The following is a 115126-nucleotide window of genomic DNA, read 5'->3' on the forward strand; positions in this document are numbered from 1 at the left end:
TCTTTTTAGGGGAAATAGAACAAGAGATGCAAAAGATTTTGGCAAAAGCTGCTTAAACCTATGGGGGTGCTCTCTCCTCCCAGCACTCCCACCCATTTACCAAGGAAATTAAACGTGTGTAACACTAAACATATTATCATACAGCCTGCTAAAGATGAGGAATTTTGTTTTTTTACCATTGGCTATGAAGGTAAGTCCCTTGAGGATTATCTTAGTTGTCTTATAGAAAACAATATCAAAACTTTATGTGATGTTCGTAAAAATCCAATAAGTAGAAAACACGGATTTTCGAAAAGAAAATTAGAGAAAGCTGTGAGCAATATTGATAGGGAATATATGCATATGCCTGAACTTGGAATTGCTTCTGAGAAACGAAGAAATTTGAAAACACAAAAAGATTATGACCGCCTTTTTGAAGATTATCAAAATACAACTCTCAAGAATAATTCTTGTGCAATAAACAAATTATATAAAATGTTTTTAAACAAAAAGCGCGTTGCAATCACCTGTTTTGAAGCCAATGTATGCATGTGTCATAGAGGACAACTCGCATTAGCTCTTACTCAATTGCCTGATTGGAAATATGAAATTAAGCACATCTAAAAAATAAACTTGCAAATTTTTAAAAGTTGGAGTGCTTCACATGCCTTCCAGCACTCCCACCCATTTAATTAATATAAAAAAGAGAAAGGTAATGAGATGATATTTGATGATGGAGATAGATATGTAACGACACGTGAGTGTGCTCAGCTTTTTAGTGTATCCACAACAACGATTCGCAATTGGGTGCTTCAGGGGTTGTTTCCGGAGCCATATAAGCTAGGGAGAGCAGTGAGATGGAGAAAAAAAGAGATCCTAGCTTTTACTCCAAAGAAAAATACGGAGCAAATAAGAACAAATTAGGTAAAATTATATAAACTGTAGAAGGTGGTCTAAAAGGTGGTCTGAAAATAGCTATTTAAAGAAAAAAACTATATATTTCAATATGTTTAAGAAATAAAATGGTGCCCCCAGAGAGACTCGAACTCCCGACCCCCTGATTACAAATCAGGTGCTCTACCAACTGAGCTATAAGGGCGTAACCATGTAGGAGTTAGCACAAACTAACAAAAAGGAAAACAGAAAATTATTAAATTTTATGTATATTAAAAGAAAACTATATAAAAAATAACCAATTTATTTCCTTTTTCCACTTTTTACAGCAAGGTTGGAACTATCCTTATGTTGATATCTTATAGAATCTTTTATAAGAATGCACCGTTTTGCTATCGAATTACGAATCTGAAGACTTTGATTGATGAGCAAGGTAATTTTCTAGCCAGTGAATATTATAATTACCATCAGCAACATCTTGATTATTAATAAGATCGCGAAAAAGAGGCAGTGTAGTTTTTATCCCATCGACGACAAATTCATCTAAAGCACGCCGTAAACGCATCATACATTCTAAACGGGTACGTCCATGAACAATCAGCTTTCCAATCATGCTATCATAGTAAGGAGGAATGCGATAACCTGAATAAGCGCCTGAATCAACACGAATCCCTAAACCTCCAGGTGTATGAAAATGTGTAATGGTTCCAGGTGATGGCGTAAAGTTAATAGGATCTTCTGCATTAATACGGCATTCAATGGCATGACCAGAAAAACAGACTTCATCTTGTGTCACTGAAAGTTTACAGCCTGATGCAATATGGATTTGTTCGTGGACTAAATCTATACCTGTAATTGCTTCAGTTACAGGATGCTCGACTTGTAAACGTGTATTCATTTCAATAAAATAAAATTCGCCATTTTCATAAAGAAATTCAATAGTACCAGCTCCACGATATCCAAGTTGGGCACAAGCATTTGCAACAATATTTCCAATTTTTTTCCGTTCAGTTTCATTAAGTGCAGGTGACGTAGCTTCTTCCCATACTTTTTGATGCCGTCGTTGAAGTGAACAATCGCGTTCTCCTAAATGAATAGCATTTCCCGCACCATCACCTATGACTTGAATTTCAATATGACGGGGTTTTTCTAAATATTTTTCTATGTAAACAGCGTCATCACCAAAAGCAGCTTTCGCTTCTGAACGCGTTGTTTTGAGAGCTATAGAAAATTCTTGTTCAGAATGAACGACTTTCATACCACGTCCGCCACCACCGGCAGAAGCTTTTATAATAACTGGATAACCAATTTCACGAGCAGTGCGTAAAGCATCTGATTCTTCAGTGACTGCTCCATCTGAACCTGGAACTACAGGAATACCAAGTTTTTTGGCGGTTTTCTTTGCTTCGATTTTATCGCCCATGATGCGGATATGAGTAGCTGTTGGACCGATGAATGTAATATCATGGGCTTCTAGAACATCTGCAAATTTTGCATTTTCAGAAAGAAAGCCATAACCTGGATGAACAGCATCCGCTCCTGTAATTTCACAAGCAGCAATAATTTGCTGAATACTCAAATAAGAATCACGAGCGGGAGGAGGGCCAATACAAACACTTTCGTCAGCAAGACGAACATGCATTGCATCTGCATCAGCGGTAGAGTGAACAGCCACGGTTTTTATGCCAAGTTCTTTACATGCACGTAAAACGCGAAGAGCAATTTCTCCTCGATTAGCAATGAGGATTTTTCGAATCATGGTTGCCCCTCGCTTTATTCAACAATAATAAGTGGTTCACCAAATTCAACAGGTTGACCATCTTTGACAAGAACAGTGGTTACCGTACCGGAGCGCGGTGATGAAATTTGATTCATTGTTTTCATGGCTTCAATAATAAGTAATGTCTCCCCTTCAGAAACATTTTGTCCTACTTCTACAAAAGGTTGTGCGCCTGGTGAGGGTGCAAGATAAGCTGTTCCAACCATTGGAGAGGTTATTGTGTTTTTTGATTTATCTTCTTGGATAGATTGTATAGGAGATTCAGCTGTTGGAACTGGAGAAGATGTTACAGAAAAAGTAGGAGTAGAAACAGGGGCATAGATTGCTTGCTCAGAAGAAGTTAAGGTATTTTGGCGTGAGACACAAATACGAAGCTCCCCTTGTTCAACTTCAATGTTCGTTAAATTTGTATCATTCAAAATTTCAGCAAGATCACGAATAATTTTCGTATCAATTGCGGTTTTTGCCGAATCCATTTTGTTTGTTGCCATTTTATTTCTAACTCCTTGATCAATGAAGATCGTCATTATCTCATTTTATGACCGAATATCTCTAGATTAGGGATGACATCTTTTGAGGCTTTAAAGATTTTTATTTCCTTTAAATCATTATACTTTGCAATTTAAAACTTGTATCTGCTTTACGTAAAATTGCACTTATAAGCCTGTTATCAAAAAAGAGAAAGCATAAAATTACCTCATTTACAGTATTCTTCCTAAAACGGATCAGGTATTCACTGTGTATTATCTATCGCTTGTTTTAGAATATCTTGTCTGGCTGCGCCGATGAATATTTTATCACCAATGATGTAAGAAGGTGTTCCCGTAATATGAAGTGCAGAGGCAATTTGAATGTTTTTTTTAAAAGCGTTTTGCAGAGTGGGATCTTTTATTGCATTATGTAGTTTTTTTTCATCTGCTCCTAATGAAACAGCTACTTTAATAGCTTTAGCTTCATTTGCACGACCCTGATACATTAAAAGCGTTTTGTGAAACTGAGGATATTTCTCTGGAAATTGTTTTCGAAATGCGTAGGCAACAGTATGGGCTGCCATAGAATCAGAGCTTAAAATTGGTAAGTCCTTGATAATAACCTTTAAATCTGGATATTCTTTTATCAAGTCTTCTATATTTGAATAGGAAATTTTACAATAACCACAGTTGTAATCAAAAAAATTGACAAGCACTCTTTTACCATTTGGGTTTCCCAAAACAGCGTCATGAGGAGAATGAAAAATCTCTTTTTCTAATGAATGAATGACAGAAGTTTGTTTTTGGTTTTCGTATTCATTCTGTTTTTCCAGCTTATCTTGAAGAATAAGCTGCATTTCAATCATAATTTCTGGATGAGTAAGAAGATACTCTCTGACGATTTGTTGAATATGATGAGAATCAGTATGTGGTATCATTTTTTCTTTAAGCTTAGATAAAAAGCTAGAATCTTCCAAAAGTTGTGATTTAAGCTTTTCTAAGCTTAAATCATTTGCTGTTTTTGAGTGTGATGTTGCGTTTGATAAAGAAGGTAAAAAGATTAAAATACTCGACATAACTATGACTAAAATTTTTGAAAAAAGTGTTATTTTCGAGTTTTGAGAGTGATAATTCATTTGTATACCTTCACATTTTTTAGGGTGTCATTGAGTGAACTATATGAAAAGCGCTATCTATGTGCAATGAAGCATTTAGTTATAGTGTATCTTTAAGAATGAGAAAAAACATCAATTTTTCTCTAAAAAGATTTCATATGATAAACCTTGGCTTGGTAAGGATTATGTTTTGTAAAAGATAAAAAAAATCTCTTTAATTTGTCAAATGTTGTTTTGATGTATAAGGGTATCAAAAGCTTTTTGTGCGTGTTTATTTTAGGAAAAAGTACGTTGATAATACAATGAAGAACATTTGTATTATTTTTTCCTGTTGCTTTATTGAGTACTGAGAAACAAAATTAAATAATGAAAAGTGAAATTATGAAAACCACAACACATTATGATCTGTTTATCATTGGAGGAGGGATAAACGGCTGTGGATTGGCAAGAGATGCAGCAGGACGCGGATTTAAAGTGGGATTGGCTGAAATGAACGATCTTGCATCTGGGACCTCAAGTGCGTCAACAAAGCTTATTCATGGTGGGCTTCGTTATCTTGAACACTATGAGTTCAAACTTGTTCGTGAAGCATTGAAAGAACGCGAGATTATTTTACGTATGGCTCCACATATTGTGCGTCCTTTGCGTTTTCTCCTTCCTTATCATAAAGAATTGCGCCCTGCTTGGATGTTGCGTTTTGGACTTTTTATTTATGATTATTTAGGGAATTGGAATCAGAAATTGTGGCGCAGTAAAACGATTAATTTTTCACAAAAATTTTGCTCTACACTGAAGAAAGAATATCAGAGAGGTTTTGAATATTCTGATGCAAGAGTAGATGATGCGCGTTTAGTTATTGGCAATGCTCGTGATGCAGAAAAGTGGGGAGCTGATATAAAAGTACGAACAGAAGTTCTCTCTTTAAAAAAAGAAGACAATAAATGGCGTATCTTTCTTCAAGACAAGTTAAGTAGCAAAGAATATAGTGTCACAGCTTCTTATGTCGCGAATATGACAGGTCCTTGGATTGATCATGTTTTAGCAAGCATATTAGATTGTAAAGAACATTCACCAGTACGGCTTGTTAGAGGTTCTCATATTTTGGTTCCCAAGCTTTATACTCATGATCGTGCTTATATTTTTCAAAATGGTGATGGGCGTATTATATTTGCTATTCCGTATCAAGAAGAGTTTACCTTACTTGGAACAACAGATTGTAATTATCAAGGAGATCCGGCTGACGTTCATATTACTGATACAGAAATTGATTATATTTGTGCAGCAGCCAGTGAATATTTCATACAACCAGTGTTGCCTGAAACGATTGTCTGGTCTTACTCGGGAGTTCGTCCACTCTATGATGATGGAGCTTCAAAAGCACAAGAAATTACGCGCGATTATGTTTTAAAAGAAATGGGAACAGGAACGACACCAAAGATACTTAATCTTTATGGTGGAAAGATTACAACTTATCGTAAGTTGGCTGAAGATGCGATGAAATTTGTTGAAAAAGAGCTTGGTAAAAAGAGAGCATCATGGACGGCTAAGGCAGTACTTCCAGGGGGTGATTTTCCCTATAACAAATTAGATACAATCGAAAATAGGATTGCTCTTTTGATGCCAGATTTAGATGCTTTTACACATCGCAGGCTTGCACGCTCCTACGGTACGGAAGCATTGGTGATCTTTGCACATGGTAAGGCAAATAAAGGAAAAAATTTTGGACATGGGCTTTATGAAGTAGAAGTAAAATGGTTGATGGAAAAAGAATGGGCTAAAGTATGTGAAGATGTGTTATGGCGTCGTTCAAAACTGGGTCTCCTATTTAATGAACAAGAGGTTGATACTCTTTCTTCCTATATGCAAAGCCAACAAGAGATTGAACAACTTTTATGATCATTTTATTTTACAGATTTTATCTGCAATATTGTAAAATATTTTCCTTAAAGAGATACTGATATCAGTCATAGATATTAAAAAGGCAATGGCTGTCTATACCCTGATTTTAGTTTTTTTTTGCAAGAATCACAAAATGGCAAAATTAGATAGAATATTTAGGATGAAATTTGTCTATCTTATAAAGTGAAATTCAAGAATGTTACCAAGAATAACTCATTGAAAAAAATGATTTATAATTAGATTCATGTGAAATAAGGATTTTTATTCTTTCTTTAGGAGAAGATAAAGATACTTTCTGTAGCATTTATTTGCACAATAAGTTAAAAAAATCTAAAGAAAATTAAATCTATTATAAAAAATTGTATAATGTGTTAGTTTAGCATTTATTATCTTAAATGCTGTGCTAAATCATGTAAGGATGGAGGCTTGATGAGCGTAAGAAGAACTTGTAAATGAGTTTTTTATATTATGGTGAAAATCTTCTTTTTTCATGTTTATATACCTAAACACTAATCTATGAGAAATGCGATATTGTGTTTTATCATGATTGATTGTAGTAAACCTTGATATCAATTGAAAATAATGAACTGTTATTATACTCATGATAGTATAAGAGAATAAAATTTTCCGTAAACTAAAAGTAAGTATTTTTCTATGTATAAAGAGAGAGCTATAGGGACGTGAGAGTAATACCCTCATGATATTTTACAACCTTCCATCGCCTATAAAATTTGCAGTAGCACCAATGTTGGACTGGACAGACCGACATTGCAGGTTTTTTTATCGTCTTTTAACGAAAAAAGCTCTCCTTTATACGGAAATGATGGTAGCAGATGCTGTCATTCATGGTGTTCGCGAACAATTGTTGGCTTTTAGCGATAAAGAACGTCCAGTTGCATTACAACTAGGGGGGGCTGATCCGAGAAAGTTAGCAGAAGCTGCACGAATTGCTGAGGATTTTGGCTACAACGAAATAAATCTTAATGTCGGGTGCCCATCAAATCGTGTTCAAGCAGGTGTCTTTGGGGCTTGTTTGATGCTACATCCAGACATTGTGGCAAATGCCGTGGAAGCGATGAAACGAGAGGTTACTATACCTGTAACTGTCAAATGTCGGATTGGAGTGGACGAACAAGATGAAGAGTTAGCGTTAGATCTTTTGGCTAATCAGGTTTGGAATGCTGGATGTGATGCGCTCTGGATACATGCACGCAAGGCATGGCTGCAAGGATTGAGTCCGAAAGAAAATCGCAATATTCCGCCCCTTAATTATGAAAGGGTTTACAAATTAAAACGTCAATATCCTCATAAATTCATTGGGATAAATGGTGGAATTAAATCGATTGATGAGATCAAAGAACACTTAACTTTCTGTGATGCTGTCATGGTTGGTCGCCAAGTTTATCATGATCCAACTTTGTTAAAATATATTGATTTTGAACTCTATGGTGAGTCGCAGAATAGTCTAAGTGAGAGTGATCTTATTGAGGTTATGTGTGATTATGCGGCTCGACATATTGCATCGGGGGGACGGCTTTCTCATGTGACGCGTCACATGATTGGTTTATTTCATGGGCGGGGTGGGGCACGTCGATGGCGGCAAATACTATCAAATGATGCGACAAAAACAAACGCAGATATATGTATTTTAAAAGAAGCTTTTTATGCTCTCATTTAATAATAGCCTAATAATTAACATATATTAAAGTTGAGATCCTTTGCGTTTGGATGTCTTTGCGATAATTTTGATCTCTTCAATTTTATAAGTTTTTGAAAGTTTATAACTTTTATTATGCATAAGAATTGTTGGAATGTATATATTAAACGGCATGCTGATTATGCCTATTAAATAAAAAATAGGTTAAGGGTATCACTGTAAAGGTAATCATAAGATATTAATAACATTTTGAATCTTGCACGTTTGTTATTAGGGTTGAAAATAGAATGTAGAAATTATTGCTTTCATAGTATTTAACATTTTTAAAGCACTGTTAAAAAAACAATAAATTATTCATATCCTGTATATATGACGGGATTTTCATAAACATTGTAGATTTTAAAAGGTATCCTTATGACCGCTAGTCCATTTGATGATTTTCGTGCTTTGCTTACAAATTTACCTGTTGCTGATGAGTTTTCTATAATTTTGGCAAAAAAACGGCAAAAAAACTTAACAAAAGAGCAAGGAACATTGGGAAAACTAGGAGATATTGCTGTTTGGTATGCGGGGTGGAGGGGTACAGAAAAACCTATCGTAACGCGACCTTTGGTTGCTATTTTTTCTGGAAACCATGGTATTGTAGAGGAGAATATTACACCATTTCCACAATCTATGACACAAAAAATGGTAGAAAATTTTGCCTCTGGTGGAGCTGCTATCAATCAAATTTGTATTGCTTATGATCTTGGATTAAAAATTTTTGATTTAGCATTGGAATATCCAACAATGAATATTACGAAGGATGCCGCAATGGATGAGCGGAGTGCGGCTGCTACAATGGCATTTGGAATGGAATCCATTGCGGGTGGGACAGATCTTTTATGTATTGGAGAAATGGGAATTGGAAACACAACAATAGCTTCAGCTTTATGCTTAGCATTGTTTGGAGGGGAAGTGGAAGAATGGACAGGAAATGGTATGGAATCAGAAGGTGATTTTTATCAGCGTAAAATTGCAGCGGTTAAGACAGCCATTTCTTTGCATAAGGATTATTTTAATGATCCTTTTGAGATAATGCGTCGCTTAGGAGGACGTGAGATTGCTGCTATGGTTGGTGCTATTTTAGCAGCAAGAATAGAAAAAATACCCGTTATTTTAGATGGTTTTGTGGCAACAGCAGCTGCAGCGGTTCTTTATAAAATGCATCCAAAAGCTCTTGATCATACCCTTGTTGGACATGTTTCTTCTGAGACAGCTCATCGTAAACTTTTAAAAAAAATTGGCAAAGAACCACTTCTAGATTTAGGGATGCGTCTTGGTGAAGGGACAGGAGCAGCTATGGCAGCTGGTATTGTCAAAGCTGCTGTTTTAACACATGCACAAATGGTGGTTTTTTAACAAGAAAGTTTGAATGCCTAAAAGATCATGAGACGGATATAAAAATCTTAAGAGTTTTGTTCATGCGTCTTGTCGTGTAATTTAATATAATTAAGTGGAAGTTCCGTTGTATATTTAATCTGTTCCATTGCGAAAGAAGAAGAGACATCACGGATGTCAATTTTAGAAATTAATTTTTTATAAAAAAGATCATAAGCTTCAATGTTGGGCACAACAACACGCAATAAATAGTCAATATCTCCACTCATTCGATAAAATTCAATGACTTCACGGAATTCTTGCACAATTTTTGAAAAACGCTTAAACCATTCATGACTATGTGTATTTGTGCGAATAGACACAAAAACAGTGACGTGTGCGTTTACTTTTTCTGGAGAAAGAACAGCAACACGACGCTGAATGACGCCATCTTCTTCAAGTTTTTGAATTCTACGCCAGCAAGGAGTGGTCGAAAGTCCCACTTTTTTAGCAATATCAGCAACAGAAAGTGTCGCATTTTCTTGCAAAAGATGTAAAATTTTTCGGTCAAGACGATCCATATTTTTTCTCAATATTTTAATTTATAAAAATTTACGCACTAAACAACGCAGATATACAATAAGCTCATCGTTAAACCATGGGTTTTTCTGTAACCAAGAAGTATTTCGCCATGACGGATGAGGCAAAGGCATAACATTATAGCCTCGAGGTTGAGGAATGGAAAGAATATTTCTCCAATCACCAACAGTTGCAGAAACGGTTTTATGTTTTAATTCTGTAATGTGCCACTTTTGCGCATAACTGCCAATAGCAAGAACAAGCTTTATTTGAGGCATTGCCTGAAATATCTTTTCATGCCATATTTCTCGACATTCACGTCTTGGTGGTAAATCAGCTTTATTTTTGTCATAACCTGGAAAACAAAATCCCATAGGAACAATAGCAAAGAGAGATTTATTATAAAATTCTTCTTTCGTGACACCCAGCCAATTACGCAATTTTTCACCAGAGCGATCATTAAAAGGGATAGACGTTTCATGGACACGCAACCCTGGTGCTTGGCCTGCAATTGCAATCGAAGCAGTATCGGATAAATAAACGACAGGGTTTGGTTCATGAGGAAGAGGAGGAAAATAATGGGGTTGTTGGACGCAAACACGACAGGAATAGATCTCTTTTTCAAGTTTGATAATTGGGCTACATTGTTTCATTAGTAAATAAAATTAAAAAATATTTTTTTATTCTGTGCGAGGATTTGCTTTGCGCCATTCTTTTGGTCGTTGAAAACTTGATGCCCATATTCCTTTCTTTTTCTTTCTAGCTTCTTGCTCTTCTTTGGGGTATTCATAATAATTTACAGCCCAACCATTATGTACAAGTGTTGCGTTGATATTGCTAACTTGTTTTGTTTTACATGTTGCAAGAATACGGCGATATTTATCTGTTTTTTGCCAGTGACATGTAACAGTTTGATTTTTTAATAGTTTTTCTAAATATTTCTTTGCCTCAAGCCCACAAGGGTAGCGTGCTTCTTTTTTTCCACAAAATTGGTGGAGTTCAGGAGCATCAATTCCAGCTAGTCGAATCTTAATTGAAGAAATCATAATGGTATCGCCATCAATGATTAATGCATTTCCTTCAACAGTGTTTTGAGAAGAAAATTTTTCTTTTTGAGGCAACAGCTGAGTTTTCTTAAAATAAGTTGACATAATGATAAGAATGCTAGCAGCGACAAAAATACTGAAACCGATAACTTTTAGATTAAAGCTTCTTAGATTAAAATGAGAAAAAGATTTTTTCATGAAATAAAGAAACTGCTAACATTATTATAACTCTATTTTAGTATTGTTTATAATTGACCCGAGAAACTTTATTCATATGACGAAACAGTGTTTCGTTTTAATGACAAAATTTTCATTAGATATCACAATAATCAAATACTCATACAGAATATATGTAAGCAACTTAAATAATAAATCAACTTATCCAAATCCGTACAAAACATACAAAGTTTAAAGTAAACTTTTTAAACTTAAGGAAATAAAAAAACATCCCTCAAAAAATAACTTTGAAGAGCAATACTCCCACATTTCTTTTGGAGTATAAAATCTATCAATTTAATAATAATTTTATTTATTTAATTTTTGTTTCCTTAAATTCAACGTGCTTTTTTACAACTGGATCATATTTACGCTTGCTCATTTTATCTGTCATTGTACGGCTGTTTTTCTTTGTTACATAGAAAAAACCAGTATCTGCAGTTGATAAAAGCTTGATCTTAATGGTTGCTGCTTTAGCCATAATGTAAATACCCTATTTATACTGAAAAAATATTATTGCTGTCAAAACTTATTTCCGACATCATCAGATTTTCCGGCAACACTACGGATGTTCTCAAAAAAGTCAAGAGCTGATTAATTTTCTCATAAGTTGGACAAACACCAAAATGACATATAAACCGAAAAAAACAGCCATGGCTATTGAAAAACCAAAGGGTTTAAAGATATCCATGGATTTTCCGATAAAGGTCGGTCCGATGAGCATACCAATTCCATAACAAAAAATAAAAGCAGAATTAGCAGCAGCAAGTTCTTGCCCCTTGAGACGGGCTCCTAAATGTGCAAGACTAATTGTATAAAGGCTCGCTGATACACCACCCAGAAAAAACAAATCAAGCATCAGAATCCATGGATATTGAAGAATCCATGGTACTATAAAAGTTCCTATAAAACCTAGAATAGCGCAACTCATCAGCGGGTAGCGTCGATCTTTGGCGTAGTCGCTTATAATGCTGATAGGAATTAAGAGGAAAATATTCCCAAGTGCAAGGGTTGCCATAAAATGTGCTGCTTCATTCTCATTATAACCAATGGATAAACTAAAGGGTATTATAAGAGTTAATACGCCCATTTGAATGGCCCCGTAAACAAGGACCGCCATCATTGCACTTGGAACGTGAAAAAGATAACGAAAAAATGGCATATATTGATTTTTTTGAAATTCTGGACTTAATTTCCAAGCGGTAAGAATTGGTATAGTAGCAAGTATAATAAGGCTATATCCAACAGCAAAAGGAATAAATCCTTGTGTTCCCACTTTTGCTAGCAGCGTTAGACCTATTATAAACCCTAATCCTAAGACAATAGCATAAATAGAAAGGATCAAACCGCGTTTTTTTGGGGGAGCATAACTGTTGATCCAAAACTCTGACAGGATAAACATAACTGTCATGCTGAAATGTAATATAAACTTTAAAATAAACCAAATCCATATGGGATCGAAAAAATAGAATCCTAAAAAACTTAAAGATCCTATCGCCATCATAAGCAATATTGTTTGAGCGATTCCTAAGCATAAGGCAATTCGAGACGTAAAAATAGCTGCAATAATTGTGGCGATTCCACCAACTGTTCCACTATAGCCGATTGTACTGTTGGAAAGTCCTTTCTCTGCCATAAGAAGAGAGACAAGTTGTGTTCCCATTGCCAATGCTGTTCCAACAGTGCCAATGGTTGCAATAGCGGCAATAATTGCACGCAAAGAATTATTTTGAGAGTCAAAAGGTTTTTTTTTCATGAGAATGGCTTAAGGTACTCTTGTTTATTTAAACAATGAAAAGATGAGATGAAATGAAAGGGAGCCAAAACTATCCTTTGCAGTTTCTCTCATTTTCTAAGTATAAAAAACTGCAAGATTTTTATATGGTTATTATAGACTTAACAATAAAATTTATCCTCTTGTATACTAAAGAAATAAGATTGTATATATAAATATTATATAATATAAGTCATTTCTTAAATTGAATTTATTATTCATATATATTCAATGGAGGGCAAGAAGATTAATTTTTTCTTTTCCCATAAAAAGTATACTTTTGTTTTTTTAATTTGTTTTTATGGTAGGATGTCGGTGAAAATTTTATTGGACGAGGTTTTGTTAACAGTTCAAAGCATAAAGCGCCAGCAAAAGGTTGTACCGTTATAAGTTTTACTTCTACAACATCACTGAGCTGATAGCCTTTATGGCTACGCTGTCCTACAAGAACATGTTGTGCTTCATCAAAATGATAATAATCATTTTTAAGTGTAGAAATATGGACAAAACCATCTGTATTGAGTTTATCAAGTGAGATAAAAAGACCTGCTTTTGTAACTCCGGAAATGCGGCCTGTAAAAATACGACCGATTTTATTCGTTAAATAGTGAGCAACAAGCCGATCAATCGTTTCTCTTTCAGCCATCATTGCACGGCGTTCGTATAAAGAAACTTGCGTAGCAATTTCTGCAAGATTTTGTTCTTGTGTATCTGTTAATTGATCATTTCCTAATTTGAGAGCTTTAATGAGTGCTCGATGAATAATGAGATCAGCATAACGACGGATTGGTGATGTAAAATGTGTATAGTTCTGCAAATTTAAACCAAAATGGCCACTATTTTTAGGGTTGTACTCTGCTTGTGATTGTGAACGCAAAATAACTTGATTGACTAGTTCTTGTTGTTGAGTATGAGCGACCTTTTCTAAAATTCTATTAAGGCGCGCTGAGGTAAGTTCGCTTCCGCGGGAGAGTGGTATCCCCAAACTTTGAAGAAAGCTCCGAAGTATTTCTTGCTTAGCAAGAGAAGGTTTTTCATGAATACGATAAATGAGCGGCTGGTGATGTTGTTTTAATGTTTCAGAAGCTGCAATATTAGCTTGTATCATAAACTCTTCAATTAAACGATGCGCTTCTAGTTGTGGTTCACTCACAACATCTTTTATGCATCCATTTTGATCAAGAATAATCTTTTTTTCTGCAATTTCTAATTCTAGTGGTTGGCGACGATTTCGCGCAGCTTTAAGGCATGCATAGGCTTCCCATAAGGGGTGCAAAATGCTCTCAAAAAGAGGGGTTATTTTTTCATTTATATTACCTTCAATTGCCAATTGTACTTCTTGATAAGAAAGTTTGGCTCTTACACGAATCATAGTACGATGAAAACTATGTTTTCGTTTATTACCGTTTGCATCAAAAATCATACGAACGGCTAAAGCTGGTCTTTCTTTTCCTTCACGCAGAGAACATAAATCATGAGAAAGGCGTTCAGGTAACATTGGCACAACGGTATCGGGAAAATAAACAGAATTTCCACGTTTCAATGCTTCTTTATCTAAAGCACTTCCTGTTTTGATATAATAAGAAACATCTGCAATGGCTACAATAATAATCCAACCATCATTATTTGCTGGATCCTTATCCTTGGTTGCATAAACTGCATCATCATGGTCTTTTGCATCTGGTGGATCAATTGTAATAAAGGGTAATTGTCGCCAATCTTCACGATTATCCATATTGGCAGCTTTGATATGTTTGGCTTGCTCAAGAACACTTTCAGGAAAAATATAAGGAATTCCTTTCGAAAGAAGCGCTATCATTGAGAGTGTTTTCTCACTCTTAATGTGCCCTAAAACATTCTTTATTTTTGCGCTCTTTAATCCGTAACCAGTATTTTTTTTTATTTCGACTTCAACGAGATCACCAATTTGAATCTTCATTTCTGGAGACATTTCAACAATGAGTTCATTGGTTTTGCGGTCTATAGGATCAAGGCGCCATTGATTATTTTCCAATTTTCGTACAATAGCAAATGCGCTTTTGGGAGATACATCAATTTTACGAATAATTCGTCCCGTATAAGGATGGCTTGAGCTTTCAGAATTTTTATTTCGAAAAACTTTTACAAGAATATGATCTCCAACACCAATATTACTTCCTGTTATGTGATGAAAAGAGTGTATTTCAATATTGGGCTTTGGAGAATCTTCCCATTCAAGAGGTTGTGCAATAAAACTTCCATCTTTATCACGTCCGCTAATTTTTACTAAAGAAACAGGGGGTAATTTTCCTTTGTTTATTGCTCTTTTGTGGTGTTTAGATATGAGATTTTGATCCTTTAACTCACGTAACATATCTCTAAGCCAGATACGAGAATCGCCTTTTAAGTTAAAAGCTTTAGCGATTTCTCGTTTACTTGAGTGGTTAGGATTCTCAATTATAAAGGAAAGGATTGCTTCCTTATTGGGAAAAGTTTTCCCCTTGAATGAAGAGAGATATTTTATGTTTTTTTCACCTTTAGCCAAAATTTATGTCTCTTTTATTTTTGCTTTTGTTTTAGAAGAAGCTCTTTTTGAAGTTGTTTTTTTACTCGATGCTTTAGCCGATATAAGTTCTAGTGCCTCTGGAAGTGTTACACTAATGGGATCTTTATCTTTTGGCAATGTTGCATTAATTTTACCCCAATTGACATAAGGACCATAACGCCCGTTGCGCACGGTAATGGTTCCTCCTTCGGGATGCTCTCCTAATGTTGCCAATGCTTCAGGTGTTGTTCTGCTTTGCCTGGTTTTGTTTTCTTGTTGTTCTGCTAATACTGTAACAGCGCGATTGATACCAATATCAAAAACTTCATCTGCATGAAGAAGGCGCGCAGATTTTCCATTATGGCTAAGATAGGGACCATATCGTCCAATCGTAGCCGTGATTGTTTTTCCGGTTTCAGGATGAATGCCAATTTCACGGGGAAGGGATAGTAAAGACAAGGCTTTATCAAGGGTTACATTTTCTGCCTGCCATTCTTTTGGTAATCCTGCACGCTTAACTTCTTTGCTTTCACCAAGTTGAATATAGGGACCAAACCGGCCATTACGAAGAGAGATCTCTTTTCCTGTTTCAGGGTCAATACCAAGTATAACAGGTTCATCATTGCGTACAGCTTCATTCTCTTCTCCAGTATCTGTACCAAGTTGGTGTGTGTATTTACATTCGGGATAATTGGAACAGCCAACAAAAGCACCATAACGCCCAAGTTTTAATGATAATTGACCATTTTTACAAAGAGGACAGGAACGCACATCACTTCCATCTTCGCGTTCAGGAAAAGCGAGAGGTGCTAATGTTACATTTAAAGCATCAAGAACATTGGTTATACGGAGTTCTTGGATATTGCTAATAGATGCATTAAATCCATCCCAAAAATCTCGCAATACGTCTTTCCAAGAAAGTTTGCCATCAGAGATAAGATCCAGCTTTTCTTCAAGATCTGCTGTGAAACCATATTCTACATAGCGATTAAAAAAATTTTCAAGAAAGGCTGTAACAATACGTCCCTTGGCATCGGGAATAAGCTTTCGTTTATCAATGACAATATATCCACGGTCACACAATGTCGCTAATGTGGATGCATAAGTTGAAGGACGACCAATTCCTAACTCCTCAAGCTTTTTAATTAATGAAGCTTCAGAATAACGAGAAGGGGGCTCTGTGGTATGTTGTACAGATTCAACTTTTTCTTTTGTAAGTGCTTCACCAGTGTTTATTTGTGGTAAACGTGTTGTTTCATTTTCTTCATTATTTTCTTCGTCTCGTTGATCCGTGTAGACGGAAATAAAGCCATCAAAACGAACAACAGATCCTGTTGCCCGTAGATTTGCACGCTCTTCTCCTTGCTGTGCTTCAATTTCAACGGTTGTACGTTCAATGTCAGCAGAGCGCATTTGGCTGGCAATGGCACGCTTCCATATCAGATCATAGAGCTTTGCTTGATCGCTATCGAGAAAATTACGGACTTGACTAGGATTGCGTTGAAAATCTGTTGGGCGGATCGCTTCATGTGCTTCCTGTGCATTTTTTGCCTTTGTTGAATAAAAACGTGGCTTTTCAGGAATATAGTCTTTTCCGAAAGTTTCATGAATAACTTTTCTTGCTGAATCAATAGCCTCAGGTGCTATCTGCACACCATCGGTACGCATATAAGTAATAAGCCCTGCCGTTTCACCATTAATTTCAATGCCTTCATAAAGCTTTTGGGCAATTTGCATAGTGCGAGAAGCTGAAAATCCTAATTTTGAAGAAGCTGCTTGTTGTAGTGTAGAGGTTGTAAATGGAGGAAAAGGATTTCTCTTTGTAGGTTTTGCTTCAACACTGAGTGTATGATATTGAGCTTTCTCCAGCATAAAGCGAATTTGGTCTGCTTGTTCTTGAGATTGAATATCAAGCTTGCCTATTTTTCTTTGATTAAACATTGTCAATCTTGCTTGGAAACTATCATTTTGGATGGTTTTTAACTGTGTTGTAATGGACCAATAATCTTCTTTGATAAAATGTTCTATTTCTGATTCACGATCACAAATAATACGCAAAGCAACCGATTGAACGCGTCCTGCTGAACGCGCACCAGGGAGTTTACGCCATAAAACAGGTGAAAGTGTAAAACCAACGAGATAATCGAGAGCACGACGTGCAAGATAAGCATCGACAAGGGATGTATCAATATCACGTGGATTATTCATAGCATCAAGCACAGACTTTTTGGTGATGGCATTGAAGACAACTCTTTTAATAGGTTTATCTTTTAAAACTTTTTTTTGACGAAGAACATCCAGAATATGCCATGAAATAGCTTCCCCTTCACGATCAGGGTCTGTTGCTAATATAAGGCTATCGGCTTCTTTAACGGCTTTTGCTATTTCATTTAAACGTTTAGCGGCAGCAGAATCTATATCCCATTTCATAGAAAAATCTTGATCCGGTAAAACAGAACCATCTTTTGCAGGCAAATCACGAACATGTCCAAATGATGCGACAACTTTGTATTGAGATCCAAGATATTTATTAATTGTTTTTGCTTTTGCTGGAGATTCAACGATAACGATATTCATAATTTTACCCAAATATTGAAATAAAAATTTTTTTATAAACGCCTTTTACGCGAATAGCTAATGCCAATTGCTTAAGAGCACATAAAAAAATATTAGCCATATAAAAAACATGAATATTGTACAACTTATGATTGTCATTATTAGAGTACACCCTATATAGAATTACACGATTTATTTTCCACTGTTATTACAAAAACATACGGCGAAATACTAAGATAACGTCTATTGAGAGGTAGGAGGGGAAATGCTCAAGGATAGAGGATTATGTTTATAAATCATTTAAAAGTTATCCAATATATTACAGACATGTCAAAGCAAATGAATCAGATGGCGCGTCAGGCGCACAGTCCGCTTTTAGCATTGCTTTTGGATATGGTTGCCAAAGAAGGGCAAAGCATTATTAATAGTGCTGAGGCTCTTGGGGAAGATCAAGATTCGACAATGACACACAACCACCAGAGTGTCGAATAAGCTTTCCAGCAAGCTCGAGTTCTACCAACAAGAGGTAGAGAGTTGGGAGTGAAATACCTGAGTGGATACTGAGTGTGTCTAAGTCGATTGGCGTTGTTGAAAGAGCGGAGAGAACTGCTGCACGTGCTGCATCATCATCTGCTAAAGAGAGATCGCTGTTTTTTTCATCTGCTAAATTAAAATTCTCCTTTTCAAGTTGTAAGGAGGATGGTTCCTCAAAAAAATTGAGTTGCGAATTTGGAAGCGGTGAAATTAATGGCGTAAGTGTTTCTATAATGTCAGAAGGATGTGTGGTGAGTAGAGCACCGTCTTTGATAAGATTGTTTGTACCAACAGATCTTGGATCAAGTGGAGAACCGGGAATGGCAAAAATTAGCCGTCCCATTTCAGCTGCTTGACGTGCGGTAATTAAGGACCCTGAGCGCAGGGCTGCCTCTACAACCAAGAGACCAAGTGATAGAGCTGCAATAATACGGTTTCTTCTTGGAAAATCGATAGCACGCGGCTTCCAAGAAATGGGCATTTCGCTGATGATGGCTCCACCGTTGGCAATAATATCTTCATGCAACTTTTTATTTTCAGGAGGATAGATATGATCAATTCCTCCCGCCATGACTGCAACAGTTCCTGTTTTTAAACTTGCTTGATGCGCAACGCTATCAATTCCACGAGCGAGCCCAGAAATTGTTACAAAGTCTGCTTCTCCGAGAAAACGCGCAAATTGAGCTGTAAGCTTTTTTCCCGCAGCTGAAGCATTTCGAGAACCTATAATTCCAATAGAAGTTTTTTGAAAAATTGAAACATTACCTTTGATAGCAATAAGCGGCGGAGGGGCTTCTGTAACCTTAAGAAAAGCTGGATAATCTGGTTCTCCCATACCGATAAACCGGACACCTAATCTTTCAGCTTCTTGCATTTCTTTTTCTGCATCTTCTAAGCTTGCTATTTTAATAGATACAGAACCACCCCCTTTTCTACTAAGCTCTGGCAGTGCTGCCAGAGCATTTTCTGCTGTTTTATAATGATCAATGAGATTGCGAAAACTAACAGCTCCAATATTTTCACTGCGCAATAACCGTAACCAGCTTAGACGTTGATGATCAGTAAGCAGGATTCCTTTATTTATCTCCGTGTTGCGTACCAATCTTACTTTCTTCCCCAATTAATAATCTACCGATATTTGCAGAATGTTTTATAAACACAAATACGCTCATCACAATCAGCATACAATAGAAATAAGAAGCGGAAAAATAAAAAACAAATATCGGTGTGATCGTAACAGCAATAAGCGCAGATAATGAAGAATAACGCATGAGGAGAAAAATCGCACTCCATACAATAATAAAAATAATTGCTGCAGGCCAATAGATTCCTAAGCAGACTCCTAGATAGGTAGCAACACCTTTGCCACCTTTAAATTTAAGCCATACGGGGAAAAGATGTCCTAAGAAAACAAAAAAGCCTGCTAGAGAAACAAGGATACTATTGTCTAGCGGATCACTAAAAAACTTTATAACGAAAACAACGATAGTTCCTTTCAACATATCACAAAGAAGTGTTAGAGCAGCAAGCTTTTTATTTCCTGTTCGTAAAACATTTGTTGCTCCAATATTGCCGGAACCGATTGTTCTTATATCACCAATTTTGAACAATTTCGTAAAAAGAAGCCCAAATGGAATCGAGCCAATGAGATAAGATACGAGGAAAATAAACCATGGAGTGGACTGAAAAAATATTTCTGCTTCATTCATTAAGAATCTCATTAAGTTTGTTGATCAAGTTTAAAAACGTTTTTCCCTTTCACAAAAGTCTGGATCACGCGTCCTTGAAAACGTGCATTCTCAAAAGGGGTATTTTTTGAACGTGAATAGAGCTTCTCTTTCGAAACAACCCATGGTTCTTCAAGATCAACCACAATAAGGTCTGCATGAGCCCCTTTTTTGAGTGTTCCTGCATTGAGTCCAAAGAGCTTTGCAGGCGCCGTTGACAAAAGTTCCGTTATCCGTAGAAGAGATAGGCTCTCATTATGATAAAGACGTAAGGCTGCGCTCAATAAGGTCTCCATACCAATAGCGCCAATTGCCGCGTCATTAAATGGTAAATGTTTTGTGTCGATACTCTGAGGATCATGAGAAGAGACAATAACATCTATAATCCCATCCTTTATTGCTTCAATCATTGCTACACGGTCTTCTTCTGTACGCAATGGGGGCATTAAGCGAAAAGAAGTGCGATATTGTCCAATGTCATTTTCATTGAAAGATAAATGATTAATAGATACACCCGCTGAAATTTTCTCACTGCGTTTTTTACCTAAACGAAGTGCATCAGCAGAGAGTGCTGTCGATATTTGAGCGGCATGATAGCGTGTTTGCGTTAATGCTGCTAAACGTAGATCTCTTTCAAGTGGGATAACTTCTGCTTCGCGAGGGATGCCAGAAAGACCAAGCCAACTGGCAAGCAGTCCTTCATTCATCACACCTTGCCCTGTAAGATCTTTATCTTGCGTTTCATGCATCAATGGAACATCAAAATCGCGTGCATAAGTCATTGCACGCCGCATAACAGATGAATTTTGAAGTGTTTTTTTTCCTTCACTAAAGGCAACGGCTCCAGCATCTTTGAGCAAACCAAATTCGGTTATTTCTTGTCCGTTGAAACCTTGTGTGATTGAAGCAACGGGATAAATATTGACCAATGAGATTTCCTGTGCTGTATGCGTAATAAATTTAACGAGTGCTACATTATCAATAACTGGATGCGTGTTTGGCATCATAAGAAAGGAAGTAATACCACCTGCTGCGGCCGCGTAACTTGCTGATGTAATTGTTTCACAATGTTCATTCCCTAATTCTTCAACAAAAACGCGCGCATCAACAAGTCCAGGGAGAATTGCTTTGTTTTGTGCGTTAATAACTTCTGCTTCTTCAGGGAATCCCTGATTCAGAGCTTCTTTTCCAGCGGCTATAATTCGTCCATTTTCAACAATAACTGTACCAATTTCATCGATTGCGCGCGAAGGATCAATAATACGAGCATTTTGAAAAACAACTGGTTTTATCATTTTTTTTCTCCACTGATCTTTGCGCGTGAATCTAATAGAGCCTCCATGACAGCCATACGCACTGCAATTCCCATTTCTACTTGCGTATGAATCATACTTTGTGGTCCATCTGCTATATCGGATGCAATCTCTACACCACGGTTTATTGGACCAGGGTGCAGAATAATAGAATCATTTTTGGCATAGGCTAAATTTTCTTTATGTAAGCCAAAATAATGGAAATATTCACGCGTAGAAGGAATAAAAGAGCCTGTCATCCGTTCATGCTGTAAGCGCAACATCATGATAACGTCAGCATTTTTAAGACCTTCTTTCATCGTGTTAAAAACCTCAACACTCATATGAGCGATTTCTGCGGGTAAGAGTGTTGAGGGAGCAACAGCACGAACACGAGCACCCAAAGCATTGAGACACAGGATATTGGAACGGGCAACACGTGAGTGTAAGATATCTCCGCAAATCGCAACAGTTAATCCTTCAATACGACCTTTTGCCCTTTTAATGGTTAGAGCATCTAATAAAGCTTGGGTTGGATGTTCATGAGCACCATCACCTGCATTAATAACACAACAATCAACTTTTTGCGCTAATAAAGCTGCCGCTCCTGCACTGTTATGGCGAAAAACCAGTATATCTGGCTTCATCGCATTGAGAGTTGTAGCAGTATCAAGTAATGTTTCTCCCTTTTTTACAGATGAGTTGCCGATCGCAAGACTCATCACGTGTGCACCTAGCCTTTTACCCGCTAATTCAAAAGAAGATTGTGTTCGCGTAGAGGCTTCAAAAAAGAGATTAATTTGAGTCCGTCCATGCAAAGTAGATTTTATTTTATCAATTTTGTTAGAAAGGATAATATTTGCTTCTGCACGATCAAGCAATGTATTAAGATCTTGTACACTCAGATCTTTAATAGCTAAAAGATGTTGATGAGGGAAAAGTGGGAAAAAATTATCTTGCATCATAGCATTCTTCTTTATCTCTCTCTAAACAGGTTAAACAAGCATTTGTTTGAATATGATAAATGTTTCTTAACTCTAAAAAGACAAATAGTCTATGATATGAATGATTTGAATGTAGGAATATACCTATGAGTGCTGTATCTGCGCAAAATACTCGTCGAAAAAATACATTTCTTAGCGATACGCTTATGTTTCGTATTGCTTCTACTTTGCCTAAGTTTTTGTTAGCAAGTTTTGAAGAAATAGGGGATTTTGCCGCGAGTCGAGAAGCATGGAAACTTTCTTGCTTAGCGAATCATTATAAGCCTTTACTATGCTATAATGATGAATGGGGGCAACCAACAGAAAGATTAGAGATCCATTCTTCCTATCAAGCTCTTCAACAATATTCTAGACAAGCAGGTTTGGTTACCTCGCTTTGGGAAAATACGAGCTCAGAAAATGGAGTACGCTATCAAGCGCGTGCGATTCGTTTAGCTTTATCTGCTGGTTTAGAAACAGGACATTTGAATGAAGTTATCATAACGAGTGCAGCTATTGCTGTTTTAATTAGTGATATTGAGCTCTTCAAAAAATGGCAAAATGTACTTTTATCACGCCAATATGATTCCTCATCAAAGCCTATTCATCATAAAAAGGCTGCTTCTCTAACTTGTGCATTTGACGATATTGAAAAATACGCTTTCAATTTTCCAAGTGTTAAGAAAATTTCTTTCGATGAAAGTATGGAACGTGATCTATATCGTTTAAATGTTGTAAAAACCAACGTTATTAATCCTACCGCTGACGGATATCTTGTTAGTGCAGATTTAGATGGTCATTTAAGTTGTTTTTTTATTCCACGCATACAAGAAAATGGTGCATTAAATGGATCTATATCGATTCGTCATTTAATTCAGCGTTCTGGAGAACTGTTAACACCAGAGGGGGTTGTCGACTTCCAAGGCAGTTATGGCTGGCTTTTGGGAAATGCTGGAGAAGGGCTTAAAGTTATTAAAGATATCGAGACGATGATGCGTTTCGATCAATCTGTCATGTCGGCAGGTGTTTTACGAGCTGCTCTTCAATTTGGTATGGATTTTTTCCGGAAAAAAATGCCCAATCAGCCTTTACCTCCACTGACAGAACGTATTTTTGCAGATATTGCATTAGATATAGCTGCCTCACAAGCATTGGTTTTGCGTTTAGCAAGAGCATTTGACAATGCAGCAAATGACCGTTCTGAAGCAGCTTTTGCCCGCATTATGACACCTATTATTGCTTATCATGTAAGTCAATTGGTTGTGCCTATTATTGGTGAAATTATTGCACAACTTGGTATTGAAAGTTTTATAGAGAATAATCCATTATCACAAATGTTGCATAATGGGCCTGCGCGAATTGTGAGAAATAGTTCTGCTAATCAATTGGTAAAGGATGCTATTCTTATTGCTGAAAAAGCACCGGGATTGTTTCAGAAATTGTTGGAAAAAATTGCTCTTGATATTGGACCAGCGGGACCCCGAGCAATTGAAATTATTAAGTCAGCAGGTGATATGGCATCAGCAAATGAAGGTGCAGGAAGATTTTTTGTTGAACAAGTAGCTTATGCAGCAGCAGCAGCAGCATTACGTTCTACAGACATAGAACATGTTGCGAATGCCTATATGGAAAGCCGCCTTGGGGGACAATGGAGATCTTCTTACGGGATGCTCATTGCACGATATAATGCAGGGCATTTGCTCAATGTCCTCTATCCTTCCATATGATGAAAGTTTTGAATTCTATTGAGAGCACCTTGCAATATAAAAGCGGCGGCTGCCGAATCAATACGGCTTGCTCTTTTAGCGCGCGATACATTCATTTCTAAAAGAGACCGTTCCGCAGCAATTGTTGATAAACGTTCGTCCCAAAAAACAAATGGAATTTTTGTATAAGCTTTCATATTGCTCACAAAAGCTCTGGTTGCTTGAACACGAGAGCCACTGCTTCCATTCATGTTAAGAGGTAAGCCAATGATAATAACGCCTACATTTTCACGGTCAAAAATTTTAATAAGTGTGTAAGCATCTTCTGTAAATTTTTTTCGCTGTAGTACAGGACGCGGATTTGAGACAGTCAGCCCCATATCAGAAATCGCAATTCCGATAGTTTTTGTCCCTAAATCTAAGCCTGCTATTGTTTGTCTAGGCAAAAGATGTTTTATAACTTCATCTATATTAATAACAGTCATAAAGGTATAATACGTTTTTTAATGTTTCAGATCTATAGTTATATTCTTTATTCATGTTATCTAATATTCTTGCACTTACAAGTGCACCCTTGTATAGCCAGAATAAAGATCAAATAAATAAACAAAAAAGCAGAAAGGCGTAAAGAGTATGTCTGTTGATCAAGAGACAGTCAAGCGGATAGCACATTTAGCAAGGATTGCCCTCCACGATGATGAGATAGAACCTGTGACAAAAAAATTCAATGCTATTTTAGGTTTTGTAGAGCAATTGAATGAAGTTGATGTCAGTGGGGTTGAGCCATTAACATCTGTGATGCCGATGACTCTACGAATGCGTGAAGATAGTGTTACAGATGGCGATAAAGCAGCAGATATTGTAGCCAATGCCCCTGTTACAGAAGAAAATTTTTTTCTTGTCTCAAAAATTGTTGAGTAACTTTTTATATTTTTGAAATTTGAGAACCAATATGACTGATTTAACAACTCTCACAATTGCGCAAGCTCGTGATGCTCTAACAAAGAAAAATCTCAAAGCAACAGAATTAACGGAAGCTTATTTACAAGCAATAGAGTTGGCGAATCCAACTTTGAATGCTTATGTAACAATAACAGCAGAACAGGCAATGAAAATGGCTGCTGAATCAGACAGTCGCTTAGCGAAAGGGCAGGGAGGGCTTTTGGAAGGAATTCCCTTGGGGATTAAAGATCTTTTTGCAACCTATGGTGTTCATACTCAAGCCTGTTCAAATATCCTTGATGGTTTTAAACCGCACTATGAATCAACTGTCACGGCTAATTTATGGCAAGATGGTGCTGTGATGTTAGGAAAACTTAATATGGATGAGTTTGCTATGGGCTCATCCAACGAAACATCATATTATGGTCCCGTTATTAGTCCATGGAGAAAAAAAGGCTCAAATGAAAAACTCGTACCCGGTGGTTCTTCGGGAGGATCCGCAGCCGCTGTTGCTGCACAAATTTGTGCTGGTGCAACTGCAACCGATACAGGTGGCTCAATACGTCAACCAGCAGCTTTTACTGGAACTGTGGGAATAAAGCCAACTTATGGACGTTGTTCGCGATGGGGCGTTGTCGCGTTTGCTTCATCTCTTGATCAAGCTGGACCTGTTGCTAGAGATGTTCGTGATTGTGCTATCTTACTCAGATCAATGGCCTCTTTTGATGAAAAAGATTCTACTTCCGTCAATTTACCAGTTCCTGATTATGAAAGTTATCTTGGTCAATCAATCAAAGGAATGAAAATCGGTATTCCAAAAGAATATCATGTGGATGGAATGTCTCCAGAAATTATTGAGCTTTGGCAAAAAGGAATAAATTGGTTAAAAGAAGCAGGTGCTGAGATTAAAGATATTTCTTTGCCCCATACAAAATATGCTCTACCTTCTTATTACATTATAGCTCCTGCAGAAGCCTCTTCTAATTTAGCGCGTTATGATGGTGTGCGTTTTGGTTTGCGCATGCCTGGGAAAGACATCATTGAGATGTATGAAAATACGCGTTCTGTTGGTTTTGGTGATGAAGTCAAACGGCGCATTCTGGTTGGGACTTATGTTCTTTCATCAGGTTATTATGATGCCTGTTATTTAAGAGCTCAAAAAGTAAGAACACTCGTAAAACGTGATTTTGATCAATGTTTTGCTTCAGGCATTGATGCTATTTTGACACCAGCAACACCAACATCTGCTTTTGGTATTGCTGATGAAAAAATAAAAAATGATGCTGTAGCAATGTATCTTAATGATATTTTTACTGTACCAGTTAATATGGCTGGATTACCAGGAATTTCTGTTCCTGCTGGTCTGTCATCAAATGGTTTACCTCTAGGATTGCAATTGATTGGTAAACCTTTTTCTGAAGAAGTCATTTTTCAGATAGCGCACATTATTGAACAAGAAGCAGGAATATTCAGTGCAGAAAAATGGTGGATGTAATAGTCAAAATTCACAAAGGAGCATTTCTCATCCTTAATGAGAAATGCTCCTTTAAATGGTGGAGGGAATGAGCTCTATTTCCTTAATTCGTAGTCTTACCCACCAAGATAGGCTTCTTTAACACGCGAATCAGAGAGCATAGTTTTTCCTTCACCGTGAAATAAAATATGTCCTACCTCTAAAATATAAGCATAGTCAGCTATGGAAAGTGCAGCAAATGCATTTTGTTCAATAAGAAGAACAGTTTTCCCCATATCATTAATTTTTCGAATAATCGAAAAAATTTCTCGAACGAGAAGTGGTGCTAACCCCAACGAGGGTTCATCTAATATGACCATATCAGGATTGCTCATGAGTGCACGGCCCACAGCAACCATCTGTTGTTCACCACCTGACATTGTTCCTCCCAACTGTTTTGCTCTTTCACGTAGGCGCGGAAAAAGGTCAAATATCCATTCAATATCACGGGAAATTCCCTGCTTATCGTGACGAATATAAGCGCCTAGATGAAGATTCTCTAAAACAGTGAGATGGGGCATGATACGTCGTCCTTCAGGGCTTAGAGCAATCCCTAATCGCAAAATCTCTTCTGGTGATTTTTTAATAATAGATTTGCCATTATAGGTAATTTCTCCATAAACAGAGCGATTAAGCCCTGTAATAGAACGTACAATACTGCTTTTTCCTGCACCATTGGCTCCAATTAAAGTGACAATACTGCCCCGCTTTATGGACATAGAAAGATTTTGGACAGCTTTAATGGCGCCATAATGAACGTAAAGATTTTTTATTTTAAGAATATCCATAAACATCTCCGCCAAGATAAGCTTCAATAACTTTAGGGTTATTACGAATTTCATCTGGTGTACCACTGGCAATGCAACAGCCATATTCCATAACCAAAATATGTTGGCAAAGCCCCATAACCACTTTCATATCGTGCTCAATAAGAAGAATTGTAAGATCAAAGTCTTTTTGCACTTTTGCTATGAATTTTCTAAGATCTTCACTTTCTTGTGGATTCATGCCAGCAACAGGTTCATCAAGAAGAAGCAATTTGGGCTTTGTGGCTAACGCACGTGCAATTTCTAGACGTCGTTGCACACCATAAGGTAAAGCTGTTGCCGATTGATTGGCAAGATGATCAAGTTGTAGCTGTTCAAGGAGCTCCAAGGAATTTTTATAAACTTCCTTCTTTTCTTTTATTGCTTTTGAAAAAAAGAGAGCTGAAGAAAACCAAGGATATTTTTGTCGAACATGCGCTCCTACCATAACATTCTGCAAAACCGTTAACCCTGAGAAAAGACGAATATTTTGAAATGTTCTGGCAATATGGCTTCTACAGATAATATAAGGAGACGCTCCAGAAATTTTTTTCTCATCAAAAAGAATGATGCCGCTTGTAGGAGCATAAAATCCAGAAATCATATTGAAAACTGTTGTTTTTCCAGCACCATTGGGACCAATTAATCCAGTAATACTTCCTCGTTTAATTGCCATATTAACATTATTTACAGCAACTAATCCGCCAAAACGCATTACAATATTATTGAGTGAAAGGATATTGTCGTTCATAGCTTTCCCTCAGTATTAGAAAGCTTTTTGCGTGTCAAAAAGCTATAAATTCCATTCCATGAAAATTCTCGTTGTCCCATTAACCCTTTTCTCCAAAACAAGATAATTACCAGCAATAAAAGAGAAAAAACAACCATACGAAGCCCTGGGGTTTCTGGAATATGTATAAAACCTAAGTCAAATGGACTTTCAATAATACGAAGCCATTCAAGCATGACTGTAATAATAATGCTGCCAATAATGCTCCCTGTAATTGAACCGAGACCACCAGCAACAACAATCATTAAAATATTAAAAGTCAGAAGAAAATTAAACATTTTTGGATCAATGGTTGAAATAAGAGCCGCCATTAATGCGCCACCTATACCTGCAAAAAATGCTCCAACAGTAAAGGAAAAACTACGGTAGAAAAAAGCATTAATTCCCATAGTTTTCGCAGCTATTTCATCATCACGAATAGCACGTAATACGTTACCAGTATTACTTTGCAGTAAGAGGACAATAAAGAGAACTGTAAATGCTAGCCAACCATAGTTCCACCATAATGTTGCATTTTGAGGTATTCCTTTGATTCCCAAAGAGCCATTTGTGAGCGATGTTGCGTTCGTAATGACAATGCGAATAATTTCCGCAAAACCTAATGTTGCAATTCCAAGATAATCGCCACCAAGACGCAATATTGGTAAAGCAATTAATAAACCTACAACAGCAGCACACAAACCACTTACGACGACAGCGATAAAAAAAGGTAACTGCAAATGATATAATGGTTCAGCAATAGGCTCAAGAATCCACATCATTTCTTTTTGTTCAGGGGAAAGAAGTAAAATTGCGCAAACATAAGCACCAATAGCCATAAATCCAGCATGTCCAAGAGAAAACATACCTGTGAAACCGTAAATCAAATTAAGCGAAATTGCCAATATCGCATTAATAGCAATCAGATTGATGATACGAAGCGTATAGTCATTAAAATGGCTATCAGCATAAAATAAAAAACCTATGAGAACTAAAACACTTATACACGATAAAACAGTTGTCGCTGACTTTGCCATTAGATTTTCTCCTGATTTCTTTTACCCATTAATCCTGTGGGCAATATCAATAGAATCAGAATCAATAAAATGAAAGCGAAGGCATCTCGATATCCAGATAGCGCGGGGAAAAATGCGATAATCATAATTTCAATAAACCCTAATAACAATCCTCCCAACATTGCTCCTGGTATCGAACCAATACCTCCGATAACAGCAGCAATAAATGCTTTGAGACCAGGAAGAACACCCATATAAGGCTGAATTTGAGGATAACGTAAAGACCACATAATGCCTGCTATGGCGGCAAGAGCTGAGCCTATTCCAAATGTAAACGCAATAACTTTATTGACAGACACACCCATCAAACGTGTTGTTTCAATATCATGGGAGATTGCGCGCATAGCAAGACCCGGTTTTGTTTTATGGATAATCCATAATAGTAATAAAATAAGAATTAATGACACAAAGGGAACGATCAGAGACATGGGAGCAATTCTGATGATACCATCTGCTCCTGATCCTAGATGCCATAAAAATGGTGTTACAAGAAAGTCTGGCTGTTGTACACCTTTCGGAACACCACTAAAGAGTACAGTAGCAAGATTTTCAATAAAAAAAGAAACACCAATTGCACCGATAAGTGCCGAAATACGCGGAGCATGGCGTAGAGGTTTATAAGCAAATTGATCAACAGCAACACCCACAGCACTTGTAATAAAAATGGAAAAACAAAGAGCTAAAACCCAAATCGGTGTAAAGTCTTGCGGGGAAATTTTAAAATAATAAACAAATCCTAGCGCAAGAATTAAAAAAGCAGCAATCCAATAAATTGGAGGACGCCTTTTAAAGCCTATAAAGACCGAATAATAAACAAGAGCAGCAAGGAACAAAAGAAGAAAAGCTGCCCAAGCAGGCATAAAGCCAATTGTGGAAAAGAAAACAAAATATGCTCCCAGCATAAAGATATCACCGTGAGCAAAATTAATGAGTCTCAGTATACCGTAGACCATGGTGTAGCCAATAGCAATAAGCCCATAAAGAGATCCCAATGCCAGTGCATTAAAAAAGTACTGGATGAACATTTCAGTGCTCATCTCTCATCCTTCCACATTTGTTAATTTACATAGGACAATAAGAAATTTCTAAGTTTTTGGTTGAGAAAAAGATCCTCAACCAATTCTTGCATTTTAATAAGCACAACTTTTTAATTAAAAAGCAGGTTTAACTTCTTCTAAATAAACACGTTTTCCATCCTGTATTTTAATGATACCAATAGGAATTTTAGGATTATGATTTTCATCCATTGACATATCCCCAAAGGGGGTAGGAAAATCTTTTAATTGGCTAAGTGCGATAGTAATTTTTTCACGATCAGTGCTACCAGCATTTTCAATAGCCTTCATGAACATCATATAACTCGTGTATCCCAAAACAGAATTGATATTTGGCTCTTTGTCTGGGTAAGCTTTTTTCCATTCTTTTGTGAATTCTTGCGCAGCTACTGACATATTTGGCATATCCTCACTATAGGGAAGTGTCGTATGTAAGAAACCTTCTGCAGCTTTTCCTGCAATCGTAATGGTTTCTGGATTATCCATAGCATCTCCACCCATAATTTGAAATTTAGCCCCTAATTCTCGTGCTTGTTTCATGATGATAGCACCTTCAGAAAAGTAAGATGGAATGAATAAGATATCAGGTTTCTGGGCGATAATTTGCGTGAGAACAGCTGAAAAGTCCTGATCTCCAGAATTATAATTTAAATTTGAGATAACTTCACCACCTAATTTTTTGAAAGCACGCGTAAAATAACTTGCAAGACCAATAGCATAATCGCTTGAAATATCTTTAAGGATAGCAGCCTTTTTTGCGTGTAAAGTTTGGCTTACATAAGTTGCGATTCCTACTCCTTGATAGGAATCAATAAAGCAAGCACGAAAGTAATATTTTTTACCCTGTGTAACAAGGGGACTTGTTGAGGACGTTGCAATGGTTGGAGTCTTTGCCTTTTCAGATATTTCACCACCTGCTAACGAGAGCGAAGAACCATAGCTACCAATGATTCCACTCACTTTTTCACTTGCTGTTAAACGCATAACAGCATTAGCCGCTTCTACTTTATCAGACTTATTATCAATAATAACAAGTTCTACTTTACGTCCTAAAATTTCTGGAACTTTTTTATGGGCTAATTCTATACCTCTAATTTCAAGCTGACCTCCAAATGCATTTTGACCACTTAATGGAAGATAAACACCAATCTTAATAGGTTCACTCGCATAAACATTTGCTGTAAATGCCATAAATGCTGCGATTATCGTAAGGATTTTCTTCAATTGCATTGCGCATTTTCCTTAATTGAATTGTCGTTTTTTCACCTTATATTGAACTTCTTCATCATGCAAGTTACACATTAATCAAAATATCATTATGTAAAAAAACTTTTATATGATCTCTTTTGTAGGGCACTTCTTGTAAGGTATGTAAAGTGTACAATCAAATAGTTTTATAAATATTCACGTTGATATTCTCTGACATTAACATAGAAGATACGACAATGTGGGGAAATCTTATCTTGGGGCTTGCGTGTTGATACAAGAGCAATGTTTACTTAAACCTAGAGAATCAATATCGTACAATTTATAAGCTACAGGATCACGTTATTATGACGAGTAAGGATGCATTAAAGGATTGTTCCCCATCTGAGGATAGTATAGGTGCTTGTGGGGAGATTATCGAAATCAGTGGTGTCATTAAGTGGTTTGATGGTAGTAAGGGGTATGGATTTATTGTACCTGATTTACCTCATTTCCCCGATATATTATTGCATGTTACAGTAATGCGAAGGGATGGTTTTCAAACAGCTTTGGAGGGAGCTAAAGTCATTTGTGCTGTGGAAAAAACTGAACGAGGATTAAAGTGCGTTCAGGTGAAATCCATAGATTGTTCTTCAGCAATCCATCCATCAGAAGTTCCAGCCCGTACCCATGTTGTTGTTACTCCAGAAAGTGGACTAGAACGAGCAATTGTTAAATGGTTTAATCGTGACAAAGGATACGGTTTTCTTAGCCGTGGGCAAGGAACGGAAGATATTTTTATTCATATGGAAACATTGCGCCGTTTTGGTTTAGCAGAGCTTCGTTCGGGTCAAGTTGTTCTTGTACGTTTTGGTAAAGGAGAAAAAGGTTTAATGACAGCAGAGATTTATCCGGATATAGGCATTCCTTTAGCTACGCATTAAATTTCACGAGTGAAATCAGTGTGTTTTCTATATTTTTAAAGGTGATTGTTTCATAAATTGCTATAGAAGTAGATTTTTAAAGAAAATATAGCTCTCGTGAATCCATAAACCAAATGAAGAAAATTGTGCATATTACGTTGAAAGAAACTAGAAAATAACAAGGAAGCAATTCTCTTGTTTTTTGACTTTTAAACTCTGGTACTTTTTATTTTATAAACAAAATTTAAAATTTTTCTCTGGTGGAGACAAGAATGTTAAAGCCTTTTAAAAAGGAGTATATTGTTTTATTGGTGATGCTTTTTATGTTAGATATGCGTGTTGTTGTAGCAAAGGAGCCCATAGAGATTCCTGTGCATCCGATTCCTTTAGAAATACATACAAAGCAAGGTCCGGTTTTTTATAAGGTAGAGATTGCTTTTACGCCATCTCAAGCAGCAGCTGGTTTAATGTATCGAACTGATTTTCCACGCGATCGTGCAATGCTCTTTAAGCAGCTAAAAAGTTATCCATCGGGAGATGAGCAGAAAATTTTTATGTGGATGGCAAATACGCCTTTACCTTTAGATATGATTTTCTTAAACTCTGAGGGAATTATTGTATCGATTATTGAAAATACTTCTCCATTTTCAACAAATACCATTTCATCAGAAGTTCCTGCAGCTTTTGCACTTGAAATTAATGCTGGTGAAGTTTCTGAAAAACAGATACAAAAAGGACAACGTGTTATTCATCCTGTACTTTGTGGAAAGTGCAATAAAAAATGACCGCTGAAGATATTCGTTTTTTTGAATATAATGGTTTGCGATTTGCTTATCGAGAAGAAGGACAAGGCGCTCCTGTTTTGTTGATCCATGGTTTTGGATCTTCTGCACGGGTGAATTGGTATGCAACAGGTTGGTTTCGTATTCTCACGGAAGCAGGATATCGTGTTATTGCTCTTGATAATCGCGGTCACGGACATTCAGTTAAAAGTTATGATCCTATCTTTTATACACCTCAAGCTATGGCTGGCGACGCAGTAAAGTTACTGCAGCATTTAGAGTTATCTAAAGCCCATGTTATGGGATATTCTATGGGGGCTCGTATTAGTGCTTTCATGGCTCTTTTGCATCCAACATATGTACACAGTGTTATTTTTGGTGGTTTAGGTATTGGTATGGTGACGGGAGCAGGAAATTGGGAGCCCGTTGCTGAGGCCCTTTTAGCAGAAGATATTTCCACTATTACCAATACGCGCGGTTTAATGTTCCGTAAATTTGCAGATCAAACGAAAAGCGATAGGCGTGCTCTTGCTGCTTGTATCATTACATCAAAACAGGAGTTAACGGCGTCTGAAGTTTACAAAATCAAACAACCAGCACTTGTTGCCGTTGGTTCATTAGATGAAATTGGCGGTGATGCAGAGCCATTGGCAGCCTTGTTGCCTTGTGGTGAAGCTTTATCAATTCCTGATCGAGATCATATGCTTGCTGTAGGCGATAAAGTTTATAAAAAAGGCGTTATCGATTTTCTTTCTCGTTATCCTATAAAATAAGAACTCTTCATAGCTTTTAGAATTTACAGAAATACCCAATATTTTTATTTCGTATAAATTGAAAAAAGCTTATTAAAAAATCTTTCTGTTATGACGTAAGTTTTTATAAAAAATGAAAAGAAAAATAAACTCTTATTAGCTTATTTTGTATATTTTCCAGAGAGGTAATTCTTCTAAGATTAGATAATTATACTTTAAAGGTTATTAAAAAGAATTATTTTCGAATGATGTAATAAATATTTTTTGCTAAAAAATGTAGTTTTAAATAAAAAAATATTTTTATTTGTATTTTTTATAAAATAAACAAAATTATAAATTATTGATCAATTTATTCTTACGAATATGCATTTTAAATACAGATGCTAAAATTGGAGATAAAGTAAAATTATTAAAAATATACAGTTTTTTTTTGCCATTTTTTAATCTATACGGGTATATTTAATAATGATAGACTCCTTTTGTAAACGTTCTTTATGAATGTATAAAGAACGTTGTGAATATATGTAATATTAAGTAAATATTCAGATTATGCTTTTTTACTGACTTTACAGAATCATAAGAGTGTCTTATTTGCACGACACGCAATTATTTTAATCGTTTCAAAAAAACAGGAGAGCATAGTGAATGCTGATGAAATAAAAAAACTTGATAATTATTTTAGAAATATATTCCAAAACTCAGCATTGCAAGTCAGAGCACGTCCTAAAAAGAGTGATTCTTGTGAGGTTTATATGGGAGATGAGTTTTTAGGCATTATCTATCGAGATGAAGATGAAGATGAGCTCTCCTATAATTTCTCAATGGCTATATTAGATATTGATTTAGAAAATTGATTCGTTATTCATAGTTGAATGAAGTCTTTTTTATCCCATAAGATTTATATAAGTTTTAACGCTTTAAAACTCGTATGGTTATTTCGTGCAATAATAAGATGGTCATGGATAATAATGCCTAATGCATTTGCTGCATCTTTTAATCTATATGTCATTGTTATATCTGCATTAGAGGGGGTGGAATCGCCAGAAGGGTGATTGTGGACTAAGATAAGTCCTGATGCGGATAACTCTAAAGCTCGAGAAATAACTTCACGAGGATAAACAGGGGTATGATCAATGGTTCCAGTTTGTTGCACCTCATCAGCAAGTAAGCCGTTTTTCTTATCAAGAAACAAAATACGAAACTGTTCACGTGTTTCGTGAGCCATAACAGCTTTACAATACGCTAACACTTTATCCCATGATGAAAAAATATCGCGCTTAAACAATTGCGCACGAGCAAGACGTCCAGCAACATCTGAAATAATTTTTAAATCAACTGCAGTGGCGGGACCACATCCTGGAATTTCTTGAAGTCGGTGAATATCCGCTCCCAACACATCAGCTAATGAACCAAAACGCGCTATCAAATTTTTAGCTATGGGTTTTGTGTTTGCACGGGGTATTGTGCGAAAAAGCAATAATTCAAGATATTCATAATCTTCAATTGCATTTCCTTTTGACTTTAAATAGCGCTTCCGAAGACGTTCACGATGGCCTTGATAATGTTTATGAAGCTGTGCGTTTTTCTGAGGCTCTTCACTTTTTCTTTCTGATACTGGGGTGAGTGGAGAACTCGATGTTAATGCAAAGTGATTACTTTGAGTATCTTCCTTTTGTTTTAATTTTTTAGCCATAACATCTCTACATTGCGTTAGGTATGGGAATTTGGAATATAAAAAATATTTTTAGGAGATTGTGTAAATATTTCATACCCTTCATTTGTAACACCAATTGTATGTTCATATTGTGCTGTCAGAGAGCGGTCACGGGTAACAGCAGTCCAACCGTCAGATAAAATCTTAACTTGTGGTTTACCAAGGTTAATCATAGGCTCAATTGTAAACATCATACCTTGTTTTAATTCAACTCCTTCTCCAGGATTTCCATAATGGAGAATATTGGGAGCATCATGAAAAAGCTGGCCGATACCATGTCCGCAAAAATCTCTCACAATTGAACAGCGTTCAGATTCTGCATACTGTTGAATGGCTGCCCCAATATCACCTGTCGTTGCTCCAGGCTTAACGACAGCGATTCCTTGCATAAGACTTTCATAGGTTATTTTTAGCAAGCGTTCTGCGGCACGCCTAATTTTTCCAACAGGATACATTCGGCTTGAATCCCCATGCCAACCATCAAGGATAAAGGTTACATCAACATTTACAATATCACCTTCTTGCAAAGGTCTTTTATTGGGAATGCCATGGCAGACAACGTGATTGATAGATGTACAGCATGAATGGCTGTATCCATGATAATTTAGATCAGCAGGAAGTGCTCCTCGCTTAGCTCCAAAAATAAATACAAAATCATCTATTTCTTGCGTAGTAACGCCCGGCTTAATAATATCTGTAAGCGCATCAAGGCATTCTGCAGCAATACGACCAACTTCACGCATTTTAGCAAAAGCATAATCATCGAAAATGCGGATTTTTCCATTAAATTTTAAAGGGATTTTATTATATTCGATATACTCAGTCATTGTTTCTTCTATTTTCTATTTTTACTCTCTGAATCGGAAAAATGCCTTCTACACTTACATGACACTTTACAGCATAACATTCTACTCCTGATTTTAATGCTAAATCAAACTTACGTCCATAGAGTGGATCAAGATCATGACAAATTGTAAAAGCTGAGCAATCTTCTCGTTGAATAATATAAAGCATAGCAGCTCGTTTTCCTTGTTGTACAACTCCTATGAGCTCATCAAGGTGACGTGCACCACGTTTTGTTTCGCTATCAGGAAATTCTGCTAATCCTTTCTGACGAATAAAATGAACATTTTTGACTTCTAGGTAACAATCAGGAAGAATGTCATCACGTAAAAGAAAGTCAATTCGTGATTGTGCCCCATAGCGTTGTTCTTTTAAAATTGTTTTATATCCATTTAATTCTGGTAGTAATCCGTTTTGAATTGCTTCTAACGCAAGTTTATTGGGTAAAGAAGTATTAATACCAACCAAAGTATTATCGGCTTCAATAATTTCTAATTGATAGGCATATTTTCGTTTGATGTTGTTATGATAAGAAAGCCAAATATTGGTGTTGAAAGCTGTTAATCCAAGCATTGATCCTGTATTAGGTACAGACACGGTGAGGACATGCTGATCATCTTGTTGAACATCCGCAAGGAAACGTTTATAACGACGGATAAGCTTTGCAGGAAAAAGTTTGGGAATAAAGTGCATATCCCTTTTTTAGGATTTATGATTTCATAATTCAACTGAGATTATGATTTATAGGGGCTGTTCCCTATTAAAAAAGATAAAATTGATGTAAAAAACGCTACGATATCTTATATAAATTGTTATAAATTCCATCGTTCACTTTAATGGCTTTTAAAATTTATTATTAGGTTTAGAAACTATTATCTTTGAATGAAAAGATAGATTATCTATAAGTTATTATTAAACAGCATTAGAGTATTGTGAAAAAGGTTTCGTAAAAATAGTGGAGAGGGAGATAGTTTAAGTGAAACTAGGTAAAATTGATGGCAGGAACGAATAGGAATCGTGAAAATTTAACAAATGGTCCCATTATTATTTTAGTTGAACCGCAGCTTCCTGAAAACATTGGTATGGTCGCAAGGGCAATGGCAAATTTTGGGCTTTCTAAGCTTCGATTAGTCAATCCTCGAGAGATGTTTCCAAATGAAAAAGCTAGAGCTGCTGCGAGTAAAGCTGATCATGTCATTAACAATGCTGTGATTTTTAACACATTGCGTGATTCAATTGCAGATTTACACTATGTTTTTGCCACAACAGCACGTGAAAGATGTGGATTTAAAACTGTAAAAAGTGCTGTCGAAGCAGCAAGCGTATTACGTCAGCGTGAAAGTATCGGACATAAGACTGGGATTGTCTTTGGAAGAGAGAGATGGGGACTAGAAAATGATGAAATCAGCCTTGTTGATGAAATTATTACTTTTCCAGTTAATCCTGCTTTTGCGTCACTTAATATTGCGCAAGCGGTTCTTTTAATGTCTTACGAATGGATGAAAGCTGGTTTAGAGAATGTCAGCGATACGGCATTTCGTGCAGCAGAGATGGAACCTGCAAATAAAACAATATTCCATGGTTTTTTATCTCAGTTAGAAGAGGCTTTGAATATCCGTGGGTATTTTAGACCACCAGAACGTAAAGAAGTAATGCTTGCAAATTTGCGCTCTGTTTTTACGCGCGCTAACTTTAGTGAACCTGAGGTTCGTTTATTGCGAGGCATTATATCTTCTTTGGATCATTTTTCGCCACAATATCCACGGGGGAGTAGAGCACCGGAAGAGCGTGATCGTAAAAAAATTAAAAATAAGTGTGAAAACTAATGGATGAACGACCTGTTCTTTTTTTTGATAGCGGTATTGGTGGTTTAACAGTGTTCAGGGAAGCGCGTATTCTTATCCCCGACATGCAATTTATCTATGTTGCTGATGATGCAGGATTTCCTTATGGAAATTGGAAAGAAAATATTTTGAAAGAGCGTATTTTGAAGATTTTTACAAATCTTTTAACACGTTACAATCCAGCTTTATGTGTGATTGCTTGCAACACTGTTTCTACACTGATGATAGCAGATTTACGACAGAATTTTCCTCATGTCCCTTTTGTAGGAACGGTTCCTGCAATTAAATCAGCTGCTGAACAAACAAAATCTGGTTTTATTTCCGTATTAGCGACTCCTGGAACAGTTAAACGTGCTTATACAAATGAATTAATTAACTCTTTTGCTGGACAGTGTCATGTTCAGCTTGTGGGAAGTAAAAAGCTGGCTGGACTTGCTGAAGATTATTTACGGGGAAAATCTATCGATTCAGAAGAGTTAAGAAAAGAAATCTTGCCATGTTTTGTGGAAAAAAATGGACAATATACGGATGTTATTGTTTTAGCCTGCACACATTATCCTTTTTTGATTAATTTCTTTCGTGAACATGCTTTATGGTCCGTTGAGTGGATTGATCCGGCGAAAGCGATCGCCAAACATACCAGATCTTTATTACCATTGTCGGGAAAGATACACCATCAATATATAAAGAAATATCAAGATTTTGCGTTGTTGACATCAAAAAATATCACTTCTTTAACGGAGAATTTGTTTAAAGGATTTGGCTTAAAACTCATGAAAGGAGTTGACTTTGGGTTACGAGACCAATAATGATGATCTAGCTATTTTTTCAAGAAAATAGCATTAATTGACGTGTCCCGTGGATAACTTTGCATATTGATATGTTAAGGTATTCTGTCAGTCTTTAGTATTTAAAGGCAGAGGAGGGCGCGTTTCCTTGGGGTCTTAAGATCTCGTGTTTTATTTTATAAGGAAATGCGATGAGTAAACGCGAAACAACAAAGTATAAAATTGACCGTCGTATGGGAGAAAATATTTGGGGGCGTCCAAAATCTCCTGTCAATCGTCGTGATTATGGTCCAGGTCAGCATGGACAGCGTCGTAAAGGAAAACTTTCTGACTATGGGGTGCAGTTGCGCGCTAAACAGAAATTGAAAGGGTTTTATGGAGATATTTCAGAAAAACAATTTCATAAAACCTATGAAGAAGCTGCTCGTCGACGGGGAGATACTGGTGAAAATCTTATCGGTCTGTTAGAATCACGTTTGGATGCTGTTGTTTATCGTGCAAAATTCGTACCTACGATTTTTGCTTCTCGCCAATTTATCAATCACGGTCATGTTAATGTCAATGGGCGGCGCACAAACATTCAATCTTATCGTTGTAAACCCGGTGATGTTATTGAGGTTCGGGAAAAATCGAAACAACTTGTTTTAGTGTTAGAATCAGTGCAATTGGCAGAACGTGATGTCCCTGATTATATTGAAGCAGATCATAAACAGATGAAAGCAACCTTTACACGTATTCCTGCTTTTGCAGATGTTCCTTATGCTGTGCAAATGGAACCTAATCTGGTTGTTGAATTTTATTCTCGATAATTTTTCTGTAAGAGAAATTGTTTCTCTCTTCTATTATGATAACTTCAAAATATTATGTTATTCTTACAATATTTGAAGTTAATAAGTTCTTTTTGTAAATGGTTCTATATTAAGTTTATTGCTATGTTTTATAGTCATAAATTTGTATAGTTCCATTTCTTTTTTGTGTATCTAATTTATAAATTCAAAAAACATAAATGTAAGCTTGCTTTAATATTTGTTTTTATCTTTGCAAAACGAGCCGTTTATTGTGCAGGATATGGTATTATGAATGATGTTTCAGTTGAATATCAGGCAATAGAAGAAAACAAAGGGAGAGATGATCCTTTAATAAGCGAAGCAGATAATTGTCATCCAATGTTTCGTGTTGCTCCTTCAAGCGTAGAATTTAATAAATTGCGCAAACGACTTTTACGTCATATGCGACAAGCTTTGGATGATTTTTCTATGCTCTCTACAGGGAAAAAATGGCTTGTTGCTTTATCGGGTGGAAAAGACTCTTATGGTTTATTAGCGCTTCTTTTAGACTTAAAGTGGCGAGGTCTTTTATCCGTTGAAATTCTAGCCTGTAATCTTGATCAAGGGCACCCAGGATTTCCTAAGCATATTCTTCCAGACTTTTTAAGTTCTTATAAAATTCCATATCGTATTGAATATCAGGATACTTATTCCATTGTTACAGATAAATTGGCAGAGTCGCAGACATATTGTTCACTTTGTTCTCGATTACGACGTGGTAATCTCTATCGTATTGCACGTGAAGAGGGATGTTCTGCATTAGTTTTAGGTCATCATCGTGATGATGTTTTAGAAACATTTTTTATGAATTTGTTTCACGGTGGCCGATTAGCTGCCATGCCTGGAAAACTTAAAAATGATGAAGGAGATCTTTTTGTATTACGTCCTCTTGTTTATGCTGCTGAGGAAGATATGGAAAAATTTTCTCAAGAAATGCAATTTCCAATTATTCCTTGTAATCTTTGCGGTAGTCAAGATGGATTACAACGTAATGCAATGAAAGAAATGCTGAAAAATATAGAAAGACAAATGCCAGGACGTAAAGATACGATGATTCGCGCTTTAACAAATGTACGCCCAAGTCATTTGCTTGATAAGAAATTCTTTGATTTTAAAACGTGTTAATAAAAATTAGATATTTTAAAAATAAGTTTAAAGAGTTTAAGATAAGATACTTATTTATAATGATAATTTATTTTTTTCATTTAAATATCGTCAGATTGTTTTGTTTCAAATTCTCTTATATTGCTTCCATAAAAAATATCCGTTTGCATATCACAAAGGAAATTCTTGTGTGCATAAAACACTCTTGAAAAAAGTTTCCTTTCACTAACCAATGACTGTCGCAATATCAAAAATAGGAAAATAGTACGATTGTCGATTTGCTCTTTTGTTAATTAAAAATGGTGTACCTTGTGGATTTTATTTTATTCTGTTGCGCCGCCGTCACCGTCATTTAAGGCATTAAATTAAGAGAATATATAACTGCTTGGTATTTTGGGAGTGTATAGCAAACACTCAGAGTAAGGATTGCTCGTAAATTCTCATGAAGTGAGTTACATGATCGGTTCTTGTTATGAAAAATCGCTTTTTTATAAACCAATGCTGATAGAAATCTTCATCATTGAGGACAGGGAAGGAGTTAAATTTTTAAACTGCTATACCATAAAGGTCATAGGCATCCGATTGTTCGATTTTAACGGTGACAAATTCACCAACACGCAGTGGGCGTCGTGATGATATATGGACAACACCATCTATTTCTGGAGCATCGTACTGACTACGTCCTTTGGCAACTTTTCCTTGACTTTCATCGATAAGCACTCGGAGTCTTTTTCCAATTTTTTTCTTTAAAAGATGTGTAGAAATTTGTTGTTGTTTTGCCATAAAACGATGCCAGCGGTTTTCTTTCACCTCTTCAGGAATATTTTCTAATCCCAAATCATTTGCGGCAGCTCCTTTTACTTCTTCATATTTAAAGCACCCCGCGCGTTCAATTTTTGCTTCTTCTAGCCATTCTAGAAGTATATTAAAATCTTCATTCGTTTCACCAGGAAAACCAACGATAAATGTTGATCGCAAAGTAAGATCTGGACATATTTTCCGCCATTTTTCAATTTTACGGTTTGTTTTTTCCATAAGTGCGGGACGCTTCATGTGACGCAAAACAGTTGGTGATGCATGCTGAAAAGGTATATCCAGATAAGGAAGAATTTATTTTGCAGCCATAAGTTCGATAACTTCATCAACATGGGGATAAGGATAAACGTAATGCATACGTACCCAAATACCCATATCGCCTAGTTCGCGACAAAGATCAAAGAATTTAGTTTTGATTGTACGATCTTTCCAAGAATTTTCGAGATATTTAAGATCAACACCATAAGCACTCGTATCCTGTGAAATAACCAAAAGTTCTTTTACACCCGCTTGCACGAGTTTTTCAGCTTCACGAAGAACATCGCTGATGGGACGTGAAGTGAGATCACCACGCAAAGTAGGGATGATACAAAAACTACACCGATTAGAGCATCCTTCAGAAATCTTTAAGTAGGCGTAATGGCGAGGTGTTAAACGAATACCTTGGGGAGGAACTAAATCAAGAAAAGGATCATGAACAGGAGGAATTGCTGTATGAACAGCTTCTATAACGCTTTCATAAGCTTGCGGTTTTGTAATAGCCAATACATTAGGATATGTTTGGCGAATAGCATCAGGATCAGCACCAAGACACCCTGTTACAATAACTTTTCCATTTTTTTTAAGAGCTTCATCAATATTGGCTAATGATTCTCTCCTTGCCGAGTCAAGAAAACCACAGGTATTCACAATAACGACATCAGCTCCTTGATGTTGACGTGAAATCTCATACCCTTCAGAGCGAAGGCGTGTAATAATTCGCTCAGAATCTACGAGTGCTTTTGGGCATCCGAGGGAGACAAAACTAATACGAGGTGCTACCATGATGATCCTACAATTACTATGAATGATTGAGTTACGCTTTTATTAATTTAAAAATAATGTTCTTTATTTTTATACCTATGCAATACAATCTGTTACAAAGTTATTTGATTTTTTTCTACAAAATTTTATGTGTTTTTATGCATGCATACAATTTTGTCTTATTATATCGTAAAATTCCGTTATTGAGGATGATGATATAAGACAGCTTCCTTCAAAGCATTTAAGTTCTTTTCAAAGTACGTGGTGAATATTTTAAAACTTACTTGTCAAGCCTTGCATTAAGTGAAGAACATGGAGGGAAGGGAAAGTGAAACCTGCTCGATAAGGATCTGGATTGTTTATAAACCGAATTGGGGGCATCCTTTGGCTGTGGAGAAGAAGTCAATTGCGTGTGGCACAATAAAAAAAAATACTCAACAGCTTCTTATTGCGATATCTATCGCGTACTATAAGGTTTATTTTTTAATATTTGCGAATAAGTCCGGTAAGTTTTCCTTGTATTTCTATACGCTCGGATTCGTATGTCCGTACTTCATAATGAGGATTTGCGGCTTCTAATGCAATAGAAGCTCCTTTGCGTCGATAACGTTTTAATGTGGCTTCTTTTTTATCAATAAACGCAACAATAATTTCACCTGTTATTGCTGTATTTTGACGTTTTACAATGATCGTATCTTTATCAAAGATACCAGCCTCCATCATAGAATCATCTTTAACTTCTAATGCGTAGTGCTCACCTGTATTAACCATATCGAGTGGAAGAGAAAGGCTGTTTATTTGTTGCAGTATAGCAGAGGCGGGTACGCTTGCAGAAATACGTCCCATAATAGGAATGGTGATATTTTTTTTTTCTTCTTCATCAAAGGGACTCAAGCTTTTTGATATTTCCCTTTTATTTCTTTCTATTATACTGGGAGAAATTTTACGTGCTAAAGAAAGGTTAAATGTTATTTTCTCAGGAAGTCGAATCACCTCCACAGCACGAGCACGATTGGGCAAACGACGTATAAAACCTCTTTGTTCTAAGGCTATAATGAGCTTATGAATACCAGACTTTGAAGAAAGCTCTAATGCATTTTTCATTTCTTCAAAAGAAGGAGGAACACCAGTTTCTTTTATATGGTTATGAATAAACAAGAGTAGCTCATACTGTTTACATGTTAGCATTCAATATTCCAATCAAAATAATAAAAATTAGTAAAGTAAAAATACATGTATATATAACACTTTTACAATTTTTATCGCCAAATCAAAATTATTTTCTTTGTTTTTGATCTTATCGTTTAATAAAGCAATATTTTTATTTATAGATATATTTAAATTATTATTTATATAGCTATATAGCTACATTAATATTAAATAATGTATAAAATACTTTATAGTTCTGACTGAATTATATAACACCAAATTTTATGACCAGTATTATCCTTTTCTTCTAAAAATATATCTACATGTTTTGTAATTTCTGATATAAAAAAGTTAAATAGAAGGCATTCTATATATTTAGAACTCTCTATGGGTATTTAAAATCATTTTACATACTGCATATTATTTCTGCTTTTTTATTCTTAGTAAAATTATCTACAGCTCTAATAGTGAGCACAATTTATAGTCATTCGGGATATTTTCAATGAGACTAAATTTTGCTTCATATCTACTTTATTCTATAGGATAAATTGGCTTTCGTTATATATTCATTATGCATAAATAAAATTATACTCTCAAAATGCCATTGTTGCTCATTGTTCCATTTTCAGGTCTAACGTGTCAACTGCTATATACTATTTTCATGAACCCTAATGTTACGATAAATTTTGATTATTGAAAGGAGGCATAAAAGGTATTTTCATTTCTTTTTTATAGTTTTATTCTCTCACTTATATTGGTCAAGAAAATGCTTTTTATTGTTTCAATATAAAAAAGATTTGAAATGAGATAAGCTTACAGTATTTGAGACTTCTCACTCAAGTGAAAAATAATAAATTATTATAAATCAATATATTATCTTATAAAGCTGTATTCATATTTGAAAATTAAACACTAAAATATAAAGATATAAAAATAATATTATAATAAAAGGTATTTTTTCTTCTCTACCCATTATGCTCAACAACCCATGTGAGGGGAAGGGGGTATTGCTCATAATTTTAACGCTTCGAATCTATGCAATATTTTGCAGTGAAATTTTTCCTTTATTGAAACTTCAAAAAGAAGATTAAAGAGTACTTATACAATGATGAAGTAAAGGGGCGAAAACGGAAAATTATTGATAACTGAAGAAAATAATAATATTTTTTCCAAAAGGTGTTGACCAAATGGAAAGTCAACCGTATGTTCCCTTCACTTTCTGCAAACTAGATAGCTTGTGTGAGAGCGCGTAGCTCAGCTGGTAGAGCAACTGACTTTTAATCAGTAGGTCCAGGGTTCGAATCCCTGCGCGCTCACCAAATTTAAGTAATATCAATAGGCTATAAAAAATTTAAGAATCTTTTTTGTTTTGATTCTTTTTGAAGTTTTTATCGATTCTATAGTCTGTCATTTTCTATCAGCTGTTTTTGGAATAGAGCGGTGCTATGCTGTCTCCATTTTCAACAAACTTACGGATAGGGTTGTACCTGCGTTGGCAGCACATGCGGTTTCTAATTTTCTCAATCCATAGGTGGTTTTTAATACCCACTGCATTACATGATTCGCAAAACAGTTGCTAAAATCACCACTTATTCACACTTATATTATGAAATGAATTTTCTATAAGATGTTGATTTGTTTAAATTTTAATCTTTTTAACATCTACTATAGTACATTTATTTTGTATGAAAACCATAAAAAGGTTAACAATACGTTAATTTCTTGATAGAAGGGGCCAATTCAAGAGTGGTATATGCGCGAGGGGAATCATTTAAAAACGTAAATTCTTCCGTTGCGTACAAAAAGCGTGACGTGGTTTTTACAAGTAGTACTTAACAGAAATAAGTGGACTGAATAGATGCCTTCAAATAGAAAAAAGAAAATTACTTTTATGATTAAACCAACACTTCAATTGTTTTCTATGATCGTCATTTCTCAGTCACTGGTATCTTGTTGCGCAAGCCAAACTATGAATTTTTCAATAAAAGATTCCTATCATAATAAACCAATTAACGTAAACACTTCTGTACTACCTCAACAAGTATCTAATAAGAAGAATCAATCGGAAGAAAAAAAGCGTGGACGAGCGATTGTTGGTAAACCTTATCAAATAAAAGGAAAGTGGTATTATCCTCAAAGTGATCCAACTTATAAACGTGTTGGCGAAGCATCATGGTATGGTTCAGATTTTCATGGACGTTTAACTGCCAACGGTGAAATTTATGACATGAATCTTTTGACTGCTGCTCATCCTACAATGCCTTTACCTAGCTATGCTCGTGTTACTAATTTGAAAAATGGGTCTTCAATCGTTGTTAGAGTGAATGATCGCGGACCTTTTATGAAAGACAGAATCATTGATTTATCAAGGCAAGCTGCGGCAATATTGGGGTATGTAGATAGGGGGGTCGCAGATGTTAAAGTAGAATATATTGCTGAAGCACCTGTTGGCTATTATGATGCTGCATATTTAATGTCCTCTTATACTCCTGGAAATGCTGCCCCATATTCATTAGCGTCGGAAAATGTTGCGAAAAAAAGAGAAACTGTTTTGTTAAAAGAGCAGTGCAATACAAGGAACAAAAAAGAATTAGCTAAAGCAGCTGCTGTTGAACAAGAACAACGTAATAAAACTGTTGCAGTTAAATTGCCAGAAATTGGTCCTATCATGGTTGATAAGCCGATACCATTCGATCAAGTTGCTTCTATAAATAAGCTAAACAAAAAAACAAAGGTTAATTGGCTACAACTGTTTTAAGAAAAAATGCATTGATTTTTTATCTATATAATTTTCTAGTAAAAAAGGTAAGAAATTACGGATTTAGTGTAGGATTTTTATCTTAAAGCGCTTTGTCCTTTTCAAAAAGCGTGGTTGGGTTCTATTATTATAAATTCAGTACGGCCTTTCCACTCCATTGCTGGTCTATTCGTCGTTTTATGATATTGCTTGCTTAATAAAGCGTGTACTTTTCTTGCTGTAATAGCTTTTGCTAGACGAAGGTAAATTATTGTGTCAGTCTGTTTGTGTAATCTCTAAAACAACTTGTACTCTCGATTTGAGAGGAATAAAAAGCTTAACAAGTAAAAAAATATTTTCTTTTGATTCGGCCTTGCATCTTTCTAAAGTATCTACGGTAATATCTTATGAAAAGATTATGCATTATCTCATGCTTTTGTTTATCATGTTCTTTAATGGAGTAAGTTCCCTCACGAAAAACAGAGCGTCTCAAACAAAATACACTTACATTGCCAATTCATGGACTTATTTAAAAGAGACATACTTTAACACGCTACAAGCCTATTTTGCGACAGCGCCTGTGAATGGTATAACTGTTAACGCCTTTAGACATCAGCATCTTTACTCTTATGAAGATATAAATCGACACCATCATACACTTTGCAAGCCCCCAATGTTTTGTGCGATAATTCTTAACACTTGAGAGGTTTATAAGAAGTATTTTTACTCTCTTTTTTAATAATTTTTATCCATATACGAACCCTACTTATGACCCGTAAGTAAGCGATTTTTAATGAATTCAATATGAGAAGAGGGGATGAGAGAATCTTACAGTATTTTGAGTTAGCTTCAATTTTAAAATGATAATTTATCATAACAAATCAAAATACTATCAATAAAAATAGGAAAAAATCTTTTGTCTCTCATACTTTAAAAGATTAAAATGAATCTACGTGGAAGATAAAAAGTGCAGCATATTACTTTTGTTAACGCTGAATAAAAATAAAATCTTTTCTTGAGTTGTCAATAATTCCTTAATTTGCGGAAATAAAAAAGTTTTTTCCTATATAAGATTCTTTATGTTGATCTTTGGGATGGGAGGAGCAGCTATGTATACAGCATTAAGGATCTTATTGATATTATGGGGAGTATTGGCATTTGATACGTGGGGGAGAGCACAAGATTTTCAAACTCCCGCATCACAACTGTTATTACTCGATGATGATACAGAGACAATACTTTATGAAAAACAAAGTGATATTCCTTTTTTTCCTGCTTCATTAGTAAAATTGATGACAGCAGAAGTTGTATTTCATCAATTAAAAAAAGGATTATTAAAAAGTACGCAGAAATTCAAGGTCAGTGAAAATGCTTGGCGCAAAGGTGGAGCACCTTCCGGTACAACCACTATGTTTGCAAAGATAAAGACAGAAATCAGTGTTTCTGATCTTTTACGTGGTTTAATTATTGTGAATGGAAATGATGCTGCTATTATTCTTGCTGAAGGAATATCAGGACATGAAGATCATTTTGTAAAACTGATGAATCAGCGCGCAAAAATAATCGGATTATCTCAGAGTCATTTTGTTAATGCTACAGGGCTACCCGAAGAGGGACAATTTGTAACTGTGCGTGATATGATTATATTAGCACGTCATATTGTTCAGGAATATCCGGATTATTATGCACTTTATTGTGAGCCTCATTTTACATGGAATAATATTTTTCAACGTAATAAAAACCCTCTTATTTCTAAGGAAATTGGTGTAGAAGGATTTGGTTTTGGCTACAGTGAAAAAGAAGGTTTTTCAATGGTTGCCACCATTTCTAAAAATCATCGACGTCTTTTTTTAGCAATCAATGGTTTGCAAGATGGTAAAAAATATACAAAAGAAATAGAACGCATTCTTCAATGGGGGATGACGGCATTTGATCTCAAAACAATTTTCACAAAAGAAGAAACGGTTGGTCGTGCTTCTGTTTACGGTGGTAAGAAAAATTTTGTTCCACTCATTGTTAAAACACCAATAAGTTTTATGCTTTCGAATGAAAAAAAAGTAAATGTTAAAGCAAAAATTAAATATCATGGTCCATTGAAAGCCCCCATCGTTTCTGGGCAATCAGTTGGTGTTATTCAAATTTTAGAAGATAAAAAGATTCTTCTGGAAAAACCAGTTTTTGCCGGAATGAATATTCAGGAAGGAAGTTTCTTTGCAAAAGTAAAAAATGCATTCTATGAAATAACAATTGGATGGTTACGGAAATATTTGTAGTTACGCGCTAATAAGGTTAAGGTCATACGTGTCAGGTTATTTTATTACATTCGAAGGAGGGGAGGGGGTAGGAAAAACGGTGCAGATTTCTTTACTTGCTGAGTCTCTCTCTCACCAAGGTTATGATGTTGTTACAACACGAGAACCAGGAGGAACGCCAGGAGCAGAAGCAATCCGGCATATTTTGTTGTCGGGGCAGACGCAACAGTATGGACCGTTGATTGAAGCTGTTTTGTTTACAGCTGCACGCGCTGACCATTTTCATGAAGTTATTGCACCTTCTTTGCAAAAAGGTAAAATCGTTTTATGTGACCGCTTTATTGATTCTACACGCGTTTATCAAGGACTCAATAATAGAGTCAGTTCTTCTCTTCTTTCTGTTTTAGAGTGTATTGCGCTCAATGGTATTTTGCCTCATTTAACATTTTTATTAGATATGCCAGCAATGTGTGGTATGAAGCGTGCAAATTTACGAAGAAAAAAAACAGAAGAAATTGATTATTTTGAAAAAGATCAGTTGGAAATTCAAGAACAAAGACGTCAGGCTTTTCTTCAATTGGCCAAACAAGAACCCCATAGATTTCGAGTCATTGATGCCACTGGCTCAGTGGAAGCTATTGCTCATCAAATAAAAAATATTTGTCATCAGGTATTGTTGGATCAGCTTTCATGAGTAATTTAAATACCTTACACCAATATGATGATATTGATACAATTTTATCACCATCCCAGAACAATGTTATCTTTGGTCATGAGGATGTGCGTCATTTTTTGACACAAATGCTTAAAGAAGAGCGTTTGCATCATGCATTATTATTTGAAGGAGAATACGGGATTGGAAAGGCTACATTAGCCTTTCATCTTGCTTGGAACATTTTAAGTTTTCAACAGAGTTCTTTCTTGAAACCCGATCCTTATTCTACCCCATGGCGCCAAATTACACAAGGAAGTCACCCTGGTCTTTTGTATATTTCACGTCGATTTGATGTGAAAACACAAAAGTTTAAAACAGGAATACTCGTTGATGATATCCGTGATATTATGCATTTTTTAAGTCGAACATCGCAAGATAATGGATGGCGTATTGTTATTATTGATTCTGCAGATGATATGAATAGAAATGCAGCAAATGCAATTCTCAAAATACTTGAAGAACCACCTACAAAAACGTTATTTGTTATTATCGCACATTCTTCAGGAAAATTGCTTCCAACAATCCATTCACGGTGTCAAAAAATTTCTTTTCGTCCGTTGAATAACGATGAAATGAAAAAAGTTATTATACATATTTTCGCCGATCAGGATTTACCTGATGAAAAAACAATTGAAATGATTATTAAAAAATCTAAAGGAAGTCCTCGAAAAGCCGCTTTACTTATTTGCCATGGCGGTCTTGAAGTTATTAAAACAATTGATGCTCTCCTAGAGAAACCTGTTTGTAACGCAACAATTGTACATACTCTTGCACAAACATTTTCATCTGCTTCTTCTACATTCCAATTTCAACAATTTTGTGATGAAATTCTTAATAAAATTCAAAAAAAAGCTATCATGCTCGTTGAAAAGGGAGACTTATTTCTCTCAAAAAAATATGCGGAAAAATGGCAGGAGATTCATCAAGAAATAGAGGAAATACAACTGTTTAATCTCGATAAAAAGCAGTTTGTTATTAACTTACTTTTTAAAGTTCATAAGATCATTCATGAGAATTAGTTTTTCCGTGACAATGCGATGAACAAGCGTTATGTCATTATATTCTTCTATTTATAGCGTTTTACAACGAGTATGACATGCGTGACACATATTACATAACAACTCCCATTTTTTATCCTAATGCTGCTCCACATATTGGACATGCTTATAGTGCCATTGCAAGCGATGTTTTAGCCCGCTTTCAACGGTTAAACGGAAAAAATGTATTTTTTCTTTCTGGTACAGATGAGCATGGTCTCAAGATGCAACAAACCGCAGCTGCATTAGGCATGACACCTCAGCAACTTGCAGATCGTAATAGTGCGGTGTTTCAAAAAATGCTTGCAGTATTAAATTGTTCTAATGATGATTTTATCCGTACGACAGAAGAACGCCATTATCAAGCTTGTCAAGAAATTTGGAAAAAGATGGAAGCAAATGGCGATATTTATCTCGGTCGTTATACGGGGTGGTATTCGGTTCGCCAAGAAGCGTATTATGAAGAGAAAGATACAGAAGTTGGAGCAGACAACATCCGTCGCGAGAAGGAATTAGGCTCTCCAGTTGAATGGAATGAAGAAGAAAGTTATTTTTTTAGACTTTCTGGTTATGAAAAGGCTCTTCTTGAATATTATGAAAAATATCCTGATTTTATTTTGCCACTTGAGCGGCGTAATGAAATTATAAGTTTTATCAAATCGGGATTAAAAGATATCTCTATTTCACGCACAAGTTTTAACTGGGGAATTGCTGTTCCTGAGAATCCAAAGCACGTGATGTATGTCTGGGTTGATGCGCTTACAAATTATCTATCAGCAATAGGTTTTTTCAATGAAAATTCAAAAAAACGTGATTTTTGGCCTGCAAATACGCATATTATTGGTAAGGATATTATTCGTTTTCATGCAGTCTATTGGCCGGCATTTTTAATGTCTGCTGGAATTGAATTGCCTAAAAATATTTTTGCACATGGTTTTTTACTTAATCGTGGTGCAAAAATGTCAAAATCTATTGGAAATGTCGTTGATCCTTTTGAAATGGTTGATCATTATGGTCTTGATCAGGTCCGTTATTTCCTTCTCCGTGAAGTGCCATTCGGACAAGATGGTAGTTATAGTCATGAAAGCCTTGTGAACCGTATTAATGCTGATCTTGCTAACGATCTTGGTAATTTAGCACAGCGCTGTTTGTCTATGATTGCCAAAAATTGTAATGCACAAGTCCCGAAACCAGCTTTATTTTTAGCTCAAGATAAACAGCTTTTAGAACAATCTCTTCAAGTACTTGAAACTGTACACCAAGCTATGTCTTCTTATAGTATGCATTTAGCACTTTCAGCTATTTTTTCAATTGTAGCAGATGCCAATCGCTATTTTGCCAACGAACAACCTTGGAGTTTACGTAAAAACGATCGAGAACGATTTTCTACAGTTCTTTATATAACTGTAGAAATCTTGCGGAGAATAGGAATTATGCTTTTGCCTTTCATACCCCAATCAGCAACGAAACTTCTTGATAGCCTTGCGGTTGCTGAAGATGATCGGTTATTGTATCATATAAGTCATTCAAAAATTCAAGAAGGGCTTGATCTTCCACCACCAGAACCAATTTTTCCTCGTTATATCTTGAAGAAAGAAGACACTCATCATGTTGATTGATACACATTGTCATCTTGATTTTGAAGACTTTTCACAAGATTTGGATAATGTTATCCAACGGGCTTTAGATGCTGACGTTAAACGTATGATAACAATTTCAACCCATGTTCATAAGTTAGATAAACTGTTAGCCATTGCGCAAAGCTATGATCAAGTCTTTTGTTCCGTTGGAACACACCCCAATCACGCGCATGAAGAACAAAATATTACAGCGGAAGAGCTTATACAGCTCTCGAATCATCCTAAAATTGTTGCGTTTGGGGAAGGGGGCCTTGATTATCATTATGATTACTCTACACCAGAAGAGCAAAAGAAAGTTTTTCAAGAACATATCATTGCTTCTCGAGAAACACAGATTCCTCTTGTTATACATTCACGCAATGCCGATATCGATATGGAGAAAATATTACGTGAACAGATAAAAGAAGGAGCTTTTCCCTTTATCCTTCATTGTTATTCGTCTGGAATGCAACTTGCTCGTGCTGGAATTGAACTTGGTGGTTATATTTCTTTTTCGGGTATTCTTACTTTTAAAAACGCACTTGAAATCCGTGAAATAGCAAAAATTGTGCCCCATGAGCATTTGTTAGTGGAAACAGATGCTCCATTTTTAGCACCTAGTCCCCATCGGGGCAAAACAAATGAACCATCTTTTGTATGTTATACAGCAGCTGTTTTGGCTGAAACAATTGGCTTAAGCATTGAAGAAACAGCTCAAATAACAACGCGTAATGCTTTTCGTTTATTTAGCAAAATGAAATAAGGCAAAAGATATGTGTGATCAATACCGATTTACAATATTAGGTTGTGGTCCTTCTCCAGGAGTGCCAAGACCTAATGGTGATTGGGGAACATGTGATCCGAATAACCCTAAAAATAAACGCTACAGAAGTTCTTTATTAGTTGAACGTATTAAACCTTCAGGAGGCAAAACAACGATCGTTATTGATACAGGTCCAGATTTTCGCTCACAAATGATCGATGCGCGTGTAAGCCATCTTGATGCTGCTCTTTACACGCATTCTCATGCAGACCATATCCACGGTATTGATGATTTACGCAGCTATGCACTTGCACAAAAATGTTTAATAGATATCTATGCCGACAGATTTACACTAGAGCATCTCAAAAGTGCTTTCGGATATTGTTTTCAAACTCCAAAAGATTCATCTTATTCTCCCATTTTAAAAGAGCATCTTATCAATGAAGATAGCCAATTTATTATTCAGGGGCAGGGCGGAGAAATAAGCGTCAATACACATTTACAACACCACGGAAACATTCATTCCTTAGGTTTTCGGATTGGGAACGTTGCCTATTGTACGGATGTTAGTGAATTTCCTGAAAAAACATTATCCAAATTAATGGGTTTGGATGTTCTCATCATCGAAGCCCTTCAATTTAAATCTCACCCAAGTCATTTTTCTGTTGATCAAGCATTACAATGGATAAAATATTTAAAGCCAAAACAAGCAATACTCACACATATGGATAGATCGCTGGATTATAATGCAGTCGTAAATTACGTTCCATCCTATGTAAAACCTGCGTATCAGGGCCTTACTTTCGAAACAACTGCATAAGCTTATTCATACAATATTTTACGTTAAATAAAGTTTTTTGAAGATTATCCTTTATTTTGTTTTATTTTTGACATAAATATCACTTTTTTATGTTTAAAATGAGGTTTTTATGTATAAGAATTTTAAGCGGGGTGTATGTATTGCCGTTTTAGCAGTTTCCTTGACAGCATGTGGGGGGCGTTTAGAAAAAAATATTGCAACGACAACATTACATGATGGATCAATGAGTTGCACCGATATTCAACGGGAGTTTTTTGCTAATAAACGACAGATTAATGATACAATTAGAGAGCGTTCTACAGCAAGAAATAAAAATGTAGCTTTAGCAGCGGCAGGTGTTGTATTTTTACCTGCTCTGTTTTTTATGGATCCTAAATCCAGTGAAAGCAATGAAATTTCGGCTTTAAATAATCGTAATGCTGTTTTGAGTGATCTTGCACGTATGAAACGTTGTAAAATAGTACAGTAATTTTTCTTATTTATCATATGTAATTTCATTTTTTGGTCTTTAAGGAATATACCTTAAAGACCAAATCGAAATTAATGGATTTGGATGTTCTCATCATTGAAGCTCTACTCACACATAATTACAATGTGGTCGTAAATTACGTCCCATCCTATGTAAAACCTGCATATCAAGGTCTTACTTTTTAAACAGATGCGTGAACTTATTAACGAAATATATTTTTGTTGATAGTATATTTGTTAAAATTTTAATCTTACTTTTGCTCTATTTAAATCTCATTAAAAACATTTTGTGTTAAAAGTGAGGTTTTTATGTATAAAGAAAATTTTAAATGGGGTGTATGTATTGTCGTTTTAGCGTTTTTTTTTGACAGCATGTGGGGGGCGTTTAGAAAAAAATATTCCAGTTACCACATTACATGATGGAACAATGAGTTGTTCTGATATTCAACGGGAATTTTTTGCTAATAAGCGCCAAATCGATGCTACAATTAGAGAGCGTTATAAAGCAAGAAATAAAAATGCGGCTTTAGCAGCAACAAGTCTTGTATTTCTTCCTGCTTTGTTTTTTATAGATCCTAAATCCAGTGAAAGTAATGAAATTTCAGCTTTAAATAACCGTAATGCTGTTTTGAGTGATCTTGCACGTACGAAACGTTGTCAAATAGCACAATAATTTTTCTTAGTTTTATTATACGTAATTTCATTATCACTATCACTATTTTTGGTCTTTAAGGAATGTACTTTAAAGACCAAATTTTATTTTAAAAGTAAATTGTATGATATAAATATGATGATGTTTTAAAGGAGGGTTTTCTTTTTGGATAAAGGATTTATCTTCTGCATCATATTATCGCATAATATATATTATGGAACTTTATGGAGAAGTATAGCTAGCATCAGCGTTTTGAGGAACGAAGCTTTAAAATGAGCTACTTAAGTTAGCTAAGATCGAAAATCGAGCCTGTTATTCTGGCTCGAAAATTTCAATCACAATGTTTTTTTATTTTTTACTCTTTTAAAAAAAATAATTACAATTTGTAGTACTATAAAAGCTAAAAACAATATTCCATGAAATAATGGTACAAATGGCTGATAAATAAAATCGGAATAATATATTGTTATTGCTTCAATCAATGCTGCAATACACCACACAATGATACCCCATAGTGAATACATCCAAAGTCCAACTAAGGCAATAGGATAGAGAATAGCCAATATAGCTGATGCAAATTGCCACTGCCAAGGCATAAGATCAAAACGCCATAGAATACCTGGAAAAACACCAACAAGGCGTATCCAATAACAAATACCTAGAACTAAGCAAATAAGTGCCAAAAACCGTAAGTAACAGTTATAGATTAAATTGATTTTTGAAATCTGTTTGTGAGAATTATTTTTCACAATAATAACTCTTGTTCAACAGGTTGGAAGTAAGAATCTACCATTTCATCTGTCACATTTGAAAGTTTATCTGGTTGCCATTGAGGTCTTTTATCCTTATCGATTAACATAGCACGTATACCTTCATAAAAATCATGTGAATGAATCATATGATACGCTATGCGGTTTTCAATTTTCATACAATCTTCCAACGTTTGAGATGAATTTTGTTTCATTTGTTTCCAGATAACTTTTAAACTTGTCGGAGAACGTGACTGCAAAATATCATAACATTCTTTAGCAAATAAAACATCTTCATTGCTTTTTTTATGTAGCAACTCGAGACATTCTTCTAAGGTATGGGCACTAAAACAAGTGTTAATAATACAACGTATTTCATGACTTGTTTCATAGTCTTTTGTAATTGTTCGCTCGTTTAAAGCTAAAGTAGGATCTCCTTGCTCAATAACAGCTTTTCTAATCATATCGAATTCAGTTTCAGCAACGGCGTGTGTTGCTAATCCTAAATTTAAGCAATCTCCCCACTTTATACGTGCGCCCGTTAATGCAAGATAGATACCAAAATGATTGGGAAGAGATGGTAAAAAAAACTTGCACCTACATCTGGGAAAAATCCAATCGCACCTTCTGGCATAGCAAAAACTGTATTTTCTGTAACAATTCGATGCGAGCCATAGAGAGAAATACCTACCCCTCCTCCCATCCAAATACCGTTTAAGAAAGAAATGTAGGGCTTTGAAAAATGTTTGATATAAGCATTTAAACTATATTCATTTCTAAAGTATTGACAAGCAGCAGCACTTTTCCCCATATGATAGATTTCTACAACATCTCCACCAGCACAAAAAGCACGCCCTTCCCCTTCAATTAAGACACAAGAAACATTATCATCTGTTTCCCATGTTCTGAGAGCTTTTTTTAAAGCTGAAACCATTCGTTGATTAAGAGCGTTTAATGCTGAAGGACGTGTGAGCTTTATAATACCAGCACGCCCTTCTTTCGTAAAAGAAATATCATCATCTGCTCCAAAATTAATTTGCATCTCACACCCTTCTTAAAACAATTATTTCATTGTTTTTTTTATACTTTTTTCCCCAAGTTTAGGAAATATTTGCATGATTGCGCCAATACAATATATATAAATTCCTGTTACCGAAATTCCTATTTTAACCCAATAGGGAGCCTCTAGTTGATAAAAGAAGGCAGAAACACCAAAAAAACACCATAAGAGAAAAATGGGAAAATTAATTCTACGTAAACGAAGGACTCTTACTGGATGAATAAAATAAATTGGCAAAAAAGATATAATCGCCGATAGAACAATAATGATAAAAGTAATCCACTCTCCTGGTCTGACGACAAAAAGCGTAAAAATCATCATATTCCAAACAACAGGAAATCCTTTAAAAAAGTTTTCTTTGGTTTTCATACTAGTATCTGCATAATAAATAGCAGATGAAATAACAATAATTGCACTCAATGAAAATGATAACCCTATTCCCATGAAACCACTTTGATAGAGTGCAAAGGCAGGAATTAAGACATAAGTCACGTAATCAATAATATTATCTAACAGCTCTCCAGACCATGTTGGAAGAACGTACTTAACATCAAGTTTGCGTGCAATTGGTCCATCTATACCATCAACGAGAAGAGCAAGCCCAAGCCAACAGAACATAGCTGTCCATTCTTTTTGAGAGGCTGATATAAGAGAAAGAAACGCTAAAAATGATCCCGAAGCTGTTAGTAAATGAACGGAAAAGGCCTTTGCTTGTGGCATTGTTACTTTTTTATGGCGTAATAATTTAGCATTTGTTTTGATTTTCTTTGTTAATTTACGTTTCAAGGTTTTCTTATCCTCGTTTTTAAAGTCTTCAACCATCTATCAATACGCCATTTTTTAACGATGATATAACTCAGCATTTAAAAAAATCATAAAAAGGTTACTTTTTTATATCGCATTATTTATTACATACTATAATAATAGAAGAGCTTCATATAATAAAAAGAGAGAGATCATTTGGAAATGTTAAAATATTTTCTCAATGAATAAAGGTTCAAATCGTTGTGATATTTGAAAAGGAAGAGCATAAAGATATTGCTGTTATTGGTGCAGGTCCTGTCGGAATGTTAGCCGCGCTGAGTCTTGCACAGAAGGGGCTTTCTGTTTTTCTTGTTGGGCCCCCTGCTCATACAGATGAGTTACGGACAACGGCTCTTATGATGCCTGCAATACGCATGCTTCAAAAACTCAATATTTGGGATAATCTTCAAAAACATGCAGCTGCTTTATCGTCCATGAGAATTATAGATATAACTTCTAGAATTGTGCATGCTCCTACGGTGCATTTTTCTTCTACTGAAATTGGCGAAAAAGCTTTTGGCTATAATATACCTAATGTAAAATTGAACAGTGCTTTAGTCGACGCTGTTACACATACGCCCAATATTACAAGATTTGTTTCTGCAGCCAAATCTGTTCATCACACAAAAAACCATGTATGCATTACTCTTGCTGATCATAGAATTATTCAAGCACCACTTGTTGTTGCAGCTGATGGACGTCACTCTCTTACACGTGCCGCAGCAGGGATAAGTGTGAAACAGTGGAATTATCCACAAAAAGCACTTGTTCTCAACTTTTCTCATGAGTTTTCTCATCAAAATACATCAACTGAATTTCATACAGAACACGGTCCATTTACACAGGTCCCACTACCAGGACGAAGATCTAGTCTTGTATGGGTTGTTCATCCTTCCCGCGCTGAGGAATTATTAAATATAGAACCAAAAACAATTGCAAAAATGATCGAAAACCAAATGCAATCAATGCTTGGAAAGCTAAGCTTAGAAACATCAATTCAAGCATGGCCGCTTTTCGGACTTCTTTCTCATCATTTTGCTGCTAATCGAACAATTTTAGTGGGTGAAGCCGCTCATGTTTTTCCCCCTATTGGGGCACAGGGATTGAATTTAGGATTCCGTGATGTCCAAACTTTAATTGATATTTTACCCAATAAAATATCCAATTCTAACTCTGAAATGATTGTTGCACATTATAACAAATGCCGCAAACCAGATATATTAATCCGAAGTGGAGCTGTTCATACACTGAACTCTGCTCTACTTTCTCATATGTTGCCTGTTCATATCATACGAAGCATTGGGCTTGGTTTGTTGCATAGTTTCCCACCATTACGTAATTTATTTATGCGCGAAGGAATGTATCCCGGTTATGGATTCAAGGAAATTATGCAAATATTTCCAACAAAATCATCAAAACAGCTCTACTAAGCAATAATGGATAATAACGTAAAATAATAAATTGCATTTTGAATCATATCTATTACTAATATAAAAAATATTTTTGTTCTTTCTAAGAAGTAACAATTTATATTAAAATAATTAATTATATTTATTTGATTTATTTATAATAATAACATGTTTAATTAATATAACTGTAAATTATTTTTTATTAAAAATTATTATATATATTTAGTATATTGATATGAAATAAGAGAAAACTGAATTATATACTACAAATTAAATTATAAAGATATCTTGCTAAATCATAGCTGTTAAATTTAGAACTATAAATAAAGTGAAAAATAATACCGTTTTGAAAAAGTTATTTTATAAAATTAATTTTAATAAGAAAATAAATAATAAAAAAACAGTTTTATTTAATCAATATATTTTTAAAAATTTTTATTGTTAAGTATAATATTAAAAATAAAATCATCTTTGGAACCTGTTAGTAACACAGAGGTTAATGAAGTGTTGTTTCAACAAATGGTAACAAGATGACACTAAATAATTTTTTGAAATTAAGTACTTTTTTTATAATGATTGCATGTGTCTCGTTGATAGTCACGACTTCAATAAGTGAAGTTTTTTACCTTCCTTATTGTCAAACCTTTACCTATAGCTCTACTCAAAAGGTCACTAAAATAGGTCAGAACTCATTTACTGCTTCACAAGTTAAAAATTGTCTTATGCAAAATGGTTTTGAGAATATTAAACGATTGCGCTTAGATGACAATGGTATCTGGCGTGCTTTAGTAAAATTTAAAAAGTCCCATTTTTTCGTATCCGTTGACTATTCAGGAACAGTTAGCATTCAAAATGAAAGAAAAGAATATGATTGATTTAAAAACTTACAGCAACGTTTCTTTTCACAGCTGTAAGAAAAAAAAATTAAAAAAGTGCTACCATTCTATTAAAGAATTTGCTTTCATTGGCGGTTTAAATGGTAGCATATCAGGAGCTATCGCGGCAACTCTTGCAGCTTATGGTTATATTGCTCTTCCAGGATTTGGTCCAGTTATCGCAATGGGTATAGGAGTAGCACTTTCTTCCGGAATAATAATAGGAGCACTGATAGGATCAGGAATGGGAGGGAGTGTCGGTATATGCTGTATTTTATTGGGAAATTTATATGAATCATAATAATTTTTTCTCTTATAAATTTCATAATGAATAGAAATTTCTCGTCATTTTTTCTATGAAAAACAATTAAATCATCAACAAATTATATGTTCTTTTTTTGATGAAACGATCATCATATTGTAAATGAAATAATAGCTAACTTACTAAAATTCCTTATTTAATTTCTTATTATACCTCAAAAAGTAGATTTTTTAAAAGCATCTCTTGAAGAAATGTAAGTGAGATATAATTATCCATCCATAAAAGCTGTATTTTTTATAGATCAAAAAATAAAAGTTATGTTCAGAAATATATATAAACACACTTTAATTTATTTGCTCTTTCTAATAACAGAATATTTCTATGTAAATTATTTTTCTTAAAGTTAAATTTAAGACATTTATATAATATATCATTAATATAGATTGTTATTTATAGACAACAATATATTAAAATATAAGTATAAAGGTATTTTATGAAAAAAATATTATTATCATTATTGTTTTTTATGGCATTTTTAATTCATAAAAATTCTGCATTAGCACTATCAAAACAAGTAAATATTTATAAATTAGAATATAACAATTCCAAAAAGGCTATTGGTAGCATTAAAATTGAAGAAACCACATACGGTTTGATTTTCATCCCTAATTTATCTACTTTATCAGAAGGAATGCATGGTTTTCATGTACATGTAAATCCTTCATGTGATACAAAAGATGGCATAATTGGTGGAAGCGCAGGTGGACATTATGATCCGGAACATACCGGAAAACATTTAGGACCTTATAATGTCAATGGTCATCTTGGTGATTTACCAGTACTTTATGTTGATAAGCAGGGATATGCCATAATGAGCGTTCTTGCTCCACGATTAAAAAAAATCTCTGAAATTAAAGGGCGCTCTTTAGTCATTCATTTAGGGGCTGATAATCAATCAGATAAACCATTACCGCTTGGCGGAGGTGGTGCACGTTTAGCGTGCGGTATTATTGAAAAATAAAGAGAGTATTGTGGCAGACTGCGACAGTACACACTTCCTTTACCATAAGGTGTGAGAGAAATTTATTTTTTAAATCTATTTCAAGAAATTGAGTAAACTATGTGAATATTTTATAAAATTAATGTTTTTTTGAATGTTTACTTCGGATAACAAAAAGCTTAGTAATCATCAAAACGAACAGCAATGGAAATTAAAGAAATAGTAGTGTAAATTCTCCGTAAGAAGACTTCAATATGAGGAAGTAATATTTTCCATGCTTGATGTAAACAAAGCAAAAAAGTCGAATTTCACCCTCTATAATAGCAAATTTATAATAAATTATAATCATTAAGTCTAGTATTTAATGGAATCACGCTCAATGCACAAAATAGAACAGGCTTAAAACAGAATTTTTACTCTTCCCCTACTCAACCCTACACATGAGGTACGTGAGAAAAATTTTAATTGATACAATATCAATATGAGATGGTTTGAAAGGATTGAATACTAGGATATTCATTCCCCTCATTTAAGTTTAAAGACTAATTATCATTAGTAAATCAACATATTATACCAATATAATAAGACAAATAAAATAGTTAGAGTAATTTTCATCATTCTGAAAAAAAGCTTTTAAACAATAGAGTCTTTTTAAAAATACCCCTCATAGATACATATGATCCCAATCTAGAGGACGCATCTCACCAGTTTGATAAAATTGACGAATGAGCTTAATATAATCAAGAAAATCTTCGTTTTCCTCCACTAATCTATTAGCAGTATCCCAATCAATATCACTACGTTCTTTGGCAGGAATTAAGATCTCACTCTCGGAAGAGTTTTCCTTATTAAGTCTTATAAATCCAATTCCATGCAAACTTGAAAGCATCCGAAGCTCTTTTAATGTATCAACTCCTTCAATTTCACTAGCAACTAAATAACTCAAATTAGCCCATGAAGAATTACTAACTGTTTGAAAAAATGCTTTTCGTAAATTTGAACGATTGATGAGAATTTTTACTTCAAAAGACCAAAGCTTTGTCTTTTTATCAAAATATTGCAAAATACAGGCTTTGATTTCACGATTCCATTCCTTGCTTAAATCTTGCATCCCTACGAGATCTGGATAAAGCCATTTATTTCCGCCTGCACCATGTTTATTACGAGAACATTTCTCATTAATGCGCTTGCTATAAACTGCAAGCTCTGACCATAAAAATTTAGATAATAATGGATAAAGATCATGCTCTTTAACAGAGCCATCTTCTGTTCTACTCTTTGCATTGTCCTCTATTGCGTCAATTTCAGCACTATCTGTTTGTTCAGTAAAATAATATTGTCTCGGTCGTCCTTCAGTGGTTTTAATTTCTGAATAACGCTTTTGTAACTGAGGGCGTTTTGCCCCTATTTCAGCAACAATTTGCTGAATAAGAGCCGCATCACTATTAAGGGGAGTGATTATTGCCGTTGAATTCTTTTGTTTTTGACGGCATTTTTCTGGGTAATTTTCAAATATCCATTGAGCAATTTCTCGAGCTGTAAACTTTTTTGTCGGGTTTTTCTTTAAAAAATTAAAAACAGTGTTTGTTAAATTTAAAGTCATATGAAAAACTCCCCCTTTTATTCTCTGGGTATTTCATTATATTCAGGCGTTTTAAATGAAAGAACAATAAACTGTTTAAGTTTTTTAAAAAAAGAATATTTATCAAATTACTCAATAAAATTAAAATATTTTTTTTAATTTATGACTATAACTCAAAGATCTTTTTACATAACGAAAATAAGATTGTACTTTTATAAAAAAGTGTAAATGTGCTACAAATCCCCATACAAAAGCATAATCTTGTATAACTTTGCTATACATTTTTCCTTTTATTTTAACGTCGTTAGAAAAAAGTTAAAAATAATTATTCAAACATTTGATTAAACCTCACACCCGTCAATTAAAAAACTTATGTGTTTTATTTTTGAAGCAAAAAGTTATAAGCTCTCAAGTATAGATTCTGAAATGGTAAACTCTGCACACAAACCTTCAAAACTACTATTTGCTTTAATAGCATCATGGGGAATAAGAACATAATACCATTTTTTATCGCCATAAGTCGCCGCATAGCGCGTTGCATGACAACACCATTGAACTGCAGCTTCTCTCTTTTTTAAAACAATAGGATTTTGCATTTCAGAGGCTTTTTTAGGCTCACAAAGATATTTGGCATCCTTCGTTTCTACAACAAAGTCTGGTTCATAGATTGATCTTTTATCATATTCTATTCTGAAAAAACCTCGAGCGGGTTTCATCCATTTCAAGACTTGTGCATCATCCTCTAATATTTGAGCAAATCGTAATTCCCCTTCTACTGAATCAAACTTTTGTAAAGGATAACAGCATTTTCTAAAGCCGCTGAATACAAGTTTTTTAATATCGCTTTTAATGGCAGGAATATTACGAAAATCAAGAGGAGACGTCCCTTGCGGCAACACATAATGGATAGGTTGTAAAATTGTAAAACCTCGTGTAACTTTAACCGCATAATCTTTTTGCGTTTCCCATTGATGTTCTCTTAATTGCGCAACAATAAAACTAGTAAGCTTGTGCTGATAGTGAATTAATACGTTCTCAACAGCTGTATCATTGGGTAAATAAGATCGGAAATGTTCTACTATCTGACTAGCTAATTTTCGTAATAAGAGCGTATGGTTATCATAATCGACAAAGTCATTATCAATCAAACCACGAATGATGTAGTTTTCAAGATAAGGCTCTTTGACATATTCATTCTTAGATGTGAGAAAAATGCTTTTATGGGTACGCAATTCTCGAATTAAAAGTTCTTTACTAACAGGTTGAAAATTTAAGTTTTCTAAATTTTCCAAATCAAAATCATAAAAACCATAAGTAACATCACGCGAAGGAATGAGTATAATATTTGGAATATCTATTATCAGTTCTGTTAATTGTTTTGTCAGAATTGTCACCACTTTTGATACAAGAGACTTTTGTGATGAAGGCTTAATATTCATAACTTTATTAGCAATTTTTTCTTGTATCTGTGCAGAACAAAGCATTTGAGAACTTGGCAATTTATCATTCTCTTTGATAAGATCCCACGCGATCGCTGCAATATCTTGCTCTTCAGGTGTTAATGTAGGGGAATCTGTATGATGTAATATGATACCTTGTAAATCAGAAGATGCTCCATTTATATCGGAATTACGTATTACCATCGTTTGCATCAATAAAGCTTCTACTTGACTTGGAACTGTCACTATATCGGTCTTTTCAAAGGGGATATTCCCTCCTGTTCCAATCTCAATATGCTTTTTTATAATTGAGTTTGGATCGTTTGCACGATCAATAATATCTTGAAAACGATCATGCGCAATAATTGTTAAACGATCAATAGCTTCCACGCCTGTTCTATACCCATAAGGCAAACGCAATCCACGCCCAATTGTTTGCTCTGTTAAAATTTCTGAAGCCGATGCACGCAACGGTACAATAGTATAGAGATTCGTAACATCCCACCCCTCCTTTAATTTATTAACGTGAATAACAATTTCTGTTGAGTCATGAGAATCTTCAATTGCAATCAGCTTTTGAATATTTTGATCTTCTTCTATATTCGACTGTTTTGTATGAATCTCTATAACTTTTCCCTTATAAGCTCCTGCAAAAAAATCATCTGATTCCAATAAATCACGCAATTTCTGTGCATGATTTGTATCTTGAGCGACAACTAAAATAAAAGGCTTAACGAACTTTTTGTTATAATCTTTTGCATAGACAATTAAATCTGCTTTCACGTTTTCATGGGCATGAATTGCATCTTGTAATTTGATATGTTCTAATTGTTCAGATGTATAATTTTGAGGTTGAAAATCTTTACGTGTAGCAACAGCAGGCTCTTTTACAAAACCATCTCTCATAGCCTCTGCAAGTGAATAACTATAGACAACATTTTTAAAATCTACGGGTTTTGCACCTATTGTTTTTGGTGTCGCTGTAAGCTCTATTCCTAAAACAGGTTTTAACTCATTAATTGCTGCCGCACCAGCAGAAGCTCGATAACGATGTGCTTCATCCATTAACAAAACTAAATCAGGAAGATTTGCGAGATAATCAAAATAACTTTCACCAATCGTTTCTTGTAAGCGTTTAATTCGCGGAATACTAGATTTTAGTGCGCCTTTTTTATTATCCGTTGTATTAATTTTAGAAATATTAAAAATATTGATAAAGGCCGTATCTCTATTCTCAAACAAACGCTTTTGTCCTTGAATATGGTGTTCATCAACGCGAATACCTTTACCACTTTCATAATCTTCACCTGTAATAATAACGGGTCTATTGGCAATAAATTCACTCATTCCACTGAAAACATACTTCGGACTTTGGGGACTAAAATCCTGTTTTAACTTTTCATAAATAGTCAAATTTGGCGCTAAAACAAAAAAATGGCGACTACGACCTGTTAAATAAAGATAGCTGATAAAAGCCCCCATAAGTCGCGTTTTCCCAACACCCGTTGCTAAGGCAAAACAAAAAGAGGGAAAGTTTCGTTCAAAATCTTGTACAGAAGGATAAAGATTTTTTATCACTTCTAACTCTGCAACCAAATCAGCATTTTTAGAAAGCTCTATATTTTCTAAGATTTTTACCAAAATATTTAAAGATTCACGTTGAGGATCACGCAACGATAAGCGAGCAGAAATCCTTTTTTCAACAGTGTTCATGAAAAACTCCGCTTTTTATATATTATTCAAATAGATCTAATTCTGCTTGCGCAATATCTTTATTTTTGCTGTTTTCTTTTACCACAATCACTGGTTCAAGATTGGCTACATTTAAACTGTAATCGTCCCTTCCCCATTCGCATTTTTCTAATATTGCACGGGGGATTTTAGTGAGTGTCAGATTTTCAAAGGATGCTGATTTTGTATCAAAGGCTGTACCACAAATCAGCAACGTGCGATGAGAGCCTACCTCTTCACTCATTATACAGAGTTGTTCATGGGTCATGGCGCTCGTTGTGACATAAATATAATCTGTTTCGGTTGAATACCCTTGCATCCAATAATGATTTTCATCAGGTGCGTAGGTAAATCCCATATGTTTGCACATGGCTTCTGATAGCATGGCAGCATTATATTCGCGACTAATAATCCATTGTCCCCATGGATCTTTTTGCAACAGGGAAGGTGCAAGGCGATAATAACGGAATCCACCGCCACCTTGCCAATTGACACTTTTGGAAATTCCCCCTTGATCAGTTCCATCAATGACTTGTTTTAAACGAGGGATAATGTGGGTGTGACAATGCTCACCAAGTTCAATCATAATCCACTTCCTTCCCATTTTATGGGCAACAGCACCGGTTGTGCCAGAACCAGCAAAAGAATCCAGTACAAGATCACCGGGATTAGTGGCAAGTTGAATAATGCGTTCCATTAAACGTTCCGGTTTAGGAGTTGTAAAGACACTATCAGAATTGAAGACTTTGGCTTCTTTTTTTGCATCTTGATTATGGCCAACTTCCTGATAAGGCCAAATGGTCATTGAAACCATACCATTTTTTACCTCTGATAAAAAACGTTTCATAGAAGGAACATTACTTCCTGTTGGACCAAACCAAACACGATTATCTTCTAATAGCTTAGCAAATTTTTGTTTACTAACGCGCCAACTCGTTCCAGCAGGAGGCATCACACTGCGCCCAGAAGGCGTAACAATTTCATAAACATCTTTTAAATTCATAGTCTTAACTGAAAGATTATCTGATTTCCAAGGACCGCGAGGATCATTATCAGGATTTTTATAGCGCGCATCCATATCGCTTGAACGAGGAAGCAATTGAGGGCGCCAAATCGTTTTATCTTTAGCATAAACCATTATAAAATCATGATTATCAGAAAGCCATTTTGTATCATTTTGTGGAGCATATTTCTTTTGCCAAATAATATTGTTGATGAAATTTTGGCGACCAAAAATTTCATCCATCATCACTTTAAGATAGGCTTGTTCATCATCATCAATTGATATCCAGATACTTCCATCATCCGCCAGTAAATGATGTAACAATTCTAGCCTATCTCTCATAAGACTTAGCCATATGGAATGCTCTAAACCATCTTCATAATGTTCAAAAGCATTACCTGTATTATAAGGCGGATCGATATAGATACATTTTACCTTCCCCATATATTCTTGTTCAAGCGCTTTGAGTGCGAGCAAATTGTCACCAAAAATAAGTTTATTATCAAAAATATCTTGGGATGATATTTGATGCGAAGCGTGATAAGATTTTTCAAGATCTTCTAATAAGATACGAGGCTCTAGTTTTGGGCGTTTTTCTTTTCCAATCCAAATGAGTTCTAGTTTTTGTTTATTATAACTCATGCGATCGTCCTTAAATTCAAATGCTTGTGAAAAGTAAACAGCTTATTCATGAATGGCTAAATTAGAGTCTCTTAACAATACTTTTAGTACCATCCGACAGCAATTTGAGCTTCTTCTGACATACAATCAGGTGTCCATGGTGGATCAAAAGTCATAGTGACTTCAACATACGAAACCCCTTCAACTGCACTGACTGCATTTTCTACCCACCCCGGCATTTCACCTGCAACAGGACATCCCGGTGCTGTAAGAGTCATTTCAATTTTTACTGAACGATCATCTTCAATATCAATACGATAAATCAGTCCTAGCTCATAAATATCAGCAGGAATCTCTGGGTCATAAACTGTTTTGAGAGCAGCAATAATATCATTTGTCATACGATCAATTTCGTCTGCTGGAATTGCTGATATGTAAGATTTTTTATTTTCGCTTACAGTTTCAACGGATTCTGTAGAATGACGCTCTTCAATTGATTCAGCCATTAAAAAATGTCCTTGTTTCTTGCAATGCTTCTACTAATTGATCTATATCCTCTTGAGTGTTATACATGGCTAACGATGCGCGGCAAATAGATGTTAGACCAAAGCGCTGTAATAAAGGCTGTGCACAATGAGTTCCCGCACGTATTGCAACCCCTTTTCTATCAATAAACATAGCGATATCATGGGCGTGAATCCCTTCAATTATAAATGATATAATAGCTCCTTTATTGGGAGAATGACCATAAATACGCAATGACTCAACCATTTTAAGTTTTTCCTGCGCATAAGCTAAAAGGGACCTCTCATGGGCATGAATCGTGTTACGACCTTTCTCTTGTATATAATCAATAGCCGCAGTTAATCCAATAGCTTCAACGATAGGAGGAGTGCCTGCTTCAAAACGGTAAGGAGGAGCATTATAAAAAACCTTATCGGTTGTTACCTCCTCGATCATTTCCCCTCCCCCTTGAAAAGGACGCATTTCTTCTAACCTATCTTCTTTACCATACAAAACACCAATACCAGTGGGTCCATAAAGCTTATGACCTGTAAAGACATACCAATCACAATTGAGATCTTGCACATCAACGGTTAAATGTACTGCTCCTTGAGAACCATCAACAAGAACCGGAATAGAATTTTGATGTGCTAGTTTAATAATCTCTTTAACAGGAGGCACAGTTCCTAATATATTGGACATATGCGTTATAGCAACAAGCCGCGTTTTTTCGCTTAAAGCCTTTTGGAAATCTTCAATGTGCAGAACACCATTTTCATCGACAGGAACAAAAATAAGTTTAACACCTTTTTGTTCACGGAGAAAATGCCAAGGAATAATATTTGAATGATGTTCCATGATCGTTAGAACAATCTCATCACCTTCCTTGAGTTTTGGCATCGCCCAACCATAAGCAACAGTATTAATAGCTTCTGTTGCATTTTTCGTAAAAACAATTTCTTCAGCTTTTTGAGCATTTAGAAAAACACGAACGGTTTCACGAGAATTTTCATAGGATTGTGTTGCTATATTGGCTAAAAAATACATTCCCCTATGCACATTAGCATAACTATAGTGATAATAATTATTCATTGCATTGAGTACTGACATTGGTTTTTGGGCAGAAGCACTACTATCAAGATATGCTAATCGCTTTCCATAAACTTGATGGTGCAAAATAGGAAAATCACGCCGAATTTCTTCGACATTATAAGTAAATGTTTGTACGTTATTTTCCATTTTTTCTACCTTAAACATTTTTTTCAAGCCATTTACTAATGATATTCTCCAAAACGATTTGAATATTATCTTGCTTGATGTCATCAATGAGCTCAGAGATAAATCCTTTAATCAAAAGTGCTCGCGCCGTTTTAAATGGGATACCACGTGTCATAAGATAAAAAAGATAATCATGATTAATATTAGCAACTGTTGCACCATGACCACATGCAACATCATCAGCAAAAATCTCCAGTTCAGGCTTTGCATTAAATTCTGCATCATCTGAAAGAATAAGGCTATTACAAGCCATGCGTGCATCTGTTTTTTGCGCTTTTTGAGAAACACGTATTATTCCTTGGAAAACACCAACAGCCTTATCTGTAACCACATTGCGTATAATTTCGGTTGATGTTGATTTTTCTTCCACGTGACGAACAGTCATTGTAAGATCACTATGTGTTTGTCCTGATAATAAATTTATGACGCGTAATTGAAAATCAGATTCTTCTCCCTGTAATTCAATATCGATTTCTTGGCGATTTAATTGACTCCCTATATTAATGACATAAAGTGATAACTTCGCTCTTTGATCAAGAACAGCACAAAATCGACCAAATTGTGTAGAATTAAAATCACGATTGCGAATGAGAATCCACGTAACATCACTATCAGCAGCAACATTTAATGAAAATATTGAACTGACAAAGGTATCTTTATCATTGCCAACCTGATGTTCAATAAACATAACTTGACTATTTTTATCAACTTTTATATCCGAAAAAATATGAGATTGTCCCCCCATTTGTATATTTTGTAATTCAATGGGGATATTTAACTTTGTATTTTCAGGGATGTGAAAAAGCCAACCATCTGTAACAAAAGCTGTATTTAACTGTCCAATAAAATCTTCATCAGAAATGTTTTGATTTATCTGTACAGAATTATCTTCTAATGCGTCTGAAAGGCGTTTTACTGCAATGTTGTCTACCTTTGACTCTATCGATGTTTTTCCATTGTTTATGGAGAAAACAGCACTTTCTGAAAGCAATGCATCAACCAATTGATTGTCTTGAACTTTTGAAAAATTGCTAATAGACTTCAGTAAGGTACGCAGATTGGTATAATGCCAACTTTCGATTTTACGGGAAGGAAGCCGTGTCGTTTGAAACTGCTCAATAGTTTTCTTGCGGATTTCCTGTACAGCTTTATCACCAGGTAAGTGGTTTACATACTGATTAAAATTACTGAGTATATTTTCTTCAACCGCTAACAAGTTTTGCTGTGCATTCATATTTAATAACCTCAAACCGCTTCCCTAATAAGATCAGCATACCCATTTTCCTCTAAATAAAGCGCTAAGGATTTATCACCGCTTTTGATAATTTGTCCTTTATAAAGAACATGTACCGTATCAGGAATAATATAATTAAGCAGCCGTTGATAATGGGTAATCACCAAAAATGAACGTTTTGAATCCCGAAGTTTATTAACACCATCTGCAACAATTTTTAGTGCATCAATATCTAAGCCAGAATCCGTTTCATCTAAAATGCAAAGTGTAGGTTCAAGAAGTGCCATTTGTAAAATTTCAGCGCGTTTTTTTCTCCACCTGAAAAACCTACATTTAATGGACGCTTTAGCATATCCATATCTATTTCAAGTTTGGCTGAAACTTCTTTAACACATTTTATAAATTCAGGAATTTTAAGTTCTTCGTCACCTCGCGCTTTGCGTTGAGAATTCATCGCAACTTTTAAAAATTCCATTGTTGCTACCCCTGGTATTTCCATTGGATATTGAAATGCAAGAAAAACACCATATGCAGCACGTTCTGCTGGATCCATTTCTAAAAGTGATTGTCCATTATAGAGAATATCTCCTTCTGTTATTTCATAATCATCACGACCAGCAAGCAAATAAGATAAAGTTGATTTTCCGGCTCCATTTTGTCCCATGATAGCGGCAACTTCTCCATCTTGAACTGTCAAGTTTAAACCACGAATAATTTCTGTATCGGTTTCAGCAATACGGGCGTGCAAATTTTTGATCTCTAACATAATTTAATCCTGTTTTGGCTGTTTTTCAGATATCAATGCGTATTATTTTACCTTAGCATCCATCTACTTTTGTAATTACCATAGAGGTCATTTTTAGCATTATGTGCTACCGTTACAGCCTTTTTACATAAAGTCTTCTATTTATCTAATTAAATAAAATTATCCAACACTACCTTCAAGGCTAATACTAATAAGCTTTTGTGCTTCGACAGCAAATTCCATGGGAAGTTTTTGAATGACCTCTTTTACAAAACCATTTACAATTAATGCGATAGCTTCTTCTTCGGGAATTCCTCTTTGCATAACATAAAAAAGTTGGTCATCAGAAATTTTTGATGTTGTGGCTTCATGTTCAAACTGAGCTGTTGCATTTTTTGCTTCAATATAAGGAACTGTATGCGCACCACAATCATTCCCGATTAACAAACTATCACATTGCGTAAAGTTACGCGCATTTTGTGCTTTTCGATGCGCTGTGACTTGTCCTCGATACGTGTTATTTGAAAAACCTGCAGAAATACCTTTGGAAATAATGCGACTGGAAGTATTTTTTCCCAAATGAATCATTTTTGTACCGGAATCAATTTGTTGATAACCGTTTGCAACGGCAATAGAATAAAATTCTCCACGCGCATTATTACCACGGAGTAAGCAGGATGGATATTTCCAAGTAATCGCAGAACCAGTCTCAACTTGTGTCCATGAAATTTTAGAGCTATCACCTCGACAATCTCCACGCTTCGTCACAAAATTATAAATACCGCCCTTTCCATCTTTATCGCCAGGATACCAGTTTTGTACTGTAGAATATTTAATCTCTGCATTTTCAAGGGCAATAAGCTCAACAACAGCAGCATGAAGTTGGTTTTCATCACGTTGGGGTGCTGTACACCCTTCAAGATAAGAAACATAGGAATCTTCAGCGGCGATAATCAATGTTCGTTCAAATTGGCCAGTGTTGCGTTCATTAATCCTAAAATAAGTTGAAAGCTCCATAGGACAACGAACCCCTTTAGGAATATAAACAAATGAACCATCTGTAAAGACAGCAGCATTTAAGGCCGCATAATAATTATCACTTATAGGTACAACTGTTCCTAAATATTCTTTAATAAGCTCAGAATGTTCAATAATCGCCTCTGAAATAGAACAAAAAATCACACCAGCACGTGCCAGCTCTTTTTTGAATGTTGTTACAACAGAAACAGAATCAAAGACTGCATCAACAGCCACCTGCCCCGATACAGACATACTGTCATCAAAAGTGGAGGGATCAGACTGTTTTCTTACTCCTGCCAAAATCTCTTGTTCTTTAAGGGGAATGCCAAGTTTTTCGTACGTTGCTAATAACTCAGGATCCACTTCATCCAAAGATTTTGGTCCTGTATGATTTTTTGGAGCAGCATAATAATAAAGCTCCTGAAAATCAATTTTAGGATATTCAAGACGCGCCCAATGAGGCTCTTGCATTGTCAGCCAACGGCGGTAAGCTTTTAAGCGCCATGTTAGCATCCATTCAGGCTCATTTTTTGTAGCGGAAATAAATTTGATAATATCCTCATTTAAGCCTTTTGGAGCTTTATCGGTTTCAATATTGGTTTCAAAACCATATTTATATTGGTCAACATCTATTTCACGTACTTGGCGTATCGTTTCTTGTACTGCCGGCATAAATTTTCTCCATTTTTTGGCGTCAAAAACCGGTAACTAAAGTCTTGTTTTTTACAAGATTAAAGTAAGCAAGTTATCTCCTAGGCTATAGGTAAAGCGCAAAAATTTCAATCAAACTTATTTTATTTTTAAAATAATTCTAATTTTTATAACTTTCTGATGATAAATCTTCCCCTTTTTTCCTGCTTATAATTTGAGAAAAAAACGACAGAAAATCATCAATATCTTCAGAAGTTGTGCCACGCCCTAGCGAAATGCGAATGGCACCATTTGGAACATGATACCCCATTGCCTCCAACACTTTGCTTTGTTTTACTTTTCCCGAAGAACAGGCAGAGCCGGATGATAAAGAAAACCCTTCTAAATCAAAAGCAATTTGCATCGTTTCAGCTTTTATATTTTTCACGGTAAAGTAAGTTGTATTTGGCAAACGTTGAACTCTTTTGCCAAAAATCTCAACATTTTTACTTATTTTTTGTAGTCCAGCTTCTAATTTATTGCGTAAATATATTAACTGTTTTATTTCCTCCTGTGTGAAGCAATCAGTCATTGCTGCCCCAAAAGCAGCAATAAGGGGCAATGCTTCTGTTCCTCCACGGAGACCTTTTTCTTGTCCTCCTCCAATAATAAGAGGGTGTGGCATGAGAAGATTACCACATGAAACAAAAGCACCAATTCCTTTAGGACCGCCAATTTTATGGGCAGACAGTATAAAAAAGTCTCCTCCTAACTGATGAATATCCACAAAATTTTTATCTACATATTGTGTCAAATCAACTATAAGAGTGCCTCCTAAATCCCGAACAATAGCGGCGATTTCTGTTAACGGTTGAATAACACCCGTTTCACTATTTGCAGCTTGAATAGCAACAAGAGGTAAACCTTTTGTTTTATCGTGAACCGTTAAGAGTGATGTTAATTTATCTTGTTGTATGAGCCCATCTTGATCAACATCAATGACGCTTATCAATTCTTTAGAAAAACGTCCTCCCTCTGCAACAGAGGGATGTTCAGTCGCTCCAAGGTAAAGATGAGAAAATTTAACTTTTGCTTTCCCCATATTGTAAAAAGGTGTTAACAAAGTCATTGCGGCTTCACTCGCACCAGAGGTAAATACCACGTGATCTGGATCTGTTTTAAGATTTTCAGCGATTTGCCGACGGGACTTTTGCAACAAAGTTTTAGCGGCACGCCCTTCCTTATGAACCGATGATGGATTACCAAATATCTCTAAAGATTCCAGTAACGCTATCCGTGCCACTTTTTTGAGCGGTGTTGTTGCGTTATGATCAAAATATCGGCGTTTTATAACCATTTTACATCGCAATCATTAATCTTATGAATTGATTGAAAAAATAGCGCATTTTTCTTGAAAAGTGCACTAAAAAAAGAATATCTAATAATTATTTAAGAGATTCTATGGTAAAAGTCGACCAGGGTCAAAGAGAGCCTTTTATTGCATTAAGGAGCATTTTATGCCAGAAATTATTTTTAACGGTCCCGCGGGTCGGCTCGAAGGGCGTTATCAACCTTCACAACAAAAAAATGCACCCATTGCGATCATTTTGCATCCTCATCCCCAATTTGGTGGAACTATGAATCATAAAATTGTCTATGACCTCTTTTATATGTTCCAACAACGTGGCTTTACAACTTTACGTTTTAACTTTCGTGGTATTGGTCGTAGTCAGGGTGAATTTGATTATGGAATAGGAGAACTTTCAGATGCTGCTGCTGCTCTCGATTGGGTGCAGACACAACATCCAGACTCTAAAAATTGTTGGGTAGCAGGATACTCATTTGGAGCATGGATTGGTATGCAGCTTTTAATGCGCCGACCGGAAATTGAGGGATTTATCTCAGTTGCCCCTCAGCCTAATGTTTATGACTTTTCATTTCTTGCACCTTGTCCCTCTTCTGGACTTATCATTCATGGCGGTATCGATAAAGTTGCCCCTCCAAAAGATGTTCAAATACTTGTCGATAAATTAAAAACACAAAAAGGTATCATCATTACACAAGAAATATTGGAAGAGGCTAATCACTTTTTCAGTGGATGTCATGAAAAACTTATTGAACGATGTGCCCACTATTTGGATAACCATATCTCCAATGAACTTCTCGCTCCTCCTCCTGAAATACTTTCACTAACTTAGGAAAATACGATAGATTTATAAAAAATTAGCAAAAATCGTCTCTGATCATAACAAAGTAATTTTTTTAGTCTGCATTTAAAATTTTTCTAAATTTTATTTCAGGATAGAAATGAGAATAACAGAACACCTTTTTTCTATTACTAAGAAGTTTCTTTTTTAGCGTAAAAAGGAAATAATACCTGTATTATTATCTTTATACTACCAATATGTCTCTTTCTCTTGTGAGGTGTGCGTCAGTTATGATAGATAACGCATTAATAATTCGTTATATAATCGCCTATTATATACAATAAATGCACTCTTAAATTAGGAAATTAAATCTGTGTTTGCCTTTAAATCTGATTTTTTACACATTATGAGCGAACGTGGTTTTATCCACCAAATTTCAGATGAAAAAGGCTTAGATGATCTTTTTTCAAAAGAAACTGTAAGCGCTTATACTGGATTTGACCCAACAGCATCGAGTTTACATGCTGGAAGTCTTCTTCAGATTATGATGCTTTATTGGTTACAAAAAACGGGTCATCGCCCCATTGCTTTAATGGGTGGAGGAACCGGATTGATTGGTGATCCTTCTTTCAAAGACGAAGCGCGACGCCTTCTGACACAAGATGATATTGCTGCAAATATTGATGGTATTAAAAAGGTATTTGCTAACTATTTGACATTCGGTGACCGAGAAACCGATGCTTGTATTGTGAATAATGCTGAATGGTTATGCAATTTAAACTACTTAGAATTTTTGCGTGATGTAGGAAAGCATTTTTCTGTCAACCGTATGTTGTCATTTGATTCTGTCAGACTCAGACTTGAGCGTGAGCACTCTTTGTCATTCTTAGAGTTTAATTATATGATTCTGCAAGCTTATGACTTTGTTGAACTTTATAAACGTTATGGGTTGCGTATGCAAATGGGGGGCTCTGATCAGTGGGGCAACATTATTAACGGAATCGAATTAGGACATCGTTTAGGAACACCGCAATTATATGCGTTAACATCACCATTGCTGACAACCTCTTCCGGTGCCAAAATGGGTAAATCATTGAATGGGGCTGTATGGCTAAATGCGGATAAACTTTCACCTTATCAATTTTGGCAATACTGGCGCAATACAGAAGATGCTGATGTAACACGATTTCTAAAGCTCTATACTCCATTGCCGATGGATGAGATTCTTAAACTTTCTCTATTACAAGGAACTGAAATTAACGAAGCAAAAAAAAATTCTTGCAACAGAAATTACAGCAATGTTGCATGGACGTGTTCTTGCTGATGCAGCAGCAGAAACGGCTCGCAAGACGTTTGAAGAAAAAACTCTGGGAGAAAATCTTCCAACTGTTGAAATTAATGCCTCAGAATTAAAAAAAGGTGTTGGATTGCTCACTCTTTTAGTACAAGCAGGACTCGCTAGATCGAATAGTGAGGCACGCCGACACGTTCAAGGTGGAGGTGTCCGTGTAAATGATCAAATTATTGAGGATGAAACACATCTTATTATTGAAAGGGATGTCAGTGCAGAAGGAACCATTAAACTTTCTTTTGGTAAGAAAAAACATGTTGTGATGAAACCAGTATAATCTTTTGCTGTTTTGTTTATGTTGTTCACGTCGAGCTTGTTCTTTCAATTCAATCGTTGTAATAGGGCGAATTTTGTTAGGGAAATAAAAGTCTCTTCAAAACGATAAAATTCTAGAGAGTTGAATAGTTCTTTTCTTCTGTGTACTCTGATATTTTATACCTGTTACACAAAAAAGAAAGATGAAAACAATGACAAGACCAATGAAAGGTGCTCTTGCTCCTGATTTTACTTTGCCGCGCGATGGAGGAGAGACAGTGTGTCTTTCTGACTTTAAAGGAAAGCCTGTTGTTTTATATTTTTATCCAAAAGATGACACCAGTGGTTGCACAAGTGAAGCACTTGATTTCACAAAATTAAAGATGAAATTTGATGAAATCGGTGTTGCTGTTATTGGAATCTCTCCAGATAATGTAAAAAAACATGATAAATTTAAAATAAAACATGAACTTGATGTCATCTTGGTTTCTGATGAAGAAAAAACGACCCTCGAAGCTTATGGTGTTTGGGTTGAGAAAAGCATGTATGGACGCAAATATATGGGAGTTGAACGGAGCACTTTTTTAATTGATGCAAATGGAATAATAGTAGAAGAATGGCGCAAAGTAAGCGTATCTGGGCATGCTGAAAATGTTTTAGCTACTGCAACACTTTTATATCATAATGGTAACTTGTAAATTGAGTGTTTGATTTACCTTCAAAAGCAAAAGTTATTCTCCCTAATTGATTTTAGTTTTTCAACGGATTCAATTTTTACAATATATTGATTTATAAGGATAATGAATTGTTTTACATTTATATTAGTCCCCCGAATATCGCAAAATTTTCTGATTTCAGATTCTTCCTATCACTTGCAATATCATAAGCAGAATTAGCGTGTGAGAAAAAGTTGAAGAAAGGAACAAGAAAATCCCCCTTTAAACCTTTAAAGTATCAAAGGCTATATAACATCACAGCATCCATAAAACGAACAGCTTAAGAAAAAATCTACATGGCTTGAAGGAAGGATATGTAATTAACGAATATCCTCAGTTTTTTTGTCTTGTCCATAAATGCGCCGTGCGAGTGCTGCCTCTATAAATGCATCTAAATTACCATTAAGTACGGATTGTGGATCCGTATTTTCAATTCCTGTACGCAAATCTTTGACAAGCTGATAGGGTTGAAGAACATAAGATCTAATTTGATGTCCCCATCCGATTTCTGTTTTAGAAGATTCAGCAGCATTGGTTTCTTCTTCTCTTTTTTTAAGCTCTTCTTCATAAAGCCGTGCACGCAACATCGACCAAGCCGTAGCGCGATTTTTATGTTGAGAACGCTCTGTTTGACATTGAACAACAATACCCGTTTTTATATGTGTGATGCGAACAGCAGAATCTGTTGTGTTAACATGTTGTCCTCCTGCTCCAGATGCACGATATGTATCAATACGCACATCTGCCTCTGAAACATCAACTTCAATATTGTCATCAATAACTGGATAGACCCAAATGCTCGCAAAAGAAGTATGGCGCTTTGCATTCGAATCAAATGGAGAAATCCGTACTAAGCGATGAACGCCTGATTCTGTTTTTAACATTCCATAAGCATTATGCCCTTTTACAAGAATAGTCGCTGACTTTATTCCTGCTTCTTCTCCATCATGAATTTCTAAAATTTCAACCTTCATTTCATGCTGTTCAGCCCATCGCATATACATACGTAAGAGCATAGAAGCCCAATCTTGGCTTTCTGTTCCCCCTGCTCCAGCATGAACTTCTAAATAGGTATCATTCGGATCTGCCTCTCCTGAAAGAAGTACGTCAATTTGCCTTTTATCTATCTCATTTTTAAGATTACGTATTGATCTTTCTGCATCAGCGATAATTTCCACATCACTTTCTTCTTCGCCCATCGCAATAAGCTCAATGCATTCTTCAAGTGTTTTTGTAAATGATAAAAGACCATTGATTGAATCATCAAGACGTTGACGCTCACGCATCATATCCTGTGCTCGTTGTGCATCATCCCATAATGATGGATCTTCCGCTTTTTGATTAAGATATTCAAGACGCTTTAGTGATTGATCCCAGTCAAAGATGCCCCCTTAGCAATTGTATTGCTTTCTGGATTTCATCAACTAATGTTTCTATTTCTGCTCGCATAATTTAACACCGTATTTTTAAAAACTCTTTTTGGTTGTGTCTCTTAGCATTTTATACAAATTTAATAGCTGCTATCAGAAAATGGTACAGTTCTATCACTCTATTTATAGAACCGACATTGTAAAAAAGAGATAAAAACCATGACTCATGGCAAAAGGAGATTTTGTCGATTAATACAGCCCACCTGTCCCACTTTCAAGTGCTTTGTTGACTTGTGGAGAAGTCGTTACTGCAGGAACACCTTCTTGAAAAGAATTTGTACTCCCAATAACTTGATATATATCAGCAGGCCCAGTCCCTGGTTTAAATGCTTCTATAATGACATCTTGATCTCCTCTTTCGGCAAGCATTCCTGTTTTCCGATTAATTGGCATTAAAATCATACCTTTTGGCATCTTAAAGGGAACATCTGGCTTCCCTTTAAGAGCATCTGCCATAAAATCACCAAAAATAGGTGCAGCTAATGAACTTCCTGTTCCATTATATCCTAACGGAGCTGGTTGATCATAACCGACAAAAATACCAACGACAATGTCAGGAGTAAATCCCATAAACCAGACATCCTTAGAGTCATTGGTTGTTCCTGTTTTAGCGGCAATATGTCGATTAAGATAACGTAAACGTGCCGCAGTACCACGCTGAACAACCCCTTCCATCATCGATGTAATTTGATAAGCCGTCATAGGGTCAAGAACTTGATCTCGCTCATCAATCAATGTGGGTTCACTTTGATTATTCCATGAATTCGTATTACAATTTTCGCAAATACGATCATCATGACGATAAATTGTCTTCCCATAACGATCTTGAATTCTGTCTATCAGAGAAGGTTTAATAGAGCGTCCGCCATTGGCAATAACGGAATAAGCTGTAACCATTCGTAATACTGTTGTTTCGCCAGCCCCTAAAGCCATGGGAAGATAAGGCTGCAATTTATCTACGATCCCAAAGCGTTCTGCATATTCAGCGACAAGAGGCATTCCCATATCATTGGCAAGCCGTATTGTCATAAGATTACGAGAACGCTCAATACCATAACGCAACGTTGAAGGTCCTGCAAAGGTACCCCCATAATTTTTGGGTTGCCAAACTTCACCATTATATTGACGAACTTCAATGGGGCCATCTAAAACAACGGATGCTGGTGTATATCCGTTATCAAGAGCTGCTGCATAAACAAAAGGCTTAAAAGCAGACCCCGGTTGGCGATAAGCTTGGGTTGCACGATTGAATTCAGATGCTGCAAAAGAAAATCCTCCCACCATAGCAAGAACGCGCCCTGTATGAGGTTCCATAGCAACAATTGCACCTTCAACCTTTGGAATTTGTTGTAAACGATAAGTGTTGTTTGTATTAGATAGTTTTTCAACAAAAATGACATCCCCAACTTGCAGAACATGAGATAAGCTCTGAACAGTTTTTCGATAACCATTTTCTTTTACAACATGGAGTGCCCATTTTGAATCAGCTTCAGATAAAACAGCAATTTCCCGTTTTTTTGATAATATACCTGAAGCTTCGCGCTGTGGCTGTAAACCAATCTCTACTTTATTGAGATTAGTAGAAAGAACAACAGCTAAACGCCATTCAGGAACATCACTTAGCCCTGTGATATCTGCAAGTTCTGTCCCCCAATCACCTTTCTCATCAATATGCGCATAAGCTCCACGCCATCCTTGCGCATGATCAAATCTAATTAATCCATCGTGCAAAGCACGTCGCGCAATAAGTTGTAAATGCGGATCAAGCGTTGTACGAATGGAAAGCCCACCTTCATAAAGTGTTTTAGCCCCATAGCGATGTATTAAACGACGCCGTACTTCTTCAGTAAAATAATCAGCCGCAAAAACATAGCTATCACTCCCACGTATTGTCGCTCCTAAAGGTTTAGCTTTCGCTTTTTCACCTTGTTCACGCGTTACATATCCATTTGCAATCATCCGGTCTATAACCCAATTACGCCGATCAATAGCACGTTGTGTATTCTTAAATGGATCATAATTTGCTGGTCCTTTTGGAAGAGCAGCCAAATAAGCACATTGTTCTAGCGTCAGGTCATTGACGGATTTATTGAAATAGGTCAATGAAGCAGCAGCTATGCCATAAGTGCCACGACCCAGATAAATTTCATTGAGATAAAGTTCGAGAATATGATCTTTTGAATAAGTTTTTTCAATACGCATTGCTAAAATAGCTTCCTTAAATTTACGTTCTAACGTTGTTTCTGAACTTAAAAGGAAGTTTTTAGCGACTTGTTGCGTTATAGTTGATGCACCCTCTGGACGTCTTCCAGAACCAATATTACGAATATTATTGATCAAAGCTCGAGAAAGTCCTTCAGGATCTAAACCAAAATGATGATAAAAGTTTTTGTCTTCAGCCGAAATGAAAGCATTTATAACAAGCTTTGGTATTGATTGAATCGGTAAATAGAGGCGATGTTTTGTTGCAAACTCTGCCATAAGACGGCCATCAGAAGCATGGACACGGGTCATTACCGGCGGCTCATAAAGTGAAAGAACTTCATAATCAGGGAGTGCATTTGCTTGACCACTGGTCATAACACCCCACGTTATTGCACCATAAAGTCCAATAGCAATAAAAAAACGAAGAAGATATCTTAAAAAAATCATCATAAAAACGGCTATCGCTTTCTTAAGAATTAATTAAAGAAAAAATACATTACTTCAAACACACCAAGTGGATATCACCACAAGATTGAGATCAAGAGAAATTGTTTTCTATCTTTTATTTATACTAGGGTACACTAGAAGCCCATATTGATACTCTATTTTCTCATAAATTTAAAGAGGCTGTATCATTTTCTGCCTATAATCAGCAAATTGACGAATAGAATGAGCAATAGAGGCTGCCATTTGTTTTCTCCAATGAGGATCATTTAATAACTTTTCATCCTCTTTATTGGATAAATAACCTATCTCTATCAAGACTGAGGGTATATCTGAAGCTCTTAAAACTTGAAAATTAGCATACCGATGTGGGTTATTAATCAAGTTAATATGATTCTTTGATAAACTTGAAATAACACTATTTGCAAAATTAACCGAAAATGTATGTGTTTCACGTCGTGTAAGATCCATCAAAATATCTGTAACTTCGAGCGTTTCATCTGCAGGCAAACCATCAAGCAAATCAACGTTATTTTCATTTTCAGCTAAAGATTTTGCAATGGCATCAGAGGCTTTATCTGATATGGTATACACTGTGGCACCGCGAAGAGAATGTAGATCAATCGTATCTGCGTGAATAGATATAAAAAGATCAGCATCAAACTCTTGCGCTTTTTTAACTCTTTCACTTAGTCTTAAAAAAATATTGGAATCTCGTGTTAAAGCAACGGTAATATGAGAATCCTTTTGTAATTCGTCTCGCAATGCACGCGCAAAGTCTAAAGTCACATCTTTTTCTAAAATTCCAGTAACACCCCGTGCACCGCCATCAATACCACCATGACCAGGATCAAGAACAACACGGAAATTATATGCTGGCATTAACTGTGTTTTTGTATCAAAATTGCTTCTTTGCTGTTTTTTTAATATCTCATCAAATTTTTCTTGTGTACTTTTACGAATATCAATCAGCAACTGCCATAAACCATTATTTAATTTTTTTACGACATTTTTTTCAACCACAAAAGCCGTTTTACTTGTCAAAATAATGCGTGAAGTCTGTATGTCAGAGAAAGCATAACGCACATCTGAAAGCATAACGGATAATGTATTCCGTTTCTTTAAAGGCGTATTTTGCATCGAAAAGTCAATTGTAGGTAAATTGATAACCAAACGTGCGGGCCTGTCAAAAATCTGTAAACGAACATTTGGTTTTGAATTAAAAACCGCAATAATACGCGTATGAATACTATCACCAATGGTTCGAAAATTAATAAGTCTCAGAGGATCTGCGGCTTGAACACTAGTTTGGAGTAGCAAAAAAGATAATAAAAAGTATGTGACGAGCACAATAACATCCCCATAAGCTGTTTTCAGCTTTTTGGTAAAAAAAACTCTTATCATAAGCAAAATACTCTACATTACCTTTGTAATAATTTATCTTGGTTACATAAAACGATACACCAATTTATTATCTATTTTTCAATAAAAGCTAAATAAACACCTCAAAACGAAATTAAGGTCATAAAGATATTATAATTATACATGATTTACATTGTTACTTGCCAAACGCATGATATCAACATAAAAGAATATTTATGCTTCCTAGCTGATAATAGTCATCTAAATTATCTGTAACTCATATTAAGTTGTCTTTAGAAGTTTTTTGTCTATTATGCGTTGAGACTTTTTTATGGATGAAAAATTTCTATGTTGTAACATTAGGATTGCATTACTTAAGATTCGTTGGTTCGGATATCCGAACTGTTTTAAAGATTATTTTACCGGAGACTTTTAAGAAAATATGAGTCATAAAAAACAGATGGAAATAATGATGAGAAATGGTGTAAATGCAGTCATGCCTTTGCACGTGGTGTTTCGTCCTGTTTTTCTGGTACCTCCCTTTTATGGCAGACAGCCTTTTATGTTTACGAATAGTTATGGCATTCGTTTGAATAAAATTGTGCATGTCGCCTTCAGGATATTAACTTATGTCAAACAAAATGCTTATAGATGCCTCCCATCCGGAGGAAACACGTGTTGTTGTTGTTCACGGCAACAAAATTGAAGAACTTGATTTTGAATCAGAACATAGAAAACAGCTCAAGGGGAATATTTATCTCGCACGTATTACGCGTGTAGAACCGTCTCTCCAAGCGGCTTTTGTTGAATATGGTGGAAACCGACATGGTTTTTTAACATTTTCTGAAATTCATCCTGATTATTATCAAATTCCTATTGCTGATCGCCTTGCTCTTCTTGAAGAAGAAGAAAAAGAAGCTGTAGGAGAAAATTCTGTAGATACCTTTACGGAAGAAGCAACTAAAAATAAAAAACGCTCCAGAAGAACAAAAAAAAAGTGAAAAAAACAATGTTATAGCAGCCTATATTGAAAATGATATCACATCTGAAGCGATAATAATTGATAATACAGAAGAAGCATTAAATGCCAATATCTCTTATGATGAGATTGAAATGGTCGGTGCTGAGGACATCCGTGAAGAGCTCCCGATTTATCAAAGAAAACAAGGGCGCCAGTATAAAATTCAAGAAGTCATTAAACGACGTCAAATTTTGTTGGTACAAGTTATCAAAGAAGAGCGTGGTAATAAAGGTGCTGCCCTTACAACATATCTATCTCTAGCTGGTCGTTACTCTGTTCTAATGCCCAACACAGCACGTGGTGGTGGTATTTCACGAAAAATTACGAACGTACAAGACCGTAAGCGTCTTAAAGAAATCGTAAAAGAATTAGCCGTTCCAAAAGGTATGGGCGTTATCTTACGAACCGCTGGTGCCAATAGAACAAAAGCTGAAATTAAACGTGATTATGAATATCTTATGCGGTTATGGGATACTATTCGCACTTTGACACTCGAGTCAACGGCGCCATGCCTTGTCCATGAAGAAAGCAATCTCATCAAGCGTTCTATACGAGATCTTTATAATAAGAACATTAGTGAAATTCTTGTCTCTGGAGACCAAGGCTATCGTGAAGCGAAAGACTTTATGCGTATGCTCATGCCAAGTCATGCAAAAGTTGTGCAACCTTACCGTGATCCTACGCCCATTTTTGCAAGAAATAATATTGAAATTCAACTTGATAAAATGTTGCAACCACAGGTTTCTTTAAAATCTGGTGGTTATCTTGTTATTAATCAAACAGAAGCACTTGTTGCTATTGACGTAAATTCTGGCCGCTCTACGAAAGAATTCTCTGTCGAAAAGACAGCCTTACAAACTAACCTTGAAGCTGCTGAAGAAGTAGCGCGTCAATTACGCTTGCGTGACCTTGCTGGTTTAATTGTGATTGATTTTATTGATATGCTTGAAGAACGCAATGTGAAGCTGGTCGAAAAAAAATTAAAAGATTGTTTAAAAAACGATCGTGCTCGTATTCAAGTAGGTCATATTTCACACTTCGGCCTTTTAGAAATGAGTCGTCAACGTATTCGCATATCGGTTTTAGAAAGTACGACACAGCCCTGCCCACATTGCGCAGGAACAGGAAATATACGTTCTGAATCATCAATTGCGTTACATGTCATGCGCTCAATTGAAGAATATCTTCTTCATAATTCGCAACATAATATTATCGTGCGCACCCCCGTAGCAACAGCGCTTTATGTATTAAATCATAAACGCAATATTCTTGTTAATTTAGAAGCTCGCTTTAAACTTAATATTAGTATTGAAGCAGATGATAGTATTGGAACACAACATCTTGTTATTTCTAAAGGCTCAATAGCAGAGAGAATTTCTCAATCTTCATTGGAAGATGACAATAAGCAAGAAATTGAAGATTCTGTTTTCATAAAGAGTGAATCTATTGAAAATCTTTCTCCCATTGAAACAAATCAAAAGCGTCGGCGCAAAAATCGTCACGGTGAAATTACTGATCATTCTCTCTCCAACGTTCATAAAAAAGAAGATACCTTGAATGATGATTCTTATCGTCGAGGACGTCGTCGAGGACGTCGTGGTGGTCGACGCAATCAAGATAATAGTTTTCATCAGATTCGCGTTCCTTATGCAGAACCAGTGGGAGATTTTGCTAAGCAAGCTTTAGCAGAAATTAAAGCAGCGCATCGCAAACGTCGTGTTTCACCTGCTAAATCTTTTGAACTTGAAGAAACAAAAAATAATACACAAGCTCTAGATATACAACAACAGAGTAAATCTGAAAAAAATGATACAAGTATTAAACCTAAAAAACGTAAAACACGTTCTTCAAAAGTAGTAGAAAATCAACTTTCTTTAGAGAATGATCAAAATATTGCAGAACAAAAATCTCTTGAAGAAAAACCTACAACCAGTCCGGTGCGTAAAACTAAAACAAAAAAAGCAGACAAAGCTATTCATGAGGTAGAAGATAAAGCTCTTGAAAAGAGTAAAAAATCAACACGTGGAACACGTAAAAAATCATCTTCTAAAGAGACAACGCAAATACAAAAAATATTAGAGCAAAAAACTGTAATCGAGATGGAGAAAGTTATCGAAACCTCTCCTTCCCAAATTGAAGAAACAATTAATCAACCCGTTGTTATTTCATCAACGCCTAATGATTCTTCCAAAACTGAACGTATTGGTTGGTGGAAACGCAGAATTCTTTCGAAAAATTAAGGATTAAAAAAACCGCCACAGAAAACTGTGGCGGTTCAAATAAACAATTATAGAAAACGTTTTGACCAACTTTTATGGTGTGGTTTTATTACTTTTGTTTCGCTTTTTCTTGCTCAGCCCGCATACGCTCTTCAATTTCTTTTTGCTTTGATTGAATAGCTTGCTGCAGCTTTATTTGTTCTTGTTGGAAATCTTTTTCCTCCATACCAGGACCGGTATAGGCTGCTGTAAACCCATTAAGAGAAAATTCAATAGGATTAGCTGAACCACGAAAATTAACTGTGGTTACAACCATTTTTGTTCCACTTTTCATAGCTGCTATAAGCTTATCATCTAAGACATCATTAGCAATACAACTTGGTCCATTACAAATAATATAAGGAATTTTTTTAGAGAACTCGTCACCAATTTTAATGTGAACACCTTCTGGCAAAAAACGACCTGTAGGTACTTGAATACCTATACGTTTCTCATTTTGCTTCCCTTTTATTTCAACAAGATTAAAAGCCGTTAAAGGTTGTCCCGTATTCGATAATACAGTATTCATTGTATTACAAATATCAACATCATGCTGCTTACTGCAAACTTTGTACCAACCTTGTGATAAAGTTTGCGCATTTGCAGAAATACCAGCTATAAGAAAAAGGGCAGCGGCTCCAACTAATACTGAAACAGCAGAATAAACATTTTTATGCGACATGATTAAGTTAATCCTTTCAACGCGCTCTTAAGTAACTTCAAAAAAATATTAAATATAATTCCAACTTAATTTATTAAATTATAATGAAATAACAATTAATTTTACTATTTTTACTTCAATATAAAAAAAAAAGTCAAATTTAGAGAAAAAATACGACGAGCCATTCTAATTTTTATACACTCATATCATTTCCCCTCTTCAACACATTGGTATTTGATGCAATCTATCCATAAAACACCTCTGTGCATTTAAACTAAGATTACACAAACGAATCAATATTGCAATATTAATTAAAATAAACTCTGATACTACTCTAAAAAACTTACTAATTAAAATTTTTACATTTATTACTCTTCATGTTAAGCTTATAGAACCTTTGCAACAGGTGTTGCAATGCATGAAGCTCTAAAATATCAGATAAATTTTACTGTTTTCCTTGTGTGATACACAAAAACAAAATCATCTACGATATTATTGAAACATTTAATGAATTAAAACCACTGATTGTCTAAAATTTCTGCATAATTGTAAGAGAGCTTTTTGCTAATGAACAATTTTCTGCCCTTGTTTACAAAATAATAGTGATACGCTTTTGTAATAAAAATTTTATATTCCATAGCGTTTAACTAAACAGTTTAGTTTAAAAATACGCTACTAAAGAAGTGCTTTTTTCTTAATTAAACAACACATTTTCTTAGAGAGAAAATCTATAACTGCTGAAAATATTTTATTTATAAAAAACTTTCTTAAAATATAATAACATATTAATTTATAATAATAATTTATCTTTTTTCTATTTCTATATTGTATGAAAGATCCTAATAGCGCAAACCTCTCTTATGTTGAATCAATAAAATTTATCCACTTGTACATCACAAGCGGAGTTAGTTTTATAGATAAACTACTGAACAAAGGAAACCCTCCCTATGAATCATCTCACGTGCCTAAAGCCATAATAAATTTATGCTCATATATTAAACATCTATTATTGCACTTCTGTACAAATATCATCTCTCAGTTTTATAACGTGAATAAAAAATATAGCTTTTATCAATTTCTTTTAAGTTATTTCTTAAATAAAAGAATCTACTAAAATGATAAATTCTTTTCATCTTTCACAATATCAAAGATATAAATCGTTAATGATTTAAGTTTTAAGAAAAAAATGAATTAAAATATCATTTTGTTTCTCTATATAACACAACTTAGAGCTATAAAATATCTCTCTTATCATATTAATGAAACAAGATTTATGATATGAGATGTATCGTCATTAAAATAATTAAACAGATAAAAATAAAAAACTACAAGCACAAAAAATTATGCATAAAAAGAAAACATAAAAAAGATATATGATTTTATTATTTAATATATATATTAAATCTTATATGATAAGAACAATAGATAATATCTTATGTGCATAAAATTACTTTATTATAAATAATAATTAAAAACAAAAAATTAAAATATATTTTAACTATTATTTAGTATATAATCTTAATTTCTCTGTATTTATATGAGTAAATTTTTAATTGAATAATTCTTCAACATGAAAACGTATACGATCTATAATATTCTTTTTCTTGTTTGGAAGCATTATATTATGTACTTCTTTAATGGTATTACAAAGCTTAGGTGCACTTTTTACAAACCAATTATCTTCTGTAAGACTATTTTTTATATCGTCAAATATTTGTTTTTCATAACTATAAGAGCCATCTGTTAATAATTCTTTAATATCCCTGATTAAACTAGGACTTATTGAATTATTTGCGCCTTTAGCCCAACTAAAATCTTTATCGTTCCAATCAAAATCTTTGCGCAAAATAGCACCTATATCACTTTGCAATATATCCGCTAACGTATTGCAAGCAATAATAAATATGAGATAATTTTTCATTATCTCATCATCACCTCCACTTTTCTCATTCATTCCCCATTCATTAAACGTTTGAGTTTTTTTTAAATAATCTTTTGCTTTAATCAACTTTTCTTCATACTCCCCTACTTCATACTCTCTCGCTATATGTATTCTAGAGATAATTTTTTGTTTTTTTCAGCTAGATCCTGTAATTTCGAACCAAGATTATAATATTCATCCTTCAGAGTTTTCAGTTTTTTATATAACTTATTCCGTTCCTGTAAACGCTCATAGTATTCTGCTTTAGAAATATTTTTTCCCAAATATCCAAATGAGATATACTTTCTTCAATAAATTGTATGCTCTCTTTAATATTCTTTCTTTTGTTTTTTAAATGTTGGTATTGTTCATCAGAAGATAACTCAGCATAAGCGTTTTTTACGCCATATATTAAAGTGAGTAACAAAAAAACGATAGTTAGACACTTTTGTAATGAAGAAAGCATGCTATCTTTATCTAAATTCTTTCTAAAAAATTTACAGGAGCTTATTAGCTTATTATATTGAAAGTGCTATTTATTGCAGTTAAACCGTCTAATCTATTTCCTTCATTATATCAATACGTATATAATAAAAACCAAATAAATATATAAGGGCTCTTTATTATAAACTTAAATTTTATTCTTATACAAAATCAATAACTGTTTGTTTTTATAGAATGATTTTATAAAAATGAGTAATAATTCTAAAATAATAAAGATATTTTTTAAACAGAATGTTGTTCTGCCATTTCGACAAGCTGTGTTATAATATTCGCTGCTCCAACAAGCCTTTCATCCGCTGTGGACCAATCACGAATAAGAGCAATACTTTGATCTGGTCGGATTTTTGCCATTGAACCTTGTTTTCCCACCCACTGAACAAGAGCAACACTATTTGCGAAATAGTTATTACGAAACTGTATGACAATCCCCTTTGGTCCTGTATCTAATTTTTCTACATGTGCTTTTCGACACAATGTTTTGATATAAAAGACTTTAAGAAGGTGTTGAACCTCAAGGGGTAAAGGACCAAAGCGATCAATTAACTCCGCTGCAAATTCATCAATTTGTTCTAAATCATCAAGTTCTGTTAAACGACGATAAAGTCCCATACGTAACGATAAGTCAGGCACGAAACTTTCTGGTATCATCACTGTTGTACCAAGGGAAATTTGAGGTGACCATTGCTTATCTTCATTTAGCTCTCCATCTTTTAATTCAGCAACAGCTTCTTCAAGCATTTTTTGATAGAGTTCAAATCCAACTTCTTTGATATGCCCCGATTGCTCTTCACCTAAAAAATTGCCTGAACCGCGGATATCCATGTCATGGCTTGCCAATTGAAAACCGGCCCCTAAGGTGTCAAGAGATTGTAACACTTTAAGACGGCGATCAGCAGCAATTGTTAAAACTTTACCAGCAGGAAATGTAAAGAGAGCATACGCACGTTGTTTTGAACGTCCTACCCTACCACGTAACTGATAAAGGGCAGAAAGACCAAACATCTCAGCACGATGCACAATTAGGGTATTGGCTGTTGGAATATCAAGACCTGATTCAATAATGGTTGTTGAGAGCAGCACATCATATTGTCCATCATAAAATGCATTCATGATATCATCAAGTTGTCCAGCCGGCATTTGTCCATGAGCCACAACGAATTTCAGTTCTGGCACATGTGTTTTGAGATATTCTTCTACAAAAGCCAGATCAGAAATACGAGGACAAACATAGAAACTTTGTCCACCACGATAATATTCTCGAAGCAGGGTCTCTCGTATAACAAGTGCATCAAAGGGTGAAATAAAAGTACGAACCGCCATTCTATCAATGGGGGGGGTTGTTATCAATGAAAGTTCACGTACACCCGATAAAGCTAACCCTAAAGTGCGTGGTATGGGAGTTGCTGAAAGTGTGAGAACATGAATATCACTTTTAAGCTCTTTTAAACGCTCTTTGTGTTTGACACCAAAATGCTGTTCCTCATCAATGATAAGAAGACCTAACCGTAAAAAATTAACTGCATCACTTAATAATGCATGGGTTCCAATGACAATATCGATTGTACCATCTGAAACACCTTTTTTTACTCGTGCAAGTTCTTTCGCTTTTACAAGCCTCGAAGCATGTCCAATTTTAACCGGTAATCCTTGAAAACGCGAAATAAATGTTTTGTAATGTTGACGTGAAAGCAAAGTTGTCGGTACAACAACAGCAACCTGATATCCATTTAATGCTGCAACAAAAGCACTTCGAATGGCTACTTCAGTTTTTCCAAAACCAACATCACCGCATATCAAGCGATCCATCGGCTTGCCTGAGGCTAGATCGTCCAAAACAGCATCAATTGCATTCATTTGATCTTCCGTTTCTTCATAGGGAAAGCAAGCAACAAACTCATCAAATGGTCCAATTGGTGGAAGTAAAGCAGGCGCAGCACGAGTCATACGCTCTGCAGCTATACGGATTAATTGCCCTGCCATTTCCAATAAATGTTTTTTAAGCCGAGCTTTACGTGCCTGCCAAGCAACACCTCCTAATTTATCTAAAGTTACCTCTGTTCCTTCTGAGCCATAACGTGAGAGAAGCTCAATATTTTCAACAGGTAAAAAGAGTAAATCACCTCCAGCATATCTAATTTCAAGGCAGTCTCGTAAAATTCCAGTGGTTCTGATGGTTTTAAGACCAACAAATTGGCCAATACCGTGGTCGATATGCACAATAATATCACCAGAATTTAAAGCAGAAATTTCAGAAATAAAATTTGTATTATTCTTACGCCGCTTTGGCGATCTTATAAAACGATCGCCAAGGATATCTTGCTCTGCTATAATAGCCAAATCTTCAGCCACAAAACCATGTTCTATCATGATAACAGCTGCTAATATGCGATCCCGAGGTGTTGCTTTGACAGTTTGCAAAGATTTTGCAACATCTATTTTTTTCAATCCATGCTCATCGAGAACTTGTAACAAACGATTGAGAGATCCTTCACTCCAACACGCTAAAAGCACTTTTTTACCAGCAGCGCGTAAAGATGCGATATGATCAATAACACTTGAAAAAACATTTTTTTCCTGCGCATTACGCTCTTTTACAAAATCATATCCCTGTTTAACATGTGCGTGAATAATAGTTTGTTCCAAACTTTGTGGAACATTAAAAGGAGAAAAATCAATACGCTGTGAAGATTGTTGCGCACCTTCCAAAACACGCTCTGGCGTTAAATAAAAAAGACTAGGATCTATTGGATGATAAGAAGTAGAATTTTTTTCATCACTTTCGCGCTCTTTGCGCGCATTATAATAGTCTTCAATAAGACGATAGCGCTCAATGAAGACTTCTTCTATGAGATGCTCAAAAACTATCGGTAAGTTGCCACAATGATCAAAAAAGCTATCAAGGTTTTCATAAAAAAATGGAAGCCAATGTTCCATACCGGCAAAACGCCGACCTTGAGAAATTGCTTCATAAAGCATGTTATTTTTTTGTGATACACCAAATGTACGGGTATAATTGCTTTTAAAACGACTGATGCGTTCTGGTGTAAGAACAACCTCACTCATTGCCTGTAATAAAAGTTCAGTTTTTTGGCCTGTTGTCCTTTGACTTTCTGGATCAAATACGCGGATACTTTCTAGGGTATCTCCAAAAAAATCAAGGCGTAAAGGTTCAACATCCATCGGAGAAAAGATATCAAGTATTCCTCCTCTTACAGCAAACTCACCAACATCACGGACAACCGTAACGCGTTCAAAACCATTGGTTTCTAGAAATTGAATAAGATTTCCCATGTTATTGCGCTGGCCAACACGTGCGTGAATAAGCTGAGCTTCTATCATTTCACGAGGAGGCAACTTTTGCATAATTGCATTTGCTGTTGTTAATATAATTGCAGAATATGGATCTTTCCGTAAATTTGCTATGTGTGCCAATGTTGATAGTCGACGTGCCATAACAGCAATTCCTGGTGATACGCGATCATAAGGCAAACAATCCCATGCAGGAAATTGAAGTACGGGTAAATTGGGTTCAATAAAATTTAAAACTTGTTGTAAATGCGCAATTTTTGTTCCGTCACGGACAACATAGATGAGCGGTTTACCTTGTGCAATTTCTGAACTTAATTTAGCAAGCGCAAAGGCTTCAAATCCATCAGTAACGCCATCTAAAATCATACGAACAGAATTATTTTTGGGAATAACAATTTTTTTAAATATAGGCATCGGGATTAATAACTTAAGCAAGTACGATAATTGGCAATATCACGGAAAAGTGGACTATCAACTTCAGAGGGGGGCAAAATTTCTCCAGTAATCCATGTGAGTAAATCACGATCATCAAAAGACATAATATACTCAAGCTCAGAGAGCGTTCTATCATTCATCCCAGTAATATGAGCATCGACATAATGTCCAAAAATGAGATCCATTTCACGAATACCGCGATGCCATGCACGAAAAATCAATCGACGACGACGAGCATCTAATTGATTTTTGTCAACGACAAAAACTGTCATAAAAAATCTCCTTGAATAAAGTAATATAAACTATTCAATTAGTCGTATAAAATTTTTACCTTGCTTTAAGGAAGTTCTATAATCTTTTGTTCTTTAAGTGTAATTCGACGATGCATTTGCTTAGCCAAAGCGTAATTATGTGTTGCAATAAGAGCAGAAAGACCAGACTGACGAACAAGGATAGATAAAGCTTGAAAGACATAAGCTGAAGTTACTGGATCAAGATTTCCTGTAGGTTCATCAGCCAAAAGAACCGAAGGGCCATTTGCTACTGCACGTGCAATAGCAACACGTTGTTGTTCTCCTCCCGATAACTCTGAGGGACGATGGTTCGCACGATGAGAAACACGCAGATACGTCAATAATTTGCGCGCACGATCTTCTGCTATAGATTTTTTTAATCCTGCTATCATTTGGGGTATCATGACATTTTCTAACGCCGTAAACTCTGGAAGTAAATGATGAAATTGATAAACAAAACCAATATCATTTCGTCTTATAGCTGTTCGCTCACTATCAGAGCGCTTTGCACAAGAAACACCCCGTAACATCACATCACCAGCTGTTGGTTTTTCTAATAATCCAGCAATATGAAGAAGTGTTGATTTTCCAGCACCAGATGGTGCAACAAGTGCGACAAGCTCTCCACGATTAAGAATAAAATTCGCTTTATCTAAAACAATGAGTGGCTTATGACTCTCGAAAAAGTGTCTTTCAATCTCTACAAGCTCTAAAATAGCTGTCATTATTCATACCTCAAAGCTTGTACGGGATCTAGCTTAGCAGCACGCCATGCCGGAATGAGAGCAGCAAGAAACGACAAGAATAAAGCCATCATAGCAACCAAGATGGTCTGTTTCCACTCAATTTGTGCAGGCAATTTTGTTAAAAAATAAAGTTGAGGATTAAAAACGTCGACATTAAATAACCAAGATATAAAATCTTGGATATGATTAATATTCGCGGTCGCGATAACACCTAAAACTAAACCCAATATAGTTCCAATAAAACCAATCATCATTCCTGTAATGATAAATATACGCAAAATCGCACTCTGTTGAGCCCCCATCGTGCGTAAAATTGCAATATCATGACTTTTATCTTTTACAAGCATAATCAGCCCTGAAATAATATTTAAAGCAGCAACAAGAACGATCAGAGAAAGAATGAAAAACATAACATTTCGTTCAATCTGTAAGGCTGAAAAAAAAGCCTGATTGCGTGTACGCCAATCAATTAAATAGACCTGTTGTTCAACTACTTTTTCTACAACAGGTTTTATTTGATCAACAGCATCAGGATCATTTAGAAATAATTCCAAAGACTGAACCTTATCTCCCAAATTAAAAAACATTTGTGCTTCATGGAGAGGCATAAAGATAAATATTGAATCATATTCAGACATACCAACTTCAAAAATAGCAACGACTTTATAAGCTTTCACACGTGGGGTAACGCCAAAAGGAGTCTCATCACCATCTGGAGTAATAATACGAATATCTCTTCCAACTGTCAGTCCTAATTTTTCTGCTAAGCCACTTCCAATTGCAACACCTTCTTCTTGATCAAACCGAGAAATCGATCCTAATTTAATGTTTTGAGAGACTGTTTTAAGCTTTTCTAGATCTTGTTTGCGCATACCACGAACTAACGCGCCAGAGCCACCTTGAACTTCACCTTGAACAAGCGCTTGACCTTCAATAACAGGTAAAGCAAACTTCACACCATTTGTAGTTTCTAAAGAAGAAATAAGAGTCTTATAATCAGAGAAACCAGAATCAACTGTTTGAATAATAAGATGCCCATTCATACCAAGAATACGATTGAGAAGTTCTGTACGAAAGCCATTCATCACCGCCATAACAACAACCAGAGCAAATACGCCCAACATAATCCCAATAAGAGAAATAATTGAAATAACAGATGCAACGACATGTTTTTTATTGGGAATCATATAACGAAAAGCGATCATCCACTCATAAGATGAAAAGCATTTTTTTTCAGCCTCTTCATAATATTTCCTATTAAATTATAGAAAGTTGGCTGAGCACATCTTCAACCTTTAGAGATTTTTTTATTCCTGTTTTTCGATCTTTAATTTCAACTTCATTTTGTGCAATACTGTTAGGACCAACAATGATTTGCGTTGGCAAACCAATCAAATCCATTGTTGCAAATTTTGATCCAGGGCGTTCATTTCTATCATCTAATAACGGATCAAAACCAACCTTCTTTAATCCCTGATAGAGAAACTCACATGCCTGTGTGCATTTTTCATCATCGGGCTTCATATTGATAATCCCAAAATCAAACGGTGCCATAAACTTTGGCCAAATAATACCATTTTCATCATGAGAAGCCTCAATAGCGGCCGCAACAAGACGCGAAGGCCCAATACCATAAGATCCCATAGAGACCACATGCTCTTTTCCATCTTGTCCCATAACTTTTGCTCCCATTGGAGCAGAATATTTAGTACCAAAGTGGAAAATATGCCCTACTTCAATACCACGCGCTGAAAGACGATTATGATCAGAAACTTTAGCCCACTCCTCTTCATTATGCATTTCTTCCGTTGCTGCATAAAAAGATGTCCATTGCTTAACAATATCATCTAAAACAGCTTTATCACTAAAATCGATTGAACTATCAGGAACGGTAAGTTCAAGAAATTGTTTATCACAGAAGATAGCACTCTCTCCTGTTTCAGCCAAAATGATAAATTCATGACTGAGTTCCCCCCCTATTGGACCTGTATCTGCACGCATAGGAATTGCTTTTAAGCCAAGGCGAGAAAAAGTGCGTAAATAAGCAACAAACATACGATTATAAGATGTTTCAGAGCCTTCATAATCAAGATCAAAAGAATAAGCATCTTTCATTAAAAATTCTCGTGCTCGCATCACACCAAAACGTGGACGAATTTCATCACGAAATTTCCATTGAATATGGTATAAATTAAGCGGAAGATCTTTATAAGAACGAACATAAGAGCGAAAAATATCTGTTACCATCTCTTCATTGGTTGGACCATAAAGTAAATCACGCTTTTGACGATCTTTAATGCGGAGCATTTCCAAACCATAATCATCATAACGACCGCTTTCACGCCAAAGATCAGCAGACTGAATTGTAGGCATCAATATTTCTATTGCACCCGCACGTTCTTGCTCTTCACGAATAATTTTACAAACTTTATCAAGCACTTTTTTTCCCAAAGGAAGCCAAGAATAAATCCCTGATGTTTGTTGTCGAATCATTCCAGCGCGCAACATGAAGCGATGAGAAACAATTTCTGCTTCTTTAGGATTCTCTTTTAAAAGTGGAAGGAAATATTGAGAAAGACGCATTGAAATAATTAACTCCTAATCAGATCTATCATATCGGAACAATTTATCACACCCTCTATTCATCTATAGCCGCATTCTGAATACTTGCAAATATAACGATCTTATCATTTAAAAATTTATTGTGCTTTATTCTCTATTTTTCTTATTTAGCAATAAAATAAAAATGCTCTTCTCTTTTTAAATAACGTAATAGGAAAGTTCTTTTATTTTGACCGATGTAAAAAAACTGTACAGATAGGTTTTGTTTGCCAAATTTCATGAACAGCCGCTCTTACTGCACGTCGTGTTGCCTCTCGAATAAGTTCATTATTTTTCTGTTTCATGCGTGGGATATTATAAACTGTATTTTCTACGATATCTAAAAGAATATCTTTTAAACTTTCCCCCTTTCCATTACTTTCAGGTAACCCGAATGTTGTTAGACCTATATCCCCTAATAATTCATGCTTACTATTTATATGGAGAGAAATAGTAACATGACCAGCATAACTTAGTTTACGGCGTTCACGAATCCCTAATTCATCTTCATCTCCAATTAAGCAACCATCCTTATAGATGCGGCCAACAGGAACTTGATCAATAACTTCTACAGGCTCTGGTGCAAGACGTAACATATAGCCATTTCTGATATCCATAACAGTTTTAATACCCGCTTGACGTGCTAAAGTTGCCTGAGCCTTAAGATGCATTGCTTCCCCATGTACAGGGACAAGTATTTGTGGCTTTATCCAATCATACATCTGTAAAAGTTCTGAACGACGGGGATGACCTGAAACATGAACAAGTGCATCTTCATTCGTAATAATTTTAATACCCAAATCAATGAAACGATTTTGTACCTCAATAATCGCTTTTTCGTTTCCTGGAATACTTCGTGATGAATAAATAACGGTATCACCAGCGGAAAGTGCAATATTTTTCATTCCATCACGTGACAGTTTAGCCAAAGCAGCACATGGCTCACCTTGGCTCCCTGTGACAATTAAAACAAGATCTTTTCGCGAGATGTACCCATAATCATCTTCCGTTACAAATGGTGCTAAACCATTCATATAACCAAGCTCTTGTGCAACCATAATACTTCGCTTAAGGGAACGCCCAATGACAAGCACCTTACGTCCAGCAGCTTCAGCTGCAAGAGCAATAGAACGTATCCGACCAATATTAGAAGAAAAAGTTGCTATCGCAACGCGCCCTTCAGCTTTAGAAATAATCTCTGAAAGACTGGCTTGAACTTGCTGTTCTGAAGGAGAGATACCATCCCGACATGCATTTGTGGAATCACAAAGTAATGCTAAAACACCTTTTTTGCCTAAAGCACGAAATCTTTTTTCATCGGTTACAGCCCCGAGTGAAGGGGTATGATCAATTTTCCAATCACCAGTATGAATCACAGTCCCCAAAGAGGTTGTAATTGCTAAAGATACAGATTCTGGTATTGAATGGTTAACGGCTATAGCCTCTACAGCAAAGGAACCTACCTGAAAACAATCACCAGCTTGAAAAATATTGAGTAAAATTTTTTGAGATTCAAAATCTAATTGTTTTTTAGTTTCCAATAATCCTGCCGTAAAAGGCGTACAGTAAATCGGCACTTGTAACTTTGGACATAAATCAAGAACGGCCCCATAATGATCTTCATGTGCATGTGTTAAAACAAGACCCCGTATATTGTGTTTTTCACTTTCTAGAAAACGAATATCAGGCAAAACAAGATCGACACCTGGTAATTCAGAACCAGCAAAACTAATCCCCATATCAACCAGCAGCCATTCACGAAGATATTGGGGACCAAATCCGTAAGCAGCTAAATTCATCCCTATTTCACCTACACCTCCCAGAGGTAAAAAAACAAATTCACATCTATTGGCTGCAACCATAAACATCTCCCAAATCATTAAGGTATCTGATGATAAAATAATTTTTCAATAACGGCCTGCATTAACAGAATCAGCCAAACCAAAATGAACATCCCCAGCTGTTATAATGGCTGTCTGACCGTCTTTTCGCTTTATGATGCAGTTAAAATCACTATCAAGACCATCAAAAATACCCTCAATGACTTTTTCATCATTCACCACTTTGACATGTTTCCCAAGATGAGCGGAATATAAAAGCCATTTTTTTCGGATTATTTCACATCCTTTTGGTTGTTTCCAAAGAAGGTAATTTTTAGAAAAACACTCCGTCAAAACCGTAAATAATTGTTCTGCATCAATACGCAACCCGATATTCTTTAAGCTTGAAGTGGAATAGGGCGCATCTTCATAATTATATTTCACATTTATTCCAATACCAATAACCAAGGCATATTGTTGTGATGACAATTTTAAAATCTCAAGCAAAACTCCAGAGCTTTTTTCTCCTCTGAGCAAAATATCGTTTGGCCATTTTAAGCTCACAATATTGTTTGTCTGCTTTTCCTCTTTTATCAATTGTTTTATTGCCTCTGCCACACTTACTCCAGCAACAAAACCAAGTTGAGCCGCAGTTTGATGAACAATATCATCAATTAATAAAAGACTAGAATAAAGGTTCCCTTTTGGACTAGACCAAGTCCTCCCTCTTCTTGCTCTTCCCTGTGATTGTTCTTGTGCAACAATCCAAAGATTACCTTGATGACCAGTTTGCGCTTTTCGTTGCGCAATAAGATTTGTTGAATCAACACTATCGTACGCTTCAACAGTGTATCCCTGTTTTTGTGCAAAATCTGATAAAGTATAAACCATATTCATTAAAACAATGCTGTTGCTGCTTTTTCTGCTAGCTCAGCGAACCAAACTCCAAAAAGCGCGTAAAATAAAATAAAGAATACAGAAAGACCAAGACAAAATTGAAGCTCTTTCGATAAAGCAACAAAATGCGCTTTTGCATCATCAAACCACATAATTTTAATGACTCGCAAATAGTAAAAAGCCCCAACTACAGACGCTATCATCCCAACGACAGCAAGTGGCGTAAGTCCAGCGTGGACAGCAGCAGAAAATGTATACCACTTTCCAAAAAAACCAGCCATAGGAGGTATGCTTGCTAAAGAAAAAAGCTGTATTGTCATCACAACAGCCATAAACGGATTCGTCTTTGCTAACCCTGAAAGATCATAAATATTTTCAACATTTCCATTCTGAGAGCGCATTCCAAGAATAAAGGCAAATGAACCAAGCGTCATTCCAAGATAAATAGTCATATAAAGGATAACGCTTTTTATCCCAAGCATATCTCCAGCAGATAAACCAACAAGTGCATAACCCATATGACTGATCGACGAATAAGCCATTAAGCGCTTAATATTATTCTGACCGATTGCAGCAAAAGCACCCAGTATCATTGATGTAATCGCCATGAACACCAAAATTTGTTGCCATGCAGGCATCACGTTATCAACACGCCCTAGGGGAATAAAGGTCACCACAATAATACGGATGATTAAAGCCATTGCAGCAACTTTAGGGGCACCAGCAAAAAATGCTGTAATCGGTGTGGGCGCTCCTTCATAAACATCAGGTGTCCACATATGAAACGGAACAGCAGAAATTTTGAAAGCCAAACCAGCTAAAATAAAGACAATTCCAAAAATGACCCCCAATTGTACATTTTTGCCCTTTAAAGCAAGAGCAATTTCGTGAAAACCAATTTGACCGGTAAAACCATAAAGCAAAGAAATACCATAAAGAAGCAACCCTGAAGATAATGCTCCTAAAACAAAGTATTTTATACCGGCTTCAGAAGATTTTACATTATTACGATTAATCGCTGCTAAAACATATAAAGCTAAAGATTGCAGCTCTAACCCCATATAAAGCGACAGCATATTACCCGCTGAAATCATAAACATCATTCCAAGGGTTGCTAAAAGAACAAGTACTGGAAACTCAAATATATTAAACTTTTGTGCATTGGCAAAACCAACAGACATGATAAGAGAAAAGAGTGCACCAATAAGCATTAAAATTTTCATATAACGACTAAAGGAATCGATAACGAGCGCATTGGTTTGAAATGAACCATTTTTCGGAAAAACTATAAGAATAATAATGGTTGCCACAAGAAGTGCCATAGCTAAACCTGTCACTGTTAAAGAAGCACGTGTATTGGAATAAACACCAATCATAAGCAGCACGACAGCTCCTAATGCAATTAAAAGCTCTGGAAGAATTAAGACTAATTGCGCTATTATTTCAGTTTGCATGTGCATTCTTCCCTTATCTAGTGCAGTTTATTGATGAGGGTTTCTACGGAAAACGCCGTTGCCTTAAGAATAGGCGTTGGATAGATACCAAAGAATATTGTAAGAATAACCATTGGATAAAGGAGGAGTTTTTCTCTTAAAGAAAGATCTATTAATACTTTTAAATTCTCTTTATCCAAGGAACCAAAAATCACACGCCGATAAAGATAAAGGGCATAGGCTGCCGATAAGATAACACCTGTTGTTGCTAAAACAACAACCAATTTATTTACTTGAAAAACACCTATTAAGGTTAAAAATTCACCCAAAAATCCTGAGCTTCCAGGCAAACCAACATTTGCCATGGTGAAAATTAAGAAAACAACAGCATATTTAGGCATATTATTCACTAAACCACCAAACGCTGAAATTTCACGTGTATGCAAGCGATCATAGATAACCCCAACACAAAGAAACAATGCTGCTGAAACAATTCCATGGGATAGCATCTGATAAATAGCCCCTTGTATCCCCTGTTCATTCACAGCAAAAATACCCATCGTTACATATCCCATATGCGCTATTGAGGAATATGCAATAAGTTTTTTGATGTCACTTTGAACAAGTGCAACCAGTGATGTATAAATAATAGCGATAAGCGATAATGTGAAAACAAAAGGCGCAAAATCTGCTGAAGCGATAGGAAACATAGGTAAAGAAAAACGAAGAAAACCATACCCACCTAATTTAAGTAAGACACCAGCTAAAATAACAGAACCCGCTGTCGGTGCTTCTACGTGAGCATCAGGGAGCCATGTATGAACTGGCCACATTGGCATTTTAACTGCGAAAGAAGCAAAAAATGCAAGCCATAGCCATATTTGCATATGAGCAGGAAACTGATAATTGAGTAAAGTTGGTATATCAAGTGTCCCAGCCTCCCAATACATAACCATAAGAGCAACCAGCATAAGCACTGAACCAAGTAAAGTATATAAGAAAAACTTTATACTTGCATAAACACGACGTGCTCCTCCCCATACACCTATAATGATAAACATTGGAATGAGGCTGCCTTCAAAAAAAACATAGAATAGCATTGCATCAAGAGCACAAAAAACACCAATAATCGCAACTTCTAGAAGAAGAAACGCAATCATATAGGCTTTTAATCTCTCTTTAACATTCTCCCAACTTGCTAAAATACAGAAAGGCAAAAGAAAAGCCGAGAGAACAACAAAAAGAATAGAAATACCATCGACCCCCATATGATAGCTAATACCACCCCCTAACCAACTGGATTTTTCAACCATTTGAAAATTTTGGTTGCTAGAATCAAATCCTATCCAAATAATTAAAGAAATAATAAAAACAAATAGAGTCGTAAAAAATGCGACATTACGTATATTATGGCGTGCTACTTCACTATCATCTTTGATAAACAAAATCAGAAGAACACCAACAAGCGGCAAAAATGTAACCGTAGAAAGAATAGGCCAATCGGTCATTAGTTTACGCCCCCGATCATCATCCATGTAATGAGCAATGCAACGCCGATAAGCATTGCAAATGCATAGTGGTAAAGATAGCCTGTTTGCATTCGAACAACTCTATTTGTAATATCAACAACACGCGCTGCAATACCATTGGGACCTAGACCATCAATAATCTTACCGTCTCCCACTTTCCAAAGAAAAGAACCAATTCTAAAGGTAGGACGAACAAATAAAAAGTTATATAATTGATCGAAATACCACTTTTGGTAAAGAAAGTGATACACTCCTGGCATAATACGCGCCATTTTCTTGGGAAGAGAGGGAGCCACAATATAAAATAAATAAGCCAACATAAACCCAAGAATCATTGCTATAAAAGGCGACCATTTTACCCAATTAAAAACATGGTGAGCATCATGAAGAATATGATTATGGCTGCTTGTAAACAATGCTCCCTTCCAAAAAGCATTATACAAGTCACCAAAAAAGTAAGGTTGGAAAACGACACCAGAAAATATTGCTCCAATAGATAAAAGAAAGAGTGGAATCAACATAACTGGAGGCGATTCATGAACATGATGCATCACATCAACTGTTGCCCGTGGTTTACCATGGAATGTCATAAAGATAAGTCGCCATGAATAGAAACTTGTTAAAAAGGCAGCAAAAACAAGAAGATAAAAAGCATATCCTGAAGCAATATTATGAGATGCAAAAGCAGACTCTATAATCGCATCTTTTGAGAAGAAACCTGCAGTCCCGAAAAGTGTTCCTGGAATTCCAACTCCGGTCAAGGCAATGGTCCCGACCATCATCATCCAATAGGTGATCTTTATATGTTTGCGTAACCCACCCATTTTTCGCATATCTTGTTCATCAGACACAGAATGAATCACAGAACCTGCACCAAGAAACAATAAGGCTTTAAAAAAAGCATGCGTAAAAAGATGAAAGACAGCAGCGCCATAAGCTCCAACACCTAATGCCACAAACATATAACCAAGTTGAGAGCATGTAGAATAAGCAATAACACGCTTAATATCATTCTGCACCAACCCCACAGTTGCTGCAAAAAACGCTGTTGTTGCACCAACAATAATAATCACGGTCAAAGCAGTTGAAGAAAGTTCAAAAATTGGCGACATACGCGCAATCATAAAAACACCAGCCGTTACCATTGTAGCGGCATGAATAAGCGCTGATACAGGGGTTGGCCCTTCCATTGCATCAGGCAGCCAAGTATGTAAAAGAAATTGTGCGGATTTTCCCATCGCACCAATAAATAATAAAAGACATGTAATGGTAATTGCCGTCTGCCCATCAAATTGCCAATCTAAAAATGTCATATTTTGTATAAAGCTCTTGTCGGCAGCTTTTGCAAAAATAGAGGCAAAATCAACCGATTGGAACAAAACAAAAATACTAAAGATTCCTAAGAGAAAACCAAAGTCTCCAACACGGTTAACTACAAAAGCTTTCATTGCGGCCTTATTAGCAGAATCGCGCTGAAACCAAAAACCAATGAGTAAATAAGAAGCAAGTCCGACACCTTCCCATCCAAAAAACATCTGAATCAAATTATTGGATGTGACCAACATAAGCATCATAAATGTAAACAAAGAAAGATAAGAAAAAAAACGAGACCTTGAAGGGTCATGGTGCATATAACCAATTGAATAAATATGCACTAATGCCGAAACACTATTCACAACAATAAGCATGACAGCTGTTAATGCATCAACATGTAAAGCCCAATTAAAGCTTAAGTCACCAACAGTCATCCAATGTAATACCAATACATCAATCGCTGGAATATGACCAAGTGCAGTACTGAAAAATGCTATCCACGATAATATGGCAACAACAACCATAAAGCTACATGTTATCAATTCACTCGCACGATCTCCTATCGTTTTTCCACCTAGTGCAGCAATTAAAAAACCCAAAAGCGGAAGAAAGACAATCGTATAATACATCACTGGTTAGCCTTTCATTACATTAACATCTTCAACCGCAATGGAACCACGATTACGGAAAAAAACGACCAGAATTGCTAAACCAATGGCAGCTTCAGCAGCTGCTACGGTTAAGACAAATAAAGCGAATACCTGACCAACGAGATCATGAAGAAATGCTGAAAATGCAACAAAATTGAGATTAACTGAAAGCAATATAAGCTCAATGGACATCAAGATAATAATCACATTTTTTCTGTTGAGAAAAATTCCAGCAATACCAATTGTAAACATCAAAGCAGAAACAGTGAGATAATGTGTAATATCAATATACATCTGCATAGCCCCCCTTACATACCTTTGCCTGATTCAACTTGTTTGATTTCAATGGCACTTTCTACCGTTCTAGAAACTTGCTCCGCAATAGATTGCCGCTTTACTCCTAATTTATGACGAAGTGTTAAAACAATAGCTCCAATCATTGCAACCAATAAAATCATTCCAGCAATTTGAAAATAGAAAACATAATCCGTATAGAGAATATCACCTAATGCTTGTGTATTTGTTCGCTGCGCTAAATCTGGCATTGGTTGCGTAACATGCGTTCTCAAGACTGGAGAAAAATAGCTACTCATAAAAACAACAATCAATTCTACAGCGATAATAACACCAATAAGAGCTCCAATAGGAGCATACCGAAGAGTTCCACTCTTTAACTCAGCAAAATCAACGTCAAGCATCATAACGACAAATAAAAATAAAACAGCGACAGCTCCAACATACACAACAAGCAGAATAAGCCCTAAAAACTCTGCTCCTGCAAGTAAAAACAAAGCTGCTGCATTAAAAAATGCGAGGATTAAAAACAAAACAGAATGCACTGGATTGCGTGCTGTAATAACAATAACTGCACTTGTTAGCATAATAAAAGCAAACAAATAGAAAAATGCCGCCGCTAGATCTGTTAGCATAGGCTTCTCCTTAATTATTCAAACAATTGGTATAAACTTCATACCAGATTACAATTTATCGGAAAAATATCCGACACCTCATTTAACGATACACTTAACGATAAGGCGCATCCATCAATATATTTCGAGCAATTTCTCGCTCCCAGCGATCTCCATTCAATAAAAGTTTTTCTTTATCATAATAAAGTTCTTCACGTGTTTCCGTCGCAAACTCAAAATTTGGACCTTCGACAATAGCCTCAACCGGACAGGCTTCTTGACAAAAACCACAGTAGATACATTTAACCATGTCTATATCATAACGGACAGTTCTACGTGTACCATCATTGCGCCGTGGACCAGCTTCAATTGTAATCGCTTGAGCAGGACAAATCGCTTCACATAATTTACAAGCAATACACCGTTCTTCACCATTTGGATAGCGACGCAATGCATGCTCACCACGAAAACGCTGAGATACAAAACCTTTTTCATAAGGATAATTAATCGTGGGTTTTGGTGAAAAAAATTGACGCATAGCTAAGAAAAAAGCACTCACAAATTCCAATAGAAGAAGTGACTTTGCCGCCTGAATAAAACCTGACATCGTAAAATCTCCTCTTAAACGAAATCCGTAAACTTTAAAAAAGCAGCAGTTATCACAACCATTGCTAGTGAGAGAGGAAGAAAAACCTTCCAACCAAGCCGCATGAGCTGATCATAGCGATAACGTGGAACAAATGCTTTAACCATAGCAAACCAAAAAAATACAAAACAGACTTTTAAAACAAACCAAATGATACCAGGAACCCAATTAAGCCACCAAACATCTAAGGGAGGCAGCCAACCGCCTAAAAATAGAATGGTTGTTAATGCGCACATTAAAACAATCGCAACATATTCACCTAGAAAGAAGAGCATGTAAGGCGTTGAAGAATATTCTACCATATGACCAGCAACAAGTTCGGATTCTGCTTCCACCAAATCGAATGGAGGACGATTTGTCTCTGCAAGCGCAGAAATAAAAAATATAATAAACATTGGAAAAAGGACCAACCAATTCCAATCGAGAAAACTGTTAAAAGGAAGACCAAGAGTTGTACCAAGCCCGTGCGTTTGTTTAAAAACAATTGTTGTGAGATCTAACGAACCACTTATTAAAATGACAGTCACAAGCACAAAACCAATGGAAACTTCATAAGAAACCATTTGTGCCGCCGAACGAAGAGCTCCTAAGAAAGGATATTTTGAATTTGATGCCCATCCCCCCATAATAACACCATAAACTTCAAGAGATGAAATGGCTAAAATATAAAGCAAGCCAACATTAATCTTTGCAATCTCCCAACCCTCATTGACAGGAATAACAGCCCAAGTTGATAAAGCAAGTGTCGCTGAAACAAAAGGAGCCAAAAGAAAAACACCCTTATTTGCACCTGCAGGGATAATAGGCTCCTTAACAACAAATTTAATTAAATCTGCAAAAGACTGTAACAAACCCCATGGTCCAACAACGTTTGGTCCACGACGCAATTGTACCGCTGCCCAAATTTTTCTATCTGCATAAAGAAGATAAGCAACTAAGACCAAAAGAACGACCAAAAGAAGAAGTGTTTTTCCGATTATAATGAGTAATGGCAACAGCCAAGTCATAAAGAAATCATACATCATTATTCCTTTTCCTTTGCCTTACTTTACTGTTTGTGTAGCACGGTTTTTTGCAAGAGATGAACATTCAGCCATAACAGCAGAAGCACGTGCTATCGGATTTGTTAAATAAAAATCTTTAACCATAGAAGTAAATGCTTGACTCTCGAGAGAAACCATTTTTGAACCAAGCGCCTTAAGACCACTTATATCAGAAGGCACTATATCATCAACAGCACAAAGGTGTGGATAATCATTAAACAAGCATTGCCTTAATTGAGAAAGAGAATCAAAAGGGAGCTTTTGTCCTAAAATATCCGATAAAGCACGCAAAATAGCCCAATCTTCTTTTGCTTCACCTGGAGCAAAACCAGCCCGATTTGTCATTTGAACACGTCCTTCTGTATTCACATAAAGCCCTGATTTTTCAGTGTAAGCAGATGCAGGCAAAATAACGTCAGCAGCATGTGCACCATTATCACCATGGCTCCCAATATAAACTGTAAAAGCTTTTGTATTGGCTAATTCTACTTCATCAGCACCAAGCAAAAATAGAACTTCACAGGTTTTAAGTATATTTGCAACCCCAAGCTTAGAAGTAAAGCCTATGTCCAACCCTCCAACAATCGAAGCTGCATTATGAAGAACCCCAAACCCATTCCATGTCTCACTAAGAGCACCTATATTATCAGCTAATTTAGCAAGACTTTTTAAAACAGATAAACCTTCACTTCCTGAAACCGCTCCCTCTCCGATAAGAATAAGGGGCCTCTTCGCTTCTTTTAAGACATTATAAAAAACATCCTCTCCACGAATAAGTGTCGTTAATGTATCACTCCCAGATCCAAGGTAAGAATAAGGATAACGTAAATCGACTTTCTCTCCAATTAATGCAATAGGAAAATTGCCCATCCGTTGGCGCTTTAAAATACGCGCATTTAAAACAGCTGCTTCATGACGTGGATTAGATCCCACAATAAGCAGTGCATCAGCCTGTTCAATACCTACAATTGTAGGATTAAAAATATAACTCGAGCGCCCAAACTCTGGCGATAAAGCCCCCCCTCTTTGACGACAATCAAAAAGCGTTGAGCCCAAAGAACTCAATAATGCTTTAAGGGCATACATTTCTTCAACAGAAGCAAGATCCCCCGCAATGGCTCCAATTTTTTCTGGAAAAATTTTAGAGATTACCATTTTAATTTTTGCAAAAGCTTCTGTCCAACTGACAGGTTGAAGCTTTCCATCTTTGCGTACATATGGCTTATCAAGCCGCTGAGTCCGTAATCCATCCCAAATAAAACGCGTTTTATCAGAGATCCATTCCTCATTTACATCTTCATTCGTACGCGGCATAATCCGCATAACTTCACGGCCGCGGCTATCAATACGGATAGCACTACCAAGCGCATCCATCACATCAATCGATTCCGTTTTTACCAATTCCCACGGACGGGCATGAAACGCATAAGGTTTTGAAGTTAGAGCTCCCACTGGACAAAGATCAATAACATTTCCCTGTAATTCAGATGTCATAGCTTTTTCAAGATACGTCGTAATTTCAGCATCTTCACCACGACCGATCAAACCAAGCTCAGAAATACCTGCAACTTCCGTTGTAAAACGAACACACCGTGTACAATGAATACACCGTGTCATAACAGTTTTGACAAGAGGTCCAATATATTTATCTTCTACAGCACGTTTATTTTCTGTATAACGAGAACAATCTCGTCCATAAAGCATTGCTTGATCTTGAAGATCACACTCTCCCCCTTGATCACACACTGGACAATCCAAAGGATGATTAATGAGAAGAAATTCCATAACACCTTCACGTGCTTTTTTTACCATCGGTGTATTGGTAAAAATCTCAGGTGCCTCACCGTTAGGCCCTAATCGTAAATCACGAACCCCCATAGCACAAGAAGCCTGAGGTTTTGGTGGACCACCCTTAACCTCAACTAAACACATACGACAATTTCCAGCAATTGACAAAGATTCATGAAAACAAAAACGTGGAATTTCTGCCCCAGCCGCCTCAGCAGCCTGAAGCAACGTGTAGTAATCAGGAACTTCAATCTCTTTGCCATCAACTTTGATATTTATCATCACCCATCCAACCTGCGGATAACCCACTTAAAATTTGCATTCGGTCGTTCTTAAAACAAAATCCTTTATTAAACCGCTTCTAAAGCAATATTTTTGCTTTGGACTACATTTCGCGTGTATTCATCAATTCTACGCTCGATTTCTGGACGAAAATTACGTATCAACCCCTGTACAGGCCATGCGGCAGCATCACCAAGCGCACAAATAGTGTGTCCTTCAACCTGTTTAGACACTTCAAACAAAAGATCAATCTCGCGTTTTTGCGCTCTTCCCTCAACCATACGCCCTAAAAGACGCATCATCCATCCCGTCCCCTCACGACACGGTGTACACTGACCACAACTCTCGTGCTTGAAAAAAGCAGCTATACGCCAAATTGCCTTGATAATATCGGTTGATTTATCCATAACAATCATTCCCCCTGTGCCAAAAGAAGACCCGACATCTCGCATCCCATCAAAATCCATGATCGCATCGATCATATCCTCACCACGAACGACTGGACAAGAAGCCCCCCCTGGAATAACTGCTAAAAGATTATTCCATCCACCACGAACACCACCCGTATGTTTTTCAATTAATTCACGGAATGAAACACCAAGAGCGTCTTCAAATGTACAAGGTGCATTAACATGCCCTGAAACCATAAATAATTTCGTTCCAACATTATTTGCTCGTCCGATTGATGAAAACCACGAAGCACCCCGCCGCAAAATCGTTGGAACAACGGCAATAGACTCTACATTATTTACTGTTGTTGGACAGCCATAAATCCCCATATTGGCAGGAAATGGTGGTTTAAGCCGAGGTTGTCCCTTTTTTCCCTCAAGACTTTCAAGAAGAGCTGTTTCTTCACCACAAATATAAGCACCCGCTCCATGATGAATAACAATATCACAAGCATGCCCATATTTCGTTTTTTTGCCAAGTAAACCCGCATCATAGCATTCATCAACCGCAGCTTGAAGCGCTTCACGTTCACGAATATATTCACCACGAATATAAATAAAAGCAACATTGGCTCCCATAGCAAAAGTAGCGATTGCACATCCTTCAATCAAAGTGTGGGGGTCATGACGTAAAATATCACGGTCTTTACAAGTTCCAGGTTCAGATTCATCGGCATTGACAACCAAATAATGAGGACGTCCATCATTCTGCTTTGGCATAAAGGACCACTTCATTCCAGTAGGAAAACCAGCACCACCACGACCGCGTAAACCCGATGCCTTCACTTCATCAATGATCCAATCACGACCTTTGTCAATCATTTCTTTCAGACCATTCCAATGCCCACGCAACATCGCAGCCTTTAATGATTTGTCTTTTAAACCATAAATATTGGTGAAGATACGATCTTTATCAGCTAGCATACCCCACCTTTTTTTCTATCACCCATAGCATTTTCCGCTTTTCCTCAAATGCAATTTTTAAATATCTTTTCAAGATTTCTTACTTTTCGTTAAATGTTGCCATCATGGGTAGAATAATAAAATATTTTCTCAAGAAAAATACTTAATTATGTTCCCCATTCTTTCCTTATCCTTTTTTGGTGAAGACTTGAGAGATCTTTTTTTCTTTCTCATCATCAATAAGAGAAGTTAAACCACTAATCGGTTCCGACGATTTACGACTATTTTGCGGACCAACCTCTATCTCAGAACCCTTACCTGCTTCAAATGCATCAATAATTTCTTCAAGGCGTTCAGCTGTAAGATCTTCATAAGTATCTTTAAAAATCATAACCATCGGAGCATTCACACAAGCACCAAGACACTCCACCTCTTCCCATGATAAGGTTCCATCCTGATTGGTCGCAAAAGGTTCATGATGAATTTTTTTCTGACAAACTTTAATCAATTCATCAGAACCACGTAACATACAAGGCGTTGTACCACAAACTTGAATATGCGCTTTTGTTCCAACAGGCTTAAGCTGAAACTGAGTATAAAAAGTAGCAACTTCTAAGACACGGATATAAGCCATGGAAAGAATCTGAGCAATATGCTCAATCGCAGCACGTGTCACCCAACCATCTTGCTCTTGAGCACGCATTAATAATGGAATTACAGCAGACTGCTGACGCCCTGCAGGATATTTTTTTATGGTATTTTTTACCCATATCTGATTTTCTTTTGTAAAAGAAAACTCAGCGGGCTGATAAACATCATCTGCAAGACGGCGTACGGACATTAGCGATCAACCTCCCCAAAAACAATATCAATCGAACCCAAAATAGCTGTAGCATCTGCTAACATATGACCTCTGGTTAAAAAATCCATAGCTTGGAGATGAGCAAACCCAGGAGCACGCAACTTGACACGATAAGGCTTATTGGTTCCATCAGAAACAAGATAAACACCAAACTCACCCTTCGGAGCTTCCACAGCAACATATACTTCTCCAGGAGGTGTATGAAAACCTTCCGTATAGAGTTTAAAGTGATGAATCAGTGCTTCCATCGAGCTTTTCATTTCACTCCGCGTCGGTGGTACAATTTTGCGATCCAAGCTCGAAACTGGTCCATTTTTTTCAGTACTCAGTAAACGTTCCACACATTGGCGCATAATTTTCGCTGATTGACGCATTTCTTCCATACGAATAAGATAGCGATCATAACAATCGCTATTTTTACCTATAGGAATATCGAATTCCATTTCATCGTAACATTCATAAGGCTGACTTTTACGCAAATCCCATGGAACACCAGCTCCACGAATCATAACCCCAGAAAAACCGCGTGCCCAAGCTTCATCAATACTTACAACGCCAATATCCACATTACGCTGCTTAAAAATCCGATTTGGGGTCACAAGCGCGTCAAGTTTTCCGAGAGAAACAAGAAATGGATCAATAAAATCACCAATATCCTCAACTAAAGATTCTGGTAAATCTTGATGCACGCCACCAGGACGAAAATAATTTGCATGAAGACGAGCACCACAGGCACGCTCATAAAAAATCATCAATCTTTCACGTTGCTCAAATCCCCAAAGCGGTGGTGTTAAAGCACCAACATCCATTGCCTGTGTCGTTACATTAAGCAAATGATTAAGAATACGCCCAATTTCAGAAAACAAAACACGTATTAATTGCCCTCTTTTAGGAACTTTTATATCTAATAACTTTTCAATAGCAAGAACAAAAGCATGTTCCTGATTCATAGGAGCAACATAATCCAAACGATCTAGATAAGGACCAGCTTGGAGATAAGTCTTTGTTTCCATTAATTTTTCAGTACCGCGATGCAACAACCCAATATGTGGATCTACACGCTCAACAACTTCACCGTCCAGCTCCAGAACCATGCGCAAAACCCCATGCGCGGCAGGATGCTGCGGACCAAAATTGATATTAAAGTTTCGAACATTGACCTCAGCCACAATCAACCCCTTGCTTTTTAAAAAACTTCATATCAAATATCAAAAAAATCTATCACGCTAAAAAATATTTAATTATTTAAGAAATACAGTACCCTAATATAATGCCTTATCAAAACCAATATTATTTTTTTTCATCTGCTTTCCCATCACATGGCAAAGTATACTGTCCTCCTTCCCAAGGAGAAAGAAAATCAAAATTACGCATCTCTTGGCGCAAAACAACAGGCTCATAAATCACCCTCTTTGCTTCATTATCATAACGGCATTCAACAAATCCTGTCACAGGAAAGTCTTTGCGTAAAGGATATCCTTCAAACCCATAATCTGTTAAAATCCGTCTCAAATCCGGATGTCCTGAAAATAAAATCCCATACATATCATACGTTTCTCGTTCATACCACTCTGCACCAGGATAAACCGTACAAGCTGAAGCAACAGGAGTATTTTCATCAGTACGAACCTTTACACGTAAGCGTAAATTCTCACGAGGAGATAACAATTGGTAAGAAACATCAAAGCGCTTATCGCGAGAAGGATAATCCACACCACTAATGTCTGTAAGATTAATAAATTGACAGCGAGAATCATCACGAACAAACATTAAGACATCGATAATTGCATCAAGACGTGCCACAATGGTCAATTCACCAAAAGCAAGAACAGTCTCTTCAAGCTTATTTTTTAATTTGTTTTCCAAATAAGCAGCAAGCTCAACCAATGTTTCATCCACCATGACAAAAAAACTCTCTATCGCTCTATGGATCCGGTACGACGGATTTTTTTCTGTAGCAACAATATGCCGTATAATAATGCCTCTGCTGTAGGTGGACACCCTGGGACATATATATCGACAGGCACGATACGATCACATCCCCGCACTACTGAATAGGAATAATGATAATATCCCCCACCGTTTGCACATGATCCCATAGAAATCACATAACGTGGCTCTGGCATCTGATCGTACACTTTTCTTAAAGCAGGAGCCATCTTATTTGTCAGAGTACCTGCCACCACCATCACATCTGACTGGCGGGGTGAAGCTCGTGGTGCATATCCAAAACGCTCATTATCATAATGAGGCATTGAGCATTGCATCATTTCGATAGCACAACAAGCCAAACCAAAACTCATCCACATTAAAGAACCGGTACGTGCCCAAGTAATCAAAGCATCTGCCGAGGTAACTAAAAAACCCTTATCTGATAATTCAGCATTGATATCACGAAAAAACTTATTGTCAGATCCTATCAGCCCACCAGTATTTGGATCAATGATTCCTTTTGGTTTTGGAGCCTCAATCGTTGAATTATTAGATCTTAATTCCATTCAAGGGCTCCTTTTTTCCATTCATATATAAATCCAATAGTCAAAATCGCTAAAAACACAATCATCGACCAAAAGCCAAACATACCTATTGATTCGAATGAAACAGCCCAAGGAAAAAGAAATGCAACTTCAAGATCAAAAATAATAAATAAAATTGATACCAAATAGAAACGAATATCAAACTTCATGCGTGCATCACTAAATGAATTAAACCCACATTCATAAGCCGATAATTTTTCAGGATCGGGGGAACGATATGCTACAATGTAAGGTGTAATCAACAAAACTCCAGCAATAACCGCTGACACAATAATGAAAATCAAGACTGGCAAATAAGAGCTCAATAAATAAGCCATAACCCTCTTCCATCGTAACGAAATGCCTGAGTTTAACACAATGATTCAATATTGCGAGACCAAACAGACAAATTTAACAATCGCTCTATTAACTCTATTCATACTGCTTCTAAGGCATACAGAGCGATACTTTTCTTATCGGCATAGGTAACGCAGAGCAAAGAAAGACGCAAGCCCTATTCTTATAAACCATATAAAAAGAAAGAAAAAACATATTTATTCCCCGATCAAACACTCCACCACATTACTCATAGCATATGGATATTTTAAAAAGGAAATTTCATAAGGAATCACGAAATGGCGCGAGTGACGGGGCTCGAACCCGCGACCTCCGGCGTGACAGGCCAGCACTCTAACCAACTGAGCTACACCCGCGCATTTTTTTCGAACCAATTTAATTTGGTACAAGCGGTCGTGTAAGGGGTTCATGCGTTCATGTCAAGAAGGATTATGCATTTTTAAAAAAAATTATCAAATCCCATCTTTATTCTTGCGTTTAGAAAAATTCTTCCTTAAATAGTCTCCATTCAATTGCTGATCATTGCATTGGGCGATTAGCTCAGCTGGTAGAGCGCCTCGTTTACACCGAGGATGTCGGGAGTTCGAGTCTCTCATCGCCCACCATATAGCTTTATATTCCTATTAAGTTTTTGAAATTCATATCTTTTTTGCTGCGAGGGATGCCTTAATAAAGTTAGGGGAATAGGGTTTTCACTATTTCCTTTACAAAGCGTATTCTTTTTGCCAGCTTTCTCTAACAATTTTTTAATAGTTCTAAATCTTTTCTTGTGAAATAATGTTTATCAGTCTAGCAAACATACCAACAGCTTCACATCTAAATGTATCAGAAGACTTTATAGTGAAACTTTTACAACAAGCATCCGATTCTCTTCTCAAAATTTCTGCTGCCTCTTGATCTAAACCATAAAGCTCTATGATCTTTTCCTCCAGTCCTACAGGAACAGATTTTTTGCTAATCTCGACAGAAGATAAAAATCCTACAGATATGTCTAATTTCTTAGCCATATCTAAGAGGCGTTCGGAGTGATCAATGCGAAGTTTCCGTAAAATTTTACCAA

The 115126-nt window shown here is 35.9% G+C and carries 89 protein-coding genes, 4 tRNA genes and 10 pseudogenes; 37 read left to right on the top strand and 66 right to left on the bottom strand.

Features of this window, described 5'->3' with window-relative positions:
• Positions 1 to 114 precede the first annotated feature (114 nt).
• A complete protein-coding gene (locus tag ACFIMM_RS06720; protein WP_375692679.1) occupies positions 115 to 603 on the top strand; it encodes a DUF488 family protein in 489 nt (162 codons plus the stop codon).
• 96 nt (positions 604 to 699) lie between these two features.
• Entirely contained in the window at positions 700 to 903 is a 204-nt protein-coding gene (locus tag ACFIMM_RS06725; RefSeq protein WP_375606917.1) for a helix-turn-helix transcriptional regulator, read from the top strand.
• 99 nt (positions 904 to 1002) lie between these two features.
• Here the strand turns inward: ACFIMM_RS06725 and ACFIMM_RS06730 are convergent.
• The 4 genes from ACFIMM_RS06730 to ACFIMM_RS06745 all read right to left on the bottom strand — a co-directional run bounded on the left by ACFIMM_RS06730 (position 1003) and on the right by ACFIMM_RS06745 (position 4259).
• Positions 1003 to 1078 (bottom strand) — tRNA-Thr (locus ACFIMM_RS06730).
• A gap of 195 nt (positions 1079 to 1273) precedes the next feature.
• A complete protein-coding gene (accC, locus tag ACFIMM_RS06735; protein WP_375613402.1) occupies positions 1274 to 2632 on the bottom strand; it encodes an acetyl-CoA carboxylase biotin carboxylase subunit in 1359 nt (452 codons plus the stop codon).
• Between the two features lie 14 nt (positions 2633 to 2646).
• A complete protein-coding gene (gene accB, locus ACFIMM_RS06740; protein ID WP_375692680.1) occupies positions 2647 to 3144 on the bottom strand; it encodes an acetyl-CoA carboxylase biotin carboxyl carrier protein in 498 nt (165 codons plus the stop codon).
• Between the two features lie 242 nt (positions 3145 to 3386).
• Positions 3387 to 4259 (bottom strand): DsbA family protein, encoded by an 873-nt coding sequence (locus ACFIMM_RS06745; protein ID WP_375668375.1) that lies wholly within the window; start codon positions 4257 to 4259, stop codon positions 3387 to 3389.
• Positions 4260 to 4604: 345 nt separating this feature from the next.
• On the opposite strand from ACFIMM_RS06745, the gene glpD reads away from it, so the two are divergent.
• The 3 genes from glpD (at position 4605) to cobT (ending at position 9195) form a co-directional block, all read left to right on the top strand.
• A complete protein-coding gene (gene glpD, locus ACFIMM_RS06750) occupies positions 4605 to 6134 on the top strand; it encodes a glycerol-3-phosphate dehydrogenase (protein WP_375628154.1) in 1530 nt (509 codons plus the stop codon).
• A 700-nt stretch (positions 6135 to 6834) separates the two neighbouring features.
• Complete coding sequence (gene dusA, locus ACFIMM_RS06755; protein ID WP_375682767.1) at positions 6835 to 7815, top strand: tRNA dihydrouridine(20/20a) synthase DusA; 981 nt, start codon at positions 6835 to 6837, stop codon at positions 7813 to 7815.
• 393 nt (positions 7816 to 8208) lie between these two features.
• A complete protein-coding gene (gene cobT, locus ACFIMM_RS06760) occupies positions 8209 to 9195 on the top strand; it encodes a nicotinate-nucleotide--dimethylbenzimidazole phosphoribosyltransferase (protein WP_375682768.1) in 987 nt (328 codons plus the stop codon).
• A gap of 47 nt (positions 9196 to 9242) precedes the next feature.
• Here cobT and ACFIMM_RS06765 read toward each other — a convergent pair whose 3' ends face one another.
• The 7 genes from ACFIMM_RS06765 to topA form a co-directional block, all read right to left on the bottom strand.
• On the bottom strand, positions 9243 to 9734 hold the full coding sequence (locus ACFIMM_RS06765; protein WP_015856433.1) for an Lrp/AsnC family transcriptional regulator: 492 nt from the start codon (positions 9732 to 9734) through the stop codon (positions 9243 to 9245).
• A 21-nt stretch (positions 9735 to 9755) separates the two neighbouring features.
• Positions 9756 to 10385: a uracil-DNA glycosylase family protein gene (locus tag ACFIMM_RS06770; RefSeq protein ID WP_375613408.1), complete on the bottom strand. Its 630-nt coding sequence runs from the start codon at positions 10383 to 10385 to the stop codon at positions 9756 to 9758.
• Positions 10386 to 10412: 27 nt separating this feature from the next.
• On the bottom strand, positions 10413 to 10976 hold the full coding sequence (locus tag ACFIMM_RS06775) for a thermonuclease family protein (RefSeq protein WP_375611942.1): 564 nt from the start codon (positions 10974 to 10976) through the stop codon (positions 10413 to 10415).
• Between the two features lie 331 nt (positions 10977 to 11307).
• Entirely contained in the window at positions 11308 to 11475 is a 168-nt protein-coding gene (rpmG, locus tag ACFIMM_RS06780) for a 50S ribosomal protein L33 (RefSeq protein ID WP_004864083.1), read from the bottom strand.
• Positions 11476 to 11577: 102 nt separating this feature from the next.
• On the bottom strand, positions 11578 to 12750 hold the full coding sequence (locus ACFIMM_RS06785; RefSeq protein ID WP_273791015.1) for an MFS transporter: 1173 nt from the start codon (positions 12748 to 12750) through the stop codon (positions 11578 to 11580).
• Between the two features lie 265 nt (positions 12751 to 13015).
• Positions 13016 to 15292 (bottom strand): ribonuclease R, encoded by a 2277-nt coding sequence (gene rnr, locus ACFIMM_RS06790; protein ID WP_375650382.1) that lies wholly within the window; start codon positions 15290 to 15292, stop codon positions 13016 to 13018.
• A gap of 3 nt (positions 15293 to 15295) precedes the next feature.
• Positions 15296 to 17869, bottom strand: coding sequence for a type I DNA topoisomerase (gene topA, locus ACFIMM_RS06795; protein ID WP_375692681.1), 2574 nt, complete (start codon positions 17867 to 17869; stop codon positions 15296 to 15298).
• 264 nt (positions 17870 to 18133) lie between these two features.
• On the opposite strand from topA, the gene ACFIMM_RS06800 reads away from it, so the two are divergent.
• Positions 18134 to 18340: a hypothetical protein gene (locus tag ACFIMM_RS06800; RefSeq protein WP_005773510.1), complete on the top strand. Its 207-nt coding sequence runs from the start codon at positions 18134 to 18136 to the stop codon at positions 18338 to 18340.
• On the opposite strand, the gene dprA is transcribed toward ACFIMM_RS06800, so the two are convergent.
• The 4 genes from dprA to ACFIMM_RS06820 are packed head-to-tail and all read right to left on the bottom strand — an operon-like array spanning position 18270 to position 22366.
• A complete protein-coding gene (dprA, locus tag ACFIMM_RS06805; RefSeq protein WP_375650374.1) occupies positions 18270 to 19502 on the bottom strand; it encodes a DNA-processing protein DprA in 1233 nt (410 codons plus the stop codon). The genes ACFIMM_RS06800 and dprA overlap by 71 nt on opposite strands.
• Complete coding sequence (gene plsY, locus ACFIMM_RS06810; protein WP_375611937.1) at positions 19459 to 20091, bottom strand: glycerol-3-phosphate 1-O-acyltransferase PlsY; 633 nt, start codon at positions 20089 to 20091, stop codon at positions 19459 to 19461. The genes dprA and plsY overlap by 44 nt, the downstream gene beginning before the upstream one ends.
• 11 nt (positions 20092 to 20102) lie before the next feature.
• Positions 20103 to 21404 (bottom strand): dihydroorotase, encoded by a 1302-nt coding sequence (locus tag ACFIMM_RS06815; protein ID WP_375638415.1) that lies wholly within the window; start codon positions 21402 to 21404, stop codon positions 20103 to 20105.
• Positions 21401 to 22366: an aspartate carbamoyltransferase catalytic subunit gene (locus tag ACFIMM_RS06820; protein WP_375638414.1), complete on the bottom strand. Its 966-nt coding sequence runs from the start codon at positions 22364 to 22366 to the stop codon at positions 21401 to 21403. Before ACFIMM_RS06820 ends, ACFIMM_RS06815 begins: the two co-directional genes overlap by 4 nt.
• 125 nt (positions 22367 to 22491) lie before the next feature.
• Between ACFIMM_RS06820 and ACFIMM_RS06825 the strand changes: the two genes are divergently transcribed.
• Complete coding sequence (locus ACFIMM_RS06825; protein ID WP_375638413.1) at positions 22492 to 24111, top strand: acyl-CoA dehydrogenase family protein; 1620 nt, start codon at positions 22492 to 22494, stop codon at positions 24109 to 24111.
• Here ACFIMM_RS06825 and ruvX read toward each other — a convergent pair.
• On the bottom strand, positions 24096 to 24575 hold the full coding sequence (ruvX, locus tag ACFIMM_RS06830; RefSeq protein ID WP_375611932.1) for a Holliday junction resolvase RuvX: 480 nt from the start codon (positions 24573 to 24575) through the stop codon (positions 24096 to 24098). The two genes, ACFIMM_RS06825 and ruvX, sit on opposite strands and share 16 nt — an antisense overlap.
• 148 nt (positions 24576 to 24723) lie before the next feature.
• On the opposite strand from ruvX, the gene gatC reads away from it, so the two are divergent.
• Together gatC and gatA are read left to right on the top strand one after the other, a co-directional pair.
• Entirely contained in the window at positions 24724 to 25011 is a 288-nt protein-coding gene (gene gatC, locus ACFIMM_RS06835; RefSeq protein WP_375606898.1) for an Asp-tRNA(Asn)/Glu-tRNA(Gln) amidotransferase subunit GatC, read from the top strand.
• A 31-nt stretch (positions 25012 to 25042) separates the two neighbouring features.
• Positions 25043 to 26527, top strand: coding sequence for an Asp-tRNA(Asn)/Glu-tRNA(Gln) amidotransferase subunit GatA (gene gatA, locus ACFIMM_RS06840; RefSeq protein WP_375611931.1), 1485 nt, complete (start codon positions 25043 to 25045; stop codon positions 26525 to 26527).
• Between the two features lie 95 nt (positions 26528 to 26622).
• On the opposite strand, the gene ACFIMM_RS06845 is transcribed toward gatA, so the two are convergent.
• The 5 genes from ACFIMM_RS06845 to ACFIMM_RS06865 form a co-directional block, all read right to left on the bottom strand.
• The gene (locus ACFIMM_RS06845; RefSeq protein WP_273791026.1) at positions 26623 to 27333 is read right to left on the bottom strand and encodes an ABC transporter ATP-binding protein; all 711 of its coding nucleotides are present in this window, start codon (positions 27331 to 27333) and stop codon (positions 26623 to 26625) included.
• Positions 27320 to 28102, bottom strand: a complete 783-nt coding sequence (locus ACFIMM_RS06850; RefSeq protein ID WP_375611930.1) for an ABC transporter ATP-binding protein — start codon at positions 28100 to 28102, stop codon at positions 27320 to 27322. The genes ACFIMM_RS06845 and ACFIMM_RS06850 overlap by 14 nt, the downstream gene beginning before the upstream one ends.
• Complete coding sequence (locus ACFIMM_RS06855; RefSeq protein WP_375613416.1) at positions 28099 to 29157, bottom strand: branched-chain amino acid ABC transporter permease; 1059 nt, start codon at positions 29155 to 29157, stop codon at positions 28099 to 28101. Before ACFIMM_RS06855 ends, ACFIMM_RS06850 begins: the two co-directional genes overlap by 4 nt.
• Complete coding sequence (locus ACFIMM_RS06860; RefSeq protein WP_375611928.1) at positions 29157 to 30233, bottom strand: branched-chain amino acid ABC transporter permease; 1077 nt, start codon at positions 30231 to 30233, stop codon at positions 29157 to 29159. The genes ACFIMM_RS06855 and ACFIMM_RS06860 overlap by 1 nt, the downstream gene beginning before the upstream one ends.
• 114 nt (positions 30234 to 30347) lie before the next feature.
• A complete protein-coding gene (locus ACFIMM_RS06865) occupies positions 30348 to 31481 on the bottom strand; it encodes an ABC transporter substrate-binding protein (RefSeq protein WP_273791030.1) in 1134 nt (377 codons plus the stop codon).
• Positions 31482 to 31804: 323 nt separating this feature from the next.
• Here ACFIMM_RS06865 and ACFIMM_RS06870 point away from each other — a divergent pair, with 323 nt between their 5' ends.
• The 4 genes from ACFIMM_RS06870 to ACFIMM_RS06885 all read left to right on the top strand — a co-directional run bounded on the left by ACFIMM_RS06870 (position 31805) and on the right by ACFIMM_RS06885 (position 34747).
• The gene (locus ACFIMM_RS06870) at positions 31805 to 32380 is read left to right on the top strand and encodes a cold-shock protein (protein ID WP_273791031.1); all 576 of its coding nucleotides are present in this window, start codon (positions 31805 to 31807) and stop codon (positions 32378 to 32380) included.
• A gap of 251 nt (positions 32381 to 32631) precedes the next feature.
• Positions 32632 to 33144 carry a DUF192 domain-containing protein gene (locus ACFIMM_RS06875; RefSeq protein ID WP_375628133.1) on the top strand — a complete coding sequence of 171 codons (513 nt, stop codon included), beginning with the start codon at positions 32632 to 32634 and terminating at the stop codon, positions 33142 to 33144.
• Positions 33141 to 33914, top strand: coding sequence for an alpha/beta fold hydrolase (locus tag ACFIMM_RS06880; RefSeq protein WP_375682770.1), 774 nt, complete (start codon positions 33141 to 33143; stop codon positions 33912 to 33914). The genes ACFIMM_RS06875 and ACFIMM_RS06880 overlap by 4 nt, the downstream gene beginning before the upstream one ends.
• A gap of 620 nt (positions 33915 to 34534) precedes the next feature.
• On the top strand, positions 34535 to 34747 hold the full coding sequence (locus ACFIMM_RS06885) for a DUF3126 family protein (RefSeq protein WP_375611925.1): 213 nt from the start codon (positions 34535 to 34537) through the stop codon (positions 34745 to 34747).
• 44 nt (positions 34748 to 34791) lie between these two features.
• On the opposite strand, the gene radC is transcribed toward ACFIMM_RS06885, so the two are convergent.
• The 3 genes from radC to sfsA are packed head-to-tail and all read right to left on the bottom strand — an operon-like array spanning position 34792 to position 37143.
• On the bottom strand, positions 34792 to 35586 hold the full coding sequence (radC, locus tag ACFIMM_RS06890) for a DNA repair protein RadC (RefSeq protein WP_375611924.1): 795 nt from the start codon (positions 35584 to 35586) through the stop codon (positions 34792 to 34794).
• A 17-nt stretch (positions 35587 to 35603) separates the two neighbouring features.
• The gene (map, locus tag ACFIMM_RS06895) at positions 35604 to 36434 is read right to left on the bottom strand and encodes a type I methionyl aminopeptidase (RefSeq protein WP_375611923.1); all 831 of its coding nucleotides are present in this window, start codon (positions 36432 to 36434) and stop codon (positions 35604 to 35606) included.
• On the bottom strand, positions 36427 to 37143 hold the full coding sequence (gene sfsA, locus ACFIMM_RS06900; protein ID WP_375682771.1) for a DNA/RNA nuclease SfsA: 717 nt from the start codon (positions 37141 to 37143) through the stop codon (positions 36427 to 36429). The genes map and sfsA overlap by 8 nt, the downstream gene beginning before the upstream one ends.
• 302 nt (positions 37144 to 37445) lie before the next feature.
• Between sfsA and ACFIMM_RS06905 the strand changes: the two are divergent.
• From ACFIMM_RS06905 to ttcA, 4 genes and pseudogenes are all read left to right on the top strand, one after another.
• Positions 37446 to 38283 (top strand): annotated as a pseudogene (locus ACFIMM_RS06905) (RNA methyltransferase).
• Positions 38276 to 39103, top strand: a complete 828-nt coding sequence (gene murI, locus ACFIMM_RS06910; protein WP_375628129.1) for a glutamate racemase — start codon at positions 38276 to 38278, stop codon at positions 39101 to 39103. The pseudogene ACFIMM_RS06905 and the gene murI overlap by 8 nt, the downstream one beginning before the upstream one ends.
• A gap of 170 nt (positions 39104 to 39273) precedes the next feature.
• Positions 39274 to 39891: a 30S ribosomal protein S4 gene (gene rpsD / locus ACFIMM_RS06915; RefSeq protein ID WP_273722651.1), complete on the top strand. Its 618-nt coding sequence runs from the start codon at positions 39274 to 39276 to the stop codon at positions 39889 to 39891.
• Between the two features lie 267 nt (positions 39892 to 40158).
• Positions 40159 to 41034, top strand: coding sequence for a tRNA 2-thiocytidine(32) synthetase TtcA (gene ttcA, locus ACFIMM_RS06920; RefSeq protein WP_375628128.1), 876 nt, complete (start codon positions 40159 to 40161; stop codon positions 41032 to 41034).
• A gap of 525 nt (positions 41035 to 41559) precedes the next feature.
• On the opposite strand, the pseudogene rimO reads toward ttcA, so the two are convergent.
• A pseudogene (gene rimO, locus ACFIMM_RS06925) lies at positions 41560 to 42873 on the bottom strand (30S ribosomal protein S12 methylthiotransferase RimO).
• Positions 42874 to 43335: 462 nt separating this feature from the next.
• Positions 43336 to 44040: a transcriptional repressor LexA gene (gene lexA / locus ACFIMM_RS06930; protein WP_375611918.1), complete on the bottom strand. Its 705-nt coding sequence runs from the start codon at positions 44038 to 44040 to the stop codon at positions 43336 to 43338.
• Positions 44041 to 45244: 1204 nt separating this feature from the next.
• Here lexA and ACFIMM_RS06935 point away from each other — a divergent pair.
• The 11 genes and pseudogenes from ACFIMM_RS06935 to ACFIMM_RS06985 all read left to right on the top strand — a co-directional run bounded on the left by ACFIMM_RS06935 (position 45245) and on the right by ACFIMM_RS06985 (position 55085).
• Positions 45245 to 45320 (top strand) — tRNA-Lys (locus ACFIMM_RS06935).
• A gap of 539 nt (positions 45321 to 45859) precedes the next feature.
• Positions 45860 to 46759, top strand: a complete 900-nt coding sequence (locus ACFIMM_RS06940) for a septal ring lytic transglycosylase RlpA family protein (RefSeq protein ID WP_375682772.1) — start codon at positions 45860 to 45862, stop codon at positions 46757 to 46759.
• A gap of 1088 nt (positions 46760 to 47847) precedes the next feature.
• The gene (locus ACFIMM_RS06945) at positions 47848 to 49011 is read left to right on the top strand and encodes a D-alanyl-D-alanine carboxypeptidase family protein (protein WP_375628125.1); all 1164 of its coding nucleotides are present in this window, start codon (positions 47848 to 47850) and stop codon (positions 49009 to 49011) included.
• A gap of 28 nt (positions 49012 to 49039) precedes the next feature.
• Positions 49040 to 49684 carry a dTMP kinase gene (gene tmk, locus ACFIMM_RS06950; protein WP_375613423.1) on the top strand — a complete coding sequence of 215 codons (645 nt, stop codon included), beginning with the start codon at positions 49040 to 49042 and terminating at the stop codon, positions 49682 to 49684.
• A complete protein-coding gene (locus ACFIMM_RS06955; protein WP_375638405.1) occupies positions 49681 to 50724 on the top strand; it encodes a DNA polymerase III subunit delta' in 1044 nt (347 codons plus the stop codon). Before tmk ends, ACFIMM_RS06955 begins: the two co-directional genes overlap by 4 nt.
• A gap of 77 nt (positions 50725 to 50801) precedes the next feature.
• The gene (metG, locus tag ACFIMM_RS06960) at positions 50802 to 52361 is read left to right on the top strand and encodes a methionine--tRNA ligase (RefSeq protein ID WP_375682773.1); all 1560 of its coding nucleotides are present in this window, start codon (positions 50802 to 50804) and stop codon (positions 52359 to 52361) included.
• Positions 52351 to 53124, top strand: a complete 774-nt coding sequence (locus ACFIMM_RS06965) for a TatD family hydrolase (RefSeq protein WP_375638403.1) — start codon at positions 52351 to 52353, stop codon at positions 53122 to 53124. The genes metG and ACFIMM_RS06965 overlap by 11 nt, the downstream gene beginning before the upstream one ends.
• Before the next feature lie 10 nt (positions 53125 to 53134).
• Positions 53135 to 53944 (top strand): MBL fold metallo-hydrolase, encoded by an 810-nt coding sequence (locus ACFIMM_RS06970; RefSeq protein WP_375638402.1) that lies wholly within the window; start codon positions 53135 to 53137, stop codon positions 53942 to 53944.
• Between the two features lie 109 nt (positions 53945 to 54053).
• Positions 54054 to 54413 carry a hypothetical protein gene (locus ACFIMM_RS06975; RefSeq protein WP_375606871.1) on the top strand — a complete coding sequence of 120 codons (360 nt, stop codon included), beginning with the start codon at positions 54054 to 54056 and terminating at the stop codon, positions 54411 to 54413.
• A 56-nt stretch (positions 54414 to 54469) separates the two neighbouring features.
• Positions 54470 to 54598: pseudogene (locus ACFIMM_RS06980) on the top strand (MBL fold metallo-hydrolase); the annotation flags it as partial.
• A gap of 123 nt (positions 54599 to 54721) precedes the next feature.
• Positions 54722 to 55085: pseudogene (locus tag ACFIMM_RS06985) on the top strand (hypothetical protein).
• A 314-nt stretch (positions 55086 to 55399) separates the two neighbouring features.
• On the opposite strand, the gene ACFIMM_RS06990 reads toward ACFIMM_RS06985, so the two are convergent.
• From ACFIMM_RS06990 to pcsA, 3 genes and pseudogenes are all read right to left on the bottom strand, one after another.
• On the bottom strand, positions 55400 to 55813 hold the full coding sequence (locus ACFIMM_RS06990) for a DUF6163 family protein (protein WP_375611911.1): 414 nt from the start codon (positions 55811 to 55813) through the stop codon (positions 55400 to 55402).
• Positions 55810 to 56855 (bottom strand): annotated as a pseudogene (locus ACFIMM_RS06995) (enoyl-CoA hydratase/isomerase family protein). Before ACFIMM_RS06995 ends, ACFIMM_RS06990 begins: the two are co-directional and overlap by 4 nt.
• 21 nt (positions 56856 to 56876) lie before the next feature.
• Complete coding sequence (pcsA, locus tag ACFIMM_RS07000; protein ID WP_375638400.1) at positions 56877 to 57695, bottom strand: phosphatidylcholine synthase; 819 nt, start codon at positions 57693 to 57695, stop codon at positions 56877 to 56879.
• A 185-nt stretch (positions 57696 to 57880) separates the two neighbouring features.
• Here pcsA and ACFIMM_RS07005 point away from each other — a divergent pair, with 185 nt between their 5' ends.
• From ACFIMM_RS07005 to sodC, 4 genes are all read left to right on the top strand, one after another.
• Complete coding sequence (locus ACFIMM_RS07005) at positions 57881 to 59107, top strand: UbiH/UbiF family hydroxylase (RefSeq protein WP_375632233.1); 1227 nt, start codon at positions 57881 to 57883, stop codon at positions 59105 to 59107.
• Positions 59108 to 59616: 509 nt separating this feature from the next.
• Entirely contained in the window at positions 59617 to 59961 is a 345-nt protein-coding gene (locus ACFIMM_RS07010) for a hypothetical protein (RefSeq protein ID WP_375638399.1), read from the top strand.
• Positions 59939 to 60262: a hypothetical protein gene (locus tag ACFIMM_RS07015; protein WP_375675849.1), complete on the top strand. Its 324-nt coding sequence runs from the start codon at positions 59939 to 59941 to the stop codon at positions 60260 to 60262. Before ACFIMM_RS07010 ends, ACFIMM_RS07015 begins: the two co-directional genes overlap by 23 nt.
• 454 nt (positions 60263 to 60716) lie before the next feature.
• On the top strand, positions 60717 to 61244 hold the full coding sequence (gene sodC, locus ACFIMM_RS07020) for a superoxide dismutase [Cu-Zn] SodC (RefSeq protein ID WP_375613433.1): 528 nt from the start codon (positions 60717 to 60719) through the stop codon (positions 61242 to 61244).
• Between the two features lie 643 nt (positions 61245 to 61887).
• Here sodC and ACFIMM_RS07025 read toward each other — a convergent pair.
• The 9 genes and pseudogenes from ACFIMM_RS07025 to ACFIMM_RS07065 all read right to left on the bottom strand — a co-directional run bounded on the left by ACFIMM_RS07025 (position 61888) and on the right by ACFIMM_RS07065 (position 74367).
• The gene (locus tag ACFIMM_RS07025) at positions 61888 to 62826 is read right to left on the bottom strand and encodes a COG2958 family protein (RefSeq protein WP_375638398.1); all 939 of its coding nucleotides are present in this window, start codon (positions 62824 to 62826) and stop codon (positions 61888 to 61890) included.
• A 377-nt stretch (positions 62827 to 63203) separates the two neighbouring features.
• Positions 63204 to 65957 carry a DEAD/DEAH box helicase gene (locus ACFIMM_RS07030; RefSeq protein ID WP_375638397.1) on the bottom strand — a complete coding sequence of 918 codons (2754 nt, stop codon included), beginning with the start codon at positions 65955 to 65957 and terminating at the stop codon, positions 63204 to 63206.
• A 22-nt stretch (positions 65958 to 65979) separates the two neighbouring features.
• Complete coding sequence (locus ACFIMM_RS07035; protein WP_375638396.1) at positions 65980 to 67620, bottom strand: site-specific DNA-methyltransferase; 1641 nt, start codon at positions 67618 to 67620, stop codon at positions 65980 to 65982.
• Between the two features lie 83 nt (positions 67621 to 67703).
• The gene (locus ACFIMM_RS07040) at positions 67704 to 68105 is read right to left on the bottom strand and encodes an SUF system Fe-S cluster assembly protein (RefSeq protein ID WP_273787976.1); all 402 of its coding nucleotides are present in this window, start codon (positions 68103 to 68105) and stop codon (positions 67704 to 67706) included.
• Positions 68098 to 69342 carry a cysteine desulfurase gene (locus ACFIMM_RS07045; RefSeq protein ID WP_375611900.1) on the bottom strand — a complete coding sequence of 415 codons (1245 nt, stop codon included), beginning with the start codon at positions 69340 to 69342 and terminating at the stop codon, positions 68098 to 68100. Before ACFIMM_RS07045 ends, ACFIMM_RS07040 begins: the two co-directional genes overlap by 8 nt.
• Positions 69343 to 69352: 10 nt before the next feature.
• Complete coding sequence (gene sufD, locus ACFIMM_RS07050) at positions 69353 to 70615, bottom strand: Fe-S cluster assembly protein SufD (protein WP_375611953.1); 1263 nt, start codon at positions 70613 to 70615, stop codon at positions 69353 to 69355.
• 11 nt (positions 70616 to 70626) lie between these two features.
• Positions 70627 to 71381: pseudogene (sufC, locus tag ACFIMM_RS07055) on the bottom strand (Fe-S cluster assembly ATPase SufC).
• 159 nt (positions 71382 to 71540) lie between these two features.
• Complete coding sequence (gene sufB / locus ACFIMM_RS07060; RefSeq protein ID WP_375692682.1) at positions 71541 to 73052, bottom strand: Fe-S cluster assembly protein SufB; 1512 nt, start codon at positions 73050 to 73052, stop codon at positions 71541 to 71543.
• Positions 73053 to 73191: 139 nt separating this feature from the next.
• Positions 73192 to 74367: a cysteine desulfurase family protein gene (locus ACFIMM_RS07065; RefSeq protein ID WP_375628096.1), complete on the bottom strand. Its 1176-nt coding sequence runs from the start codon at positions 74365 to 74367 to the stop codon at positions 73192 to 73194.
• A 160-nt stretch (positions 74368 to 74527) separates the two neighbouring features.
• Here ACFIMM_RS07065 and ACFIMM_RS07070 point away from each other — a divergent pair, with 160 nt between their 5' ends.
• The 3 genes and pseudogenes from ACFIMM_RS07070 (at position 74528) to ACFIMM_RS07080 (ending at position 77461) form a co-directional block, all read left to right on the top strand.
• Entirely contained in the window at positions 74528 to 75208 is a 681-nt protein-coding gene (locus ACFIMM_RS07070) for an alpha/beta hydrolase (RefSeq protein ID WP_375613441.1), read from the top strand.
• 322 nt (positions 75209 to 75530) lie between these two features.
• A pseudogene (gene tyrS, locus ACFIMM_RS07075) lies at positions 75531 to 76785 on the top strand (tyrosine--tRNA ligase).
• Between the two features lie 190 nt (positions 76786 to 76975).
• Positions 76976 to 77461, top strand: a complete 486-nt coding sequence (locus ACFIMM_RS07080; RefSeq protein ID WP_375611894.1) for a peroxiredoxin — start codon at positions 76976 to 76978, stop codon at positions 77459 to 77461.
• A gap of 338 nt (positions 77462 to 77799) precedes the next feature.
• Here ACFIMM_RS07080 and prfB read toward each other — a convergent pair.
• The 3 genes from prfB to ACFIMM_RS07095 form a co-directional block, all read right to left on the bottom strand.
• A protein-coding gene (prfB, locus tag ACFIMM_RS07085) for a peptide chain release factor 2 (protein ID WP_375611893.1) occupies positions 77800 to 78928 on the bottom strand; the annotation gives its coding sequence in 2 pieces (ribosomal slippage) (positions 77800 to 78858 and positions 78860 to 78928; 1128 coding nt in all).
• A gap of 170 nt (positions 78929 to 79098) precedes the next feature.
• Complete coding sequence (locus tag ACFIMM_RS07090; RefSeq protein ID WP_375628088.1) at positions 79099 to 81564, bottom strand: penicillin-binding protein 1A; 2466 nt, start codon at positions 81562 to 81564, stop codon at positions 79099 to 79101.
• A 168-nt stretch (positions 81565 to 81732) separates the two neighbouring features.
• Positions 81733 to 82962, bottom strand: coding sequence for an N-acetylmuramoyl-L-alanine amidase (locus ACFIMM_RS07095; protein ID WP_375682774.1), 1230 nt, complete (start codon positions 82960 to 82962; stop codon positions 81733 to 81735).
• 587 nt (positions 82963 to 83549) lie between these two features.
• Between ACFIMM_RS07095 and ACFIMM_RS07100 the strand changes: the two are divergent.
• Positions 83550 to 86181: pseudogene (locus ACFIMM_RS07100) on the top strand (ribonuclease E/G).
• Positions 86182 to 86269: 88 nt separating this feature from the next.
• Here ACFIMM_RS07100 and ACFIMM_RS07105 read toward each other — a convergent pair.
• From ACFIMM_RS07105 to ACFIMM_RS07220, 24 genes and pseudogenes are all read right to left on the bottom strand, one after another.
• Positions 86270 to 86881 carry an invasion associated locus B family protein gene (locus ACFIMM_RS07105; protein ID WP_273791265.1) on the bottom strand — a complete coding sequence of 204 codons (612 nt, stop codon included), beginning with the start codon at positions 86879 to 86881 and terminating at the stop codon, positions 86270 to 86272.
• Positions 86882 to 88409: 1528 nt separating this feature from the next.
• Positions 88410 to 88868 carry a hypothetical protein gene (locus ACFIMM_RS07110; RefSeq protein WP_375682776.1) on the bottom strand — a complete coding sequence of 153 codons (459 nt, stop codon included), beginning with the start codon at positions 88866 to 88868 and terminating at the stop codon, positions 88410 to 88412.
• Between the two features lie 639 nt (positions 88869 to 89507).
• A complete protein-coding gene (gene mfd / locus ACFIMM_RS07115) occupies positions 89508 to 93008 on the bottom strand; it encodes a transcription-repair coupling factor (protein WP_375638392.1) in 3501 nt (1166 codons plus the stop codon).
• Positions 93009 to 93013: 5 nt separating this feature from the next.
• A complete protein-coding gene (locus ACFIMM_RS07120; protein ID WP_273791268.1) occupies positions 93014 to 93301 on the bottom strand; it encodes a succinate dehydrogenase assembly factor 2 in 288 nt (95 codons plus the stop codon).
• Positions 93302 to 93366: 65 nt separating this feature from the next.
• A complete protein-coding gene (locus ACFIMM_RS07125) occupies positions 93367 to 94047 on the bottom strand; it encodes an ABC transporter ATP-binding protein (RefSeq protein WP_273791269.1) in 681 nt (226 codons plus the stop codon).
• Positions 94047 to 95273: a lipoprotein-releasing ABC transporter permease subunit gene (locus ACFIMM_RS07130; protein ID WP_375692683.1), complete on the bottom strand. Its 1227-nt coding sequence runs from the start codon at positions 95271 to 95273 to the stop codon at positions 94047 to 94049. The genes ACFIMM_RS07125 and ACFIMM_RS07130 overlap by 1 nt, the downstream gene beginning before the upstream one ends.
• A gap of 52 nt (positions 95274 to 95325) precedes the next feature.
• The gene (gene proS / locus ACFIMM_RS07135) at positions 95326 to 96651 is read right to left on the bottom strand and encodes a proline--tRNA ligase (protein ID WP_375628076.1); all 1326 of its coding nucleotides are present in this window, start codon (positions 96649 to 96651) and stop codon (positions 95326 to 95328) included.
• A 203-nt stretch (positions 96652 to 96854) separates the two neighbouring features.
• Positions 96855 to 98531, bottom strand: a complete 1677-nt coding sequence (locus ACFIMM_RS07140; protein WP_375692684.1) for a ribonuclease J — start codon at positions 98529 to 98531, stop codon at positions 96855 to 96857.
• Between the two features lie 45 nt (positions 98532 to 98576).
• Positions 98577 to 99386: a biotin--[acetyl-CoA-carboxylase] ligase gene (locus ACFIMM_RS07145; RefSeq protein ID WP_375613451.1), complete on the bottom strand. Its 810-nt coding sequence runs from the start codon at positions 99384 to 99386 to the stop codon at positions 98577 to 98579.
• On the bottom strand, positions 99386 to 100840 hold the full coding sequence (nuoN, locus tag ACFIMM_RS07150; protein ID WP_375638390.1) for an NADH-quinone oxidoreductase subunit NuoN: 1455 nt from the start codon (positions 100838 to 100840) through the stop codon (positions 99386 to 99388). The genes ACFIMM_RS07145 and nuoN overlap by 1 nt, the downstream gene beginning before the upstream one ends.
• A gap of 17 nt (positions 100841 to 100857) precedes the next feature.
• Positions 100858 to 102327, bottom strand: a complete 1470-nt coding sequence (locus tag ACFIMM_RS07155) for an NADH-quinone oxidoreductase subunit M (protein ID WP_375628157.1) — start codon at positions 102325 to 102327, stop codon at positions 100858 to 100860.
• The gene (gene nuoL / locus ACFIMM_RS07160; protein ID WP_375638389.1) at positions 102327 to 104291 is read right to left on the bottom strand and encodes an NADH-quinone oxidoreductase subunit L; all 1965 of its coding nucleotides are present in this window, start codon (positions 104289 to 104291) and stop codon (positions 102327 to 102329) included. Before nuoL ends, ACFIMM_RS07155 begins: the two co-directional genes overlap by 1 nt.
• Positions 104292 to 104297: 6 nt before the next feature.
• On the bottom strand, positions 104298 to 104606 hold the full coding sequence (gene nuoK, locus ACFIMM_RS07165) for an NADH-quinone oxidoreductase subunit NuoK (RefSeq protein WP_273791275.1): 309 nt from the start codon (positions 104604 to 104606) through the stop codon (positions 104298 to 104300).
• A gap of 14 nt (positions 104607 to 104620) precedes the next feature.
• The gene (locus tag ACFIMM_RS07170) at positions 104621 to 105241 is read right to left on the bottom strand and encodes an NADH-quinone oxidoreductase subunit J (RefSeq protein ID WP_375611880.1); all 621 of its coding nucleotides are present in this window, start codon (positions 105239 to 105241) and stop codon (positions 104621 to 104623) included.
• 94 nt (positions 105242 to 105335) lie between these two features.
• Positions 105336 to 105827 carry an NADH-quinone oxidoreductase subunit NuoI gene (gene nuoI, locus ACFIMM_RS07175; protein ID WP_273723184.1) on the bottom strand — a complete coding sequence of 164 codons (492 nt, stop codon included), beginning with the start codon at positions 105825 to 105827 and terminating at the stop codon, positions 105336 to 105338.
• A 14-nt stretch (positions 105828 to 105841) separates the two neighbouring features.
• Complete coding sequence (gene nuoH, locus ACFIMM_RS07180) at positions 105842 to 106888, bottom strand: NADH-quinone oxidoreductase subunit NuoH (protein ID WP_375632259.1); 1047 nt, start codon at positions 106886 to 106888, stop codon at positions 105842 to 105844.
• A gap of 21 nt (positions 106889 to 106909) precedes the next feature.
• The gene (nuoG, locus tag ACFIMM_RS07185; protein ID WP_375692685.1) at positions 106910 to 108979 is read right to left on the bottom strand and encodes an NADH-quinone oxidoreductase subunit NuoG; all 2070 of its coding nucleotides are present in this window, start codon (positions 108977 to 108979) and stop codon (positions 106910 to 106912) included.
• 68 nt (positions 108980 to 109047) lie between these two features.
• Positions 109048 to 110352 (bottom strand): NADH-quinone oxidoreductase subunit NuoF, encoded by a 1305-nt coding sequence (gene nuoF / locus ACFIMM_RS07190; RefSeq protein WP_375613456.1) that lies wholly within the window; start codon positions 110350 to 110352, stop codon positions 109048 to 109050.
• A 129-nt stretch (positions 110353 to 110481) separates the two neighbouring features.
• Positions 110482 to 111172 (bottom strand): annotated as a pseudogene (gene nuoE / locus ACFIMM_RS07195) (NADH-quinone oxidoreductase subunit NuoE).
• Entirely contained in the window at positions 111172 to 112362 is a 1191-nt protein-coding gene (locus ACFIMM_RS07200) for an NADH-quinone oxidoreductase subunit D (protein WP_375613457.1), read from the bottom strand. Before ACFIMM_RS07200 ends, nuoE begins: the two are co-directional and overlap by 1 nt.
• A gap of 121 nt (positions 112363 to 112483) precedes the next feature.
• The gene (locus tag ACFIMM_RS07205; RefSeq protein ID WP_375613458.1) at positions 112484 to 113095 is read right to left on the bottom strand and encodes an NADH-quinone oxidoreductase subunit C; all 612 of its coding nucleotides are present in this window, start codon (positions 113093 to 113095) and stop codon (positions 112484 to 112486) included.
• Between the two features lie 14 nt (positions 113096 to 113109).
• Positions 113110 to 113691 carry a NuoB/complex I 20 kDa subunit family protein gene (locus ACFIMM_RS07210; RefSeq protein ID WP_375638388.1) on the bottom strand — a complete coding sequence of 194 codons (582 nt, stop codon included), beginning with the start codon at positions 113689 to 113691 and terminating at the stop codon, positions 113110 to 113112.
• Positions 113682 to 114047 carry an NADH-quinone oxidoreductase subunit A gene (locus tag ACFIMM_RS07215; protein WP_005773599.1) on the bottom strand — a complete coding sequence of 122 codons (366 nt, stop codon included), beginning with the start codon at positions 114045 to 114047 and terminating at the stop codon, positions 113682 to 113684. Before ACFIMM_RS07215 ends, ACFIMM_RS07210 begins: the two co-directional genes overlap by 10 nt.
• A 298-nt stretch (positions 114048 to 114345) precedes the next feature.
• A tRNA-Asp gene (locus tag ACFIMM_RS07220) sits at positions 114346 to 114422 on the bottom strand.
• Between the two features lie 173 nt (positions 114423 to 114595).
• Between ACFIMM_RS07220 and ACFIMM_RS07225 the strand changes: the two genes are divergently transcribed.
• Positions 114596 to 114671: transfer RNA gene (locus tag ACFIMM_RS07225), tRNA-Val, on the top strand.
• 113 nt (positions 114672 to 114784) lie between these two features.
• On the opposite strand, the pseudogene ACFIMM_RS07230 reads toward ACFIMM_RS07225, so the two are convergent.
• Positions 114785 to 115126: pseudogene (locus tag ACFIMM_RS07230) on the bottom strand (XRE family transcriptional regulator); the annotation flags it as partial.

The sequence above is a fragment of the Bartonella sp. AP258QHHD genome, assembly GCF_042196145.1.
Classification (GTDB): Bacteria; Pseudomonadota; Alphaproteobacteria; order Rhizobiales; family Rhizobiaceae; genus Bartonella.

Coding starts and splice junctions, on each gene's coding strand:
- ACFIMM_RS06725 (WP_375606917.1), top strand. CDS start 700: ATGATATTTGATGATGGAGATAGATATGTAACGACACGTGAGTGTGCT.
- accC (WP_375613402.1), bottom strand. CDS start 2,632: ATGATTCGAAAAATCCTCATTGCTAATCGAGGAGAAATTGCTCTTCGC.
- accB (WP_375692680.1), bottom strand. CDS start 3,144: ATGGCAACAAACAAAATGGATTCGGCAAAAACCGCAATTGATACGAAA.
- ACFIMM_RS06745 (WP_375668375.1), bottom strand. CDS start 4,259: ATGAATTATCACTCTCAAAACTCGAAAATAACACTTTTTTCAAAAATT.
- glpD (WP_375628154.1), top strand. CDS start 4,605: ATGAAAAGTGAAATTATGAAAACCACAACACATTATGATCTGTTTATC.
- dusA (WP_375682767.1), top strand. CDS start 6,835: ATGATATTTTACAACCTTCCATCGCCTATAAAATTTGCAGTAGCACCA.
- cobT (WP_375682768.1), top strand. CDS start 8,209: ATGACCGCTAGTCCATTTGATGATTTTCGTGCTTTGCTTACAAATTTA.
- ACFIMM_RS06765 (WP_015856433.1), bottom strand. CDS start 9,734: ATGGATCGTCTTGACCGAAAAATTTTACATCTTTTGCAAGAAAATGCG.
- ACFIMM_RS06770 (WP_375613408.1), bottom strand. CDS start 10,385: ATGAAACAATGTAGCCCAATTATCAAACTTGAAAAAGAGATCTATTCC.
- ACFIMM_RS06775 (WP_375611942.1), bottom strand. CDS start 10,976: ATGAAAAAATCTTTTTCTCATTTTAATCTAAGAAGCTTTAATCTAAAA.
- rpmG (WP_004864083.1), bottom strand. CDS start 11,475: ATGGCTAAAGCAGCAACCATTAAGATCAAGCTTTTATCAACTGCAGAT.
- ACFIMM_RS06785 (WP_273791015.1), bottom strand. CDS start 12,750: ATGAAAAAAAAACCTTTTGACTCTCAAAATAATTCTTTGCGTGCAATT.
- topA (WP_375692681.1), bottom strand. CDS start 17,869: ATGAATATCGTTATCGTTGAATCTCCAGCAAAAGCAAAAACAATTAAT.
- ACFIMM_RS06800 (WP_005773510.1), top strand. CDS start 18,134: ATGTTTATAAATCATTTAAAAGTTATCCAATATATTACAGACATGTCA.
- plsY (WP_375611937.1), bottom strand. CDS start 20,091: ATGAATGAAGCAGAAATATTTTTTCAGTCCACTCCATGGTTTATTTTC.
- ACFIMM_RS06815 (WP_375638415.1), bottom strand. CDS start 21,404: ATGATAAAACCAGTTGTTTTTCAAAATGCTCGTATTATTGATCCTTCG.
- ACFIMM_RS06820 (WP_375638414.1), bottom strand. CDS start 22,366: ATGATGCAAGATAATTTTTTCCCACTTTTCCCTCATCAACATCTTTTA.
- ACFIMM_RS06825 (WP_375638413.1), top strand. CDS start 22,492: ATGAGTGCTGTATCTGCGCAAAATACTCGTCGAAAAAATACATTTCTT.
- ruvX (WP_375611932.1), bottom strand. CDS start 24,575: ATGACTGTTATTAATATAGATGAAGTTATAAAACATCTTTTGCCTAGA.
- gatC (WP_375606898.1), top strand. CDS start 24,724: ATGTCTGTTGATCAAGAGACAGTCAAGCGGATAGCACATTTAGCAAGG.
- gatA (WP_375611931.1), top strand. CDS start 25,043: ATGACTGATTTAACAACTCTCACAATTGCGCAAGCTCGTGATGCTCTA.
- ACFIMM_RS06845 (WP_273791026.1), bottom strand. CDS start 27,333: ATGGATATTCTTAAAATAAAAAATCTTTACGTTCATTATGGCGCCATT.
- ACFIMM_RS06850 (WP_375611930.1), bottom strand. CDS start 28,102: ATGAACGACAATATCCTTTCACTCAATAATATTGTAATGCGTTTTGGC.
- ACFIMM_RS06855 (WP_375613416.1), bottom strand. CDS start 29,157: ATGGCAAAGTCAGCGACAACTGTTTTATCGTGTATAAGTGTTTTAGTT.
- ACFIMM_RS06860 (WP_375611928.1), bottom strand. CDS start 30,233: ATGAGCACTGAAATGTTCATCCAGTACTTTTTTAATGCACTGGCATTG.
- ACFIMM_RS06865 (WP_273791030.1), bottom strand. CDS start 31,481: ATGCAATTGAAGAAAATCCTTACGATAATCGCAGCATTTATGGCATTT.
- ACFIMM_RS06870 (WP_273791031.1), top strand. CDS start 31,805: ATGACGAGTAAGGATGCATTAAAGGATTGTTCCCCATCTGAGGATAGT.
- ACFIMM_RS06875 (WP_375628133.1), top strand. CDS start 32,632: ATGTTAAAGCCTTTTAAAAAGGAGTATATTGTTTTATTGGTGATGCTT.
- ACFIMM_RS06880 (WP_375682770.1), top strand. CDS start 33,141: ATGACCGCTGAAGATATTCGTTTTTTTGAATATAATGGTTTGCGATTT.
- radC (WP_375611924.1), bottom strand. CDS start 35,586: ATGGCTAAAAAATTAAAACAAAAGGAAGATACTCAAAGTAATCACTTT.
- map (WP_375611923.1), bottom strand. CDS start 36,434: ATGACTGAGTATATCGAATATAATAAAATCCCTTTAAAATTTAATGGA.
- sfsA (WP_375682771.1), bottom strand. CDS start 37,143: ATGCACTTTATTCCCAAACTTTTTCCTGCAAAGCTTATCCGTCGTTAT.
- murI (WP_375628129.1), top strand. CDS start 38,276: ATGGATGAACGACCTGTTCTTTTTTTTGATAGCGGTATTGGTGGTTTA.
- rpsD (WP_273722651.1), top strand. CDS start 39,274: ATGAGTAAACGCGAAACAACAAAGTATAAAATTGACCGTCGTATGGGA.
- ttcA (WP_375628128.1), top strand. CDS start 40,159: ATGAATGATGTTTCAGTTGAATATCAGGCAATAGAAGAAAACAAAGGG.
- lexA (WP_375611918.1), bottom strand. CDS start 44,040: ATGCTAACATGTAAACAGTATGAGCTACTCTTGTTTATTCATAACCAT.
- ACFIMM_RS06940 (WP_375682772.1), top strand. CDS start 45,860: ATGCCTTCAAATAGAAAAAAGAAAATTACTTTTATGATTAAACCAACA.
- ACFIMM_RS06945 (WP_375628125.1), top strand. CDS start 47,848: ATGTATACAGCATTAAGGATCTTATTGATATTATGGGGAGTATTGGCA.
- ACFIMM_RS06955 (WP_375638405.1), top strand. CDS start 49,681: ATGAGTAATTTAAATACCTTACACCAATATGATGATATTGATACAATT.
- metG (WP_375682773.1), top strand. CDS start 50,802: ATGCGTGACACATATTACATAACAACTCCCATTTTTTATCCTAATGCT.
- ACFIMM_RS06965 (WP_375638403.1), top strand. CDS start 52,351: ATGTTGATTGATACACATTGTCATCTTGATTTTGAAGACTTTTCACAA.
- ACFIMM_RS06970 (WP_375638402.1), top strand. CDS start 53,135: ATGTGTGATCAATACCGATTTACAATATTAGGTTGTGGTCCTTCTCCA.
- ACFIMM_RS06975 (WP_375606871.1), top strand. CDS start 54,054: ATGTATAAGAATTTTAAGCGGGGTGTATGTATTGCCGTTTTAGCAGTT.
- pcsA (WP_375638400.1), bottom strand. CDS start 57,695: ATGGTTGAAGACTTTAAAAACGAGGATAAGAAAACCTTGAAACGTAAA.
- ACFIMM_RS07010 (WP_375638399.1), top strand. CDS start 59,617: ATGACACTAAATAATTTTTTGAAATTAAGTACTTTTTTTATAATGATT.
- ACFIMM_RS07015 (WP_375675849.1), top strand. CDS start 59,939: ATGAAAGAAAAGAATATGATTGATTTAAAAACTTACAGCAACGTTTCT.
- sodC (WP_375613433.1), top strand. CDS start 60,717: ATGAAAAAAATATTATTATCATTATTGTTTTTTATGGCATTTTTAATT.
- ACFIMM_RS07025 (WP_375638398.1), bottom strand. CDS start 62,826: ATGACTTTAAATTTAACAAACACTGTTTTTAATTTTTTAAAGAAAAAC.
- ACFIMM_RS07030 (WP_375638397.1), bottom strand. CDS start 65,957: ATGAACACTGTTGAAAAAAGGATTTCTGCTCGCTTATCGTTGCGTGAT.
- ACFIMM_RS07035 (WP_375638396.1), bottom strand. CDS start 67,620: ATGAGTTATAATAAACAAAAACTAGAACTCATTTGGATTGGAAAAGAA.
- ACFIMM_RS07040 (WP_273787976.1), bottom strand. CDS start 68,105: ATGGCTGAATCAATTGAAGAGCGTCATTCTACAGAATCCGTTGAAACT.
- ACFIMM_RS07045 (WP_375611900.1), bottom strand. CDS start 69,342: ATGGAAAATAACGTACAAACATTTACTTATAATGTCGAAGAAATTCGG.
- sufD (WP_375611953.1), bottom strand. CDS start 70,615: ATGAATGCACAGCAAAACTTGTTAGCGGTTGAAGAAAATATACTCAGT.
- sufB (WP_375692682.1), bottom strand. CDS start 73,052: ATGCCGGCAGTACAAGAAACGATACGCCAAGTACGTGAAATAGATGTT.
- ACFIMM_RS07065 (WP_375628096.1), bottom strand. CDS start 74,367: ATGGTTATAAAACGCCGATATTTTGATCATAACGCAACAACACCGCTC.
- ACFIMM_RS07070 (WP_375613441.1), top strand. CDS start 74,528: ATGCCAGAAATTATTTTTAACGGTCCCGCGGGTCGGCTCGAAGGGCGT.
- ACFIMM_RS07080 (WP_375611894.1), top strand. CDS start 76,976: ATGACAAGACCAATGAAAGGTGCTCTTGCTCCTGATTTTACTTTGCCG.
- ACFIMM_RS07090 (WP_375628088.1), bottom strand. CDS start 81,564: ATGATGATTTTTTTAAGATATCTTCTTCGTTTTTTTATTGCTATTGGA.
- ACFIMM_RS07095 (WP_375682774.1), bottom strand. CDS start 82,962: ATGATAAGAGTTTTTTTTACCAAAAAGCTGAAAACAGCTTATGGGGAT.
- ACFIMM_RS07105 (WP_273791265.1), bottom strand. CDS start 86,881: ATGTCGCATAAAAATGTTTATTCTGCTGTTTCAGTATTAGTTGGAGCC.
- mfd (WP_375638392.1), bottom strand. CDS start 93,008: ATGCCTATATTTAAAAAAATTGTTATTCCCAAAAATAATTCTGTTCGT.
- ACFIMM_RS07120 (WP_273791268.1), bottom strand. CDS start 93,301: ATGACAGTTTTTGTCGTTGACAAAAATCAATTAGATGCTCGTCGTCGT.
- ACFIMM_RS07125 (WP_273791269.1), bottom strand. CDS start 94,047: ATGACAGCTATTTTAGAGCTTGTAGAGATTGAAAGACACTTTTTCGAG.
- ACFIMM_RS07130 (WP_375692683.1), bottom strand. CDS start 95,273: ATGATCGCTTTTCGTTATATGATTCCCAATAAAAAACATGTCGTTGCA.
- proS (WP_375628076.1), bottom strand. CDS start 96,651: ATGCGTCTTTCTCAATATTTCCTTCCACTTTTAAAAGAGAATCCTAAA.
- ACFIMM_RS07140 (WP_375692684.1), bottom strand. CDS start 98,531: ATGGTTGCAGCCAATAGATGTGAATTTGTTTTTTTACCTCTGGGAGGT.
- ACFIMM_RS07145 (WP_375613451.1), bottom strand. CDS start 99,386: ATGAATATGGTTTATACTTTATCAGATTTTGCACAAAAACAGGGATAC.
- nuoN (WP_375638390.1), bottom strand. CDS start 100,840: ATGCAAACTGAAATAATAGCGCAATTAGTCTTAATTCTTCCAGAGCTT.
- ACFIMM_RS07155 (WP_375628157.1), bottom strand. CDS start 102,327: ATGACCGATTGGCCTATTCTTTCTACGGTTACATTTTTGCCGCTTGTT.
- nuoL (WP_375638389.1), bottom strand. CDS start 104,291: ATGTATTATACGATTGTCTTTCTTCCGCTTTTGGGTTTTTTAATTGCT.
- nuoK (WP_273791275.1), bottom strand. CDS start 104,606: ATGTATATTGATATTACACATTATCTCACTGTTTCTGCTTTGATGTTT.
- ACFIMM_RS07170 (WP_375611880.1), bottom strand. CDS start 105,241: ATGCTAACAGATCTAGCGGCGGCATTTTTCTATTTGTTTGCTTTTATT.
- nuoI (WP_273723184.1), bottom strand. CDS start 105,827: ATGTCAGGTTTTATTCAGGCGGCAAAGTCACTTCTTCTATTGGAATTT.
- nuoH (WP_375632259.1), bottom strand. CDS start 106,888: ATGTATGATTTCTTTATGACTTGGCTGTTGCCATTACTCATTATAATC.
- nuoG (WP_375692685.1), bottom strand. CDS start 108,979: ATGATAAATATCAAAGTTGATGGCAAAGAGATTGAAGTTCCTGATTAC.
- nuoF (WP_375613456.1), bottom strand. CDS start 110,352: ATGCTAGCTGATAAAGATCGTATCTTCACCAATATTTATGGTTTAAAA.
- ACFIMM_RS07205 (WP_375613458.1), bottom strand. CDS start 113,095: ATGGTGGATGAAACATTGGTTGAGCTTGCTGCTTATTTGGAAAACAAA.
- ACFIMM_RS07210 (WP_375638388.1), bottom strand. CDS start 113,691: ATGGAATTAAGATCTAATAATTCAACGATTGAGGCTCCAAAACCAAAA.
- ACFIMM_RS07215 (WP_005773599.1), bottom strand. CDS start 114,047: ATGGCTTATTTATTGAGCTCTTATTTGCCAGTCTTGATTTTCATTATT.